A 115,343-nucleotide genomic window follows, 5' to 3' on the forward strand; every position below is an offset into this window, starting at 1 on the left:
TCCCGCAGGAGGACATGCCGTTCCTGCCCGACGGCACGCCGGTCGACATCATCCTGAACACCCACGGTGTGCCGCGTCGTATGAACATCGGCCAGGTGCTGGAGACCCATCTGGGTTACATCGCCAAGACCGGTTGGCAGGTCGACGGTTCCCCGGACTGGGCGAAGAACCTGCCCGAGGAAATGATCGGCCAGCCCGCCGACACGAACATCGCCACCCCGGTGTTCGACGGTGCGCGTGAGGAAGAGCTGACCGGCCTGCTCGGTTCGACGCTGCCGAACCGCGACGGCGAGAAGATGATCAACGACGACGGTAAGGCCATCCTGCTGGACGGCCGCTCCGGCGAGCCGTTCCCGTACCCGGTCTCGGTCGGCTACATGTACATCCTGAAGCTGCACCACCTGGTCGACGACAAGATCCACGCGCGTTCGACCGGTCCGTACTCGATGATCACGCAGCAGCCGCTGGGTGGTAAGGCGCAGTTCGGTGGTCAGCGCTTCGGTGAAATGGAATGTTGGGCCATGCAGGCGTACGGCGCGGCCTACACCCTGCAGGAACTCCTCACCATCAAGTCGGACGACGTTGTCGGCCGCGTGAAGGTGTACGAGGCGATCGTCAAGGGCGAGAACATTCCGGAGCCGGGTATCCCGGAGTCGTTCAAGGTTCTGCTCAAGGAGCTCCAGTCGCTGTGCCTGAACGTGGAGGTGCTGTCCTCGGACGGCGCCGCCATCGAGATGCGCGACGGCGACGACGAGGACCTGGAGCGCGCCGCGGCGAACCTGGGTATCAACCTGTCCCGCAACGAGGCTGCGACGGTCGACGACCTGGCGCAGTGAGCGAACGGTCCTGGAGCGTCGAGAGGCGCTCCAGGGCAACGGATTTGAACTTTTGCTCATTCTCAACCCGAACAGGGGAAAGGAAGTTACGTGCTAGACGTCAACTTCTTCGATGAACTCCGGATCGGCCTGGCGACCGCCGAAGACATTCGCAACTGGTCTTTCGGTGAGGTCAAGAAGCCGGAGACCATCAACTACCGCACGCTGAAGCCGGAGAAGGACGGCCTCTTCTGCGAGAAGATCTTCGGTCCCACCCGGGACTGGGAGTGCTACTGCGGTAAGTACAAGCGTGTCCGCTTCAAGGGCATCATCTGTGAGCGCTGTGGTGTCGAGGTGACTCGTGCCAAGGTGCGTCGTGAGCGCATGGGCCACATCGAGCTGGCCGCCCCGGTCACCCACATCTGGTACTTCAAGGGTGTGCCGTCGCGCCTGGGCTACCTGCTCGACCTCGCGCCGAAGGATCTGGAAAAGATCATCTACTTCGCCGCGTACGTGATCACCTCGGTCGACGACGAGCTGCGCCACAACGAGCTGTCCACGCTCGAGGCGGAGATGGAGGTCGAGAAGAAGTCGGTCGCCGATCAGCGCGACGCCGACCTCGAGGCCCGCGCCCAGAAGCTGGAGGCCGACCTGGCCGAGCTGGAGGCCGAGGGCGCCAAGTCCGACGTCCGCCGCAAGGTCAAGGACGGCGGCGAGCGCGAGATGCGTCAGCTGCGCGACCGCTCCCAGCGTGAGCTGGACCGGCTCGACGAGATCTGGACCACCTTCACCAAGCTGGCCAAGAAGCAGCTGATCATCGACGAGGTGATCTACCGCGAGCTGCAGGACCGCTACGGCGAGTACTTCACCGGTGCCATGGGTGCCGAGGCGATCCAGAAGCTCATGGAGACCTTCGACATCGCCGCCGAGGCCGAGAACCTGCGCGAGACCATTCGCACGGGCAAGGGCCAGAAGAAGCTGCGCGCGCTGAAGCGTCTGAAGGTCGTGGCCGCGTTCCAGACCAACGGCAACTCGCCGATGGGCATGGTCCTCGACGCCGTGCCGGTGATCCCGCCGGAGCTGCGCCCGATGGTGCAGCTGGACGGTGGCCGCTTCGCGACCTCCGACCTGAACGACCTGTACCGCCGCGTCATCAACCGCAACAACCGGCTGAAGCGACTGATCGATCTGGGCGCGCCCGAGATCATCGTCAACAACGAGAAGCGCATGCTTCAGGAGTCGGTGGACGCGCTGTTCGACAACGGCCGTCGTGGCCGTCCGGTCACCGGTCCGGGTAACCGCCCGCTGAAGTCGCTGAGCGATCTGCTCAAGGGCAAGCAGGGTCGTTTCCGTCAGAACCTGCTGGGTAAGCGTGTCGACTACTCCGGCCGTTCGGTCATCGTCGTCGGTCCGCAGCTGAAGCTGCACCAGTGTGGTCTGCCCAAGCTGATGGCGCTCGAGCTGTTCAAGCCGTTCGTCATGAAGCGTCTGGTCGACCTGAACCACGCGCAGAACATCAAGTCCGCCAAGCGGATGGTCGAGCGTCAGCGTCCCCAGGTGTGGGATGTCCTCGAAGAGGTCATCTCCGAGCACCCGGTGCTGCTGAACCGTGCGCCCACCCTGCACCGCCTGGGTATCCAGGCCTTCGAGCCGCTGCTGGTCGAAGGTAAGGCCATCCAGCTGCACCCGCTGGTGTGTGAGGCGTTCAACGCCGACTTCGACGGTGACCAGATGGCCGTGCACCTGCCGCTGTCGGCGGAGGCGCAGGCCGAGGCCCGCATCCTGATGCTGTCCTCGAACAACATCCTGTCGCCGGCGTCGGGTCGTCCGCTCGCCATGCCGCGTCTGGACATGGTGACCGGTCTCTACTACCTGACTCGCCTGGAAGAGGGCGCGAAGGGTGAGTACCGCGCGGCCACCAAGGACGAGGCCGAGTTCGGCGTCTACTCCTCGCCCGCCGAGGCGCAGATGGCCGTCGACCGCGGTGAGCTGACCGTGCGTTCGCTGATCAAGATTCGCCTGACCGAGCAGCGTCCGCCGAAGGACGTCGAGGCCGAGCTGTTCCCGGACGGCTGGCGGCGGGGCGACGCGTGGATCACCAAGACCACGCTGGGCCGCGTCATCTTCAACGACCTGCTCCCGGCGGACTACGCGTTCATCGATGAGCCGATGCCGAAGAAGCGTCAGGCGGCGATCATCAACGATCTCGCCGAGCGCTACCCGATGATCGTCGTGGCGCAGACCGTCGACAAGCTGAAGGACTCCGGCTTCTACTGGGCCACCCGCTCCGGTGTCACCGTCTCCATGTCGGACGTGCTCGTTCCGCCGGAGAAGGCGGAGATCATGGAGCGCTACGAGGCGCAGTCGGATCAGATCGAGAAGAAGTACCAGCGTGGTGCGCTCGATCACCAGGAGCGCAACAACGCCCTGGTCAAGATCTGGCAGGAAGCGACCGAAGAGGTCGGTAAGGCGCTGCGCGCGCACTACCCGGCCGACAACCCGATCATCACGATCGTCGACTCGGGCGCAACCGGTAACTTCACCCAGACTCGTACCCTCGCCGGTATGAAGGGTCTGGTTACCAACCCGAAGGGTGAGTTCATCCCGCGGCCGATCAAGTCCTCCTTCCGTGAGGGCCTGACGGTTCTGGAGTACTTCATCAACACCCACGGTGCGCGAAAGGGTCTGGCCGACACCGCGCTTCGTACCGCCGACTCGGGTTACCTGACCCGTCGTCTGGTGGACGTGTCGCAGGACGTCATCGTGCGCGAGACCGACTGTGGCACCGAGCGCGGCATCGTGGTGCCGATCGCGGAGAGGCAGGCCGACGGCTCGCTCATCCGGGACGCCCACGTGGAGACCAGCACCTACGCTCGTACGCTGGCCACCGACGCGGTGGACGCGAACGGCAATGTCGTCGTCGAGAAGGGCCACGACCTGGGCGACCCCGCCCTGGAGGCGCTGCTCGAGGCCGGCATCACCGAGGTGAAGGTCCGCTCCGTGCTGACCTGCACCACCGGCACCGGCGTGTGTGCCACCTGCTACGGCCGCTCGATGGCGACCGGCAAGCTGGTGGACATCGGTGAGGCCGTCGGTATCGTCGCCGCCCAGTCCATCGGTGAGCCCGGTACCCAGCTGACCATGCGTACCTTCCACCAGGGTGGTGTCGCGGGTGACGACATCACGGGTGGTCTGCCCCGAGTGCAGGAGCTCTTCGAGGCTCGTGTGCCCAAGGGCAAGGCCCCCATTGCCGAGGTGTCGGGTCGCGTGCGGCTCGAGGACGACGACCGCTTCTACAAGATCACGATCATCCCGGACGACGGGTCGGACGAGGTCCTGTACGACAAGCTGTCGAAGCGTCAGCGTCTGCGGGTGTTCAAGCACGAGGACGGCTCCGAGCGTCTCCTGGCCGACGGTGACCACGTCGAGGTCGGTCAGCAGCTGCTCGAGGGCTCGGCCGATCCGCACGAGGTGCTGCGCGTGATGGGTCCGCGTCAGGTGCAGGTCCACCTGGTCCACGAGGTCCAGGAGGTGTACCGCTCGCAGGGTGTGTCCATCCACGACAAGCACATCGAGGTGATCGTCCGCCAGATGCTGCGCCGCGTCACCATCATCGATTCGGGTGCGACCGAGTTCCTCCCGGGTTCGCTGGTGGAGCGCGCCGAGTTCGAGTCCGCCAACCGCCGCGTGGTCGCGGAGGGTGGCGAGCCCGCCTCGGGTCGCCCGGTGCTGATGGGTATCACCAAGGCGTCGCTCGCGACCGATTCGTGGCTGTCGGCGGCCTCCTTCCAGGAGACCACCCGCGTGCTCACGGACGCCGCGATCAACTGCCGCTCCGACAAGCTGATCGGCCTGAAGGAGAACGTGATCATCGGTAAGCTGATCCCGGCCGGTACCGGCATCAACCGGTACCGCAACATCCAGGTTCAGCCCACCGAGGAGGCCCGCCAGGCCGCGTACGCTGTCCCGTCCTACGACGACAGCTACTACAGCCCGGACGGCTTCGGCACCTCCACCGGTGCCGCGGTCCCGCTGGACGACTACGGCTTCAGCGACTACCGCTGAGCCTGGTAGGCAGTCAATGGAATTCGGCCCCCGCTCCCATCGGAGCGGGGGCCGAACTCTTTTCACGTCCGGGTGCGTATCGCGGGTTTATGCTGGTTGCGGCGATTTGGCCCGTCCCCGGTGGAGGACCGGCAGCGCCGGCCAGAGCGTGCGGCGGGAGGCGGATCTGTGGGGTGCTCCGGTCCGCTGCTGCCCGGCATCGTGGCGGGGCATTTCAGCGCCGAATTGCCGTTCAACAGTCTCGACGCACCGTCCATGGGTCAATTCGCCTGGGCCGACGGCAGTTTCAGCACGGTGATCGCTCAGCCCAATGCGTTGTGGACGATCACCGACGGTCCCGGCAGCGGGCACATCTTCCGGTTCAACCTCGCCGGTGAGATGAACGTGTGGTCGTACCACTGGGACAACAGCATGCCCGTGGACTCGATGATCTTCCTCGAGTGAATCGGGAATGCTCGAGTGAATCGGGAATGCGAACGGCCCGCGCTCTGACGAGGAGCGCGGGCCGAATTGTGCTGCGCGGCGGGTCAGTTCGCCGGTTGGGGAGCGGCGGGGAGGGCGGCGAAGACCGGGCGGAAGAGGTTGCCGGTGCCGGGGGCGAGGGTGTCGACGTAGCTGAGGGCCGCGTCGGTGGCCTGCTGGCCGCCGGACATCTGGAGGCCGATGGCGCCGCCGACCACGCCGCCGACCACGGCGAGCAGGGGAGCGGTGATGAAGTCGAGGACGAACAGGCCGACGGGGAAGCCCGCGATGAAGCCGATGGTGGCACCGATGGCCGCGCCGGTGGCTACGGCGGGGAGGTTGGCCTGGACGACGTCGAAGAAGTGCTGCTGGGCGTCGACCTCACGGACCGGGGTGTCCGATTCCGCGATGGGGGTGAGGGTGAGCCGGCGGTTGTCCTGATCGATCGTCGGGGTGAATTCGGCTGTCCTGCCGTCGATGTCGTACTTCAGGGGGACCGTGGAGACCAGGACGCCGTCGTCGTTGGTCACGATGACGGCGTCGCCGTCCCAGGTGGCGAGGAAGTGCCCGGCCTGCAGGGTGCTGACGGCGGCGCGATGGTCGGCGGTGAGGGCCACGTCATAGCCGATGTTGTGATCGGTGCCCTTGATCTGCAGGGCGGGTTGCTCCGGAGCCTGCGCCGGTTCGGCGGTTGCGGTGCCCGCGACCGTGGTCGCGGTCAGGCAAAGCAGGGCGGGCGCAATGTATTTGGTTATACCCATCGTGGCTTTCCTCGAGTTGCGGACTGGTTCCCCGACATTTGCGACAAACTACCGTTATCAACTCGAGATGTGAAGGGTTGTGGCGCACAAGGGCAATCGATAAATCGAATCGGCAGGTCAGCGCCGGTGTCAGGAGTGCGGCGTGATGCTCGCGAGTGGGTCGTCCGCGGGCTCGCCCAGCCGGACCACCACCACGCCGATGAGAATCAATGCGCCACCGAGCAATTGGATCGGCGCGGGCGCCTGACCGAGCAGCGCCCAGGAGAACAGAATGGCGGCCAGTACCTCGCCGAGCGCCGCGAAGGACGCCAGCCGGGAGCCGAGCAGCCGGGTGGCGGCAATGCCGGTCACGTACGAGACGGCGGCGGTGATCACGCCGAGCGCGAGCAGCGGCGCCCACCAGTCCACCGTGAAGCCCTGGAACGCTACGGACGCCGTGGTGGCGTGCAGCGGCACGATGCCGATCAGCCCGGCCGCCAGAATGCCGAGCCCGCCGACCAGCAGTCCGCCGGTGGCCAGCACGGTGCCGGGGACCTGATCCCCGGCGTGCGCGGACAGGATGAAATACGCTGCCGCGCCGACCATCGCGCCCAGCGCCCAGGTGATGCCGACCCAGCTGGTGGCCGTCCCGGAGTTCAGGTCGAGCACCAGGATCAAGCCGGTCACACCGATGATCGCGCCGAGAACGGTTGCGCGCCCGGGTTTCTGGCTGTGCCGCAGCCACAGCCACACCACCACCGCGATGGGTGCGGTGTATTCGATGAGCAGTGCCACCGCGACATCCATGTGTGCGACGGCATTGAAATAGGCCAGCTGCGCGGTGGCCACGGCCAGCAGGCCGTAGCCCACGAGCAGGGCGGCATTGCGGCGCAGCAGGTTCCAGTCGCCGCGCAGCTGCCGCGCGGCCACGGGCAGCAGCACCAGCGCGCCGAGCAGTACGCGCACGATGACCACGGCGGCCGGACTCCAGCCGGCGTCGATGAGCCCGCGGGCCAGCGGGCCGGAGAGCCCGAACGCGGACGCCGACAGCGCGGCGCAGAGCAGTCCGGAACGCAGCCGGTGCGACACCGCCGCCCTGTCATGAGTCAAAGTCGCCATGACAAATGACGCTAGGTGGCCCGGGTGTAATCTGTCAAAGTGATTTTCGCTGATGACACGGTGGCGGCCATGGCGGCGGCGGTGGAACTGGTGAACTCGGCCGAGGACCCGGACACCCTGACCGAGATCGCCCAGCTGGACGAGTTTTTCGTCAAGCACGGCTACACCGGCGTCCATGCCCGCACCCGGGCGGAGCTGACGGCCGTCCGCGCCCAGCGCGCCCCGCTGCGCCGTCTGCTCACCGCCGACCGCGACACCGCGGTCGACCTGGTGAACGCCATCCTGGCCGAGCATCGCGCGGTGCCGCGGCTGGTCCGCCACGACGGCCTCGACTACCACATCCACGCGGTGGCGCCCGAGGCTCCGCTGGATGTCCGCATGGCCGTCGAGACCGCCATGGCCATGATCGACCTGATCCGCGCCGACGAGCTGTCCCGGCTCGCCATCTGCGCCGACGAGACCTGCGCGGGCATCGTGCTGGACCTGTCCCGCAACCGTTCCCGCCGCTACTGCTCCACGGCTTGCACCAACCGCAATGCGGTCGCGGCCTACCGGGCTCGCAAGATGGTCGGCTGAGCCCGCGGGACCGTCAGCTGATCACGTCGGCGAGCCGATCCACCTGATCGGCGTCGCGGCCGTAGCAGTACAGCATCACCTCGTCCGCTCCGAGATCGCCGAATTGCCGGATGGCGTCGCGGATTTCGCCGGGCGTGGTCAGCATGCCGTCGACCATGAAGTCGGCGCGGCCGGAGAATTCGTAGTACGCGCCCATGGACGCGCGGGCGTCGTCGAGCACGGCGTCCGGGCCGAGCGCGACATTGACCTGGGCCACGATGCGGGGCGCGCCGGCGCGGCCGTGGTCGTGCCAGGAACGGCGGACGGTGTCGAAGAGCCCGCCCGCCCAGGAGGGCGCGGCGGCCGCGAGGAAGCCGCCGCCCCAGCGGCCGACGCGTTCCAGCGCGGCGGGCTGGAAGCCGCCGAAGAGCAGTTCCGGGCCGGGGAGCGAGCTCGGTGCCGGACCGATGGGCCCGCAGGTGGAACTGAAGGGTTTGCCCGCCCAGAGGTCGCGCATGAGGCCGATCTGCTGATCGAGGCGGCGGCCGCGAGTGTGCAGGTCGGTGCCGGAGGCCTCGTGGTCGTCGGCGCGCCCGCCCACACCGAGGCCGAGCACGAAGCGCCCGCCGGACAGCACATCCAGGGTGGCGGCCTGTTTGGCGAGCAGTGCGGGATCGCGCAGGGGCGCGATGAGAACCTCGGTCTGCAGCTTGACGCGGCTGGTCGCGCCGGCGAGCACGCCGAGGGTGACCAGCGGTTCGGGATTGTCGTAGACCAGCCGATCGAGCAGGCCGAGGGTGGAGAAGGGGCCGGCGTCGACGCGGCGCGCCCAGTCGAGCAGGGCGAGGGGATCGGAAATGGGGAGTCCGAGACCGATATGCATGGGATGACCTCCATGGAGAGATGAGTGGGCACAACTGCACTGCCGCCCACTCCGCGCCTCTCCGGAGGCGGATGCTCTCATTCTGCGGCACAACTTCTGGAGAGCATCTCTTGGATTGTGGCCAATATAGGGCGTTTTCCCGTGACCGCGCAACAACCGCCCTCAGCCGAGGGCGCCGGTGAGCCGATCGCGCAGACCGTCCAGCAGCGCGGTGAGGCCGAAGGCGAAGCTGCTCTCGGGGGCCGCGTTGTAATCATTCGCGGTGGTGGGGTTTTCGAGGCGGCGGCGCAGTCGCGGGTAGTGGCCGGCGATCTCGGTTGCTTCGGACATGGCCTGTGCCAGTTGGGTTTCGGCGTCCTCGCCCTTGCGGCTGAGACGCCGGTTCAGGGACACGTCGGCGGCGTGCCCGACGGCATTGCCGAGGACGAACATGAACAGGGTGGCCGCGGCCCGGTCGGCCCCGGCGTCGTCGAAACCCGCTTTCTCGAAGGCGGCCAGTATGCGGTCGTCGTAGCGGGACTTGTTGGGGCCGTAGTGCAGATAGCCGGCCTGGGCCTGCGCGATCCAGGGATGCCGGGTGATCATCGCGTACATCCCGTCCGCGAGCGCTTCGGCGGCGGTGCGCCAGTCGAGGTCCTCGAGGTCGGGTAGTTCGATTTCACCCCAGATCTCGTCGGTGGCCAGCCGGACCAGGTTGTCCTTGTTCTTCACGTGCCAGTACATGGCCGTCGCGGCGGAGTCGAGGCGTTTGCCGAGGCTGCGCATGTTCAGCCCGTCCAGCCCCTCCTCGTCGAGGAGTTCGATATCTGGCCGGATTCGATTGGCTGCGCCCCGTGAACTGGGTGGTGATGGCACTGTTGTTCCTCGGCAATTCGGTGATCGTCTACAGCAATCTGACCGCGGTGCAATCGGTTCGGGCCGCCTTCGGCCGCACGAACGATCCGGAATTGGCTCGCATCGACGTCCCGGTCCTCCTCGCGGTGGCCGAGTCCGGCTTTCCGGCGTGGACCTGGACGCTCCAGACGGTGCGCAATACGGTCGTTTTTGCCGGTGCGCTGCTCGGGCTGGCCGTTCTCGCCCTCGCGTGAATCGGGATTGCTCCGGGTGCGCGGGGCGGGGTTCGGCGATAGTGTTGCTGCGCCGCCCTGGCGGGCCGGTGGATGGTGCTAGCGTGCCCGTACGCTGTACGAGTTCAATCGGGGTTTTCCAGGTAATGACGATGAGAACACAACTGCCGCTGCGGCCCTACGATGTCGTGCTGATCGGCGGCGGCATCATGAGCGCGACGCTCGCGATGCTGATCAAGCATCTGGAACCCAGCTGGACCATCGGCGTGTACGAGCGATTGCCCGAGGTGGGCTCCGAAGCGTCGGCGGCCTGGAACAATTCGGGCACCGGCCATGCCGGACTGTGCGAACTCGATTACACCACCGAGAATCCCGACGGCAGTATCGATATCGAGCCGGCGCTCGAGCTCAATGAGCAGTTCCAGCTCACCCGGCAGCTGTGGGCGTCGCTGGTGGAATCCGGGGTGCTGCGCAAGCCGGAGACCTTCATCAATCCGGTTCCGCACCTGACGCTGGCGCGCGGGCAGCGGGAAGTGGATTTCCTGCGCCGTCGCCACGAAACCATGTCCGCGCACCACCTTTTCGCGAATATGCGATTCAGCGAAGACCCGGAGGTCATTGCCGACTGGGCTCCGCTGATCACCCGGGGCCGTGACGCCTCCGAGCCGATCGCCGCGACCCGCGATATCACCGGCAGCGATGTGGATTTCGGCGAGCTGACCGGCCAGCTGTTCCATTGGCTGCGCTGGCAGGATGTCGAGATTCACCGCAATTGCGAGGTGCGCGGGCTGCGCCGCAACAATGACGGCACCTGGCAGTTGCGGGTGGACTGGCGCACCGACAACGACCGCCTCACGCGAAAGGTGGACGCTCGCTTCGTCTTCGCGGGCGCGGGCGGGTGGGCGCTGAAAATCCTGCAGCGGGCCGGTGTTCCGGAAGTGCACGGTTACAGCCTGCTGCCGGTCAGTGGTCGATTCCTGCGCTGCGACAATCCCGCCGTGGTGGCCGAGCACGACGGGAAGGTCTACGGCAGCGCGCCCTCGGGTGCGCCGTCGATTGCCATGCCGCACCTGGATACCCGGGTGGTGAACGGCGATCGCGCGCTGCTGTTCGGTCCGTACGCGGGGGCGAATCCTCGTTTCCTGAAACGGGGTTCGCTCTTCGACGCCGCGGGGTCGGTGCGGCCGGGCAATGCGGGTCCGATCGCGGCCATGCTGAAGTCGAATCCCGAGCTGATGCGGCTGCTGGTGGCGCAGCTGGCCTCGACCCGGAAGAAGAGGCTCGCCGCGCTGCGGGAGTTCGTCCCCGAGGCGCGCGCCGAGGACTGGACCCTGGTCACCGCGGGTCAGCGCGCCCAGCTGGTGAAGCCGGATCCGGAGCAGGGCGGGGTGCTGGAGTTCGGGACGGAAGTCGTTGCCGCGCAGGATGGTTCGATCGCCGCGGTGCTGGGCGCGACGCCGGGTGCGTCGACCGCCCCGGTGATCCTGCTCGAGGTGCTGGAGCGCTGCTTCCCGCGCTACTCCCGGCTCTGGGAGCCGCGGTTGCGCGAGCTGATGCCGACACTGGGGCAGAGCCTGGCCAAGGATCCGCGGCTGGCGCGTCAGACCATGGCCCGGACCGCGGAGGCGCTGGGTCTGGCCGGCCGGGTGGTGGGCTGATCCGGCGGGAAGCTGCCGTGGATCCGTGGCAGGAAGCTGCCGTGGACAAAGCCGCGCCCGGCCCGGTATGAAATTGGAACAGGTTTCAATTTCTGGCCGGGCAGGAGAGGCGATGGACAGCGCTACCAAGGACGAGGCGAACGCCGCCATGGGTGAGATGGTGATGGCGGGCTTCCAGAAGCTCGGCTTCATCCAGTTCACCGGTATCGAGGGCGTGCACTACGCCCCGGGCCGCAATGTGGTCCGCATGGCCGCGCGCCCCGAGCACTTCAACCACAATGGCGATATCCACGCCGCCCTGCTGTTCGGCCTGGCCGAGACGGCCGCCATGGGCGCGTCCATCTCCGGCATCGTGGACCTGCTCGGCGACACCTTCATCGTCGCCCGCGACGGCCGCATCGAATACCTGGCCCGCGCCAAGGGTGAGGCGGGCCCGTTCAGCGCCACCGCCGAGCTGACGCCGGAGATCATCGCGGAGACCCGCGCGAACATCGAATCCCGCACCGAGATCGAGCTCGAGGTGCCGGTGACGATCGCCGACGTCACCGGCAAACCCGTGGCCCGCGCCGCCTTCACCGCGGTGATCCGGCCGCGCCGGAAGTGATTCCGGCCGCGCCGGAAGTGATTCCGGCTCCAGCGAGGTGACTCAGCGCTCGCTGTCGAGCATGGCCATCTGCGCGGGCGCGTAGCGGCCGCCCGCCACCTGGTCGGCGGGCACGGCCGCCTCGATGGTGGCCAGCTCGGCCTCGGACAGCCGAATATCCACCGCCGCAACGGCTTCCGCCCAGCGCTCAGGACGCCGCGCGCCGATCAGCGGCACGATGTCCGTGCCCCGCGACAGCACCCAGGCGATGGCCAGCTGGGCCACGCTCGCCTGGTGTTCGGCCGCGATCTTCGCCAGCGCGTCGACCAGACGCAGGTTGGCGTCGAGGTTCTCGCCCTGGAAACGCGGGCTGTGCGCCCGGAAATCGGAGGGTGCGAACTGCTGCCCGGGCCGCAGCGAATTGCTGAGCAGGCCGCGGGAGAGCACCCCGTACGCGGTGATGCCGATGCCGAGTTCCCGTGCGACGGGCAGGATTTCGGCCTCGATGCCGCGCGAGACCAGGGAGTATTCGATCTGCAGGTCCACGATCGGGTGCACGGCCGCCGCGCGGCGCAGCGTCTCCGCGCCCACCTCGGACAGGCCGATGTGGCGGATGTAGCCGGCCTGCACCAGCTCCGCCAGGCCGCCGATGGTCTCCTCGATCGGAATGTTCGGGTCCAGCCGGGCGGGCCGGTAGATGTCGACGTAGTCGGTGCCCAGCCGCTGCAGGGAGTAGGCGAGGAAGTTCTTGGTGGCCGCGGGCCGGGTGTCGACGCCGCCGAAGCTGTTGTCGGGTCCGCGCAGCGCGCCGTACTTCACGCTGAGCAGGATGTCCTCGCGCTTGCGGTCGGCCAGCGCCTGCCGGATGAGCAGTTCGTTGTGGCCCATGCCGTAGAAGTCGCCGGTGTCGATGAGGTTCGCGCCCGAGTCGAGGGCGGCGTGCACGGTGGCGATCGAGACGGCGTCGTCGGCCGTGCCGTACATGCCGGACATACCCATGGCCCCGAGGGCCAGGCGGGAGACGGCGGGCCCGGTCTTGCCGAGCTGAACGGTGCTGAGGTTCGTGGTCATGCCGATAACACTGCGCCTCCGCGGCGGGGTCCGGGAGAGGAGCGTTCATCCAGGGATCGCCGATCCCTGGTTACCGCCGGTGGGCGGCTGGGGCGGAATTCCCGCGGCGCAGACTGGGATCGCCGGTACCTGGCTAGCGAGCCGGGGACGGGGGACAGTGGTGAGGTGGATCGAACCGAGCTGGCCGACTTCCTGCGCCGCCGCCGTGAGCAGCTGCAACCCGCCACCGTCGGGTTGCCGCCGGGCGCGCGCCGCCGCACCCCCGGCCTGCGCCGCGACGAGGTCGCCATGCTCGCGGGCATGTCGACCGACTACTACACCCGGCTGGAGCAGGCGCGCGGCCCGCGCCCGTCCGTGCAGGTGCTGGCGTCGCTGGCGCGGGCACTGCGGCTGACCGACAGCGAGCGCGACCACGTCTACCACCTGTCCGGCCACCAGGCCCCCGCGCGCGGCGGCGACAGCCACGTGGGACCGGGCCTGCTGCACCTGCTCTCGAAGCTGGACGACACCCCGGCCGTGGTCATCTCGGACCTGGGTGAGGTGCTGGTGCAGAACCGCATGCACACCCTGCTGTCCGGGGACTACTCGCAGCGGCGTGGGCTGGAACGATGCATCCCGTGGCGCTGGTTCACCGAACCGGGCTCCCGCGCCATCTTCCCGCCGGAGGACTGGGAAGCCATGAGCCACAAGCATGTCGCCGATCTGCGCGCGGTTTCCGCCCGTCGCGCGGGCGACGCCGACGTGACCGAGCTGGTGGCCCGGTTGCGGGCCGCCAGCCCGGAGTTCGAGCGGCTGTGGAACGAGCACGAGGTGGGTACCGGAACCGGCCACATCAAGCGCATGGTGCACCCGGAAGTCGGTGTGCTGGAGCTGATCTGCGAACCGCTGCTCACCCCCAGCGCCACCCGGCACGTGCTGATCTACTACCCCGCGCCCGGCACCGACACCCAGCAGAAGCTGGATCTGTTGCGGGTCATCGGAACTCAGTCGATGACCAGCCGCTGACTGCCGGCCGCAACGAAATCGGCCCCGAACCAGTGCGGTTCGGGGCCGACCTTGTTACTCGTGCCTTGTTACTCGTGCGGCACGCCGCAGCGGCGCTTGCGCGGCTTCAGATGCAGCCCCGGCAGCGGCGGCGCCGGGATCCGCTGGTCCGGCGTGTGCCCGGCGATATCGGCGAAGCGGCCGACATCGTGCTTCTCCCAGTCGTTGCGGGCCTGTTCGATCTCCTCGTGGCTGCGGGCCACGAAGTTCCACCACATGACCAGATCCTCGCCGAACGGTTCACCGCCGAGCAGCAGCAGATGCGCGCCGCCCGCGGAGTCGTGCAGCCGGAGGGACTCGCGGTCGCTGCCCAGGTAGAACAGGCTGCCGGGCGCGACGTCGGTGTCGTCGACGCGGAGCCCGCCCGCGATCACCAGCACCGCGTGCTCGAAGTCAGGATTCAGCGGCAGTGTCACCGCCGCTCCCGCCTCGAGGCGCAGATCGGCGCCGACGATCGGGGTGTAGGCCCGCGCCGGGGAGGTGACCCCGCCGAGCGACCCCATCAGGACGACGCCGTGCAGCCCCGGCAGCGTGAACTCGGGCAGGTCCCGATGCTGCTCGAAATGCGGTGCGATATCCCGGGATTCGTCGGGCAGTGCCACCCACAGCTGGAGCCCGTGACCCGAGATATGGCCCGGCACTCGATATTCCGAGTGCGCGATGCCGCGTCCGGAGGTCATGAGGTTCAGCTGCCCGGGCGCGATCTCCACATCCGACCCCACACTGTCGCGGTGGCGGATCCGCCCGTCCAGCGGCCACGTGACCGTTTGCAATCCGATATGCGGATGCGGGTCGATGTCGTGCCCCTCCGGGTTGGCGGGCGAGCCGCCGTCGAAATGGTCCAGGAAGCACCATGCGCCGACCGTCGGCAGGTCACGCTGCGGCAGCGACCGGAAGACGGTCACCCCGCGCACGCCACCCAGCGGCACCTCGCGGGCCGGGAAGAACTCGGCGCGCGGCCCGGGCCGCCCGGACGATTCGCACAGCGCCTCTTCCGGCCGTGGCTCCAGATCACTCATGCCCGCTCCTCCCTGCTCACCTCTTGATGCCCTTGCCCGCCACGTATTCGTCGTATTCCGGGTGCTTGTCCAACCAGCCCTTGATGAACGGGCAGCGTGCCACGATGACGCGGCCGCGGGCGATCACATCCTTGATCGCCTCCTGCGCGAGCAGATTCGCCAGGCCCTTGCCGCTGAATTCCTGATCCACCTCGGTATGAATGAAGGTGGTGTCGTTGTCGTCGCGCTCGCGGTACTCGCTGAACCCGGCGAGCGAATTCCCGTACCACACCTCGTACCGGTGTTGCGCGTCGTTACGAACGACTGCGGCCGTCACGGCCTGTTCGCTCATTGTTCAGTTCTCCTTCCGCACCCGCACCGGATGTCTGCTCATAATCGACACGCGATTGAACGCGCCGATAGTGGTCGCAGCCCAGATGAGAACGGACATCTGGTCATCCGACAAATGTTGCCGCGCAGCAGCATACTCACGCTGCATGGTCTCCTCATCCGGCAATGAAGTGACCGTCTCGGCCACCGAGAGCGCGGCTTGCTGCAGTTCCGTGAACAGGTACGGACTGCGGTGCCAGGCGGTCAGGACATCCAATTGCTGCTGGGTGACACCGGCTTCGCGGGCGTACCGGGAATGCAGGTCCAGGCAGAACGGGCAACCGGTGAGCTGGGAGACGCGGACATTCACCAATTCCATGACCGCGCGGTCCAGATCGGCGGCCGCGGCGGCGTTCCGCACGGCGAACGCGACGCTGTTGAGTTCGCGGAAGACCTCGGGCGTCTGCTTGTCGATCCACACCCGGTCGTGAGTTACAGGCGACTGCATAGTGGCTGCATCGTAAGCCGAGAATGTGAACCGTGCCTTCTGGTCTGAAAATTGGTGTTTCAGACCGAGGTCCTCCGGGTGAACTCACCGGGGTCTTCCGCGTGAACTCAGCGTGCCGCGGCCGCCCGCTGCCGGGCGAAGAAGTCGAGCACGGCCGCGTGCCAGGCATCGGGCTGCTCCACCATGACGACATGCCCGCCCGGAAGCTCGGTGTACTCGGCCTCCGGAATCCCGGCGGCCTGTTCGCGGGCGTTGGCCGGATCGCAGAGCAGGTCGCCGGCGAGCCCGATGACCAGCGTCGGCACCGCCACCTGCGGCAGGTCGGCGCGCACGTCCGTGTGCTCGATCAGCGCCGCCTGCGCGGCCGTGCCGCCCGGGATGTTCGCGGCGGTCTGCGCCAGGATCTCCGAAAGCTGCTCTTCGGGAAGGGCATTCACGAAGTCCGCGCTGAACCCGGCGAGCAGGGCGAACCGCGCGAAGGATTCGCGGTCCCCGGCGGCCAGGGCGCGCTGCCACAGTTGGATGTTCAGCCGCGACCGATTGTCGGGCCGGGCGAAGCCGCCGGTGAGCACCAGCCCGCGCACCCGCTCCGGATGCCGCACAGCCGCCCGGATCGCCACCGCGGTGCCAAGAGAAAAGGCGACGATCGAAAAGGTCTCGGCCCCGCGAGCCACTGCCTCGGCGACCAGGGCATCGGCGAGGGAGTCCAGGGTGAGCGGAGTGTCGTCGGCCGGGTAATCGGACCCGATGACCAGGTGATCGGTGGCGAGCAGGGGAATCAGGCCGCCGAAGTTGGCGTCGATGCCGCCGCCTCCGCCGTGGGCCAGCACGATGGCGGGGCCGGAACCGGAGACCTGGGTGGTGAGGACCGGGCTTTCGGGAGAAATGTTCGTCATGGCGGCGACGTTAGGGATTCACATGGGTGTGAAGGTCAACGCGATGTGCGGGAGGTCACAGTGCTGATCGGCGAACTGTCCCGGGCCACCGGGGTGCCCGCCCGGCTGCTGCGCTACTACGAGGAGCAGGGACTGCTTGTCCCGCACCGGGATTCGAACGGCTACCGCAGCTACCCCGCCACCGCCCCGGATCGGGTCGCCCGCATCCGCGAACTCCTCGACGCCGGACTGCCCACCCGCGATATCCGGGAACTGCTGCCCTGCGCCACCGAATCCGGCTTTCAGCACTGCGATCACTCCCGGCAGGTGGTGAGCGACGGCCTGGATCGCCTCGACGACCAGATCGCCGAGCTGACCCAGCGCCGCATGCTGCTGGCCCGGCAACGGGACGCGGTCCTGGCCGCGCCCTACGACCCGAATCCCGGTGTGGCCGAGGCGTTCTGAGCGGACTCGGAACGGTTACGCGGTTTCTTCCCGGAGGCGGCGGTTGACCTCGGTGAAACCCGCTGCCACAGCGGCCAATTGCTCCGGAGTGAAGGCGTCGACGAAGAATTCGCGCACCGTCTCGACGTGGCCCGGGGCGGCCTGTTCGAGGCGCTCGCGTCCGGCGTCGGTGAGGCGGGCGTAGACCGCGCGCAGATCGGTGCGGCAGTTGCGGCGCGTCACCAGGCCCGCCTTCTCCAGTTGGTCGACCTGGTAGGTGAGCTTGCTCTTGGAGTTGAGCAGGGTCGAGGCCAGTTCGGTCATGCGCAGTTCGCCGTCGGGGGCGGCGGCGAGGCGGACCAGGATCTCGTATTGCAGGTGGGAGAGTCCGGAGTCCCGCTCGAGCTGTCTGCCGAGCCGGCGTTCCAGCAGGCTGGAGGCGCTCAGGAAGGCCAGCCAGGCCGCCCGTTCCTCCTCGTTCAGCCAGTGTGGACTCATCTGCCCAGGTTACAGCCGGTTGTTCGGGTTGGAATAACCTCTCGCCGCCTGCGGTTCAAATTTGAACGAACCGGTCCCTGGCCTCAGGAGAACTCTCATGAGCAGCACCTTCGTCGGCGCAAGCGTCCGCACTCGCGTGCGGATTCCGCTGACCTTCGCCGACGGCTACTCGACGACCGCACAGGCGGTCACCTTCGACGGCCTCGCCGACGGCCGCGAGCACGTCGCCCTCGTCCTCGGTGAACCCGACCTCGGTCCGGACGGGCCGGCCACGCCGCTGGTGCGGCTGCACTCCGAATGCCTCACCGGCGATGTCTTCGGCTCGGCCCGCTGCGACTGCGGACCGCAGCTGCGCGAGGCCGTCGAGCTCATCACCGGCACCGGCGGCATCCTGCTCTACCTGCGTCAGGAGGGCCGCGACATCGGCCTCTACAACAAGCTCGACGCCTACGCCCTGCAGGACTCGGGCCTGGACACCTACCAGGCCAATACCGAACTCGGCTTCGACGAGGACGCCCGCGACTACACCGCGGCCGCCCAGATGCTGGCCGCCCTCGGCGTCGGCGAACTCGACCTGCTCACCAACAACCCCGACAAGGTCCGCCAGCTGACCGCGCTCGGCGTGACGGTGCGCGACACCGTCCCCACCGGCGTCCACGCCACCCCCGACAACCTGCGCTACCTGCGCGCCAAGGCCGAGCACACCGGGCACACCATCCGGCTCGTCGGCTGAGCCGACAGTCGAGTTCCGTGGCTGAGCCGACCATCGAGTTCCGTGGCTGAGCCGACCATCGAGTTCCGTGGCCGAGCCGATTTCGAAATCCGCGAGAGGAAATCCCATGTCCCAGGCCGTGACTCACGAGCGGACGGACCGCATGCCGGTGCTCTACCTGAGCCACGGCGCACCGCCCCTGGCCGACGACCCGATCTGGCCCGGCCAGCTCGCCGCCTGGTCGGCCGAACTGCCCAGGCCCACCGCCATTCTGGTGGTCTCCGCACACTGGGAGGACGCGCCCGTCACCCTCGGCGCGACCACCACCGTGCCGCTGCTCTACGACTTCTGGGGCTTCCCCGAGCGCTACTACCGGGTCCGCTACGCCGCCCCCGGCGCTCCCGACCTGGCCGCGAAAGTCCGTGCGCTGCTGGGCCGTCCGGGGCAGCCGGTGCACGAGGCGCCGACCCGCGGCCTCGACCACGGCGCGTACGTGCCGCTCGTCGAGATGTACCCCGATGCCGACATCCCGGTCCTGCAGCTGTCCCTGCCGACCCTCGACCCGGTCGGCCTCTACGACCTGGGCCGCCATCTCGCCCCACTGCGCGACGAGGGCGTCCTCATCCTCGGCAGCGGCTTCTTCACGCACAACCTGCGCGAGGCGAACTTCTCCATGCCGGCCGACTTCGCGCCCGGCTGGTCCCGGGAATTCGACCACTGGGGTGACGAGGCACTGGCCGCCGGTGACATCGACGCCCTGCTGGACTTCGAGCACACCGCCCCCGACGCCCGCCGCGCCCACCCGCGCACCGAGCATTTCGCGCCGCTGTTCGTCACCCTCGGCGCGGGCGCGGACGAACTGGCCACGCAGCACACCGCCATCGACGGCTTCTGGTACGGAATGGCCAAGCGCTCCATCCGGATCGGCTGATCCGGCGGAGCCGGCGCTCAGTTCCGCCGGCGGGCAACGCCGTTCGACTCGACCCGGGCAGCGTCGTTCGACTCGACCCGGGCAGCGTCGTTCGGCCCGGCCGGCGGATCACACGCCTGTCCGCCGCCGTAGAGCTCGATCTTGTAGTCGAGGACCACCAGGGTGGACTGGAGTTCCTCGATCTGGGCGAGCACTTCGGCGCGGGTCCGCCGGAACATCTCGAGCCGCTCCGGATAGGTGTGCTCCCCGGCCCGCACCAGCTCCGCGTACTTGACCATGTCGGCCACCGACATGCCCGTGCGCCGCAGCTTCCCGATGAACGCCAGCCAGTCCATATCCCGGTCGCTGAACCGGCGCTGGCCGGAGTGGTCGCGGCCTACGTAGTCCATCAGGCCGATGCGCTCGTACCAGCGCAGCGTGTCCCGGGTCAGGCCGCACCGATCGGAGACCTCGCCGATCGAATACCGCGGCCGTTCGTGCTCCACGATGTCCTGCGGTGCCGGATTGCGCTGTTGTACCGGTGCTGCGCTCATCGGTCTCGCCCCTTCCTGCCGAACCATCCACGACGCTAGTGGCTTGGAGTGCACTCCAAGCAAGCCTACGGACGTGCGACGTCGAGGGCGTGGGTGCGCGAAGTTTCGATGTGCGGCTCGACCGGCCCGTTTCGCGCCTACCCTGGGGTCATGGCTGGAAAAGACGTGGATCGGATCAGGGCCCGCTCGGCCCTGGAGACGGCCAAGGAACAACCGGTGATCACGGCCATTGCCGCGCTGCCCGTGGTGGCGGTGCTGGGCGTGGTGTGGTGGCTGCTCGGCTTCTGGCCGGCGTTGCTGCTCCTGCTGATCTTCGGTGGTGTCGTGGTGTGGAAGGGCAAGCTACTCGGCTGAGCCCGGCCCTGCCGAGGCAACCGGGCCTATCGCGGCACGTGGAATCGCACCAGTTCACCCGTGCCGGGGTCGGCGGCTGCCCACGGGCGGTCGAACTCGATGACCGCCAGCGCCGAGGTGGGGAATTTCGCGCTCATCTCCTCGGCCGGGCCGGAATGCCGGTTGGCCGCCAATTCCCACGCCGTCCAGGGCATTCCGGGGGAGTGGCCGATGACCAGCAGGGTTTCCACGGCATCGTCGGTGAGTTGCAGCATCTCGATGATGATGTGCGGGGACGCCTCGTAGATCGAGCTCTCGAACGTCACCGGCGCGGTGATGCCGGTCGCCGCCAGGGTCTCCCGCGTTCGCGTCGAAGTGGAACAGAGGACGGCGTCGATCTCCGGCTGGGTGGCGCGCAGCCAGTCACCCGCCAGCGACGCCTCGCGCCGCCCGCGTGGGGCCAGGGGCCGCTCGTGGTCCTGCACGCCCTCGGGGTATCCGGATTTGCCGTGCCGCATCAGGATGAGAGTCCGCACCATACGCATTACGGTAGGGGGCCTCGAGTGCGCCCGGGAGACCGGTCTCACAGCGGTGCACGCCGGTGCCGACGAGAGACAGTGCTCACACTCGAGGCACACTGAAGGTGGCGACACATCGCAGTGCCGACACCCGATGGAACGCCGCCTATATTAGAACGTGTTCTACCGACCCTGCTCGACCCCGAGCGGAGTATTACACGCGACAGTTTCGAGGATCTGCGAGATATGGCCTATGTGATCACGCAGCGTTGTTGCAACGACGCCAGCTGCGTACCCGAGTGTCCGGTCGATTGCATTCGTCCCACGCCCGAGCAACGCGAGTTCGCCACCACCGAGCAGCTCTACATCGACCCGGACACCTGCATCGACTGCGGCGCCTGCGTCGACGCCTGCCCGGTCGACGCGATCTTCTCCGAGGACGATCTACTCGCCTCGCTGGCGCGCTTCAGCGATATCAATGCCGCCTACTTCCAACGGCATCCGCTCGAGTCGAACTTCGAGCCGCTGGTCGCCCCGTCCCGGGCGCCCAAGGAACTGGGCACGCTGCGGGTCGCCATCGTCGGCGCGGGCCCGGCCGCCTGCTACGCCGCCGAGGAGCTGCTGCGCCGCGCCGATGTCGAGGTGGAGCTGTTCGACCGGCTGCCCACGCCGTACGGCCTGGTGCGCGCGGGCGTCGCCCCCGACCACCCGGGCACCAAGTCGGTGGCCGGCCTGTTCGAGTCGGCCTTCCGGCGCGAGGCGCTGCAGTACCGGTTGAATGTCGAAGTCGGCAAGCACATCTCGCACGAGGAGCTGCTCGCCCACCACCACGCCGTCATCTACGCTGTCGGCGCGGCTACCGACCGCCACCTCGGCATCCCCGGCGAGGACCTGCCCGGCAGCCACTCCGCCACCGAGTTCGTGGCCTGGTACAACGGCCACCCGGACTTCGCCGACCGCGAATTCGACCTCTCCGGCGAGCGCGCCGTCATCGTCGGCAACGGCAATGTGGCGCTCGACGTGGCCCGCGTGCTCACCGTCGACCCGGACGAGCTGGCCAAAACCGATATCGCCGACCACGCCCTGGATGCGCTGCGCCGCAGCAACATCACCGAGGTCGTGGTGCTGGGCCGCCGCGGTCCGCTGCAGGCCGCCTACACCTCGCCGGAGTTCCTGGCGCTGACGCACCTGAAGGGCGTCGACATCATCGTCGACCCCGAGGACCTGGTCCTGGACCCGGCCTCGCAGGCCGAGCTGGACGACCCGGAGGTCGAGCCCTCGCTGCAGCTCAAGTACACCCTCGCCCAGGAATACGCCGCCGGTTCCCGCAAGCCGGACAACAAGCGAATCGTATTCCGCTACCTGGTCTCTCCCACCGCCATCACCGGCGACGGCAAGGCCGAGGCGGTCGAGTACGTGCACAACGAGCTGGTCGAGGAGAACGGCCGCACCGTGGCCCGCGCCTCGGACCGCACCGGCTCCGTCGAGGCGTCGCTGGTGCTGCGCTCCATCGGCTACAAGGGCGAGCCCGTCGCGGACGTGCCGTTCGACGAGTCCGCCGGCGTCATCCCCAATGACAAGGGCCGAGTCCTGGCCGCCGGCAACCCCGTTGCGGGCGTGTACGTCTCCGGCTGGATCAAGCGCGGCCCGCGCGGCGTCATCGGCTCCAACCGCATGGACTCGCAGGAGACCGTCGACCAGCTCATCGAGGACTTCACCCAGGGCAAGCTCGCTGCCCCGCAAGCCGGTCGCGCCGCGCTGGAGGCCCTCCTCTCCGAGCGCCAGCCCGACCAGATCGGCCGGGACGGCTGGAAGGCCATCGACGCCGCCGAGAAGACCGCGGGCAAGTTCGCGGGCCGCCCGCGCGTGAAGTTCACCAGCGTCGAGAACCTCCTCAAGGCCGCTAAGGGCTAGACCCAACTCTCGGGACTCTCAGGGGCTTCGCCCCCGAACCCCCAGGGACATCGGGGCTCCGCCCCGCAACCCCCAGGGGCATCGGGGCTCCGCCCCGCACCCCCGAGGGGCATCGGGGCTCCGCCCCGCACCCCAGGGGCATCGGCGCGCCCCGGGGCTGAGTTTGATCACGCATCAATGGCTGTGGTCCCACCTGTAATGGGTGGGGCCACAGCCGTTTTCGCGGTTGGTCGGGGAGTTGGTCGGCGCCGAGGTTGTCGCGGGCAAACGGCCAGCGAATGCTGTGGTCCACAGGGAATGTCGCGTAAGGTCAGCCGATTTCGCAGTTGCGCCACCGGCTCAGCTGAGCAGTATCGAATTCAGTTGGCAGCATCGAATTCAGCTGGGCGGTACCGGAACCAGCTGGGCAGTATCGGATTCAGCTGGGCAGCGGCCCGATGCGCACCGCCGTGGTCGTCACCCCGCCCACCACGAACCACAGCCGCAGCGCCGCCGGATGCCCGGTCCGATCGCCCGGCTCGTACCGGCTGCGCACGCTGATGTGCTGGCGCGCCAGCACCGGCGCCACGTACTCGATGACCGCGCGATGCGGCCCGGCCACCAGCTTCGGGTAGTCGACCAGGTACTGCTCCACCGCCTGCCAGTAGGCCGCGTTGTTCACGTGGTTGTACTGGTCGATATCGGTGGCGCGCACCGGGAACGGCAGATCCACATCCGATTCCGGCGGCGTGGGGTCCGTGAGCCAGGGCCGCCAGCGCAGCCGGTGCTGATCGGTGGTGCGGGCGAGCTCGGCCAGGCCCTCGTCGCTGATCCGGGTCGGCATATTGGTGAACTCGTTGATATTGATCCAGAACCCTTCGGTCTCGATCAGGCCGCCGTTCTCGCTGGTGATCCGCACCCGCATATTGGTCCACCGCGTCGACATGGCCGAACACCAGCGCCGCAGTTCCACCCGGTCCGGCCAGTGGATGGGCCGCACCACGTCCACCACGGTGCGCCGCACGATCCAGGCCGGATCCGTCCGATGGAAGAATCCGGATTGCATTTCCTCCCAGGCGATGTCCTGGAGGTAGCGGGCCACGGCATCGAATCGCAGCCGTTGATAGGGATCCACGTCGCCGGCTCGGACGGGCCACGCGGAAGCGAAGCCCATGCCCTCCTGGGGAAGCGGGGCGAGTGGCTCATCGAGTGACACTGGTGCTCCTCGCGCTGCACGGTGTGCCGCATGTCTTTCCAAAAGCACCGGTGAGGTGCCTACTGACCGAAGTCCGTGACATGACTCTACGGGGCGTGCGGGACACACTCACGTCGAGTCACCTGTACTTCTGTTCGGGGAACGACAGTGTTTCTCGGCTGCGGAGATCAGTCCAGCCGAATGGGAAACGGCACTGTTCGGGGCTTGACGGGGTCGTCGCGCACTGTCGCGGTCATCGGCGGAACGACGGTGCCGCTGTCGAGGGAATGACAGTGCGTCGCACGGCCCGTAGCCTTTCCTGTTGTATATCCAGCGGCAGGGAGGACGACGCAGGGTGGCCGCAGGGGCGAGGGCCGGTTCGCGGTTCGGGCAGTACGAGTTGCGGCGGCTGCTCGGGGTCGGCGGCATGGGCGAGGTCTACGAGGCCTACGACACGGTGCGCGACCGGGTGGTCGCGGTGAAACTGCTGGAAGTCGACCTGGCGCGGCAGCCCACCTACGTCGAGCGCTTCCGCCGCGAATCCCGCACCGCCGCCAAACTCCAGGAACCGCACGTCATTCCGGTGCACGACTGGGGTGAGGTGGACGGCGTCCTGTTCATCGACATGCGGCTGGTGCGCGGCCGCGACCTCAAGGCCTATCTGCACGACGAGGGCCCGATGGCGCCCGAGCAGGCCGTCACCGTGGTGGAGCAGGTGGCCGCCGCACTCGACGCCGCCCACGAGAGCGGGCTCGTGCACCGCGACGTCAAACCCGCCAATATCCTGCTCACCGGCGAAACCTTTGCCTACCTGGTGGATTTCGGTATCGCGCACACCGAGTCCGACGTCCAGCTCACTCAGACCGGCAATGCCATCGGCTCCTTCGCCTACATGGCCCCGGAACGCTTCGAGCACAATGCCTCGGTCTCGCCCGGCGCCGACATCTACGCGCTGGCCTGCGTGCTCTACGAATGCCTCACCGGCGGGCCGCCGTTCCGGGTGGAGGGCAATCTCGCCACCATCCGGGCCCACATGCTCACGCCCCCGCCGCGGCCCAGCGTCCGCGCCGGGGTCCCGGTCGGCCTGGACCAGGTGGTCGCCATCGGCATGGCCAAGGATCCGACCCGGCGCTACGCCACCGCCGGGCAGCTCGCCCGCGCCGCCCGGGCCGCGCTGATGCGGGCCGGCCACGGCGAGCCCACCCGCACCACCGTGCCGCCCGCCCCGCCGACCATCGGCTCCCCGGCCGTCCCGCCCGGGCACTCCGGGCCGAATTACCTCGACCAGCCGTCGGGCTCCGTCGAATACCCGCGTCCGGGGCACCCGTCCGGGTCCGGCAATGTCCCCGGGGGCGCTCATCCCTCGGGCCCGGTGGAGTACCCCCGCGGCGGCCAGATTTCCGGTCCGCACACCGGGCCGGGCAACAACGAACCGACCATGCTGCGCCCGATTCCTGCCGGGCAGGCCGGGTACCTGCCCGGTCACGCGCCGTACGAGAACCCGGCAGCGTCCTACCCCGCAAACCCCGCAGCGCCCTACGAACACCCGGCCCTGCCCCGCGAGCACCCCTCCGCGCCGCTGCCGTTGCCGCCCCGGCAGCGCAACAACCTGCCGCTGCTGGTGGGCGCGCTCATCGGGGTGGTCCTGGTGCTGGGCGCGGTGCTCGCGTGGGCACTGCTGTCCGACAAGACCGGTGGCGGCGGCGTCACGACGGTCACCGGTCCAGCGCAGACCAGCGCCGCGTACACCTCCATGACCACCGCCCGCACGACCGCCCCGACCACCACCCTGGTCCCGCTCTCCGGCACCGTATCCGGCACGGACACACAGGGTTTCACCGCGCAGCCGCCGCGCTGCAATGCCGACGACCCGGCCATGGCCATCGGCCGCACCGACAAGTCGCGCCTGGTGGTGTGCCGCACCGCGACCGGCCGCTTCTACTACAAGGGCGTGCGCATCAGCGACAATGCGGGCATCCAGCTCGACGACCCGGTGCCCGACGGTACCGGCGGTTTCACGGTCACCAATCCCACCGACGGCACGCAGTACCGGATCACCGCCTACAGCCTGGTCATCACCACCGGCGGTCAGATCGCCGCCAGTGAGTCCATGATCGAATACGCCCATCGCTGAGCCTCGGCGGCCGAATTCCTTCATGCCCGCCGAATGATGTTGTTGCTCTCCGACTCCCAAGGCGACAACTGATTTCGGATCGTTCGGGGTGACTCGTCGGGTACGCCCTGAATTGTTTCGGCACCACCCGCAGGTACGGGTACGAAACCGGCAACGGCTCTCAGCCGTCTACTGAAGGCACGGGCAGGCGGGGGGTGCTACGTTCGGCTGGTATCCGCCGGTGAATTGATCGGAGTTGATCGAGAATGCGCGCAGCCGTGGTGAGCAAGCTGGAAGGCCCGGAGGCCATCGAGGTTCGCGAAATTCCCGAGCCGGCGGGGTATCCGGGCGGCGTCGTCATCGACGTGCACGCGGCCGGGATCGCCTTCCCGGATGTACTCATGACTCGCGGCCTGTACCAGATGAAGCCGCCGCTGCCCTACGTCGTCGGCTGCGAGGTCGGCGGCATCGTGCGCGAGGCGCCGGAGGGCTCGCACGTGCGGCCCGGCGACCGGGTGGTCGCGCTGACCCTGCTCGGCAACGCGGCCGCGGAAGTCGCGGTGGCGCCGGCGGAAATGGTCTTCAAACTGCCCGACAATGTCTCGCTGGAGTCCGGGGCGGGCGTGCTGTTCAACGACCTGACCGTGCACTTCTGCCTCCGCAACCGCGGCCGCCTGGCCCCGGGGGAGACCGTGCTGGTGCACGGCGCCGCCGGCGGCATCGGCACCTCCACGCTGCGCATGGCGCAGGCGCTGGGCGCTGGGCGCGTCATCGCCGTGGTCAGCACGGAGGAGAAGGCCGAGGTCGCGCGGGCCAACGGGGCCACCGACGTGGTGCTCACCGACGGCTGGCTGGCCGCGGTCAAGGAACTCACCGGCGGCCGCGGCGTCGACATCGTGCTCGACCCGGTGGGCGGCGACCGCTTCACCGACAGCATTCGCTCGCTGGCTTCGGCCGGGCGGCTGCTGGTGGTCGGCTTCACCGCGGGCGACATCCCCACCGTCAAGGTGAACCGTCTGCTGCTCAAGAACGTCGAGGTGGTCGGCGCGGCCTGGGGCGAGTGGGTCATGTCCCACCCGGGCTACCTGCAGGAACAGTGGGCCGAGGTGGAACCGCTGCTCGCGAACGGCAAGATCACCCCGCCGGAGCCCGTGCTCTACGCCCTCGCGCACACCGCCGAGGCGGTCTCCGCCCTCGACAAGCGCACCGCCACCGGCAAGGTCGTCGTCACCCTCCGCTGACCCGGTTCGCCCGGCGCGATCGCGCGCGCACCGTGTCCGGCTCCCGTAGCGTCACCGATCGTGAAGCTGTCCAACCGGGTGCTGAACCGGACCCTGCTCGCGCGTCAGCATCTGCTCGAACGGTCCGGGCTCGGCGTGCACGAGCTGTGCGACCACCTCGTCGGCCTGCAGGCGCAGGACATGCTGCCGCCGTTCGTCGCATTGTGGAGCCGCACAGCCGATTTCGATCCCGAGATGGTGTCGAAGGCCCTCGACAACCGGTCGCTGGTGCGAATCACCCTGATGCGCGGCACCATTCACCTGGTCACCCCGCCCGACGCGCTGCGCATCGCCCCGCACATCCAGCCGGAACTCGAAAAGATCCCCTTCCGTAAGGGTTTCAACTTCGGCGCGCTGGTCGGCCTGGATCCCGAGGAGGTGCGCGCGCAGGGGGAAGAGGTACTCGGCGACGAGCCGACCCCCGCCGCGACGCTGCGCGAACACGCCGCCGCCCGGTACCCGGACCGCGATCCCGGCGCGATCGTGCAGGCATGGCTCTACCAGCTCCCCGTCCTGCAGACCCCGCCCCGTGGCCGGTGGGGCGACAGCAGCCGCCCGGTCTGGTCCCGCGTGCAACCCTGGCTCGGCACATCCCTCGACCCCGGTTATCCGCTGGAGGAACTGCTGCTGCGCTATCTGCGCGCCTTCGGTCCCGCCACCACCATGGACATGCAGACCTGGTCCAAGCTCAACGGCATGAAGAAGGCCGTCGAGAAGCTCGGCGACCGGGTCCGCACGTACACCGACGACCGCGGCCGCACCCTCTACGACGCCGCCGATGCCACCCTCGCCGACCCGGATCTGCCCGCCCCCGTCCGCCTGCTCGGCTGGTACGACAACGCCATCCTGTCCCACCAGGACCGCACCCGCATCGTCCCCGACGGCAATGCCCCGCCCCTGCGCGCCTTCGCCAACCAGGTCTCCCCGATCCTGATCGACGGCTTCCTGTCGGGCGTCTACAAGGTGTTCGCCAAGGGGGACACCGCGTCGCTGCGGATCAGCCCGCACGCCATTTGGTCCCGCGCCGAGCGCGCCGCGGTGGAGGCGGAAGCCGCTGCCCTGCTGTCCTTCTCGGAACCGGATCGCAAGCCCCTCGTCGAAATCCTCGATCCGGGAGCGGACCTGCGCCCCTGACCGTGGTCGCGCTCCGGATTCTCAGTGCGCGGCGCGGTACGCCGGCGCCTTGCTCGACCCGGACGGGGTGAGCGTTCGCAGCAGCGGCAGGGTGCGCTGCGGGACGACGGTGGACAACACCACCACGCTGTGCGACCGCACCACCGAGCTGGTCCGGTCGATACTCAGCAGGACCGCCTGTAATCCGGCGTGCGAATCCGCGCCGATCCGGCACAGCACATCCCCGGTACCGGTGGTGGCGTAGGCCTCCAGCACCCCGGGGATGGCGTCGAGGCCGGTGGCGACCGCTTCCAGCGCGCCCTGCGCGATCTCCAGCGTCACGAACGCCTGCACATCGAAACCGGCCGCGGTGACATCGATCTGCGGATCGTAGGAGGAGATCACCCCCGCCTCCTCCATGCGCGCGATGCGCGACTGCACGGTGGCGCGGGCGACCCGGGTGCGGCGGGAGAGTTCCAGAATGCCCGCCTTCTGGTACTCGTGCATGGCGGTGAGGATGGCCAGATCCAGCTCATCCAGCCGGGCGGGCGTGCGGGACATGGCGGAACCTCCGCTCGTGAGTTCGCTGCTATTCAAATTGTCCAGCACCCGGCGGCAGATGGTGGTGCAATTCACCAGAGTGTCCAGTGGAATTCGGCGATATTGCCTAGTCGCGCCGCTCGGCCTTTCCTGGGCACATGAGCATCGACGCAGGACATCACGGCAGCGCTCACGCCCGCCCCGGGTTCGCTCGGGCCCGATCCGGCGATCTGCCCGGCGACGACGAACTCCGCCGTCTCGTCGGCCTGGTGGACCACGATGCCGCCGCCGACCCGTTCCCCGTGCTGGGCTGGGACGCCATCGTCTGGGTGGTCGGCAATGCCACCCAGACCGCGCACTATCTCCAGTCCGCCTTCGGCATGCGGCTGGAGGCCTACTCGGGTCCCGAAACCGGCAATCGTGACCACAAGGCGTTCGTGCTGCGCAGCGCCGGCGCCCGATTCGTCGTGAAGGGTGCGGTGGATCCGGCCAGTCCGCTTGTCGCACACCACGATCTGCACGGGGACGGGGTGGTGGACATCGCGCTCGAGGTCCCGGACGTGGACCGCTGTATCCGCCGCGCCCGCGCCCAGGGCGCCACCGTGCTGGTCGAACCGCACGACGAGACCGACGACTACGGCACCGTCCGCACCGCCGCCATCGCCACCTACGGCGACACCCGGCACACCCTCGTCGACCGCTCCCGCTACTACGGCCCCTACCTGCCCGGCTACAGCCAGCGCCGCTCCGCCTACGCCCCGCGGGCCGGGCAACCCCGGCGCATCTTCCAGGCCATCGACCACGTGGTCGGCAATGTGGAACTCGGGTGCATGGACGAATGGGTCGAGTTCTACCGGCGCGTCATGGGTTTCGAGAACATGGCCGAATTCGTCGGCGACGACATCGCCACCGAGTACTCCGCCCTGATGAGCAAGGTGGTGGCCAACGGCAACCACCGGGTCAAGTTCCCGCTCAACGAACCCGCCCCCAGCCGCAAGCGCTCCCAGATCGACGAGTACCTCGAGTTCTACCGCGGACCCGGTGTCCAGCACATCGCGCTGGCGACCGGCGACATCCTGGCCGCCGTCGACGTGCTGCGCCGGGAGGGCATCGAATTCCTCGACACCCCCGACAGCTACTACGAGGACCCGGAACTGCGGGCCCGCATCGGCCACGTCCGCGTCCCGGTCGCCGAACTGCAGCGCCGCGGCATCCTGGTCGACCGTGACGAGGACGGCTACCTGCTCCAGATCTTCTGCAAGCCCATCACCGACCGGCCCACCGTCTTCTTCGAGCTGATCGAACGCCACGGCTCCCTCGGTTTCGGCAAGGGCAACTTCAAGGCGCTCTTCCAGGCCATCGAGCGGGAACAGGAGGCGCGCGGAAACCTCTGAGCTGTGCCCAATTTGCCCTCCGCTTCGCTCCGGGCGGGTTCGCGGCGCTGGAGGTCTCGTTCTTCCCTCCCTCCGCTCAGTCCAGAACGAGACGCGCCGCGAACCATGGGGTTTCGCTATCCGTGCAACGGCTGCTCCTGGCTGCGCACAGTAGAGTCGGGTCCATGCGAATGGCGTCCGCGGTTGTCACGGGGTTGAGCCTCGCGCTGCTGCTGTCGGCGTGTGGGGGGAAGAGCGATTCCGGCGACGAACCGGGGTTCCGCCCACCGCAGAAGGTGGCGGCGCTGGGCCCGTTCGTCGGGGAATGCGGCCACCTCACCGACGACGAGGTACGCGACCTGGGTGGGCTCGGCACCCTCACCACCGTCTTCAAGAACTCGACCGGCTGCAACTGGCAGGCCGGCGGAATCAGTTCCTCCAGCGTCACTTTCGCCTCCTATCGCGGCAGCCCCATCGATCGTGAGAAGGCGTGGGTCGCCAGCGTGGGCCGCACCCCGGACACCATCGAGGTGGGCGGGAAGAAGGGCTTCCAGGCCCTCGACCCCAGCAACGCCGTCTGCGATCTCGCGGTGCAGCTGGACGACGACTTCTTCGAATGGTCCATCTCCTACGGCGTATTCAGCAGCGGCAACCTCGGCAACCCGTGCGACCGCACCCGCAAGATGGCCGAACTGACCGTGCAGCGGCTCGGATGAGGGGGACCGGAATGTCAGGTCGATCCAGGCGGGTACGCGGCGCGATCGCCCTCTCGGTGCTGGCCCTGACCGCCGCGCTGGGCGGCTGCGGCAAGACCGTCCCCGGCAGCGCGCTGCCCGCGGGCGGCACCACCGGCACCGGCACCGGCGGAACCTCGCGCATCAACACCAATTTCGACAAGCTGCTGCGCGAATGCCAGGTGGTCGCCCAGGACGACATCGCGAAATCGGTGGGCGACAACATGTATGTGGAGCCGTCCTTCAATGGCGCGGTCTGCATGTGGAACCTCACCGGCGGCACGGCCGGCAGTGGCATGGTCACGCTCAGCTGGTACGAGCTGGGCTCGCTCAACAACGAGAAGCAGAACAACGACCGCCTGAAGTATGTGACCAACGACATAACCGTGCAGGGCCGCCGCTCGGTGGAAACTCGCCGCCCGAACGATCCGGACTCCTGCGGCGTGAGCGCGCCGGCCGCGGATACCGGCATCGTCGGCTGGTGGGTCAACTACCGCGGCGGATCTCAGCATGCGGACCCCTGCGATGCGGCGCGCAAGCTGGTCGAGTTGACGTTGAACCTGGCTCGATAACGGCTCTACCAGCCCCGGTGGGGGGACCCTGTTTTGCCCCTGAAAGAGCCGACGAGTATCGTGGACCGCTGTGCCCGGAGCATGCGGGCAAGTTGATGTGCAGTACGTAGGCCAGCGAGAGCGGCTGACCGTTTCAGCATGCCTTGAAAAAGACCTCTGAACTGTGCACGACACGCCCGACCTCGTGGAGACAAAATGCCATGAGAACAGGGCGGAAAGCTCGAATGACAAAGACATGAAGTTCCAGACACCTGGTTACTAAAAGGAAAGCCGGTCTATGCCAACCATCAACCAGCTGGTCCGCAAGGGTCGCCGCGACAAGGTCGCCAAGACCAAGACTGCGGCCCTCAAGGGGAGCCCGCAGCGTCGTGGCGTGTGCACCCGCGTGTACACCACGACCCCGAAGAAGCCGAACTCCGCGCTGCGTAAGGTCGCGCGTGTTCGCCTGACCAGCGCGGTCGAGGTCACGGCTTACATCCCCGGTGAGGGCCACAACCTGCAGGAGCACTCGATGGTGCTCGTCCGCGGCGGTCGTGTGAAGGACCTCCCGGGTGTGCGCTACAAGATCATCCGCGGCTCGCTCGACACCCAGGGTGTCAAGAACCGCAAGCAGGCCCGCAGCCGCTACGGCGCCAAGAAGGAGAAGAGCTAATGCCGCGTAAGGGTCCCGCTCCCAAGCGTCCCCTGATCAACGACCCGGTCTACGGCTCGCCCCTGGTGACGCAGCTGGTCAACAAGATCCTGCTGGACGGCAAGAAGTCCACCGCCGAGCGCATCGTCTACGGCGCCCTCGAGCAGGCTCGTGAGAAGACCGGCACCGACCCGGTCGTCACCCTCAAGCGCGCGCTCGACAACGTCAAGCCCGCCCTCGAGGTGAAGCCCCGCCGCGTCGGTGGCGCCACCTACCAGGTGCCGGTCGAGGTTCGTCCCGGCCGCGCCAACACCCTGGCGCTGCGCTGGCTGGTCAACTACTCCCGCGCTCGTCGCGAGAAGACCATGATCGAGCGTCTGGCCAACGAGCTGCTGGACGCCAGCAACGGCCTGGGCGCTTCGGTGAAGCGTCGCGAGGACACCCACAAGATGGCCGAGTCCAACCGGGCCTTCGCGCACTACCGCTGGTGACCTGTGGCCCGGCCCTCCGTTCGGAAGTGCCGGGAGACGAGTCACATGTCGGGCGCGACAGCTGAGCTGTTCCAAGCGAGGCACCCACGCGTCGCGCCCGACGTTGACACCGAGGGCTTCGGAGAACTCGAGGCCTATCCCGTTGAATCCCAACTAGCTACGAGCGGGGAAGATTTCCGTGGCACAGGACGTGCTCACCGACCTGCACAAGGTCCGCAACATCGGCATCATGGCCCACATCGATGCCGGTAAGACGACGACTACCGAACGCATCCTCTTCTACACCGGTATCACCTACAAGATCGGTGAGGTGCACGACGGCGCCGCCACCATGGACTGGATGGCGCAGGAGCAGGAACGCGGCATCACCATCACGTCGGCCGCGACGACCTGTTTCTGGAAAGACAACCAGATCAACATCATCGACACCCCCGGCCACGTGGACTTCACGGTCGAGGTCGAGCGCTCGCTGCGCGTCCTCGACGGTGCCGTCGCGGTGTTCGATGGCAAGGAAGGCGTCGAGCCGCAGTCCGAGCAGGTGTGGCGCCAGGCCGACAAGTACGACGTCCCGCGCATCTGCTTCGTCAACAAGATGGACAAGCTGGGCGCCGACTTCTACTTCACCGTCCAGACCATCAAGGACCGCCTGGGCGCGAAGCCGCTGGTCATCCAGCTGCCGATCGGCGCCGAGGACACCTTCGAGGGCATCGTCGACCTGGTCGAGAACAATGCCAAGGTCTGGCGGGGCGAGACCAAGCTCGGTGAGCAGTACGAGGTCGTCGAGATCCCGGCCGATCTGAAGGACCGCGCCGAGCAGTACCGCCAGGAGCTGCTCGAGACCGTCGCCGAGTCCGATGAGGCCCTGCTGGAGAAGTTCTTCGGCGGCGAGGAGCTCTCGGTCGAGGAGATCAAGGGCGCCATCCGCAAGATGACCGTGAACTCGGAGCTCTACCCGGTGCTCTGCGGTTCGGCGTTCAAGAACAAGGGCGTGCAGCCCATGCTCGACGCCGTCATCGACTACCTGCCGTCCCCGCTGGACGTCGAGTCCGTGCACGGTCACGTGCCGGGCAAGGAGGACGAGGTCCTCACCCGCAAGCCGAGCTCGGACGAGCCGTTCGCGGCGCTGGCGTTCAAGATCGCCACCCACCCGTTCTTCGGCAAGCTGACCTACGTCCGCGTGTACTCGGGCAAGGTCGACTCCGGCGCCCAGGTCATCAACGCGACCAAGGGCAAGAAGGAGCGTCTGGGCAAGCTGTTCCAGATGCACTCCAACAAGGAGAACCCGGTTTCCGAGGGTGTGGCCGGCCACATCTACGCGGTCATCGGCCTGAAGGACACCACCACGGGTGACACCCTGTGCGATCCGCAGAACCAGATCGTGCTCGAGTCCATGACCTTCCCGGACCCGGTCATCGAGGTGGCCATCGAGCCGAAGACCAAGGCCGACCAGGAGAAGCTGGGCGTCGCGATCCAGAAGTTCGCGGAAGAGGACCCCACCTTCAACGTGAAGCTGGACCAGGAGACCGGCCAGACCGTCATCGGCGGTATGGGCGAGCTGCAGCTCGACATCTACGTGGACCGCATGAAGCGCGAGTTCAAGGTCGAGGCCAACATCGGCAAGCCGCAGGTGGCGTACCGCGAGACCATCACCAAGAAGGTCGAGAAGCTCGAGTACACCCACAAGAAGCAGACCGGTGGCTCGGGTCAGTTCGCCCGCGTGATCATCGGCCTGGAGCCCTTCGTGGGCGAGGACGGCGCGACGTACGAGTTCGAGAACAAGGTCACCGGTGGCCGCGTTCCGCGTGAGTACATCCCGTCGGTCGACGCCGGTGCGCAGGATGCCATGCAGTACGGTGTCCTCGCCGGATTCCCGCTGGTCAACATGAAGGTCTCGCTGCTCGACGGCGCCTACCACGAGGTCGACTCCTCGGAAATGGCGTTCAAGATCGCCGGCGCGATGGCCCTCAAGGAAGCGGCCCGCAAGGCCGGTCCGGTGATCCTCGAGCCGCTCATGGCTGTCGAGGTCACCACGCCCGAGGATTACATGGGCGAAGTGATCGGCGACCTGAACTCCCGCCGTGGCCAGATCCAGGCCATGGAGGAACGCAGTGGTGCCCGTGTCGTCAAGGCGCTGGTTCCGCTCTCGGAGATGTTCGGTTACATCGGTGACCTGCGGTCGAAGACCCAGGGCCGAGCGAACTTCTCCATGGTGTTCGATTCGTACGCGGAGGTTCCGGCCAACGTGTCGAAGGAGATCATCGCCAAGGCGACCGGCGAGTAGTTCGCTGCCGGGACGGGTTTGCGAGAATCCGTCCCGAGTCGGTCGGCTGAACGACCCCCTGTAAGAAAAAACCGCACTGCTGCAAAAGCAACGCACTAACTAGTCCAGGAGGACAACAGTGGCGAAGGCGAAGTTCGAGCGGACGAAGCCCCACGTCAACATCGGCACCATTGGTCACGTCGACCACGGCAAGACCACGCTGACTGCCGCGATCACCAAGGTGCTGGCTGACAAGTACCCGAACCTGAACGCGGCCTTCGCGTTCGACCAGATCGACAAGGCGCCGGAGGAGAAGGCTCGTGGTATCACGATCAACATCTCCCACGTCGAGTACCAGACCGAGAAGCGCCACTACGCGCACGTCGACGCCCCGGGTCACGCGGACTACATCAAGAACATGATCACCGGTGCCGCCCAGATGGACGGCGCGATCCTGGTCGTAGCCGCCACCGACGGCCCGATGCCGCAGACCCGCGAGCACGTGCTGCTCGCCCGCCAGGTCGGCGTGCCCTACATCCTGGTCGCGCTGAACAAGTCCGACATGGTCGACGACGAGGAAATCCTCGAGCTCGTCGAGATGGAGGTCCGCGAGCTGCTGGCTTCGCAGGAGTTCGACGAGGACGCCCCGGTCGTGCGCGTCTCCGGTCTGAAGGCGCTCGAGGGCGACCCGAAGTGGACCGAGTCGATCATCGAGCTGATGAACGCCGTCGACGAGTCGATCCCGGACCCGGTTCGTGAGACCGACAAGCCGTTCCTGATGCCGATCGAGGACGTCTTCACGATCACCGGTCGTGGCACCGTCGTCACCGGTCGTATCGAGCGTGGCATCGTGAACGTGAACGAGGAAGTCGAGATCGTCGGCATCCGCGAGAAGGTCACCAAGACCACCATCACGGGCATCGAGATGTTCCGCAAGCTGCTCGACAACGGCCAGGCGGGCGACAACGTCGGTCTGCTGGTCCGTGGTATCAAGCGCGAGGACGTGGAGCGCGGCCAGGTCGTCATCAAGCCGGGCACCACCACCCCGCACACCGAGTTCGAGGGCCAGGCGTACATCCTGTCGAAGGACGAGGGTGGCCGCCACACCCCGTTCTTCAACAACTACCGCCCGCAGTTCTACTTCCGTACCACCGACGTGACCGGCGTCGTGACCCTCCCCGAGGGCACCGAGATGGTCATGCCGGGCGACAACACCGAGATGAGCGTCAAGCTCATCCAGCCGGTCGCCATGGACGAGGGCCTGCGTTTCGCGATCCGTGAGGGTGGCCGCACCGTCGGTGCCGGTCGCGTCACCAAGATCATCAAGTGATTTTCCGGAATCACTGGTGATTCTCTGAATCGCTGACGAACGGCGTCGCTCCGAAAGGAGCGGCGCCGTTCGTGTTTTCCGCGCTCCGGTTCACCCGGTGCACCGGGCGATCCAGTAGTAGCCTCGAACGACGGGCCTAGCGGATCCGGGGGTGATCATGGCCGGTCGAGCTCGAATGTTCTGTGCGGCAGTGTGTTTCGTGATGGTCGCACTGCTGGCCGGTTGCGCGGGTGTGCGGGGCACGCCGACCCCGGCCCGAATCGACGTCAGGGCATTGGATGTCGGCACGTACCCGCTGAATCGGGTGACCTACGACCGGCCCGCGGGTACCTATGGCGGCCTGGTCGAGGGCATGCGGATGTCGGGTGCCATGGCCACGGGGCTGCAGCTCGATCCCATGCTCACCGCGGGCCGGGGTGGCCATGTGCTGGCCGATGTCCATGATGCGGTTCGTCTGGGCGGCTTGGCCGATGCCACGCGCCCCGTGCTGGAACGAGATCGCATGCTGGCGGGCTACACGGCGACCGCCGCCGACCAGCCTCGGCCGAAATCCGATGCCACCACCAGCTCGACCGCGACGGTGATCACCACGGCCCTGTTGCGCTTCCCGGATGCCGATACCGCTACCCGGGCCGCGACCGAGCTGGAGGCCGCCGATTTCGATGTGGCCCCGGCGCTGAACCGCCGGCTGCTGCTCGCGGATTACGGTGCGGCGCATATTCATTGGCAACCCGGCGTGCCGACGGCGGGGGCTTTTCTGGCGCACGGTGATTTCGTGCTGTGGGTCTTCGCGCACCGCCCGAGTGCCGATGAAAGCGACCTGCTGGCCTGGTTGCACAAGGTGTTCGATGTGCAGATCCCGGCCCTGGACAGGTTCCGGCTCACGCCGGAACGGGACCTGCCGAATCTCCGGGTCGATACCGAAAGCATGCTGGCGCGGATGATGACTCGCGATCGCGACCAGCGTGCGCCCAATGTGGAGAGCTTTGCCGTGCTGAGCCCGAACGCGATCGTGATGGGTAGCGCGGACGCCGAATTCTGGTCCCGGGCCTATGGGGACGCCGGCGCCGATCTGCTCGCATACCTGGACCGGGACACCCTGATTCGTGCGCGCGACGCGAAATCGGCTCGTGCACTGATGGATACGCTCGTGGCCAAACGTCACGACGAATACGTCGACGCCGACCCGCCCGCGCACGTCCCCGATGTGCACTGCCTGGTCCCCAAACCCGATGTCCCGTCCGCGGATGTGCAGGACGGCAAGTGTTATCTCGCCTACGGGCGCTATCTCGCGGTCGTCAACGACAAGGATCAGGCCGAAGCCAGGCGACGCGCCGCCGCGCAATATGCACTGCTGGCCAACAGTTTCTGACTTCCGTCAGCAGACCTGCGCCTGCGAGGCTGCCGCGCCGAGGAGGCGGCCGGACTCGAAAGCGGCTGCGGCGGTGGGGAGTTGGGCGGTGCGACCGGACGCGAGAACGCGGACTGTACCGGCGCCCGCGGTGCGGCGGTCGAGGGCGTCCATCCGGCGGAGGGTTTGGCCGGCGACGGCTTCGGCGCTGTCGAAGACGCGGACGCCCGGGGGGAGGGCGGTGAGGATGTCGTCCAGGACGAGGGGGTAGTGGGTGCAGCCGAGGACGATGCCCTCGGTGTCGGCGGGGGTGCGGGCGGCGGCGTCGGCGATGGCGTCCGCGATGACGGGGAGGTCGCCGCGGTCGATGGCGTCGGCCAGGCCGTGGCAGGCCACGCCGGTGATGTCGGCGTCGCCGCCGAAGCGGGCGATGAGGTCGGCCTGGTAGGCGCTGGCGGTGGTGGCCGCGGTCGCCCAGACCGCCACCTTCCGGCAGGCCGCGGCGGCGGGTTTGATGGCGGGCACGGTGCCGATGACCGGCACGCCGAGGCCGACCATGGTGCGGACGTGTTCGAGGGCCTGCACGCTGGCGGTATTGCAGGGCAGCACAATGACTTCCGCGCCTTCGCCCAGGGCGAGGCGCGCGGTGTCCAGTACCCGGTCGATGACCCACTGCTCGGGCTTGGGTCCCCACGGCGCGCCGTCGGGGTCGTTGAGCAGCAGCAGGTCGAGATCGGGCCGCAGCTTCCGCAACCAGGCGGCCGTGGGGAGCAGCCCCAGTCCGGAGTCGATGAGCGCGACGATCACACCCTGCACGGTAGTGAAGGAACCGCCTCCGCCGCGAACCGCGGGTCGAAAAACCGGGTGGGCGTGGCGCAGCCGAGCGCGGTGGAGAGCCTCAGCCGACCGCGGTGGAGAGCCTCAGCCGACCGCGGTGGAGAGCCTCAGCCGACCGCGGTGGAGAGGCTCAGCCGACCGTCGCCGAGGGGCGCAGCGTCGCGGCGAGCTGGGCGCGGGCCTTCATGACCTTGCCGGCCATGCTGGCGCCGACGACCGCGACGAGTTCGCCGCCGCGCAGGTAGTGGGCGAGGAACTTGCGCCCCTTGTCCTCGACGATCTGCACCTCGTCGGCGAGCGCCGGGATGCCGAGCACCTGGATCTTCATGTCGTACTGGTCGCTCCACACGTAGGGCACCTGCACCTCGGTGGACCGGTCGGCGCCCAGCAGCGCGGCGGCCAGCAGCTGGGCCTGCTCACCGGCATTGGTCCAGTGTTCGACGCGCTTGTTGCGGCCGCTCGCGTGCGGCCAGGCGGCCACGTCGCCGACCGCCCAGACGCCCGGGACGCTGGTGCGCCCGGTGTCGTCGGTGAGGACGCCGCCGCCCTCGGCGGGCGCGGCCAGCGGGATGCCGGAGTCGTCGAGCCAGCCGGTGACGGGCACCGATCCGATGCCGACGACCACCAGGTCGGCGTCGATCACGCTGTCGTCGGTCAGCCGCACGCCGCGGACCCGGTCGTCCTCGGTGGCAAGCGCCGTGTCGTCTTCGGTGACAAGCGATTCCACGCCGATCCCGCACCGCAGTTCGACGCCTTCGGTTTCGTGGAGCCGTGCCACCAGCGCGCCGACCTGTTCGCCGAGTGCGGCGAACAGGGGAGTGGGCTGGGGTTCGACGATGGTCACCGCGATGCCGCGGGACCGGAAGCTGGCGGCCAGTTCGCAGCCGATGAAGCCCGCGCCGACGATGACGGCCTTGCGTGCGCTGCCGAGGTGTTCGCGCAGGGCGTGGGCGTCGGAGTGCGAGCGGAGCACGTGGACGCCGGAGACCTCGGGCAGACCCGGGATTCGACGCGGCCGCAAACCCGTGGCGATCACGAGGGCGTCGTAGCCGGCTTCGCTGCCGTCGGAGAGCCGGACCCGCCGGGCGGCGGTGTCGACGCCGGTCGCGGCGACTCCCAGCCGCAGCCGGATGTGCTGCTCGGTGAAGAATTCCGCGGGCCGCAGGGCGGTGTCGTCGGTTTCGCCGCGCACGTACTGCTTGGACAGCGGCGGCCGGTCGTAGGGCGCGCGGTTCTCGTCGCCCAGCAGGGTGAGTTCGCCGGTGTAACCCCCACGTCGCAGCTCTTCGGCCGTGCGCAGCCCCGCGAGGCCCGCGCCGACAATTAGAACGTGTTCTACCGAGTGCGACATGCGCCAACCATAGCGGTTCCCGAGGTCACGCGCCGACGTGTCGACCGTCACACCCGAGATGCGGCCCAATCGTATCCGGCCATTTATTGATCGGGCGGTCAATCAGGAATACAACGGGATCAGAACATATTCCCTGGCCTTTCAAAGGAGGCATTCCATGTTCACCGTGAGTCGTGCGGAGCAGGCCATGACGGTCGTGCTCGGCGCAATCGCCGCGCTGTCCCCGATCTGGGTGGCGCACAGCAACCGCGCACTGTGGACCCTCGTGGTGCTCGGCGTGCTGGTCGCACTCGCGGGCCTGGCGCAGATCGCGGAAATGGCGACCGGCATGGTCGGCTACGCGCTCGGCGTGCTGGGCGTCCTGATGTTCATCTCCCCCTGGGTGATGAACTTTCACTCCTACAGCGGCGCATCCTGGGTCGCGTGGATCGTGGGTGCGTTGACGGTCGTGGTCGCGCTGGCGGAGATGCCCGAGGTGTCGGGCCGCTTCGGCGCAGCGGCGCATCACTGACCGATTCGCGGCGTGCCGGCCTCGGTTCTCCGTGCTCACGGGTGCTCAGCCCTCGTGAGCATGGGAGACGCAGCGAGGCCGGCGCGCCCGCGCGTTATGCTTGTCGTCTACGTCCGCCGACCGGTGGCGGCCGCCTCCGCGTCGAAGCGTGAGGAGGAAGTCGAGCAGTGCCCACATCACGCAGGGCGGAATCGGATTCGCCGCGCACAGCAGAGTCTGAACTGCTGCGCAATGTGGGACCCGCGCCCCGCCGGGTGGGGCGTCGTCGCAGCAAGAAGGTCGACGGTGACGCTCGCCAGCTCATCCTGGATGCCGCCGAAAGGCTTTTCGCGGCCCATGGATTCGACGCGACTCCCACGGCGTCCATCGCCGAGGAGGCCGGGGTGCCCAAGGGCCTGATCTTCTACTACTTCCCGACCAAGGGCGCCATTCTGTCGGCGCTCATGGCCGAGCGGGTCCCCTCGCAGCCGCTGGACGATATCGAGTCGGTGGTGGTGCCGGGTGATCCGGCCAAGAGCCTGGTCAATATGGATGCCGCGCTGAATCTGCGCGAGAACAATTCCTCGGTGCTGCGGGTGATCATGTGGCGCGAGGCCGATACCCACCCGGATGTGCGGAAACAATTGCGCCGCATGCGGGATCAGCTGCTGGACGCGACGGCGCGGGTGCTGGCGGCGAGCGCGCCGGCCCCGGTGCAGCCGGGGACATTGCGGGCGTGTGCGGCGGCGTGGGTGTCGGCGATGCTGGCCATCGCGAGTACGGATCGGTTGCACGCCCTGGACGGGGTGCCGCTGCCGACGGCCGACGAGATTCTGAATGTGGCGCAGGTGGTGGCGGCGGGCATGACCCACCTGGGTTGAGCCGGTGGGAACCCGGAGCGACCGCAGAATGTTTGCTGGCGTGTCGCTGTTTCTTATGAAGAACTCCCGATTCACACTCGTTGTGGGGTAATCGTCCGATTCCCACTGCGAAGTTCGTGGAGGACCTGATGAATGCCAAGTTGTTGCTGCGCGGTTTCGGAATCCTGGCGGCAGGTCTGGCGCTCACGGGCATGACGCCCGCGGCGCACGCGGATCCGATCTACCCCGCGCCCGACCCGGACCCGTTCTATGCGCAACCGGCCGATACCGCGGACCACGATCCGGGCGACGTGCTGGCGGTGCGGCCGATGCCGCCGCTGCTGATATTTCCCGAGACCACGGTCACGATGGTGAAATTCCGGTCCACGAGTTCCGAGGGCGCTCCGATCGCGGCGGTCACCACGGTGCTCACCCCGCGCGAGCATCAGCCGGACGGGCCGCTGCTGTCGTATCAGCACATCATCAACGGCCTGGGCTCGGAATGCGCGGTGTCGCGGGTGCTGTACGCCAACGACCCGAATCTGCAGGTGCGCGAGGCAGTCGCGCTGAATGTGGCGCTGCGGCGTGGCTGGTCGGTGGCGCTGCCGGATCATCTGGGCCCGAATTCCGCCTACGGTGCGGCCAGATTGGGCGGGATGATCACCCTGGACGGTATTCGCGCGGCGAAGCGGCTGCCGGAATTGGCGGTGGCGAACAGCCGGGTGGCGATGGCCGGATATTCCGGCGGCGGCATGGCGACCGCGTGGGCGGCGGCGCTCGCGCCCCGCTACGCGCCGGAGTTGGAGATCGCGGGCGCGGCCACGGGCGGCGTGCCGATGAATCTGGTGAAGATGGTGAACGCCCTTGGCCTGCAACCGCATCCGGCGTTCGGGCTGGCGATGGCAGCGGCCATCGGATTGGAGCGGGAGTATCCGGACCGGTTGCCGATCAGCACCCAGATGAATGCGGCCGGCCTGGCGGCGCGCAATGCCATGGCCAATGGCTGCACCAATCAGATCATGGCGATCGGCGCCGGGCACAGTGTGCGCGAATTCGCGGCCAGCACCTCGCTGATCGACGATCCGGCGGTGATGTCGGTGCTGCAGGAGAACAGCCTGGAACTGTACGACGGGGTGCCGAATACACCCATCTTCGAATGGCATTCGCCGAGTGATCCGCTGATTCCGGTGGACGCCATCGTGAATACCGATCATCGCTATTGCGCGGCCGGGGTGCGGCTGGATATGGATATGAATCCGTCCCCGGAACATCTGTCGGCGGCGGTGCTGGGACTGCCCGCCGCACTGTGGTGGATCGACGCGCGGCTGCGCGGCGAGCCCGCTCCGAGCAATTGCTGAGCGGCGTCAACGCCCCAATACTGTTGATCGTGAGCCGGTTTCGCGGTGACCATACGCACGCCCCGGCCCGAGCCCGAGTCGCACCCCTTCCCGCGGGCCGGTAAGAATGTCGGCCATGGATGCCGATTTCACCACCGGCCCGGGGGATTCGCGCCCCGCGCGCCAGCCGGGCTACCGACTCACCCATCCCGATACCCCGTCACCGGGCACGTCGCCGAACCCGGTGCTGACCGGCATCGACACCGGCGGCTACGCCGGCCCGGTCCGAAATGGCCAGGAGCAGGCCGTGCAGTGGTCGACCGCACCCGTAACCCTGCGCGCCACACCGGAACCCGATGCGCTGCCGCGCCGGATCGCTCCCGATCTGCCGCAGCGCACCGCGGACCCGGAGGCGGTGGCCGCCCGGCTCGCCGCCGACGGCGAGCCGTTCTCGGCTCGGATCACCACCGACAGCGAACCGCTCGCGATGCCCGCCACCAATGGCGAGCCCTTCGCCGTACGACCCGCCACCAACGGGTCGCCCTACGCCCGATCCATGTCCGACAGCGGATCGTTCACCAGTGCCGCCCTCGACAGCGAGCTCTACGCGGCGGCGCCCGCGGCGGACAACGAGACGATTGCCGTGCGCCCCGCGGCCAATGGCTCGCCTTTCGCGGCCCATTCCGGTGTGCACGAGGATGTATTCGCGGCGAGCCGCCCCGCCGACCCCGAGGCTCCCACCGGTCGCCGGCACGCGCCGGACCCCGAGCCGCCGGCCCGGCTGGAGAGCCCCGCCCGCTTGGAGAGCCCGGCCCGCATGGAGACCCCCGCCCGCATGGAAGACCTGGAGGCCGTCGCGGCCTCGCTGCGGGAGAGCGCACCCGCTTCGCCGGCCGAGCCCGAGCGTCCGGCGAGCGTCAAGTCCCGGCGGCGCGCCGCCCCGGAACCCGCTGTGGCGCAGCCGGATTCGACCACCGCCCAGACCAAGGCCGGCGCCGAGTTCCGGACCGGCGATGCCACCATCGATCTGCACCACATCATGCGGCTGCTGGTGGCCAGCCACGATCTGGACGTGGCCGCGGCGGCGGTCGAATCCGGCGAGATCACCGTCGCCGAACTGGCCGACGTCGCGCGGCGCACCCGCACGGCGGCCGTGGAATTGGTGGCGGCCTGGTACGGCGGAGCGGATCACATGCGGAAATTCGGCGAGGTGCTGTTACAGGCCGCGGCTGAAACCGCTTGATAGAGATCTAGGATTCGATCGACAGACTTCTCCGGCCCACGGACGCAGGAGGCGCGATGAGCGGAACCGGCGTGCCGTCGAAAACCCTGACGGCGGCCGCGGTACAGGCGGAATTGGCGGCCTGCGCCGATCCGGCCGACGCGGCGCATCTGCAGCGGTTCTTCAAAACCGGTCCGGGTGAGTACGGGGAAGGGGATGTATTCATCGGCGTCCGGGTTCCGCAGACCCGGAAGGCGGTGAAACAATTTGCCGGCCTGCCGCTTTCGGAGATCGATCTGTTGCTCGACAGTCCGGTGCACGAGCACCGGCTGGCCGGATTGGTGATTCTGAACGGCGAAATGGCCAGGGCGACACGCAAACGCGGGGGCGGGACACTCAATCGCGGCGGTGATGCGGCGCAACAACGGGAGATCGTCGATCTGTATGTGGCGGCCGTGCGCCGCGGCCGGGTGAACAACTGGGATCTGGTGGATTCCTCGGCCGAGTTCATTCTCGGCCCGTGGCTGTTGGAACGTCCCCGGGACCTGCTCGACGAATTCGCATCGGGGGATTCGCTCTGGGAGCGGCGGGTGGCCTTGCTGACCACATTCGCGTTCATCAAGCAGAGCGATTCCGCGACCACGCTCGAGCTCTGCGAGCGCCTGCTCTCCGATCGCCGCGATCTGATCCAGAAGGCGGTGGGCTGGATGCTGCGGGAGATCGGCAAGCGGGTGGATTCCGCGATTCTCACCGGATTTCTGGACGCACACGCGGCGGATATGGGTCGTACCGCACTGAGTTACGCGACCGAGCATCTCGCTCCCGAACAGCGAGCGAAGTACCGCGCGCAGCGGTGATCCGCGGGTGAAACGGGCCCGGCAGGTGACGCTGCCGGATTGCTGTGACGAACCACTCGGCTATTTCGCACCGAGTGTTCATCCTGTGTTCAGTTTACGTTTACCTGGCGAGATCAGTCTGTGATCAGTCGGTGAAGGCCGATACCAGCTCGAAATGAGCCGGTGACTACCACGCAGAGACCGCCGCCTACGGCGGGAGCGTGACTGAACGGTGATAGCTGGGAAATATCCCAGATCTCGTTCCGCCACTTGCACATCACAACCCATGCAGCGCATCGGCGAGTCCCTCCGGGTGCCCGCCGTGGTGAGCTCTGCGCCTGTAATCACCATGATCAAACGAAACCTGTTCGCCCAGCCCGTCAAGACCATCACCGGCGCAGCCGCCGCGGCCCTGGCCGTCTCGGCCGTGATCGCCGCCGGTCCGGCCGCCGCCGACATCAACGGCGTCCCGCCCGAGTTCCAGGCCACCGCTCAGCAGGTCCAGCAGCAGGCCATCCAGCTCGACAACGGCCTCCCCGCTGCGCAGCAGGGCCAGGTCCGTCAGGTCGTCCAGGGCCTCCCGGCCCCGTTCAACCAGGTCCTCCCCCCGGCTTTCGGCAACGACCTGAACGGCTGGATCCAGAATGCCCTCTTCGTCATGGGCCAGCACGGCATCCCCGGCAGCTACGACGGCATCTTCCGCAACATCCAGCGTGAGTCGGGTGGCAACCCGCAGGCCATCAACCTGTACGACTCCAACGCCGCCGCGGGCATCCCGTCCAAGGGCCTGATGCAGGTGATCGATCCCACCTTCCAGGCGTACCACGTCGACGGAACGTCCTGGGACATCTACGACCCGGTCGCCAACATCACCGCCGCCTGCAACTACGCGGCGCACCGCTACGGCTCCATCGACAACGTCTTCTCGGCGTACTAGGCAGCACCGACTTTTCGGTTGCTCTCCGGGGTTCAACGCCGCACCCCTCGAATAAGAATGTGGCCGCCGCGTTTTCGACGCGGCGGCCACATTTCGCTTTTGGCGGGCTCGTCAGAACTGGATCTTCAGGTGATCCGTCACCGGGCGGGCCTGGCAGCCGAGGATGTAGCCGTTGGCGATGTCCTCGGGGTCGAGGATTTCGGCGTTCTCCATTTCCACTTCGCCTTCGAGGACGGTGCAGGCGCAGGAGCCGCATTCGCCTTCGAGGCAGGAGTAGGGGACGTCGAGGCCCTTGGAGAGCATGATGTCGACCAGGGTCTGGCTGCGGGGCCAGGTCATCTCGTGGGTTTCGCCGTCGAGTTCGACCTCGACGCTGGCGGCGTCGGCGGCCTCCTCGGCGGTGATCTCGCTCGGGGCGACCTCCGCGAAGGGATCGCCGGAGAGTGAGTTGAAGACCTCGGCGTGGCTGCGGTTGCGGGGCATGCCGAGCTGGCCGAGGGCGTCGTGGACGCGGTCCATGAACGGCTTGGGGCCGCACATGAACGCCTCGTGCGCGACGTAGGGCGCGACCAGGGTGGCGAGGGCGTCGGCGGTGGGCAGGCCCTGCAGGTGCTCGAGCCAGTGGATCACGACCAGCCGCTGCGGGTGCTTGTCGGCCAGCTCGCGCAGTTCCCGGGCGAAGATGACCGAGTCGTGGTCGCGGTTGGCGTAGACGACCACGATGCGGCCGTTGCCGCGGGCCAGCGCCGACTTGAGGATGGACATCACCGGGGTGATGCCGCTGCCGGCCGCGAACAGCAGCAGGTCCTCGTCGAGGTTCTTGGGGGTGAAGACGCCCGAGGGCGGCAGTACCTCGAGCGAGTCGCCGGCTTTCACGTTGTCGCACACCCAGTTCGACGCGTACCCGTCGACGGTGCGCTTGATGGTCACCTTGGGCTTGTCGTCGGTGTGCGGTGAGCTGGCCAGCGAGTAGCAGCGGGCGACGGACCCGGTGAGGTCGCTGGGGATGCGCAGGGTCAGGAACTGGCCCGGCTGGTAGGTGAAGCGCTCACGCAGGTCCTCGGGCACGTCGAATACCAGCGAGCAGGAGTCGGCCGTCTCGTTGATGACCGCGGAGACCCGCAGCACGGCCGATCGCGAGCTGTGCGGTACGTCGACGGTGGTCATAGTGTCCTCTCGAACCCGGCGGTGCTGGGCAGCCGGTGCAGTCTACCTAAACTAGAACGTGTTCTAGTTTGACTATACGTGGCCGTCCCGCTGCCGGACAAGCTGAGCTTCCAGGCCCGCGATCAGCACGTCCATCGAGAAGTCGTAGGAGTACTTGCCGCGGAGATCCGCCAGGTGTTTGGTGGCGCGTTCCACTGCCTCCGGAAGCACCCGGTCCAGCAGACCCGCCCGATCGCGCGGGTTCACCTTCGAGCGCCCGAACAGATAGGTGTGGATGGTGGCATAGGCGGAGAGCACATTGCGCTCGTCGAAACCGGCGTCGAAGAGGATTTCCATGACGGCGGCGATCAGATCCAGCTGTTTGCCGAGCATCTGCTCGATCAACACGTCACCGAGACCCGGATGCTTGCGCAATTTCTCGTCGATCTGGTCGATCAGATCCCGCAATCGCATTTGCCACGTGCCGAATTCGGGTGGCGGCTTGCGCACGCCGGTGAGGGCGGCGGTGGCGACCAGATCGAGTAGCTCGCGCTTGTCGGCGACGTAGTAATAGGGGGCCATCGGCGAAACTCCGAGTTCGCGGGAGAGCCGTCGCATGGACAGCTTCTCCACACCGTCCTGCCGGACCACCCGCAGGGCGGCCTCGACGATCTCGGATTCCGAGAGGGTGTTACCGCCCCCGCCTGTCTGCATGCGCCCGACTCCCATACCGCCTCGACCACCACGGGCACGGATTTCCGTCCCCTACCTGTTCAACTGCCGATTTTCCTCCCGCAGTGTAGAGCGCGCCGGACTCGCGCTGTCGAGCTACGGTCCCGATGCGCCGGCGAGATCGAATTCCGATGCTCGACGCCAATGGTTCGCGGCGCGTCTCGTTCTGGACCGAGCGGAGCGGGGGAGCGAACGGCTCCATAGACCTGCGCCTTGGAGGAGCGGAGGGAGGGAAGAACGAGACCTCCAGCGCCGCGAACCCGCCCGGAGCGAAGCGGAGGGCAAATTAGATACAGCCAGCGCGCCAATCATCATTGCCAGTGGTTGGCTGACTTAGCATTCGGGAATGCGCCATGATCGCCTTCCCGATGGTTTCGGGGTGCGAATCGATCCCAGGGTGCGCACTTATTCCGGTGGACGGCTCCTGGTCGGCGGCACGCCGACGAGGTTGCTACGGCTCGCCCCGGAAGCTGCGGCCTTGATCGGTGACGGGTACCTCGAGGTGACCGACCCCGCGTCGGCTCGGGTTGCCAGACGTCTGCTCGATTCCGGCGTTGCGAATCCGCGCCCGCGGCTGCTGCCGTCGCTGGAGGACGTCACCGTGATCGTCCCGGTGCACAACAATGCTCCCGAGCTGTCCCGGCTGCTGTCGGCGCTGCGCGGCCACACGGTGATCGTGGTGGACGACGGCTCGGATCAGCCGGTGCAGATCCCGGACGCCAGAAGCCGCTGCCGGATCACCGTGCTGCGCCGGGATCGCCGGTACGGGGCGGCCGCCGCCCGCAATTTCGGATTACGGGCCGCGGCAACCGAATTCGTGGCCTTCCTGGACCCGGAGGTGGTGCCCCGCACCGGCTGGCTGGAGGTCATGCTCGGGCACTTCAGCGATCCCAAGGTGGCGCTGGTGGCCCCGCGCATCCTGGCCATGGATCCGGATTCCACCCTGCTGGCCCGCTACGAGCACACCCGCGGCTCGGTGCATCGCGGCCGCCGCGAGTCGGCGGTGCACGCGCACGGCCCGGTGCCGTACGTGCCGAGTTCGGCGGTGCTGGTGCGCCGGCTGGCGCTACTCGGCGAGGGCGGGTTCGACGAGACCATGGCGGCGGGCGGCGATGTCGACCTGTGCTGGCGGCTGGACCGCGCGGGCTGGCGGCTGCGCTACGAACCGGCCGCGCGGGTGGCGCACAGCAATCCGGTGTCACTGCGAAAGTGGTTCGCCCACAAGGTCACCCACGGGACCGGTGTCGCGCCGCTGGCCCAGCGGCATCCGGGCCTGGCCGCGCCGCTGTCGCTGCCGATCTGGACCGCGGTGTCCGCGGTGCTATTGGGCACGATGTCGCGCTGGGGCGTGTTCGGCGGTCTGCTGACGCTGAGCGCCACCCTGGTCCGGCTACGCCGGGTCTTCGCCGGACTGGACAATCCGACCCGGGTGGCGGCCATCTATATGACGCGCGGTTTCACCGGCGGCGTCTGGCGGCTGGCGACGGCCATGTGCCGGCACTACTGGCCGATCACGCTGCTGGGCATGCTGTGCTCGCGGCGGGTCCGTCATATCGCGTTCACCCTGGCCATGGCCGAGGGCCTGGCGGACTGGTTCACCCACCGGGAGCCGGGCAGCCTGGACCCGGTCCGGTACGTGCTGTGCCGGCGGCTGGACGATGTCGCCTACGGGACGGGTCTGTGGTGGGGTGCGGCCCGCATTCGCAGCGCGGCGGCGCTGAAGCCGACCTTGCCGACGAGCTGAATTCGACACTGCTCCCGGTGGAGATGATCGAAGACCGCGTGTGGGAAGCTGTGCGCGAGGCGGTCGAGGTCGGTCGGGTCGATATCCTCCACGGACCCACCCTGGCACAGTGCACGGGAGCGGGGCGGTACATTCGATGAACCGCACAGCTGTGAAATCTTGCTCACCGCAAGGGATTCGAGCCTTGGCGGCGGCCGTGACCCGGTCCGCAGCGCCACCGCAACCCTCCCGGACGGGGAGCGACACGCGGGCGCCGCACCAGCATTGAACACGCCGTGTTTAACAAAATGCTGTGTAGCTCACATTTTGTGAGGCGCCCGTTGGCATGTGACCTGCCGGACAAACGTCCGGCTTCCGCCTTGAGGTCTTCGGTGCGCGGGTACTCTTCGGGGGCGGAAAGAAAGGCAAATGGTCAGCAATCTCGCAGGTGGTGGGCAACCCAACCACGGCGTCGAACCGGGCAGTCAACTCGGGGCGCTCGAAACATATGCCGCCCAGGCGCACGGATATCTCAGTGTGGGCGGGGATCAACTGGGGCAGTTGCCCGGCCTGCTGCGGCCGATGGTGCTCGAGTCATGGCTGCGCAGTCTGCGCGGCGGCGTCGATCCGATGGACGACGGAGACGGTCGTGGCCTGCGCGGCGCCGACCTCGAGCGTTACCGTGACGCGCATCCGATCGCCTCGGTCATGCCGTTGGTGGACAAGCTATTACTGCGCGACGCGACCAGCACCGGGTTGATCGTGGTGGTGGCCGACCAGTTCGGCCGCGTGCTCTCGGTGCACGGCAATGCCGATCGGGTGCAGGCGGCCGCGGAGGCGGGCCTGCGCGAGGGCAATGACCTGAGCGAGCGCCGGGTGGGCACCAATGCGGTGGGCCTGGTGGTGCGCACCGGCCGCGCGGCCTGGATCCACGGGCCCGAGCATTTCCTGCATCGCATGCACCAGATCACCGGAGCCGCGGCGCCGGTGCACGATCCGGACGGCCGCCTGGTGGGCGTGCTGATGATCGCCGGCGGGGTGCGGGTGGCGCGCCCGGAGATCCTGGCGCTGGTGAAGGCGGCCGCGACGGCCGCGGAGATGGATCTGCTGCTGGCCGCGGTCCGTTCGGGTCAGGATCGCCGTTCGAACGCCGATGCGCCGGCGCCGGAGCGGCTGGGCCTGGAGGTGCTCGGGCTGGGGCAGCCGCAGCTGACGGTGGCGGGGGAGCGAGTCCCCCTGTCGCAGCGGCATGCCGAGATCCTGCTGCTGCTGGCCGAGCACACCGAGGGCCTGTCGGCCGATCACCTGGCGCTGCTGCTGGACGATGCCGATCTGGACAACGCCACCATTCGCGCGGCCATGTCGCGTTTGCGTTCGGTGGTCGGGTCGAATGTGTTCGGCTCGCGTCCCTATCGGCTGCGCGTGCCGATCGCCACGGATGTGGAGGCGCTGCGCGCCGCGCTGGATTCCGGGGATGTGGATTCGGCGGTGCGGCTGTACGCGGGTCCGGCGCTGCCGCGTTCCACGGCGCCTGGAGTTATAGACATTCGCGATGAATTGCGAGTGCGCCTGCGCACCGCTGTATTACGTTCCGGCGACGCTTCGGTCTTGAGTCGGTGGACATCCGGTGCCGAGGGCCGTGACGATGCGGCCGCGTGGGCGGCCTATCGCGCCACCGTCGATCGTGAGTCTCCGCTGTATGCGCAGATCGAGGCCAAGATTCGCGTGCTGGATCGGCGTATGGGCGCCGATGCAACGCAGTTGCAACGTTTCGACTCATAGTCTCCACATCCGAAAGTGCGGTCGGTCACACCGCCGCCTTGTCATGTGGTCGTACCCACATTCATCGCGTTCTCAGCGCGCTGCTGCCGGCCAACTAGACGCTCGTCCAACTTTTTTTCGGGAAAAAGTTCCTTTTTATTGTGTAAACGCCTAGTGTCCACATGCATGAACGGCATCCCTGTGATGCAGGTGACAGTTGGAGGAGATCGGCAGTAGGACACCCCGGATGCGATGACCCGGAGGCACTCGCATCCAGGCCGGAGAGCCAGCAGGCCCGGCCGCTTCGAGCACTAGTTGGATCACGCGCGGACTTCGCCGCGCATTCGTCGAATCACCCAGGGCGGTGCGATTTTTCGCGACCTGGTGCGCCCTCGTCAGCCGAGCGCACCCAGGTCTATTTCGTGATGCCCGAAACCGTTGGTCGACATAGCAATTCGCCATGACAAGGGAGGCTCTGGTGCAGGGTACGGACTCGAGTGGTCTCGGACCGAGTGAAGTTCCGACGTCGGATGTCTCAGCGCCTTTTCCCCTCGGACCCGCACAGATCGGCGTCTGGTACGCCCAGCTGCTGAACCCCGACGTGCCGTGCAGCATGGCCCAGTACGTCGATATCCAAGGCGATTTCGATGTCGACCTGCTCCTGCGGGTGTCCCAGGACGGCGTGCCGATCTGGCGCTCCTCCCAGCTGCGCTTCACCGAGATCGACGGACAGCCCTTCCAGTACATCGACGAGTCCGCCGGTCACAACACCCGCGTCATGGACCTGCGGTCGGAGGCCGATCCCATTGCGGCGGCGCATGAATGGATGCGCGCCCAGATCCTCCAGCCGGTGAACGTCCTCACCGATGCCGAGCGGCTCTTCGCGCCCGCGCTGATCCGGGTCGCCGATCAGCGCTGGTTCTGGTTCGTGGTCGGCCATCACATCGTCGGCGACGGCTATGCCGCCATGAACACCATGCAGTGGACGGCTCGGCGCTACACCGCCCTGACGCGCGGCCTGGAACCGGAGACGGTGCAGGTCGGCACGCAGCAGGAGCTGGTCGAGTCGGAGCTGGCCTACCGCGAGAGCACCCGGTTCCGCACCGACCGCGCGCACTGGGCCGCGCGCACCGCCGGCCTGGAGGGCGGCACCACCCTCAAGGGCCGTTCCGCGCCGCCGCGCGCGGGCAATATGCGCTACGGCCAGATCCTGCCCGAGGAGCTGCAGCGGCGCATCGAAAAGTGCGGCGAGCAGCACGATTCCGGTCTGCCCGGGGTGATCATCGCGGCTTTCGCTGCCTATATGGCCCGGCTCACCGGCAAGGACGAGGCGGTGCTGAGCCTGCCGGTGACGGCCCGCACCACCGCGGTCATGCGGCGCTCGACGGGCATGCTGTCCAATATCGTGCCGCTGCGCATTCCGGTCCGGGACGAGACCACCTGGGGTGAGCTGCTCACCTCGGCGCGGGTGGAGATCTCGGGCGCGCTGCGCCACCAGCGCTACCGTCACGAGGACATCCACCGCGACGCCGAACAGCAGGGCAGTCCGGCCTCGCGCGCGCTGTTCGGCCCGATGGTCAATGTCATGCTGTTCCATCCCCAGCTGGAGTTCGGGGATATCCAGGCGCGCCTGCACCTGTTGTCCTCCAGCCCGATCGAGGACATGAGCCTCAATCTCTTCTACGGGGAGAACGACCGGATCCACCTCGATCTCGAGGTGAACCCGAACCTGTACACCAGCGCGGAGAACGTCCGCCACCACCGCCGCTTCCTGACCTTCCTGGAGCGGCTGGTCGGCCTGGAGTCGGATGAGCGGCTCGCGGGCGTGGACGTCTGCACCGAGCTGGAACGCGATGTGGTGCTGCGGCTGTGGAACGACACCGCGTATCCGGTGGACGGCGCGGCGACGCTGGTGTCGATGTTCGACGCGCAGGCGGCCCGCACGCCGTCGGCCCCGGCGGTGCGTTTCGCCGGTGAGCCCGCCCGCGATCTCGGCTACGGCGCGCTCGCGGAGCGCGTGAATCGCCTTGCCCGCCACCTGATCTCGCTGGGCGTCGGCCCGGAGTCGCTGGTTGCGCTGCATCTGCGCCGGTCGCCGGAGCTGGTGGTGGCCATGTATGCCGTGCAGGCCGCCGGTGCGGCCTATGTGCCGCTGGACCCGGACCACCCGGCCGAGCGCACCGCGCACATCCTGAAGACGGCCGCGCCCGCGCTGGTGCTGACCACCTCGCCCGATCGCCCCGAAACCGATGTCGCCGCACTGGATCTGGACCAGCTGGGCGGCGACGCCCTGGCCGGATACTCGGCCGCGCCGGTGACCGATGCCGAGCGTCGTGCGCCGCTGCGGCCCGCGAACACCGCCTACGTCATCTTCACCTCGGGTTCCACCGGCCGCCCCAAGGGCGTGGCGGTGACCCACGCGGCGATCGTGAACCGCCTGGTGTGGATGCAGCAGACCTACCGGCTCTCCGATGCCGATGTGGTGCTGCAGAAGACGCCCGCCACCTTCGACGTGTCGGTGTGGGAGTTCTTCTGGCCGTTGCAGATCGGCGCGACCCTGGTGCTGGCGCAGCCCGACGGCCACCGCGACCCCGCCTACCTGCGTGCAGTGATCGCCGAATACGGCGTCACCACCGCACATTTCGTGCCGTCCATGCTGGACGCGTATGTGTCCGAGTTGGAGCAGTCCGCTCTGGTTCGCGGCGCAAGCGCGGGGAGGCGGAGCGCTCGATTCTGGACTGACGGAGCGGGGGAGCGAAGCGGAGGAGCGGAGGAGGGAAGAATCGAGACCTCCAGCGCCGCGAACCCGCCGGAGCGCAGCGGAGGCAAATTGAGCACAGTGTTTGCCTCCGGTGAGGCGCTGCCGGGCCGGACCGCCCAGCGGCTGCGCGCGCTGACCGGCGCCGAGCTGCACAATCTCTACGGTCCCACCGAAGCTGCGGTCGATGTCACCTTCCACGAGGTGACTGCCGCGGACACCGTTTCCGTGCCGATCGGCGCACCGGTGTTCAATACCCGGCTGTACGTGCTCGACGCACGTCTGCGGCCGGTCCCCGTAGGGACCCCGGGTGAGCTGTATCTGTCGGGGGTTCAGCTCGCCCGGGGCTACGTGGCGCGTCCGGGCCTGACGGCCGAGCGCTTCGTCGCCGATCCGTTCGCCGGGGACTCCGGCGAGCTCATGTACCGGACCGGCGACCTGGTCAGCTGGACCGACAATGGTGAGCTGGAGTACCTGGGCCGCACCGATTTCCAGGTGAAGGTGCGCGGCCTGCGCATCGAGCTCGGTGAGATCGAGTCGGTGCTGGTGGCCGTGGACGGCGTGTCGCGCGCGGTGGTGATCGTGCGTGACGATCAGCTGGTGGCCTATGTGGTCGCGCCGGCCGAGGTGGACGCCACCCGTTTGAAGGCGGCGGCGGCGCGGGCGCTGCCGGGCTACATGGTGCCGAACGCCTACGTGGTGCTGGATGCCCTGCCGGTCAACGCTTCCGGCAAGCTGGATCGGGCCGCGCTGCCTGAGCCGGTCCGGGTGGCGGTGCGGCACGAGGCGCCGGTCACCGTGACCGAGCAGGCCGTGGCGCGGGTCTTCGGCGAGGTGCTGGGTGCGACCGAGGTCGGCCGGACCGACGATTTCTTCGCCCTGGGCGGCAACAGCCTGATCGCCACCCAGGTGGCGGCGCGGCTGAACGCCGAGCTGGGTTGCCGGCTCACCGTGCGCGAGATGTTTTCCGCCACCGGCGTATCCGAGCTGGCGGCGGTGATCGACGACCAGTTCCTGGACGCCGACGCGGAGGCGGGCAACGCGGTCGCCCTGGTGCGGCGCGAGCGCCCCGAGGCGCTGCCGCTGTCCCCGGCGCAGCAGCGCATCTGGTTCCTGAACCGTTTCGACACCGGCAGCGCCGGCTACAACATGCCGTTCGTGGTGCGCCTGCGCGGCGAGGCCGACGAGGCGGCCATGCGGGACGCGCTGATGGACGTGCTGGACCGGCACGAGGTGCTGCGCACCGTATTCCCCTCGACCGCATCGGGTTTCGCGGTTCAGCAGGTACTGACGGTCGCCGCGGCGGCGGAGCCGGTGGCGCACGAGACCTGTGACGCTGACGAACTGGACGCGCGGTTGCGCGAGTTCGCGGCGCAGGGCTTCGACCTGGAGCGCGAGATCCCGTTCCGTGCACGACTGTTCACCGTCACCGGTGCGGTCGCCTCGGACTGCGGACTGGGCGGTCCGGTCCTGGTGGACGCCGCCGATCTGGACGTGCCCGAGTACGCCATCGCCATCGTGCTGCACCACATCGCCGCCGACGGCCTGTCGCTCCCCATCCTGGCCCGCGACCTGATCACCGCCTACCTGGCGCGGTCCCAGGGACAGGCCCCGGCCTGGCAGCCGCTGGCCGTGCAGTACGCGGATTACACGTTGTGGCAGCGCGATCGCCTCGGCGCGGCCGACGATCCGGACTCGCTGCTGTCGCGGCAGCTGGACTTCTGGCGGCAGACCCTGGCGGGCGCCCCGGACCTGCTGGAACTCCCGGCCGATCGCCCGCGTCCGGTGGCCGCCACCGGCCGCGGCGCCAAGCTGGCCGTCGAACTGCCCGCCGAGTTGCACGCGCGAATTTCGGAAACCGCTCGGGCCGAGGGTGTTTCGACCTTCATGCTCATGCACGCCGCGCTGGCGGTGCTGCTGTCCCGCCTGTCCGGCGAGTCGGACATCGTCATCGGCACCCCGGTGGGCGGTCGCGGCGCGCGCGAACTCGACGACCTGATCGGCATGTTCGTCAATACGCTGCCGCTGCGCACCGACGTCGACGGCGCGCTGAGCTTCCGGGAACTCGCGCACCGGGTCCGCGACACCGATCTCGCGGCCTTCGCGCACGCGGACGTGCCCTTCGAACAGCTTGTCGAGGTACTGAATCCGGCCCGCTCGCAGTCGCGCCATCCGCTGTTCCAGGTGGCGCTGTCCTTCACCGCGACCGGAGACATCAGCCTCGAACTGCCCGGATTGCTTGCCACGACGGGTACCCTGGACACCGAGGTGACCAAGTTCGACCTCTCGGTAGCGGTCACCGAAAGCTTCGCCGGTGCCGGTCCCGGGGAAGGTCCGGCACCGGCGGGGATCCACGCGGAGTTCGAGTTCGCGGTGGATCTGTTCGACCCCTCCACCATCGAGGTCTTCGCGCACCGTTTCGTGCGCCTGCTCGAGGCCGTCACCACCGATCCCACCGTGATCGTGGACGCGCTGCCGCTGCTGGCCCCCGCCGAATACACCGATCTGACAACCCGTTCGGGCGGCCCGGTGCGGGCCACCCGGCTGCTGCCGGACATGATGGCGCGCGCCGTGGCCGTCGGCCCGGACCGCCCGGCGCTGACCTCCGGCGAAACCACGCTCAGCTACGGCGAACTCGACGCGACCACCAGCCGCCTGGCCCGCCTGCTGATCGATCGCGGCATCGGCCCGGACGATCTGGTGGCCGTCGGCCTGCCGCGGTCGCTGGAAGCCGTTGTCGCGGTGTGGGCGATCGTGAAGACCGGCGCCGCCTGGCTGCCGGTGGATCCCGCGTTCCCGGCCGAGCGCATCGCGCACATGGTCCGCGACTCGGGCGCGGTCCTCGGCGTGACCGGTTCCGCCATGGTCGACGGGCTGCCGGAGGTGCTGCCCTGGCTGGTGCTCGACGAGCCCGGATTCCGTGCCGACTGGGCGGGATTCGCCGCCGATCCGGTCGGCGACGCGGACCGGGTGCGCCCGCTGCGCGCCGGGAATGTCGTCTACGCCATCTACACCTCCGGCTCGACCGGTGTGCCCAAGGGCGTGCTGGTCACGCACGCGGGCGTGCCCGGCCTGGCCGCCTCGCAGTACGAGCGCTACGTCGGTTCGCCGTCGGCGCGGGTGCTGCAGGGCTCCACCCCGAACTTCGACATCTCGGTCGCCGAACTGCTGATGGCCGTCGAGTCGGCCGGCACGCTGGTGATCGCGCCGCCCGGGGCCACCGTGGGCCCGGAGCTGGCGGAAGTGATTCGCACGCAACGGGTGACGCACGTGCTGATGACGCCCTCGGCGATCGGCACCATCGATCCCGCCGACGTGCCCGGCCTGCGCCAGATCGCGGTCGGCGGCGAGGCCGTCCCGGCGGAGCTGGTGCGGCGCTGGGCCGAGGCCGGGCGCACCCTGGTCGACGCCTACGGGCCCACCGAGACCACCGTCGTCGTGAATGCCAGTGTGCCACTGCCGGCCAACGGTCCGGTGACCATCGGCCGTCCGCTGGCCGGGGTGCGGGAATGGGTGCTCGACGCCCGGCTGCGGCCGGTGCCGGTGGGCATGATCGGCGAACTGTACGTGGCCGGTCCGCAGCTGGCCCGCGGCTATCGCGGCCGCGCCGCCCTCACCGCCGACCGTTTCGTGGCCTGCCCGTGGGCGCCCGGTGAACGCATGTACCGCACCGGCGACCTGGTGCGCTGGACCGCCGACGGCACCGTGGACTACCTGGGCCGCAACGACTCCCAGGTCAAGGTGCGCGGCTTCCGGATCGAGCTGGGCGAGATCGAGTCCGCGGTGGCGGCGCATCCGCTGGTGCGTAGCGCCGCGGTGATCGTGCACCGCGACGCCGTGCGCGGGGATCAGATCGTCGCCTACCTGGTGCCCGAGTCGGCGGGCCTCGACCTGGTCGAGCTGAAGGCCGGACTGGCGAATCGCCTGTCCGCGTACATGATTCCGGCCGCTTTCATGGTGCTCGACGCCCTGCCGATGACCATCAACGGCAAGCTGGACTACCGCGCGCTGCCCGCGCCGGTCTTCCCCAAGCGCGAATTCCGCGCGCCCGCCACCCCGGTCGAGCAGCTGGTCGCCGATGTCTTCGCCGAGGTGCTGGGCCTGGTCCCGGCCGTCGCCGAGACCGCCGTCGAGACCGTGCCGCCGCGTCCCCGGCCGGCCGCTGCCGATGCCGCCGACGCCGGCGAGGCCGCACACGCGGTCGGCGCGGACGACGACTTCTTCGAGCTGGGCGGCAATTCGCTGATCGCCACCCAGGTGACCGCCCGCCTGGGCGCCGCCCTCGACACCCAGATCCCGGTGCGGCTGGTCTTCGAGGCCTCCAGCGTGGCCGAGCTGGCCGCGCGGGTGGCCGAGCTGGCCGGATCCGGTTCCCGCGCACCGCTGGTGGCGGGGGAGCGGCCCGAGGTGGTGCCGCTGTCCTACGCCCAGCAGCGCATGTGGTTCCTCAACCGCTTCGACAACAGCTCGATCGCGGACAACCTGGTCGCGGCCATCCGGCTGGACGGCCCGCTGGACGCGGATGCGCTGGCCGCGGCGGTCACCGATGTGGTGTCCCGGCACGAGACGCTGCGCACGGTGTACCCGGCCGTGGACGGCGTCGGCCGCCAGCTGGTGCTATCCGCCGAGGCGGCCGGCATCGCCCTGGCGCCCGAGCAGGTGAGCCCGGACGCGCTGGAATCGCGCATCATCGAGCTGGCCGTGCTGCCCTTCGCGGTGGACGAGCAGCCGCCGGCGCGGCTGACCCTGCTGCGCCTGGCGCCGCAGACCCACGTGCTGGTGGTCGCCGTGCACCACATCAGCGCCGACGGCTGGTCCATCGCCCCGCTGACCCGGGATCTCATGGTGGCCTACATCGCCCGCCGCGGCGGCGCCGCGCCGCAGTGGACGCCGCTGCCGGTGCAGTACGCCGACTACACGCTGTGGCAGCGCGCGGTACTGGGCGACGAGGACGATCCGGAATCGTTGCTGGCGGAGCAGATTCGCTTCTGGCGTGCCGAATTGTCCGGTCAGCCCGACACCCTGGAGCTGCCCAGCGACCGGCCCCGCCCGGCGGTCGCCACCCGCCGCGGCGCGCAGTACCGCTTCGTCATCTCCGCCGAGCGGCACCGCCGCCTGCGCGAGCTGGCCGAGCGCGATCACGCCACGGTGTTCATGGTGCTGCACGCGGCGTTCGCCACGCTGCTCGCGAAACTCTCCGGCACCGCGGACATTTCGATCGGCTCGCCGGTCGCGGGCCGCGGCGAGCAGGCACTCGACGACCTGGTCGGCATGTTCGTCAACACCCTGGTGCTGCGCACCGAGGTCACCCCGCACCGCTCGTTCCGGGAGCTGCTGGCCCGGGTGCGCGAGGCCGATCTGCGCGCCTTCGCCCACGCGGACGTGCCCTTCGAGCGGCTGGTCGAGGTGATCGCCCCGATGCGTTCGCAGGCCCGCCACCCGCTGTTCCAGGTGGCCTTGGACCTGGCCAATGTCACCCAGCCCACGCTGGAGCTGGACGGGCTGACGGTGTCGCGCATCGATCTGGATCCCGGCGCCGCCAAGTTCGACCTGCAGCTGTCGGTGGGCGAGGACGCCGCGAACGGCGAGCTGAGCGCCCAGTTCACCTATGCCACCGACATTTTCGACGAGGCCACCGTGGCGGCCTTCGCGCGGCGGCTGGACGTGGTGCTCGAGGCCGTGACCGACGAGCCGGACCGGCTGGTGGGCGAGATCGACCTGCTCATCGGCGACGAGCGCTCCCGGGTGCTCATGTCCTGGAACGACACCACCCGCGATACGCGAGACCTGCTGCCCGCCACCGATTCCGGCACCGCCAGCCTGATCGACCTGTTCGAGTCCAGGGCGCTGACCTGCCCCGACGCCCCCGCTGTGGAATTCGAGGGGACAACTCTGTCCTACGGCGAGTTCGCCGCCCGGGTGCACCGCCTGGCCCGCAAGCTCGCCGACTCCGGGGTGACCGCGGAATCCCGGGTGGCCCTGGCCATGCGGCGGTCGGACGACATGGTCGTGGCCATGTACGCCGTGCTCGCCGCGGGCGGCGCATACGTGCCGGTGGACCCGGACCAGCCGCGCCTGCGCATCGACTACGTGCTCGACGCCGCCGCTCCGGTGGCCGTGCTCACCACCCGGCGCGACGGTTTCACCACCGACCGCGACCTGCCGGTGCTGGCCGTGGACGCCCTCGACCTCGCCGGCTACTCGAGCGCCCCGCTCACGGATGCGGATCGCACTGCGCCGCTCCGTGATTCGAACACCGCCTACGTGATCTTCACCTCGGGGTCGACCGGCCGCCCGAAGGGCGTGGCCGTCCCGCACTCGGCCATCGTCAACCGCCTGGTGTGGATGCAGGCCGAGTACGGCCTGACCGCCGTGGATGTCGTCCTGCAGAAGACGCCCTACACCTTCGACGTGTCGGTGTGGGAGTTCTTCTGGCCCTTGCAGATCGGCGCCAAGCTGGTGGTGGCCGCGCCCGACGGCCACCGCGATCCGGCCTACCTGGCCGGCACCATCGCCCGCACCGGCGTTACCGTCGCCCACTTCGTGCCGTCCATGCTGGCCGTCTTCGTGGCCGAACCGGCCGCTGCGCTGTGCCTCGGCCTCCGGCAGGTGTTCGCCTCCGGTGAGGCGCTGCCCGCGCCGACCGCGCAGAAGCTGCGCGAGCTGACCGGTGCGCGGCTGCACAACCTGTACGGCCCGACCGAGGCCGCGATCGATGTCACCTATCACGAGGTGGCCGACGCGGATACGGCCTTCGTGCCGATCGGCCGCCCGGTGTGGAACACCCGGACCTACGTGCTGGACGCGCGCATGAACCCGGTCGCGCCGGGTGTCGCGGGTGAGCTCTATCTGGCGGGCGACCAGCTGGCCCGGGGCTACCTGGGCCGGGCGGATCTGTCGGCGGATCGCTTCGTGGCCAACCCCTTCGGCACCGGCGAGCGCATGTACCGCACCGGTGACCTGGTCACCTGGACCCCCGAGGGGGAGCTGAACTACCTGGGCCGCACCGACTTCCAGGTGAAGCTGCGCGGTCTGCGCATCGAGCTGGGTGAGATCGAGGCCGCGCTGCTGGCGCAGCCGGGCGTTGCCCAGTCGGTCGTGGTGGTGCACGCCGACGCGCACGCCGGTGACCAGCTGGCCGGATACGTGGTCCGCGAACCCGAGGCCGTGGTCGACCTGGACGCGATCAAGACCGCCCTGGCCGCCACACTCCCGGGCTACATGGTCCCGGCCGCGCTGGTGGTGCTGGATGCCTTCCCGCTCAATGCCTCCGGCAAGCTGGACCGCACCGCCCTGCCGGCCCCGGTCTTCGAGACCGCGGTCTACCGGGCGCCGGAGACGGTGGCCGAGGAGGTCGTGGCCGGTGTCTTCGCGGACCTGCTCGGGGTCGAGCGGGTCGGCGCGTACGACGACTTCTTCGCCCGCGGCGGCAGCTCGCTGCTCGCGGCCCGCGCCGTGGCCCGGGTGGGCGCGGCCCTGGACGCTGAGCTGTCGGTGCGCGACCTGTTCGACGCCCCGACCGTCGCCGGCCTGGCGGCCATCGCGGAGGCCAAGGCGGGCACCGGAACCCAGCTGCCGCTGACCGCGCGGCCCCGCCCGGAGCGGGTGCCGCTGTCGGATGCCCAGCGCCGCATGTGGTTCCTCAACCGCTACCACGCCGATGTGATCGGCACGGGCCCCGGCGCGGCCTCGGACAATATCCCGCTCGTGCTGCGGGTGTCCGGCGTGCTGGACGCCGAGGTGCTCGATGCCGCACTGCGGGACGTGGTTTCGCGCCACGAGACCCTGCGCACCGTCTACCCCGACGGCCCGGACGGCCCCGAGCAGCAGGTGCTGGCGACGACCGACGCCGAGCTGCTCACCGCCCGCATCACCGCGGACGAGATCCCCGGCCGGGTGGCCGGGATCATCGGCCACGCCTTCGACCTGACCCGCGAAACCCCGTTGCGCGCAGCGCTGTTCAGCGTCTCGGAGACCGATCACGTGCTGGTGCTGGTGGTCCACCACATCAGCGCGGACGGATTCTCGCTGGGCCCGCTGGCCACCGACTTCATGACGGCCTACCAGGCCCGCCGCTCCGGCGCGGCCCCCGCGTGGGCCCCGCTGCCCGTGCAGTACGTCGACTACACGCTGTGGCAGGCCGAGCGTCGCGGCGACGAATCCGACGCGCGGTCCCTGGCGCACCGGCAGCTGGTGTTCTGGCGGCAGCGCCTGGCCGGGCTGCCCGAGCAGCTGGAACTGCCCGCGGACCGGCCGCGTCCGGCGGTCGCCTCGCTGCGCGGCGGCACCCACCGCCTGAGCATCGACTCCGATCTGCACGGCCAGCTGGCCGAATTGGCGCGCAAGCACGACACCACCCTGTTCAGCACCGTGCACGCGGCGCTGGCGGTGCTGCTGGCGCGGGTGTCGAACAGCACCGACATCGCGATCGGCACCCCGGTCGCGGGCCGCGGCGAGCAGGAGCTCGACGGCCTGGTCGGCATGTTCGTCAACACCCTGGTGCTGCGCAGCGAGATCGACCCGCGGGCCCGCTTCGACACCGTGCTGGACGCGGTGCGCGAGGACGACATCGCCGCGCTCTCGCACGCGGAGGTGCCCTTCGAGCGCCTGGTCGAGGTGCTGTCCCCGGCCCGGTCGCAGGCCCGGCATCCGCTGTTCCAGGTGGCCCTGACCTTCCACAACTACGCGCTGCCCACGGTGGAGCTGCCCGAACTGCGGGTGCACCCGGAGACCCTGGACGCCGGAGTCTCCAAGTTCGATCTCCAGTTCACCGTGCTCGAGACGCACGCCGAGGACGGCCGCGCCGGTGGCATGGACATCGAGATCACTTACGCCAGTGAGCTTTTCGACGCCGACACCATCGCGGCGCTGGCGGGCCGTTTCGGCCGGGTGCTGGCGGCGGTGGCCGCCGACCACACCGTGGTGGTCGGCGATATCCAGCTGCTGAGCAGCGAGGAGAGCGCCCGCGTACTGCACGAGTGGTCCGCCACTGGTCCCGATGTCGCCGAATTCACCACTCTCGCCGATCGATTCGCGACCGCCGCCGCCCTCGACCCGGCGGCCCCGGCCGTCCGCGCCGGGGACGTGACCCTCACCTACGCCGAGCTCGACGCCCGCTCCAACCGCCTGGCCCGCTGCCTCATCGCGGCCGGTGTCGGACCGGAATCGCTGGTGGCCGTGGCGCTGCCGCGCACCGCGGAGCTGGCCGTGGCGCTGCTGGCCGTGGTGAAGGCGGGCGGCGGCTACCTGCCGATCGACCCGAACTATCCGGCCGACCGCATCGAGTACGTGATCGACGACGCCCGCCCGGTGTGCGCGATCAGCAGCGGCGACGCGCAGCTGCCGACCGGCTGGTTCGGCGGACCGGTCGTCTGCCTGGACACCATCGACCTCGACGGCTATGCCGCCGACCCGGTCACCGACCGCGACCGGCGCGCGCCGCTGCGCCCGGCCGACACCGCCTACGTCATCTACACCTCGGGTTCCACCGGCCGGCCCAAGGGCGTGGTGATCCCGCACCGCAATGTGATCCGCCTGTTCGACAATGCGCAGGGACACTACGGTTTCGGGCCCGCTGACGTGTGGACCATGTTCCACTCCTACGCCTTCGACTTCTCGGTCTGGGAGCTGTGGGGCGCGCTGCTGTACGGCGGCAGCATGGTGGTGGTCGACTACTTCACCTCGCGGTCGCCGCAGCAGTTCCGCGAACTGCTCGCCACCGCGGGCGTGACCGTGCTCAACCAGACCCCGTCGGCGTTCTACCAGCTGATCACCGCCGACACCGAGTCCGATAACGAGCTCGCGCTGCGGTATGTGATCTTCGGCGGCGAGGCGCTGGAACCGCAGCGGCTCGCGGGCTGGTTCGCGCGGCACCCGCAGGGCCCGGCGCTGATCAACATGTACGGCATCACCGAGACCACGGTGCACGTGTCCTACCGCCCGATCACCCCGGACACCGGCTCCGCCAGCGTTATCGGCGGCGCGCTGCCGGGTCTGACCATGCGCGTGCTGGATTCGCGACTGCGTCCGGTGCCGGTCGGCGTCCCCGGCGAAATCTATGTTTCCGGCGGGCAATTGGCGCGCGGTTACCTGAACCGCCCGGCGCTCACCGCCGGTCGCTTCGTGGCCGACCCCTACGGCGGTCCCGGCGAATCCGCCTACCGCACCGGCGATCTGGCGCGCTGGACCGCCACCGGTGACCTCGAGTACCTGGGCCGTATCGACCAGCAGGTGAACCTGCACGGCTTCCGGGTCGAGCTCGGCGAGATCGAGGCCGCGCTGCTGCGGGATCCGCAGGTGCGCGAGGCCGCGGTCATCGTGCGCCACGATGCCGCCGTGGATGCCTCCCGCATCGTCGGCTACGTGGTCCCGGCCGTGGACACCGCGCCGTCCACCACCGACCTGCGTGCCTTCGTCGCCCGGGAGCTGCCCGAGCACATGGTGCCCGCGGCGGTGGTGATCGTGGACCGGATCCCGTTGACCGTCAACGGGAAACTCGATCGCGCGGCGCTGCCCGCCCCGGTCTTCGAGGGCACCGAGTACCGGCAGCCGGCCACCGTCGCCGAGGAGCTCATCGCCAACGTCTACGCCGACCTGCTGGGCATCGAGCGGGTGGGCGCGGATGACGACTTCTTCGCCCTGGGCGGCTCCTCGCTGCTCGCGGCCAAGGCGGTCGCCCGCATCGGCGCCCTGTTCGACACCACTGTCGGCGTGCGCGCCCTGTTCGAGGCGCCCACCGTGACCGCCCTGGCCGCCCGTGTGCAGGCCGAGGCCGACGGGCCGAAGCGTCCGGTGCTGGTCGCCGGCGCCCGGCCCGAGCACCTGCCGCTCTCGCCCGCCCAGCAGCGCATGTGGTTCCTCAACCGCTTCGATCGCGCGTCCACGGCCTACAACATCCCGCTCGCTCTGCGCCTCGCCGGTGAGCTGGACGCCCCCGCGCTCGAGGCCGCCTTCGCCGCCGTGGTGGAACGCCACGAGACCCTGCGCACCGTCTACCCGGAGACCGCGGACGGGCCCGCGCAGGTGATCCTGCCTGCCGCGCAGGTGGTTTCGGAGCTGAAGCCGGTCGACGTGACCGAGGCCGAGCTGGTGGCCCGGGTCACCGAATTCGCGACCACCACCTTCGACGTGACCGTCGACGTGCCGGTGCGGGTGCTGCTGCTGCGGGTGGTCGACGCCGACGGCGCGCCCACCGGCGATCACGTGCTCGCCGGTGTGCTGCACCACATCTCGGCCGACGGCTCCTCGGTGGTCCCGTTCGTGCGCGACCTGATGGTCGCCTACGACGCCCACCTGGCCGGCTCCCGGCCGTCGTGGACCCCGCTGGCCGTGCAGTACGCCGACTACGCGCTGTGGCAGCGCGCCCTGCTCGGCGCCGAGGACGATCCCGCCTCGGTGGCTGCGGGCCAGCTCGTCTTCTGGCGGGAGACCCTGGCGGGTCTGCCCGATCAGCTGGACCTGCCCGCCGACCACCCGCGCCCTGCACGGCAGAGCCTGCGCGGCAGCTACATTCGGCTTCCGCTCGACGCCGACCTGCACGCGGGTCTGACGGAGCTGGGCCGCCGTCGCGGCGCGACCCTGTTCATGGTGGTGCACGCCGCTTTCGCGGCCCTGCTGTCGCGGCTCTCGGGCACCACCGACATCGCGGTCGGCACCCCGATCGCGGGCCGCGGCGATGCCGCCCTCGACGATGTGATCGGCATGTTCGTCAACACGCTGGTGCTGCGCACCCGCACCGACGGCGGCGAACCGTTCACCGACCTGCTGGCCCGCGTGCGCTCCGGCGACATCGCCGCCTTCGGCAATGCCGACGTGCCCTTCGAACGCCTGGTGGAGGTGCTCAACCCGGCCCGCTCCACCGCCCGGCACCCGCTGGTCCAGGTGGGCCTGTCCTTCCAGAACCACGAGCGCGCCGAGCTGCAGCTGCCCGGCCTGACCGTGTCGGAGGTCGAATTCGACACCCATGTGGCGCAATTCGATCTGCACCTGTTCGCGGTGGACCACTACACCGAGACCGGCGCGCCCGCCGGGCTGGAGCTGACCCTCGGCTATGCCCACGACCTGTTCACCGAGGGCACCGCGCAGCGGTTCACCGCCGCGCTGGCCCGGCTGCTGGAAACCGTTGCGGCGCAGCCGGACACCGTCATCGGCGAGATCGACCTGCTGGGTGCGGGTATGCGCCAGCGCATCCTGCACGACTGGAACGCCACGGCGTACCAGCTCGCGCCGGCCACCCTGGCCGATCTGGTCGACGCCCAGGTGGCGACGAACCCCGCCGCCGTCGCCCTGCTGGACGCCGGAACCTCGCTCACCTATGCGGAATTCGACGCCCGGGTCAACCGCCTGGCCCGGCGGCTCATCGCCGCGGGCGTCGGCCCCGAGACCGGCGTGGTGCTCGCCATGCGCCGTGGCATCGACCTGGTGGTCGCCATGTACGCGGTGGTCAAGGCCGGCGGCGCCTATGTGCCGATCGACCCGGACCACCCGACCGACCGCATCGCCTACATTGTCGAAACCGCCGCTCCGGCAGTGGTTCTCACCACGTCGTCCGATGGCGTGCCCTTCGAGGCCGCGGTCCCGGTGCTCGAGGTGGACCGGCTGGAGCTGTCCGGCCTGTCCGCGGCGCCGGTCACCGACGGTGAGCGGGTGCGCCCGCTGCGCCCGCAGCACCCGGCCTACGTCATCTTCACCTCGGGTTCGACCGGCCTGCCCAAGGGCGTGACGGTGCCGCACGCGGCCATCGTCAACCAGTTGCGCTGGCTGCGCGCCACCTTCGAGCTGGACGCGGGCGACCGCGCGCTGCTGAAGACCCCCGCCACCTTCGACCTGTCGGTGTGGGAGTTCTGGTCCGCGCTGACCACCGGCGGCAGCCTGGTGGTGTCCGCCGCGGGCGACGAACGCGATCCCGACCGCCTGCGCGCCCTGATCGAGACGCACGCCGTCACGATCCTGCACCCGGTGCCCTCGCTGCTCGGCATGCTGCTGGCGGGCGGCCCGCTGCCCGCCTCGGTGCGCGCGGTGCTGGCCATCGGCGAGGCGCTGCCGGCCGCGACGGCCACGGAGTTCCTCGACCAGCACCCCGACAGCGAGAATGCCGAGGGCGCACGGCTGTTCAACCTCTACGGCCCCACCGAGGCGGCGGTCTCGATCACCTCCTACGAGGTGCGCGAGCGGCACCGGCAGGCGGTGCCGATCGGCTCACCCGCCTGGAACAGCCGGGTCTACGTGCTCGACGCCCGCCTGTCCCCGGTCCCGATCGGTGTGCCCGGCGAGCTGTACCTGTCCGGCGCGCAGCTGGCGCGTGGCTACCACGGCCGCCCGGCCCTGACCGCCGACCGCTTCGTGGCGGACCCCTTCGCCGGCGGCCGCATGTACCGCACCGGCGATATCGTCCGCTGGCGCGCGGACGGCGCGCTCGAGTACATCGATCGCGCCGACTTCCAGGTCAAGATCGGTGGTTTCCGCATCGAGCTCGGTGAGGTGGAGACCGCGCTGTACCGGCAGCCCGGCGTGAGCGCCGCGGTCGCCGTCGCTCGCACCACCGCCGGCGCGGGCGCCCGGCTGGTCGCCTACGCCGCGGTCCCCGGCACCTCCGAGGAACGCCGCGACGACGTGTCGGCCGCCCTGCGCGCCGCGCTCGCCGCGGAGCTGCCGACCTACATGGTCCCGGCCGCGCTGGTCGTGCTGGACGCCCTGCCGCTGAACGCCAACGGCAAGGTGGACCGGGCGCGGCTGCCCGAACCGGTCTTCGCCGTGGCGGCCTACCGCGAGCCGGTGACCGCGCTCGAGCAGGCCGTCGCCGCGGGCTTCGCGGAGGTCATCGGCGCGGCCGAGGCCACCCCGATCGGCCTGGACGCGGACTTCTTCGCATTGGGCGGCAATTCGCTCATGGCGACCCGCCTGGCCGCCCGGCTCGGCTCGGATCTCGGTGTGCGGGTGCCGGTCTCGGCCCTGTTCGAGGCCCCGACCGTGGGCGGGCTGGCGGGCTGGATCGCCACCGCCGATCCGGCCGAGCTGCTGCCCGCCCTGACCCGCCGTACCGACGCGGGCCCGGCCCCGCTGTCGCTGGCCCAGCAGCGCATGTGGGTGCTCAACCGCCTGCACCCGGAGTCGGGCGCCTACAACGTGCCCGCCGCCGTCCGGCTCACCGGCGCGCTCGACAGGGCCGCGCTCACCGCGGCCCTGCGGGATCTGCTGGAGCGCCACGAGATTCTGCGCACCCGCTATCCCGAGGTGGACGGCGAGCCCGTGCAGGTGGTGCTGGAGCTGGGCGACCTCCAGGGCGAGCTCACCCCGGTCCCCGTGTCCGAGAGCGAGATTCGGGCCCGCCTGGTCGAGACGGCCACGGCCGGCTTCGATGTCACCGTCGCGCCGCCGGTGCGGGTGACGCTGTTCGAACTCGGCCCGGCCGACCACGTCCTGCTGGTGGTGCTGCACCACATCAGCGCCGACGGCTACTCGGTGCTGCCCATGACCCGGGATCTGGTGCTGGCCTACACCTCCCGCCTGGCCGGGGACGCGCCCGCCTGGGCGCCGCTGGAGATCCAGTACGGCGACTTCGCCGCCTGGCAGCGCCGCGTGCTCGGTTCGGACGCCGATCCGGACAGCCTGCTGTCGCGGCAGCTGCGCTTCTGGGTGGACGAGCTGTCCTCCGCGCCCGAGCAGCTGGCGCTGCCCACCGACCGCCCCCGGCCGGCGCGGCGCGAGATGCTCGGCGAGACGGTCGATTTCGCGGTCGACGCGGAGACCGTCGAGCGGCTCTCGGCCCTGGCCCGCGCGCACGGCGCCACCCTGTTCGGGGTCGTGCACGCCGCCTTCGCGGTGCTGCTGGCCAAACTGTCCGGCCAGCGCGACATCTCGATCGGCGTCCCGCTCGCCGGTCGCGGCGAGCGGGCGCTGGACGACCTGATCGGCATGTTCGTCAATACCGTGGTGCTACGCGCCGAGGTGGACGGCAAGCTCGCCTTCACCGATCTGCTGCGGCAGGTGCGCGACCGCGACCTGGCGGCGTTCGCCCAGGCCGACGTGCCGTTCGAGCGCGTGGTGGAGGCCGTGCTGGCCGCCACCGGCCGGGCCCGCTCGGCGTCGGTGAGCCCGCTGTTCCAGGTGGCCTTCGCCTTCCAGAACATGTCGCCGGTGTCGGCGGCGCTGCCCGGACTCACCGTCGAGGCGCTCGACCCCGAGCTCACCGAGGCCAAGTTCGACCTCCAGCTCACCGGCATCGAGCGGCACGACGAGGCCGGCCGGGTGGTGGGCCTGGACATGCGATTCGGGTACGCCACCGACATTTTCGGTGCGGACAGCGTGCGCCTGCTGGCGCAGCGGCTGTTGCTGGTGCTGCACACCGTGGTGGCCGATCCGGAAGCGCCGGTGCGCGACATCGACATTCGCACCGAGGCGGAACGCACCCGCCGCCCCGGCGGCGCGACGGTCAAGGTCACTGCGGCGGTGCCGCACACGAACGCGGCGGCGGCAGCGCCGCAGCAGCCGGCCGACCTGCCCGCCCTGCTCGCCGCCGCGGCGGCGGCCGCCCCCGAGGCGGTCGCCCTCACCCACGGCGAGCACACCGTCACCTATCGGGATCTTGCCGAGAAGATCGCCGTCACCGCCCGCGCCATGGGCGCCGCCGCGAAGCCGGAGGCGCTGGTGAACGTGGCACTCGCCGGATTGGTACCCGGCATTCTGGCCGCTCTCGGCGCGGCCGGACTCCATCAGGCCCTGAGCACGCTCACCGCGGACGCGCAGGCCCTGGTTCTTCGCTCGGAGAGCACGTCGGAAGGAAGCCTCTGATGCACTACGCAGAGTCGATCGCCACCAGCCGGAACGGACGGGTCACGGCCTTGCGCCGAGCCTACGGCGTGGGCGACCTACCATGTCTGATCGCTGTCGTGGCCGAGTTGGACGCCGACCGCATAGCCCTGCGGGACGCCGGTGACACCGTCGCCTACGGCGCCCTGGCCACCGAGATCGCCATGCTCAGCGAGGCCATGGGCGGCGCGCTGGAGCCCGAGGCGCTCATGCAGGTGGTGGTGTCCGGGCAGCTCCCCGGACTGATGAGCGGCGAGGCCGGTGGCCTCACCGCGGCGTTGGAGGCGCTGGTCGACGACGCCGTGCTGGCCGCCTCCGACGTCCTCGATCCCAAGCTGGCCCCGGTCGAGACCCTGAGCACGCAGTTCCGCGCCCAGGTGCAGCGCACCCCCGACGCGGTGGCGATGGAATTCGAGGGCGTGACGCTCACCTACGCCGAATTCGCCACCCGCGTCACGGTTCTCGCGCGGCATCTGCGCGGTCTGGGTGTCGGCCCCGATGTCCTGGTGGGCCTGTCGGTGCGCCGCTCCTTCGAGCTGATGGTCGGCATGTTCGCCATCCTCGAAGCCGGTGGCGCGTACGTGCCCCTCGATCCGGATCACCCGGCCGAGCGCATCTCCTACGTGCTCGAGGTGGCGCAGCCCGCGGTGGTGCTCACCACCACCGCCGACCAGCCCGCCTTCGCCGTCGAGGCCCCGGTGCTGCGCATCGACGAATTCGAGCGCAACGCACGGGAATACGGCATCGACGGCGATCGGCTGCTGTCCCCGGCCGACGATCCCGAGCTGCCGCAGCCGGGCCCGGACAATCTGGCCTACGTCATCTTCACCTCGGGCTCCACCGGCCGCCCCAAGGGCGTGGCCATCCCGCACCGTGCGGTCGTCGCCTTCCTGCGGTGGCAGCAGCGGCAGTTCCGGATCACCGAGGACGACGCGGTGCTGTTCAAGACCAGCACCACCTTCGACGCGTCGGTGTGGGAGATCTTCTGGCCCCTGCAGACCGGGGCGCGACTGGTCATCACCACCCCGGACGGTCACCTGGACCCCGCCTACCTGGTGCGCGTCATTCGCGAATCACGGGTCACCACGGCCTTTTTCGTGCCGTCGATGCTGGCCGCGCTGGTGGGTGAGGTCATGCGCAGCGGCGAGGACATGCCCGATTCCCTGCGCTATCTGCTCACCGGTGGCGAGACCGTCCCCGTCGGAACCGCCGCTGACTTCCGCAGCGTCAGCGGCGCGACCCTGTTCGACGTGTACGGTCCCACCGAGTCCACCGTGCTGGCCACCGCCCACGAGGTCACCGCGGCCGATGTCGACACCATTCCGATCGGCAGCCCCGGCGACGATGTCGAACTGCTGGTCCTCGACGCGGATCTGCGCCCGGTGCCGGTCGGCGTGGTCGGCGAGCTGTACATCGCCGGCACGCAGCTGGCCCGCGGCTATGTGGGCCGCTCGGGTCTGACCGCCGAACGGTTCGTGCCCAACCCCGAGGGCCCGTCCGGCGATCGCATGTACCGCACCGGTGATCTGGTGCGCTGGGTCTCCGGTGTGGACGGCGGCCCGGACGAGCTGGAATACATGGGCCGCAGCGACTTCCAGGTGAAGATGCGCGGCCTGCGCATCGAGCTCGGCGAGGTGGAGTCCGCGCTGCGCCGCGCCGCCGCGGTCGCGCAGGCGGCCGTGCTGATGCACACCCGCCCGAACGGCGAGCAGGCACTGGTCGGCTATGTCGTCGCGGCCGACGGCGTCGAAATCGACAGTGCCGCAGTACTTTCCACCGCGCGGGCGCACGTGCCCGAGTACATGGTGCCGTCGCTGCTGGTGGTCCTGCCCGAGATGCCGATGAACGTGAACGGCAAGCTGGACCGGCGCGCCCTGCCCGACCCGGTCTTCGCCGACACCACCACCGCCTACCGCGCCCCGGCCACCCCCGCCGAGGAGGCGGTCGCGGCCATCTTCGCCGATCTGCTCGACCTCACGGTGGTCGGCGCGGACGACGACTTCTTCACCCTGGGCGGCAACTCCCTCATCGCCACCCGCGCCATTGCCCGGATCCGGGAGTCGCTCGGCGTCACCGTGGACGTGCGCGACTTCTTCGAGCGCCCGACCGTGTCCGCGCTGGCGGCGCTGGGCGACGGCGCGGGCCCGGGGGCCCGGCCGCCGCTGACCGCCGGGCCGCGCCCGGACCACATTCCGCTCTCGCCCGCCCAGCAGCGCATGTGGTTCCTGAACCACTTCGCGCGCAGCGAATACGACCCGGCCGCCGATGATTTCGATCCGTCGGCGGTGGACAACATGCCGTTCGCGCTGCGCCTGCGCGGCGAGCTCGACACCGCGGCGCTGGCCGCCGCCTTCGCCGACGTCATCGAGCGCCACGAGTCGCTGCGCACCTACTATCCGACCGCCGACCAGGGCCCCGCCCAGGTGGTGCTGCCCGCCGCCGCGGTGGACCTGACCCCGCGCGAGGTGCCCGAGGACCAGCTGGCCGCGACCGTATTGGCGCTGGCCGCACAGGGATTCGATGTCACCGCCGAGGTGCCGCTGCGCGCCCGGCTGCTGCGCTCGGGTCCCGGCGACCACACGCTGGTGGTGGTGGCCCACCACATCGCCGCCGACGGCGCCTCCATCGGACCGCTGGTGCGCGACCTGGTGCTGGCGTACGTGGCGCGGCAGGCGGGTCAGCGGCCGTCCTACGAGCCGCTGGCCGTGCAGTACGCCGACTACGCGCTGTGGCAGCGGGCCTGGATGGGCGACGAATCCGATCCGGACTCGGTGGCGTCCCGCCAGATCGCCTTCTGGGCAAGCGAACTCGCGGATCTGCCCGCGCAGCTCGATCTGCCCGCGGACCGCCCGCGTCCGGCCGTGTCCACCTTTCGCGGCACCTCGTTCGAGACCGTGCTGGACGCCGACCTGCGCGCCGCGGTCGACCGGGTGGCCGCCGCCCACCGCGCCACGCCGTTCATGGTGCTGCACGCCGCGCTGGCCGCGGTGCTGGCCCGGCTCTCGGGCACCGGCGACATCGCCATCGGCACCCCGGTCGCCGGGCGCGGCGACCAGGCCCTCGACGACCTGGTCGGCATGTTCGTCAACACCCTGGTACTGCGCGCCGAGGTGCGCGGCGCGGACTCCTTCGCCGATCTGATCGCCCATGTGCGCGACCGGGATCTGCGCGCCTTCGCCCATCGCGACGTGCCCTTCGAGCGCCTGGTGGAGGTGCTCAATCCGGCGCGCGCCCGCAACCGCCACCCGCTGTTCCAGGTCGCGCTGTTCATGCAGAACCTCGGCGACCTCACCGCCGCGCTGCCGGGACTGACCGCCGAGGAACTGGACTTCGATCCGGGCATCGCCAAGTTCGACCTGCAGCTGACCGTCGTCTCCGACGGCGACCGCTACCGGGTCCAGTACACCTACGCCGCCGACCTTTTCGACGATCACACGGTGCGCGAGTTCGCCGCCAAGTTCACCCGCCTGCTGAGCGCCGCCACCGCGGACGCCGCGGTGCCGGTGGGCGATATCGAACTGCTCGACGCCGGCGAGCGCGACTACGTCACCTCCAGCTGGAACGCCACCGGCTCCCGCGTCCCGGATCAGTTCCTGCACCAGGGTTTCGACACGCAGGCGGCCCGCACCCCGCACGCCCGCGCCCTGGTCTTCGGCGACACCGAACTCACCTACGCGGAGTTCTCCGAGCGCGCGAACCGGCTGGCGCGCTACCTCATCGCCGCCGGGGTCGGCCCGGAATCGCTGGTGGTGCTGGCCATGGCCCGCTCGGTGGAGCTGGTGGTCGCCATGTACGCCGTGCTGCGCGCCGGCGGCGCGTACGTGCCGGTGGACCCGTCCCACCCGGCCGAACGCATCGGCCACATCCTCACCACCGCCGGCCCGCACGCCGTGCTCACCACCCGCCGCGACGGCTTCACCCTGCCCGAAACCGTCGACGTGCCACTGCATCACCTCGACGAGCTGGAGCTGACGGAGTACTCCGCGGCCAAGATCGGCGACCGTGAGCGGCGCGCCGTCCTGCACCCGGACCACCCGGCCTACGTCCTGTTCACCTCCGGCTCCACCGGCAAGCCCAAGGGCGTCGCGGTCACCCACCGCGCCATCGCCAACCAGCTGGCCTGGATGCAGGCCGAGTACGGCGTCCGCGGCCAGGACGTGTACCTGCAGAAGACCGCCACCACCTTCGACGTCTCGCTGTGGGGCTACTTCCTGCCGCTGCGCTCGGGCGCGACCCTGGTGGTCGCCACCCCCGACGGCCACCGCGATCCCCGCTACATCGCCGAAACCATTGCCCGCCACGGGGTCACGCTCACCGACTTCGTGCCGTCCATGCTCGCGGTGTTCGCCGCGCACGCCGAAGCGGGCGAACTCGATTCGCTGCGTGAGGTCTTCGTCATCGGCGAGGCGCTGCCGCCGGAGACCGTCACCGCCTTCTGGGCGGTCAGCGACGCCGGGGTGCACAACCTCTACGGTCCCACCGAGGCCGCGGTGTCCATCACCTTCCGCGAGGCGCACAGCTCCGACACCCTCACCGTGCCGATCGGTGAGCCGGAGTGGAATTCCCAGGTGTTCGTGCTGGATTCGCGGCTGCACCCGGTGGCCATCGGGGTGCCGGGCGAACTCTATCTGGCCGGTGTGCAGCTGGCCCGCGGCTACCACGGCCGGGTCGACCTGACCTCGGATCGCTTCGTGGCCAACCCCTTCGGCCGGCCGGGCGAGCGCATGTACCGCACCGGCGATCTCGTGAAGTGGACCGAGGACGGCGAGCTGGTCTACCTCGAGCGTCTCGACTTCCAGATCAAGTTCCGTGGTCAGCGCATCGAACTGGCCGAGATCGAGAGCGCCCTGCTGCTGGCGCCCGCCGTGGCGCAGGCCGCGGTGCGGCTCATCACCGCCGACTCCGGCGACTACCTGGCGGGCTACGTGGTCGCGGCCCCCGGCATCGACCTGGATCCCGAGACCCTGCGCGACGGGCTGACCCGGGTGCTGCCGCCGTACATGGTGCCGACCGCCCTGATGGCGCTGCCCGAACTGCCGCTCAACTCCAGCGGCAAGCTGGACCGCAAGGCGCTGCCCGTTCCGGAGCTGCGCGCCAAGAGCTTCCGCGCCCCCGTCGACGCCGCCCAGCGTCTGGTGGCGGCCGTGTTCGCCGAGGTGCTGACCGCCGAGCGGGTCGGCCTGGACGACGACTTCTTCGCCCTCGGCGGCAGCTCGCTCGACGCCGCCCGGGTGACCTCCCGCATCGGCGCCGACCTCGGCGCCCGGGTGCCGGTGCGCCTGCTCTTCGAGGCCTCCACCGTCGAGGGCCTGGCGGCCGCGCTGGTCGCCGCCAACCCCGACGCCGCCCGGCCGGTGCTGGCCGCGCGCCCGCGCCCCGACCGCATTCCGCTCTCGCCCGCCCAGCAGCGCCTGTGGTTCCTCAACCGGATCGAGACCGAGGACGGCGAGCACAGCGTCTACAACCTGCCGATCGTCCTGCGCCTGCGCGGTGCGCTGAACATCGCGGCGCTGGAACAGGCCACGCTGGACGTGCTGGCCCGCCACGAGTCCCTCCGCACCACCTACCCGAACTCGGAATCCGGCCCCTACCAGCACATCCTGGATGTGGCGGACATCGGGCTGAGCCTGAGTCCGGTGCCGGTCGCCGCCGCGGAGATCACCGGCGCGCTCGCCGCATTCGCCTCGGCCGGATTCGACGTGACCAGCGAACTGCCCTCGCGCATCGGGCTTTTCGTACTCGACGAGGAGACCGGGGACCGGTCCCCGGAATACGTGCTGGCCGTCGTCGTGCACCACATCGCCGCCGACGCCCTCTCGCTGGCGCCGCTGATCACCGATCTCATGCGCGCCTACACCGCCCGCCTCGCCGGCGCCGAGCCCGGCTGGGAGCCGCTGGCGGTGCAGTACGCGGACTACAGCCTCTGGCAGCACGAATTGCTCGGCGACGACCGGGAACCGGGCTCGGTGGCACACCAGCAGCTCGAGTTCTGGCGCGCGACCCTGGCGGGCCTGCCCCCGCAGCTGGCGCTGCCGACCGACCGCCCCCGGCCCGCGACGCCCGCCAATACCGGTGCGTCCGTGCCGTTCTCGGTGGACGAGACCGTCGCCACCGGCCTGCGGGAGCTGGCCCGGGCCCACGGCGTGACCATGTTCATGGTCGTGCACGCCGCCTTCGCGGCCCTGCTGGCGCGCAGCAGCGGCACCGCCGACGTGGCCGTGGCCTCGCCGATCGGCGGCCGCGGCGAACGCGAACTCGACGCCCTCATCGGCATGTTCGTCAACACCCTGGTGCTGCGCACCGAGGTCGAGCCCGACCTGTCCTTCACCGACCTGCTGGGGCGGGTGCGCACCGCGGACCTGGCCGCCTTCGCCCACGCCGAACTGCCCTTCGAGCGCATCGTCGACGCCCTGGCCGTGGACCGCACCACCGGGGCGCCGCCGCTGGCCCAGGTGATGCTGACCTTCACCGACGCGGCCCGCATGGACGGCGCGCAGGCCTTCGCCCTGCCCGAAGCGCGGGGAGGCGGAGCGCTGACGGTGGCTCCGGTCGAGATCGACGACCCCACCGTCAAATTCGACCTGCACCTGGTGGTCGGTGAGCTGGGGGAGTCGGCCGGGCTGACCGGCAATCTGCGCTACGCGACCGAGCTCTTCGACGCGGACACCGCCGCCGCGCTCGCCGAGCGTCTGGGCCGGGTGCTGGCGGCCGTGGCCGCCGACGCGACCGTGCGGGTCGGGGACATCGACCTGCTCGACGCCGCCGAACGGACCCGGATCCTGCACGAGTGGAACGACACCGCCGCCGCGCTCGACCTGCCCGCGGGCGACACCGCGACGCTGGTGTCGCTGTTCGAGACCCAGGTGGCGCGGACTCCCGACGCCACCGCTCTCACCTTCGAGCACGCCGATACCTCCCAACCGGCTTCGAGCCTGACGTACAGCGAGTTCGCCGTGCGCGTACGGCAGCTGGCGCGCTGGCTGATCGGCGAGGGCGTCGGCCCGGATTCCTTCGTGGCCCTGGGCATGCGGCGCTCCCTCGACCTGCTGGTCGGCATGTACGCGGTGGCCGCCGCCGGCGCCGCATATGTGCCGCTGGACCCGGACCATCCGGCCGAGCGCATCGAATACATCCTCGACACCGCCGATCCGGTCACCGTGCTGACCTCGGGCGAGGACCTGGCGATGGATGTCGCCCAGGTGCGGATCGATCTGCTGGACCTGACCGGCTTCTCCGACGAGCCGATCACCGACGCGGATCGCGTTGCGCCGCTGCGGGCTTCGAACAATGCCTACGTCATCTTCACCTCCGGTTCGACCGGCCGCCCGAAGGGCGTGGCGGTGCCGCATTCGGCCATCGTCAACCGCCTGGTCTGGATGCAGGCCGAGTACGGCCTGACCGCCGGCGACGTGGTGCTGCAGAAGACCCCGGCCACCTTCGACGTGTCGGTGTGGGAGTTCTTCTGGCCGTTGCTGATCGGCGCCACGCTGGTGGTGGCCCGGCCGGAGGCGCACCGTGACCCGGCTCAGCTGGCGGAACTCATTGCCCGCGAACGCGTCACGGTCACCCACTTCGTGCCGTCCATGCTCGCGGTTTTCGTCGCGGAGGAGGCGGCCGCACGCTGCACCGGCCTGCGCCAGGTGTTCGCGTCGGGCGAGGCTCTCCCGCCGAAGTCCGCGCATCGACTGCGCGAGCTGACCGGCGCCGAGCTGCACAACCTCTACGGTCCGACCGAGGCCGCCGTCGACGTCACCTATCACCAGGTCACCGCTGCCGACGTGGACTCGGTGCCGATCGGCCGCCCGGTGTTCAACACCCAGGTGTACGTGCTGGATTCGCGACTGCGGCCGGTGCCGGCGGGTATCGCCGGTGAGCTCTACCTCGCGGGCGATCAGCTCGCCACCGGCTACGTGGCACGCCCGGACCTCACCTCGGATCGATTCGTGGCCAACCCCTTCGGTGTCTCCGAGCGCATGTACCGCACCGGTGACCTGGTGAAGTGGCTCGGCAACGGCGAATTGGAATACCTGGGCCGCACCGACTTCCAGGTGAAGCTGCGCGGCCTGCGCATCGAGCTCGGCGAGATCGAGTCCGCCCTGGCCGAATCGTCGTCGATCGCTCAGGCGGCGGTCGTGGTACGCGGTTCCGGCCGCGCCGGCGTGGAGCCGCAGCTGGTCGCCTACCTGGTGCCGGCCCCGGGCGCGGAGTTCTCGCCCTTCGAGTTGAAATCAGCGCTCGCGCAGCGCCTTCCGGCCTACATGGTGCCCGCCGTCTATGTGCCGCTGGACGCCCTCCCGCTCAATGCCTCCGGCAAGCTCGACCGCGCCGCCCTGCCCGCGCCGGCGGCCGCCGCCTCCGCCTTCCGCGCCCCCACCGGCCCCGAGGAGCGGATCGTCGCGGAGGTCTTCGCCGCCCTGCTCGGGGTCGAGCGGGCCGGCGCCGACGACGACTTCTTCGCCCTGGGCGGCAACTCGCTCATCGCCACCCAGCTGGTGGCGCGCCTGGGCAAGGCCGCGGGCGTGCGGATTCCGCTCCGCGCGGTCTTCGAGGACGCCACGGTCGCCGGGCTGGCGGCCCGGATCTCCGCGGCCGACGCCGAAACCGTGGTCGAGCTGCCGCCGGTCTCGGTGCAGCAGCGCGGCGACCGCATCCCGCTGTCCATCGCACAGCAGCGCATGTGGTTCCTCAACCGCTTCGACATCCGCGACGGCTACACCATTCCGTTCGCGCTGCGGCTCACCGGCTCCCTGAACCTCGAGGCCCTGCAGGCCGCGGTGGCCGATGTGGTGGACCGGCACGAGACCCTGCGCACCATCTACCCCGAGCACGACGGCGAGGCCAGTCAGCTCGTCCTGCCCGCCGGCACCCGCCTGATCGATCTGATGCCCGAGCCGGTCTCGGCCGCCGAGCTGCCCGGGCTGGTGGAAGCGGTGGCGCGCACCGCCTTCGACGTGACCGCCGAGGTGCCCTTCCGCATCCGCCTGCTCGAACTCACCGACGAACCCGGCGCCTACCTGCTGGTCATGGTGGTACACCACATCGCCGCCGACGGCTGGTCCTTCGGCCCGCTCACCCGCGACATCGCCAGCGCCTACGTGGCCCGCTGCGCGGGGGAGACCCCCAACCTCGCCCCGCTGCCGGTGCAGTACGCCGATTTCGCGCTGTGGCAGCGCGCCGCCCTGGGCAGCCCCGACGACGCCGACTCGGTGCTGGCGCGCCAGCTGGCGCACTGGACCCGGCGCCTGCACGGGGTGCCCGACGTGCTGGCCCTGCCCACCGACCGCCCCCGCCCGGCCGTTGCCAGCGGCCGCGGCGCGGGCTTCGGCGGCCGCTTCGACGCCGAATTGCACAAGGCCGTCCTGGATTTCGCGGCCACCCGCCGGGTTACGCCGTTCATGGTGCTGCACACCGCGCTGGCGGTCACGCTGGCCCGGCTCTCCGGCACCGGGGACATCGTCATCGGCACCCCGGTGGCCGGACGCGGCGACGAGGCCCTCGACGACCTGGTCGGCATGTTCGTCAACACCCTGGTGCTGCGCACCGAGGTGCGCCCGGACGCGTCGCTGTCCGAGCTGCTCACCCAGGTCCGCGACACCGACCTGACCGCCTTCGAACACGCCGTGGTGCCCTTCGAAATGCTGGTCGACGCGGTGAATCCGGTGCGCTCCCAGGCGCATTCGCCGCTGTGCCAGGTCACGCTGACCCTGCAGAACCACACCCGGCCCAGCATCCGGCTCAACCGCCTGGCCATCGAGGCGCTCACCGTCGACGCCACCGCCGCCCAGTTCGACCTGGACTGGACCATGGCCGAGACCACCGACGCCGAGGGCGCGGCCGCCGGCATCGAGGTCTACATCACCTACGCCACCGACCTGTTCGACGCCGCGACCATCGGCGCGTTCCAGGACACCTACGAGCGCGTGCTGCGCGCCCTGCTCGCCGACCCGCGCACCACCGCTGGGGACGTGGAGATCATGGCGCGCGCCGAACGCGGGGTGCTGCTGGTGGATCGCAATGCCACCACCCGGGTGCTGCCCGCCGAGACCCTGGCCGAGCTGCTCGACGCCCGCGCCGCGCAGGACCCCGACGCGGACGCGCTCGTCTTCGAGGGCGACCGGGTCGCCTACGCCGACCTGGCGCGGCGCGTGAATCGCCTGGGCCGCCTGCTGATCTCGGCGGGAGTCGGCCCGGACGCCATCGTCGGCGTCACCGCGCAGCGCTCGATCGACATGGTGGTGGCGCTGTACGCCGTCGTGGCCGCCGGCGCCGCCTACGTGCCGGTCGATCCGTCGCATCCGGCCGACCGCATCGCGCACGTCCTGGGCACCTCCGCCGCCACCCTGGTGCTCACCGTCGGCGGCGCGGAACTGCCCGCACTCGACGGCGTGCGTGTGCTCGACGTCGCCGGGCTGACGGAATCCGGTGCCCTGGACGGTCTTTCGGACCAGCCGATCACCGATGCCGACCGGCGGGGCGCACTGCGCCCGGACAATCTCGCCTACGTTCTCTACACCTCCGGCTCCACCGGCCTGCCCAAGGGCGTGGCGACCAGCCACCGCGCCATCATGAACCAGCTGCGCTGGCTCGAGGAGCGCTACGGCGTCACCCGTGCCGACCGCATCATGCAGCGCGCCCCGCTGGCCTTCGACGTCTCGGTGTGGGAGTGCTTCCTGCCCGCCATGGTCGGTGCGCCCCTGGTGATTCCGCGTCCCGGCGGCCACCAGGACCTCGACTACCTGGCCGGGCTCATGCGCGAATTCGGCGTCACCATCGCCGAACACGTGCCGTCGGTGCTGGCGGCCCTGGTCGCCGAGGGCCACGGCGACGCGCTGCGTTCGTTCCGGCACCTGCACACCGGCGGCGAGGCGCTGCCCGTCGAACTGCTCGGCCGGCTGCGCGAGCTGGTGAGCGGCTCGGTACACAATGCCTACGGCCCGACCGAGGCCGCGATCTCGACCATCTACCACGAATTCTCCGACGCCGACCCGGATTTCGAGGTCGCCATCGGCCGCCCGAACTGGAACACCCGCGCCTACGTGCTCGACGCCCGGCTGCGCCCGGTGCCCACCGGCGTCATCGGTGAGCTCTACCTGGCCGGTGCCCAGCTGGCCCGCGGCTACCAGGGCCGGGGCGGGCTCACCGCCGACCGGTTCGTGGCCGACCCGTTCGGGGTGCCCGGCGCGCGCATGTACCGAACCGGCGATCTGGTGCGCTGGAACCGCACCGGCGACCTGGTGTACGTGGGCCGCAACGACTTCCAGGTGAAGCTGCGCGGCCAGCGCATCGAACTGGGCGAGATCGAGGCGGCCCTGCTGTCCGCGCCCGGCGTCGCGCACGCGGTGGTGCTGCTGGCCCGCGACACCGCCGGGACCGACTGCCTGGTCGGCTACGTGTCCGGCGCCGGGCTCGACGCCGAGACCGTGCTCGAGCACGCCCGCACCCAGCTGCCCGCCTACATGCTGCCCGCCCACCTGGCGGTGCTGGCGGAGATGCCGCTCACCAGCGTCGGCAAGCTGGACCGGAATGCCCTGCCTCCGGTCGAATTCACCGCCGCCACCGTCGCCTACCGCGCGCCCGCGCCGGGCACCGAGGCCACGCTGGCCGCCCTGATCGGGGATCTGCTCGGCGGCGTCACCATCGGCGCCGACGACGACTTCTTCGCGCGCGGCGGCAACTCCCTGCTGGCCATGCGCCTGGTGGCGCGCGCCAATGCCGCCCTGGGCGCGGAGCTGAGCGTGCGTCAGCTGTTCGAGGCGCCGACCGTCGCCGAGCTGGCCGCCCGCATTCGCGGCGGCGGGCAGCGCCTGCCGTTGCGGCGCCTGCCGCGACCGGAGCGAATCCCGCTGTCGCTGGCCCAGACCCGGATGTGGCTGCTCAACCGCCTGGACCCGGAATCCGCGGCCTACAACGTGCCCGCGGCCGTCCGCGTCACCGGCGAGATCGACACCGGCGTGCTGAGCGCGGCCTTCGCCGACGTGATCGGCCGCCACGAGACGCTGCGCACCATCTACCCGGCCGACGCGGACGGGGTCGGCTACCAGCTGGTCCTGCCCGCCGACAGCGCGCTCCCGACCCTGGAGATGCGGACCGGCGCCGACGCGGCCGACCTCACCTGGATCGAGAGCTTCGTGGCGCGCGGCTTCGACGTCACCACCACGGTGCCGGTGCGCGCCGCGCTCATTCGAGAATCCGAGCACAGCCACGTGCTGGTGGTGGTGCTGCACCACATCGCCGGCGACGGCCAGTCGGAGGATCCGCTGCTGCGCGACACCATCACCGCCTACCTGTCCCGCGCCGCGGGCCAGGCCCCGGTGTGGACGGAACTGCCGGTGCAGTACGCCGATTACGCGCTCTGGCAGCGGGCCGCCCTGGAGCAGTCCGGCCCGCGCGAGCTGGCGTACTGGACCGAAGCGCTGGCCGATCTGCCCGAGGAGCTGCCGCTGCCGACCGACCGGCCCCGGCCGGCCGTGGCCTCCGGGCGCGGCGCCCGGGTGCAGGCGCGGCTGGACGGTGGCCTGGCCGCCGCGATCAAGCGAATCGCGGAGGCGCACAACGTCACCCCGTTCATGGTGTGGCACGCCGCGCTCGCGGTGCTGCTGGCCCGGATGTCGGGATCGGCCGACATCACCATCGGCACCCCGCTCGAGGGTCGCGGCAATGCCGCCCTCGACGACCTGGTCGGCATGTTCGTCAACACCCTGGCGCTGCGCACCCGCCCGGAACCCGGCCTCGGGTTCGATGCACTGCTGGACCAGACCCGCGAGGTCGATCTGGCCGCCTTCGACCACGCGACGGTGCCGTTCGACCAGGTGGTCGAGGCCCTCGGCGTGCCCCGCACGCAGGCCCGCAACCCGCTGTTCACCGTGGTCCTGAGCTACATGAACCTGGGCGCGCAGACCTACGCGGTGCCCGGCCTGGTGCTGGAGCCGGTCGACTTCGAACACCGGGTGGCCCGGTTCGATCTGCAGTTCACCGTCTCCGACGAACCCGATGTCGACGGCCACCTGGCCATCGAATTGAACTACGCCACCGACCTTTTCGACGAGGCCACCGCAGCCGGTCTGCTGCGCCGCCTGGGCCGGGTGCTCGGCGCGATCGCGGTCGACGCCACCGTCCCGGTCGGCGAGATCGACCTGATGTCCCCGTCGGAACGCGCGGGACTGCTGGATCGGTCCGTCACCCGGCCGGTCGCGCCGCGCTCGCTCGGTGACTACTTCGCCGAGGCCGCCACGACCTACCCGGACAACATCGCCGCGCGGTACCTGGACCGGGAGCTCACCTACCGCGAGCTGGACGCCGAGTCCTCGCGCCTGGCCCGGGTACTCATCGACCGCGGCATCGGCGCGGAAGACTATGTCGCCCTCGCCATTCCGCGCTCGGACACCACCCTGCTGGCGGTGTGGGCGGTCGCCAAGACCGGTGCCGCCTTCGTCCCGGTCGACCCGAACTACCCGGCCGACCGCATCGAGCACATGCTGACCGACTCGGGCGCGACCTTCGGGTTGACCGTCGCCGCGAGCCGAGACCGGCTGCCCGGTGCGGCCGAGTGGCTGGTCATCGACGACGCCGAATTCGTCACGGCCACACTGGAACTCGACACGACCCCGATCGCGCCGGGCGAACTGCGCCGGCCGGCACGAGTTTCCAACCCGGCCTGGATGGTCTACACCTCCGGTTCCACGGGCCTGCCCAAGGGCGTCGTCGCGACCCACGGCGGTGTGGCGGGCGTCGCGAGCTCGCAGCGGGAGCGGTACCGGCTCGCCGCCGACGCCCGAGTCCTGCAGGTGTCCTCGCCGAGTTTCGACGCCTACCAGCTGGAGATCCTCATGGCCACGCCGGTCGGCGCGCGCCTGGTGATCGCCCCCGCCGAGGTGTACGGCGGCACGGAGCTCACCGACCTGATGGCCGCCGAGGGCGTCACCCACGCCTTCATCACGCCGTCCGTACTGCAGACGCTGGATCCGGTGCGGCTGCCGGACTTCCGCGAATTGGCCATCGGCGGTGAGGCTTTCGGCCCGGAGATGGTGACCCGCTGGTCCACCGGCACCCGTGCCGTGCACAACGCCTACGGTCCGACCGAGACCACCATCACCTCCAATATCGGCGCGCCGATGCTGCCGGGCGAGCCGGTGGAACTGGGCGCCCTCACCGCAGGCATGGCGGCGGTCGTGCTCGACTCCCGGCTGCGGCCGGTCCCGGTCGGCGTGACCGGTGAGCTGTACCTGAACGGCCCGGGCGTGGCGCGCGGATACCATGCGCGGCCGGGACTCTCGGCCGAACGCTTCGTGGCCGACCCGTACGGCGCGCCGGGCGAGCGGCTCTACCGCACCGGTGATCTGGTGCGCTGGACGGCCCGGGCGGACGGCCGGCGCGGGCTCGAATACGTCGGCCGCGCCGACCATCAGGTGAAGGTGCGCGGCCTGCGCATCGAGCTCGGCGAGATCGACGCGGCCCTGACCGCCCACGAGACGGTCGAATTCGCCGTCACCCTCGGCCACACCGACGCCGCGGGCGCGGTCGCGCTGGTGTCGTACGTGGTGGCCGCGCCCGGTCACGTCATCGACGTCGACGAGCTGGTCGCCCACGCGGGCCGCTCGCTGGCCGCGTACATGGTGCCCGCATCGATCATGGTGCTCGACGCAGTCCCGCTCACCCCGGTCGGCAAGCTGGATCGTAAGGCCTTGCCGGAGCCCGTCTTCCGCACCGTCGAATTCCGGGCCCCGCGCACCGACGCCGAGCGCACGGTCGCCGGGGTGGTCGCCGCCGTGCTCGGCACCGTCGACGCGGAGCGGGTCGGCCTCGCCGACGACTTCTTCGCGCTCGGCGGAAACTCGCTCACCGCGACGCAGCTGGCCGCGCGCCTGAGCGCCGCGTTCGGCGTGCCGGTGCCGGTACGGGCGGTGTTCGAGCATTCGACCGTGGAGGCGCTGGCCGCCGCGGTGCTCGCGATCGACTCGGACGCCCCGGCCCGCCCGCCGCTCCTGCCCCGGACGGTGACCGGCGCGGTCCCGGTTTCCCTTGCACAGCAGCGCATGTGGTTCCTGAACCGCCTGGATCCGGACTCCACCGCCTACAACATCCCGCTTCCCATCCGCCTGACCGGACCGCTGGACGTGGCGGCGCTGACCACCGCGATCACCGACGTGGTGGTCCGGCACGAGGTGCTGCGCACCGTCTACCCGGAAACCGAGTCGGGTCCGGTGCAGGTGGTGCTGCCCGCCACCGCGGCCACGGATCTGCCTGCGCTGGAGGCGATTCCGGTGACCGAGGAAACGGTCATGGCGGCCGTCCTCGAGGTGATCGGCCAGGGATTCGACGTCACCGCGACCGTGCCGCTGCGGGCGGCGCTGTTCCAGCTGGCCCCGGAGGACCACGTCTTCGTGGTCGTCATGCACCACATCGCGGGTGACGGCAGCTCGCTGGTGCCGCTGGCCCGCGATGTCATGACGGCCTACGCGGCGCGCAAGTCGGGCGTTGCTCCGGCCTGGACGCCGCTGCCGATCCAGTACGCGGATTACGCGGTCTGGCAACGCGAACTGCTCGGCTCCGAGGACGATCCCGCCTCGCTGGTCTCCCGGCAGCTGGGCTTCTGGACCGAGACGCTGGCCGGACTGCCCCCGCTGCTCACCCTGCCCGCCGACCGCCCCCGGCCGGTGGTGCTGGACACCGACGGCCGCCGCGTCGATTTCACCATCGACGCCGAAACCCACACGGCCCTCGCCGAATTGGGCCGATCCAGCGGTGCGACCCTGTTCATGACCGTGCACGCGGCCTTCGCGGCCCTGCTGTCCCGGCTGACCGGTTCGACCGATATCGCGGTCGGCACCCCGGTCGCCGGGCGCGGTGACGCGGCGCTGGACGATCTGGTCGGCATGTTCGTCAATACCCTGGTGCTGCGCACCGAGGTCACCCCGGCCGCAGGCTTCACCGACCTGGTGCGGCGGGTCCGGGCCCGCGACGTCGCGGCCTTCGACCACGTGGACGTGCCCTTCGAGCGGCTGGTCGAGGTGCTCAACCCGGAGCGTTCGACCGCGCGTCACCCGCTGGTGCAGGTCGGTTTCTCCTTCCACAACCAGGACCGGGCGGCCTTCGATCTGGACGGGCTGCGGGTCGGCGCCATCGAATTCGATACCGACGTCTCGCAGTTCGACCTGCACCTGGTGGTCGTGGACCGCTACGACGCCGACGGCGCCCCGGCCGGGATGACCGCGACCATGACCTACGCGACTGCACTGTTCGACGAGGTCACCGTCGCCGGATTCGCCGAACGCCTGGAGCGGCTGCTGGCGGGCGTGATCGCCGACCCGCACGGTCCGATCGGCGACGTGGACATCCTCGGCGAGAGGGAAAGCGCACGCCTGCTGCGGTCCTGGAACGCGGCCGACAGCGGCTTCCCCGCGCGCGGGCTGCTCGACGAGTTCGATGCTCAGGTGCGACGCACTCCATTCGCCCTCGCGGTCGTCGAGGACGGGCGGGCACTGAGCTACCGCGACTTCGCCGAGCGGGTCGACCGGCTGGCCCGGGTGCTCATCGGCGCGGGCGTCGGCCCGGAAACGCTGGTGGCGCTGGCGCTTCCGCGCAGCATCGAACTGCTGATCGCCATGTACGCCGTGGTGCGGGCGGGCGGGGCCTATGTCCCGCTGGATCCCGCGCACCCGATCGAGCGCACCGCGATGGTCCTCGGGACGGCCGCGCCGGCCGTGGTGCTCACCAGCTCCACCCGGACCATGACGCTGCCGGACGACCTGCCGGACGCCACGACCGTGCTGGACGTCGCGGTCGCCGACGATCGGACCCTGCCGGGCACCGCGATTCGCGACGAGGAGCGCCGCGCGCCGTCCTCGCCCGCCGATCCCGCCTACGTGATCTTCACGTCGGGTTCGACCGGCAAGCCCAAGGGCGTGGCCGTCCCGCACGCGGCGGTCGCGCACCAGCTGGACTGGATGCAGTCGGAATACGGTCTCGCCGAGGGCGATTCGGTGCTGTGGATGACCTCCGCGGCCTTCGACCTGTCGGTGTGGGAACTCTGGTGGGCGCTGCGCACCGGATCACGGATCGTCCTGGCTCCCGAAGGCGCACAGCACGACCCGGAGGGACTGCTCGATCAGATCCGCCGGGAGTCCGTCACCACCCTGACCCTGGTGCCTTCGCTGCTGGCGATGCTGGCCGATGTCGCCGGCGCGGACGGTCTGCCGGCGTCACTGCGCCGCCTGCTGGTCATCGGCGAGGCGCTGCCCGCCGAGACGCTCCGGCGCGGCCGGTCCGCGACCGCCGCGCGCATCGACAACCTGTACGGCCCGACCGAGGCGGCGGTGTCGGTCACCCGATTCCGCACCGACGCCGACCTGCGCCAGGCCGTGGTGCCGATCGGCACCCCGGAGGCGGGCAACCGGGTGTACGTGCTCGACGACCGGCTGCGACCGGTGCCGGTCGGCGTCCCCGGCGAGCTGTACCTGGGCGGCGCGCAGCTGGCCCGCGGCTACCACGACCGCCCGGAGCTGACGGCGGAGCGGTTCGTGGCCGATCCGTTCGGCCCGGCCGGTTCGCGCCTCTACCGCACCGGCGACCTGGTGCGCTGGGTGCGGTCCGCCGATGCCGGCGTGCTGGAATTCGTGGAGCGCCGCGACTTCCAGGTGAAGGTGCGCGGCTACCGCATCGAGCTGGCCGAGATCGAGCACGCCCTGCGTGCGCAGCCCGGCGTGACCGACGCGGTCGTCGTGGTCGACGGCACGGGCGACGCGGCGCGGCTGGTCGGATACTTCAGCCTCGACGCCGGCGCCGACCCCGCGCAGCTGCGTTCGCGGCTGGCCGGACTGCTGCCCAGCTACATGGTGCCCGAGGCGCTCCTGTGCCTGGACGCCGTGCCGCGCAACGCCAATGGCAAGGTCGATCGTGCCGCGCTGCCGGCGCCGGAGTTCGCTCCGCGCGAATACCGCGCACCCGCAACCGAAGTCGAGGCCGCCGTGTGTGCGGTGTTCGCGGAGGTCGTGGGCGTGGACCGGGTCGGCCTGGACGACAACTTCTTCGAGCTGGGCGGCAATTCCCTGCTCGCGGTCCGGCTGGCCACGCGGCTCGGTGAAGCGCTGGGCCAGCAGGTTCCTGTCGTCCTGGTCTTCGCCGCGCCGACGCCCGCCGAGATCGCGGGGCCGCTGAGCGCTCCGGGCGGTGTCGACACCGAGGCCGCGTTCGCGGTCCTGCTGCCGCTGCGGCCGTCCGGTAGGGGCGCACCGCTGTTCTGCGTCCACCCGGTCGGCGGCATCTCCTGGTCGTTCGCCGGTCTGGCGCCCTACCTGGCGGAGGACCGCCCGATCTACGGTCTGCAGTCGCCGACCCTGGCCGCCGATGTGCCGCTGCCGGATTCGATCGAGGAGTGGGCGGCGCGCTACGTGCGCGAGATCCGCGCCGTGCAGCCCGAAGGGCCGTACCACCTGCTCGGCTGGTCGCTCGGCGGTGTGCTCGCCCACGCCATGGCGGTGCAGCTCCAGGACGAGGGGCAGGAGGTCGCGGTCCTGGCCATGCTGGACAGCTCGCTCGAGAGCGACGTCGATCCCGAGTCCGCCGTCCCGGTGGCGGAACTGCTCGGCGAGGTGCCGGGACTGGTCGACGCCGAATCGGAGGTCGGCGCGGACCGGATCGCACGGATCGTGGACGGCGCGCTCGCGGCCTTCCCGCTCATCGGCGCCTACCGGCCCCGCCGCTTCAAGGGCGACCTGGTGTATTTCCATGCGGCCCTGGACGATCCGAGCGGCAGCTGGGGCATCTCCAGCTGGACTGACGCTGTTGACGGCGTGCTGGAGAACCACGCCGTCCCGGCTACTCACTGGCGGATGACCTCGCCCGACGCGCTCACCCACATCGCCCGCGTGCTGAACGCCCGCACTCCCCGGACTTAGGAAGGCAACCCGAATGAGCAATCCCTTCGATGACGAAAACGCGCAGTTCTACGTACTTGTCAACGAGGAGGCCCAGCATTCGCTGTGGCCGGTGTTCGCCGCCGTCCCCGGTGGCTGGACCGTCGCGCACGGTCCGGCCCGCCGGCAGAGCTGCCTGGACTATGTCGAAGCGCACTGGACCGATATGCGGCCGGCGTCGCTGGTTCAGGCGATGGCGGCCGATCCCGAATAGCCCTGCGGTACACCAGTTCCGCAGCCAAGACCCGGGGTCATATCGGCCCCGTGCGGCGGTCCCGAGAAGAAACCACACATCGAGGGGGTCTGTCCGCGTCGTGAAAGAAAGGGAAACACCATGACCACCACTCCTCCCCCCACCGGTGGCGGAACCACCGTCGACATCGGCGCCCTGATGACCCAGGTGCTGCAGTTCCTCGGCGCTGGTTCCACCGCGAGCTACAACCCCAAGGGCCCGAAGGCCAAGCGCCGCAACGCGAAGTAATTCGCACTGCCGCTACGCGAAGAGATTCGCACTGAAGAAAACAATCTCGAAAGGATTCACCCCATGCCTATCTACACGGGCAGTGGCTTCACCGACCTCCTGCTGGCCTTCGCTCACCTCGTGACTTCTGGATCGTCGACGTCGATCACCCAGCCGGGCGCGGGCACCACCACGCCGCCGGTCGTCTAGGAGGCGCGATGTTCAGCGGCAGTGCAATCAACGACCTCTTCGCGATGATGGCGAAGGCGTTGGGCACCGGCTCCTCGTACACCTTCCCGCCGCAGACCACTGCGTAGCGGTCGGCCAGGTGTGAAGGCCGCCAGGACATTCCGGTCCTGGCGGCCCCGGGGTCATGACTCCCGGCCGTCGGCGCTCAGTCGACGGCCGGCCAGTCCCAGCCCAGCTGAAGAAACATGCCCAGCCGGTCGCTGACCGCGCGGATCTCGCTGATGCGCGAGTCGGTCAGGGTGAAGATCCAGATCTGCTCGACGTCGCAGGTGCGTCCGGTCGGCTCCGGCATCCGGGCATGCGCGCCGGTGTGGCGGCCGATCACCCGTAGCCGCGCCACGATCCGATCGTCCTCACCGATCAACTCCTGCACCAGGATTCCGCTCTCCTGCTCGTCGATGGCACTGCCTTGTGGCTTGTCGATGGCACTGAAGGCCGCGAGCTGCTGACGGAAGCCCTCGATGGCGGCGCCCGGTGCGTCCTCCTCCCCGAAGATCACCCTGTTGTGGTCGATCACCTGCGGGGACAGGTAACGGACCCACTCGGTCCCACCCTCGAGGCCGTGGTTGAGCGCGTCGATGAACGCGGTGATGACGGTCTTGTTGTCGGCGACGGTGGTGGTGGTCATGCGTTTCCTCCCTTTCCGATGACTCTTACGTCGTAAGAGTTCGTTGCTGTGGACTATGATTCACTTACGACGTAAGAGTTGTCAACGCTGAAAGGAAGACCGATGGCCGCCAAGCGCACCCGGGCCGAACGAGCAGGCATTTCCCGCGAGCAGGTGCTCGACGCGGCACTCGCCTTCGCCGATCGGGACGGCCTGGCCGCGCTGTCCATGCGTAAGCTCGGCGCCGAACTCGGCGTGGAGGCCATGACCCTGTACCACTACGTCCCGAACAAGGACGCCCTGCTCGACGGCATGGTCGAGCGCGTCATGTCCGAGGCCGACGCCGGATTCACCGACGGCCCTTGGCAATCGGTCCTCGTCGACTACGCCCGCGCCCTGCGGACCGCACTGCTCGCGCATCCCGGCGCGCTGCCGCTGATCGCGACCCGGCCCGCGGTGACCCCGAAGACCCTGCAGACCGCCGAACGCGGCCTGAAACTATTGGTGGAGGCAGGTTTCGACCTCGGCCCCGCCCTCGACGCCCTGAACGCGCTCACCCTGTTCGTGGTGGCCCACGCCAATTCCGAAGCCCGTACGGCCCTCGTCAACGAGGCGGGCGATCCCGGATCGGTCGACTACCTGAAAAGCCTCGAGCCCGAGGAATTCCCGCTGATCCTGCAGGCGGCACGCACCGGCGCGGGCACCGATGATCACACCCGTTTCGAGTTCGCCATAGCGGCCCTCGTCCACGGCTTCGCCGCCGCGGGACTACCGGTGAATCACCAGGTGTGAGAGCGATACCCGGAATCGCAGCCGGTCAGCGTTGCAGTTGCTACAGGACCCGGCCCGCGGTTTCGGTGCTGGATCGGATCAGCGAGTGATCCACCGGCTCCGGCGCCGCGTAGCGCCCCGACCATGGTGTCCCATTGCGCGGCGGTCTGTTCCGGACTGCCGTCCCCGCCGGGCAGCACCACCACCGGATCCGGGTGCGCAGCGGTCGGCGCGCAATCGATGGCCGGCTCGATGGTGTCCCCGGCCGGCAGTGTCCGGGTTCCGGGCCCGGTATCCGGCGCAGCCTGCGCCGTTCCCATCGACGGCACTGCCGCCCCCGCGACGACAGCAGCGATCTTCGCCATAATTCTCATGGGCACAACGCCTTCCGGCCCGATTTGTGTAACCCGCCCGAAACCTCGTTAACCGGCAGTTTCTGACCTGCGGGCCCTTGGGGGCCGACGCTGCCTTGGGTACTATTCTGCCGCAACCGATTCCAAGGAGACTACGTGTATCCGCAGCACACGCAACAGGGTGCTACCGCCAGCTCGAAGTCGCCGGTCGAGGACATGGGTCCGCGAATCCCGATCTACAGCCCGGAATTCGCCGCCGATCCCCACGGGTACTACCGTCGGATGCGCAGCGACTATGGCGCGCTGGTGCCGGTCGAGATCTGGCCGGGAGTACCCGCGACCCTGGTCGTCAAATACGCGACCGCGGTGCGTATTCTCAACGACTCCACTCATTTTCCGGCCGATCCGAGTGCCTGGCAGCGGTCCGTTCCCGCCGATATCCCGATCATGCCGATGATCGAGTACCGGCCCAACGCGATCCGCACCAGCGGCCCGGTGCACACTCGCTACCGCAAGGCGCTGAGCGACGCCCTGGCCGGGATCGACCTGAACTCGGTGCGATCCATGGTGGAGCGCACCGCGGTCCCCGTGGTCAACACCTTCTGCGAGGACGGACGGGCCGACGTGCTGAGCCAGTACGCCCTCCCGCTGGTCTTCTCCGTCTTCTGTCAGTCACTCGGCTGTCCGCCGGACATCGGTGAGCGCGTCGCGGCCGCCAGTGCCGCGATGTTCGACGGCGTGGACACGGAGACCGTGAACGCGAGCATGGGCGAGGCATTGCTCGACCTCACGGCGCTGAAGCGGGTTCAGCCCGGCGACGACGTCACCACCAGACTGGTCCAGCATCCCGCCGGGCTGTCCGACGAGGAGATGGTGCATCAGCTGGTCCTGCTGTTCGCGGCAGGTGTCGAACCGCCCCTGAATCTCATCGCCAACACCCTGCTGCTGATGATGACCGACAGCCGCTTCACCAGTGCCGTACAAGGGATTCCGCTGCCGACGAGCACCGCGATCGGCGAGCGGCTCGCCACCGACCCGCCGATGGCGAACTACTGCATCACCTACCCGCGGCAGCCCACCCTGATCGAGAACGTGTGGCTGCCGGCCGATCAGCCGGTCATCATCAGCATGGCCGCCTGCAATACCGATCCGGAGTTGAACCCGGGCGAATCCCTCGGCAACGCATGGAACCTGGCGTTCAGCTCCGGCGATCACGCCTGCCCCGTGCACGCCCAGTCGTACGGGCGTCTGCTCGCGCAGGAGGTCATCGATCAACTCCTGGACTTCCTCCCGGAAGTCCAATTGGCGGTCGCCGCAGACGATCTCGTGTGGCGGCCCGGCCCGTTCCACCGGGCGCTGACCGAGTTGCCCGTGGTGTTCCCGCCTACTAGGCCGTTTCCCGCTGTGTAGGTGTAGCTTCCGGCGCCTCGGACCCATGGTGGCCCCGGTCTGTGATTGTTCACCGTGAGCCGCGACACGATTTGTGTAACAATACAATCCATGACACGGTCGGTCGAAGGTAGTTCTGCGGCAACGGTGTTGCCGCAGTCCGACGCGGCCGCAATGTGGGCTCATCAGCGGGTATGCGCTGCTACCCAACCGGTACGAACACACCTACCACCCCGGCGACAGGACCAGATCGGGCGACCGTCGCCGCGGGGACGTCACGTGAAGGTGTGTGGTGCGTCGAACTTTTGACAGGTGATCGCCCGGCTCCCTTCTTCCGGTCCCCGCGGTGCCCGTGTGAGCGTGCGCCAACGGTGGCCCCCGGTGCATCGAAGTTCGGCAGCGATCGTCTCGCATGCCCAGTGGTGGACGAATCGCCGCTGGGATCGTGAATGAGTAGGAGGCGGTTATGGATACGCACGGGCGCAAGGAAGGGACATCGCTGGCCGAGCTGCTTCGGCACGGTGACCTGGCATTCGACCAGCGGTTGCAGAAGGTGCTCAGCAACCCGGACTACTTCGTCACGGAGCGGCAGAGCCAGGCGGAGCGCCGGCAGAACGCCTACGACCAGCTGCGATATCTGGTCCAGGAGATCGGTAGTACCAGCGATGTCGCTACCCGCCTCCCGCAGCTGTTCGCGGTGTTCGACTGGGCGGCAGTGCTGGCGACGGACCTGATTCCGCTGATCTCGGGCCACTACAACCTGGCCTCGGGCAGCCTCGCCACCCTGACCGATTCCGATTCGGCCGCACCGTATCTGGAGGATCTGGACGACGCCTCCGCGATCGGCGTCATGCTGCTGACCGAGTACGGGTGCGGCTCCAATATCCAGTTCATGCAGACCCGCGCGACCTGGGACGGCGACGGGTTCGTGATCAACACCCCGAACCCGCGGGCACGCAAGTTCATGCCGAGCGTCGGTATCCCGGTGTCCCGGGTTTGCGTCGTCGGCGCCCGCTACATCGACTCGGCGGGCGTCGACCAGGGCGTGCATCTGTTCACGGCGCGCCTGCGCGGCGCCGATGGCGAACCGGCGCCCGGCGTGACGATCACCCAGCTGGACCACCAGCCGCTGGTCATCATGGACAACTCGGTGATCAGCTTCGACAATCTCCGGGTCGAGCGCAGCGCCTGGCTGAGCAACGACCTGGCCACCATCGACGACGACGGCGTGCTGACCTGGCGCGACGAGACCAGCCAGAAGCGGGCATTCGCCTCGGCGATCAGCCAGCTCACCGTGGGACGCTTGGCGCTCTCGTCCTGCCTGAACGCCTCCGCCCGTGCCGCGCTCTACATCGCGCTGCGCTACGCCTCCAAGCGGGTAGTGCCGCTGACACCGTTCGACAGCCCGCTCATGGCCGATATCCCGCACGTGCGCGATACCCTGCTCACCGATCTGGCCGGTACCGTCGCCCGCACGATCTACGGGAACGCGATCAAGACATCGCTCGCGGGCAGCGATCTCACCAGTCGTGACACCGTCGTCTCGGTGATGCTGGCCAAGCACTACATCCAGCCGCACGCCTTGCAGTCCGTGACCAACAGCCGCCTCAAGATGGCCGCCCAGGGCATGTTCAGCGCCAACCGGGTCGCCGACTATCTCGGTGTCTGTCATGCGGCCATCACCGGCGAGGGCGACTGCCATGTGCTCGGCTCCGTGGCCGGTCGCGTCCTGGCCAAGCACCTGGCCGGGAAGCCGGTCCCCGAAGTCCGCGTGCACGATGGCGCGGATCCCGGCGACCGCATGAGCCTGTTCAGCGCACGCACTCTGACGATCGTGGAGGAGGCGCAGCACTATCTGACGACGCCGGGGCTCGAAGCCCGGCTGGCGATCATTCCGGAGGCGTTGGAGCTGGCCGAGGCATACAGCGCCGAAGAGGCGCTGCAGCTGCTCCACCAGTATTCCGATCATCCCGAGATCATCGCCGTGCGTGACGTTTTCGCACTGAGCTACCTCGATCAGCACGCCACCTGGTATCTCACCCGCGGCCTGCTCGACATCGACGCGGTGAAGACGATCAAGCAGCAGCTCCGCCTGGCCCTCGACAACCTCGCCGACAAGCTACCGACGCTGCTGGACGCGTTCGGCCTCGACGATGAAATTCTCGGCGCACCGGTCCTTTCCGACGATCTGCCGGCCGCGTGGGTCTCCCGCATCGACGATCGACGACGTCCCTGATCCTGTCCGGTAGGACCCGGCGGCGTGGTGGGCTGCGGCCCGCGAGGTCTCGCCCACCGCGCTGGACTGGGGTCGATGCTGTATTCGGCGACGCCCGGATACAAGTACGCAAGCGCGGCCGGCGCAAGGGCCTGCTGCCCGGCCCGGTATAGCGCGGTCGCGAGCACCCGGGCGATTTCCTCGCGTTCGGGATGCGCGTCGAAGATGGTGCGCAGTTCGATGGCGACCTCGGTCGAGCCGATTGCGTTCCAGTTCCACCGCCGTGTGCATTTCCGCCGCAGTGAGCCGGAGATCTGTAAGTCCCTCGTATAGCGAATGTGCACTTGCAGCATCCACAGGCCGTTACGCGGCGGATTGTCTTCCCGCAGATCGTCGATGAGCCGATCGGCGCTGGTGGCGCGGTCGCCCGCAGCGGCGAGGCGGGCCGGCGAAGTCCGTAACATGATGGCCCCCAAACCAACCGACTGGTCTTCTATGCTGAGTTGGATCGGGCCGAGTACATGAATCGGTTCGACCATAGGACAGCAATTATTCCGCCGCGACGCGGCCGCAAACGGCGGAAACCGGTGAGTGAATTCGACTCGCGCGTGCAGCTTCAACCATCGGCGAATGTTTGGCAAATATATTTGCTCAGAAGAGAAGCCCTAATCACCACGAAAGAGTCCCGGAAGCGTGGCGGCGAATACTTTTCGGCATGACGGCTACACCGGGATTGCCAATGGTGACCGCAATGAGCAGGAGCGAGGACTACGAGGCCGTGCCTGGCGGCGATCATGCGCGCCGCAGCCTGGCCGCCCGGAGTCCCGCAATCGCTGACGGGTAGCTATGAGAGGAAGACCATGAGCCGGAGTGACACGGTCGAACCGAACACCATCGGCCTCTACTGGGACCGCGACGGCGACATCTGGCAGCGGGAGGACGCCGGCTGGCGGCTCATCCTGCAGAGCGGCGTCGCCGTCGATCCGATCTCGCTGTGGGACTGGGACAAAGGGCACGTGTGCGATTACGCGCCGTTCACCCCGCTGAAAACCCTGGCCGGTTAGCCCTCAGGACTCCGGCGTCCCGGCTCCGAAGAGGGTGACCTCCATGAGCCGGATCACCCTGGGCTGCGGGCAGATCGCCGGATACCCGCCGAACTCCCGGCTCAGGTCCACCACCAGACCGAAAGCGGCCTGCACCAGGATGCGCGCCTCGCCCTCGGACAGTTCCGGGCGCACCGCCACCAGCAGCCGCACCCACTCGGTCACGATGAGCCGCTGCACATTGCGCAGCATGGTGCGCTCCTCGGCCGCGACGTGCCCGAACTCGGCGTAGTACACGAAGGTCAGCTCGCGCTCGGCGAACGACCCCGCGACATACAGGTCCACCAGCTTGCTCATCGCCTCGGCCGGACTCGACGAGGACGCCACCGCCGGCCCGATCGCTCCCGACACCCGATCCGCCGCCCGCCGGAACGCGGCGGCCAGCAGATCGCCCTTGCTGCGGTAGTAGCGGTACACCGCCGAGGCCGCCGACAGATCCGCCGCCGCCGCGATGTCCTCCACGCTCACGTTCGGATAGCCGCGCGCGTGGAACAGCTCGACGGCCTTCTTGAGCAGCAGCTCATGCTTGAAGCTCTGCGGAATCTCCACCGCCCGCGGCGGCTCGGCGACAGTGCCCTCGGGCGGCAGCTCGGTCGCGATGATGGCGTCGCAGGCCGAATGTAGCAGGGCCGTCAGCGATTTCGCGGGCAGCGTGGCGTGATGGTCGCCAATGCTGGAGATGACGCTGAGTATCGACACCGCCCGCACCGCGCGACTGTGCCCGTCCAGTTCGGGCCGCACATCCGCGATGAGCCCGCGCAGGGTGGTCAGCGCCGCGGTGAACTGCTCCTCGAGGGTCTGCCGGTCGGTGTCGTCGAGGTAGCGGCGCTCCCAGCGCACCAGGGTGACCGTGGCGCGATTGGCGATGGTCTCGGCGATCAACCGGTCCAGCACCCGGTCCAGCCGCTCGCGCGGGGACAGGCCCTCGGACTCGTCCGGCGGGGTGGCGGCCTCCGCGGTCAGCCGCGCCAGCCGCAGCAACTCCTCGCGGAAGAGCGCGTATTTGCTCGGATAGTGGCGATACAGTGCGGCTGAGGAAATGCCGAGCCGCGCGGCGATGTCCTCCATGCTGACGCCGTGATAGCCCAGCGAACCGAAGGCGGCGGCCGAGGTGGCGGCGATCTGGGCGCGCCGGTTCTTCGGGCGGCGGCGGATCACGCGCTGCGGCTGCTCCTCGACGGTCATATTCGCAATGGTAGTCACCAGGCATTTCCGTCCACGCCGCGCCGCCGATCTCGTAGGCTGCCCACAGGATCCGCGTCCATCAGAACGGAGCCGGCATGCGCACGGTCGATGTCGAACGCACCATCGCGGCAGCACCGCCCGACGTCTTCGACTGGCTCACCGATGTCACCAATTACCAACGGGTCCCGATGGTTCGCCGCGTCACCCTGGTGCGTCCCGGCGATACCGCGGGCAACGGCGCGGGCGCGGTGCGCCTGGTGGTGACCCCGCTGCTGCGCCTCACCGAGGAGATCGTGGAATACGATCCGCCCCGCCTCATGCGCTACCGATTGCTGAATTCCGTTCCGCCGCTGCGGCATCAGGAGGGTTCCATCACCTGCGCGCCGGTCGCGTCCGGCACCCGGGTGCGCTGGTCGTCCACCTTCGAGATCGCCGCGCCCGTGCTCGCGCCGCTGTGGACGCGGATCTTCCTGCCGGTGGTGCGCGGTGGCTTCGTCATGGTGTTGCGAACCGCGGAGCGCGAGTTGGGCGGGCGGTGACGCGGGTTACCATCTGGGCCATGGCGGAGATCAAGGTGGAGCGCCTGAACTCAGTGGCGCTCGTAACGGTGCACGACCCGGACAAGCGGAATGCGTTGACGCTGGACCTGTCCGCCGATCTCGCGGACGCGGTGGCGGACGCGGAGGCCGACGACTCGGTACACGCGCTGGTGGTCACCGGCACGCCCCCGGCCTTCTGCGCGGGCGCGAACCTGACCGCCCTGGGTGAGGCGAAAGAGGAGGGCCTGCGGGCCATCTACGAGGGCTTCCTGGCGGTGGCGCGCTGCAAGCTGCCCACCGTCGCGGCGGTCGGCGGCGCGGCGGTCGGCGCGGGCCTGAACCTGGCCCTGGCCGCGGACGTGCGATTCGCGAATCCCAAGGCGCGCTTCGATGCTCGCTTCCTGCGTCTGGGCATCCACCCGGGCGGCGGCATGACCTGGATGCTGCAGCGTGCGGTCGGTCCGCAGCAGGCCACGGCCATGACGCTGTTCGGTGAGGTGCTCGACGCGCAGGCCGCCGCGCAGGCCGGTCTGGTGCACCGCGTCGTCGACGGCGATCATGCCGCCCTGGTGGCCGCCGCCGTCGAATTCGCCTCCGCCACCGCGGAAGTCCCGCGCGAGCTGCTCATCACCACCAAGCGCACCATGCGCGCCACCCGCGCCCTGGCCGCCCACGCCGAGGCGGTGAACACCGAGGTGGTGCCGCAGCTGGCCTCCCTCGAATCCCCGGAATTCGCCGCCCGCCTGGCCGCGGCCCAGACCCGGATCACGGGTTCGAAAAACTGAAAAACACAGTGGCGGGGGGGGGGGGGGGGGGGGGCGCCCCCCCCGCCCCCCCCCCCCCCCCCGCCCCCCCCCCCCGGCCCCCGCCCCCCCCGCCCCCGGCCCGCGGGGCGGCCCCAGAAAAAACAACCACCGGGGGCGGGGCGCCCACAACCCCCCCCCCCCGCCACCGTCCCCGCCCGCGCTCGGGGAGATTCGGCCCGCCACCGCGAGTGCCCGCGCCGGGACGTGGTCGCCTGCGCCACATCTGTACCGCGCCAGCGGAATTCAGCTCAGCGCTGGTTTCGACCTGGTGCCGACCTCACCCCAGAGCCGCGAGCGCCATGCGCCGCAGCACCGGCCGCGCGCGGGTCGCGCTGGCCGGCGCGCTGTGCGGCGTGGAGTTGATCAGGCCGAAAGTCGCGTGCGCCTGCACACGCGCCGCCTGCTCGGGTAGCTCCGGCCGCAGTTCACGCAGCACCGCCACCCAGACCTCCACGTACTGCCGCTGGGTGCGCCGCACCTGACGGCGCGCGGACTCCGGCAGGTTCTCCAGGTCGCGATCCTGGATCCGGATGAGCTCGGGCTCGCCGAGGGCGAAGTCGAGGTGGAAATCCACCAGCCCGCTCAGCGCCTCCCGCGGCGACGCCGCCTGCTCGGCCACGGCCTGGCCGCCGTCGAGCAGCCGCTGACTGATGCCGACCAGCAGCTCGACCAGCAGCGCCTCCTTGTTGGGGAAGTGCCGATACACCGCGGGCCCGCTGATCCCGGCCGCCGCGCCCAGGTCGTCGAGCCGCATGCCCAGGAATCCGCGATCGGCGATGAGCCGCGCCCCCGCGTCCAGCAGCTGCTGCCTACGCTGGGCTTTGAGCTGCTCACGACGGGTGAGCGTGACGGTTTCCGCAGTGTTCACCGTGGCTCCCTCTCGCCGGTGCTGGACAACTCAGTTAGTGAAGATTATCTTATTTTCCAGTTATTGGTGACTAACCGAGCGGCCGGATCGGCCGCACGGGGAGGCGGAGCGGATGACGCTGACCGAAGGCACACGGACCGGGAACCGGGCCACGCATCTGGCGCTGGTCGACGAGCTGCGGGAGCGGCTGGCCGGCAGCGCGCTGGGCGGGCCGGAGCGGGCCCGGGAACGGCACCTGGCGCGCGGCAAGCTGCTGCCGCGCCAGCGGGTGGACCAGCTGCTGGACACCGGCAGCCCGTTCCTGGAGCTGTCGCCACTGGCGGCCAACGGCATGTACGACGACGAGTCACCCGGCGCGGGCGTGATCGGCGGCATCGGCCGCGTCTCCGGGCGCGAGTGCGTGATCATCGCCAATGACGCGACGGTCAAGGGCGGCACCTACTACCCGATGACGGTCAAGAAGCACCTGCGCGCCCAGGAGGTGGCGCTGCAGAACAACCTGCCGTGCATCTACCTGGTCGACTCCGGCGGCGCCTACCTGCCCCGTCAGGACGAGGTGTTCCCCGATCGCGAGCACTTCGGCCGCATCTTCTACAACCAGGCGAACATGAGCGCCAAGGGCATCGCGCAGATCTCCGCGGTGCTCGGCTCCTGCACCGCCGGTGGCGCGTACGTGCCCGCCATGAGCGACGAGACCGTCATCGTGCGCAATCAGGGCACCATCTTCCTGGGCGGCCCGCCGCTGGTGAAGGCGGCCACCGGTGAGGTGGTCACCGCCGAGGAGCTGGGCGGCGGCGATCTGCACTCGCGCACCTCGGGTGTCACCGACCACCTGGCCGAGAGCGATCAGGACGCGCTGCGCATCGTGCGCAATATCGTGGCCACCCTCGGCCCGAAGACCCCGACCCCGTGGGATGTCGCGCCGACCGTGGATCCCATTGCGCCGCAGGACGAGCTGTACGACGTGGTCCCGGTGGACCTGCGCACCCCGTACGACGTCCGCGAGGTCATCACCCGCATGGTGGACGGCGGCGAATTCCAGGAATTCAAGGCCGAATACGGCAAGACGCTGGTCACCGGCTTCGCCCGCATCCACGGCCACCCGGTCGGCATCGTCGCCAACAATGGCGTGCTGTTCAGCGAATCCGCCATGAAGGGCGCGCATTTCATCGAACTGTGCGACAAGCGCCAGATCCCGCTGCTGTTCCTGCAGAACATCACCGGGTTCATGGTCGGGCGCGACTACGAGGCGGGCGGCATCGCCAAGCACGGCGCCAAGATGGTGACCGCGGTGGCGTGCGCCCGCGTGCCCAAGCTGACCGTGGTCATCGGCGGCTCCTACGGCGCGGGCAACTACTCCATGTGCGGGCGCGCGTATTCGCCGCGCTTCCTGTGGATGTGGCCCAATGCCCGCATCTCGGTCATGGGCGGCGAGCAGGCGGCCTCCGTGCTGGCCACCGTGCGCGGTGACCAGTCCGAGGCGGACCTCGAGGCGTTCAAGGCCCCGATCCGGGAGCAGTACGAATACCAGGGCAACCCGTACTACTCCACGGCCCGCCTCTGGGACGATGGCGTCATCGACCCCGCCGACACCAGAACCGTTGTCGGCCTGGCCCTCTCGGTCTGCGCGCAGGCCCCGCTCGAGCCCGTCTCCTACGGCGTCTTCCGGATGTGATGACCTTGATGAACACGATGTCCTCCTTTGTCTCCGACAAAGCGCAACCCGTCGCCTTCGACACCGTGCTGGTCGCCAATCGCGGCGAGATCGCGGTGCGGGTCATTCGCACCCTGCGCGCCATGGGGATTCGATCGGTCGCGGTCTACAGCGACGCCGACGCCGACGCCCGCCATGTGCGTGAGGCCGATACCGCGGTTCGCCTCGGCCCGGCCCCCGCGCGCGAGTCCTACCTCAGCATCGACAAGGTGGTCGCGGCCGCCGTGCGCTCCGGCGCGCAGGCCGTACACCCGGGATACGGCTTCCTGTCGGAGAATTCGGCCTTCGCGGCCGCACTCGAGGCCGCGGGCATCGCCTTCCTGGGCCCGTCCGCCCGCGCCATCGAGGTGATGGGCGACAAGATCACCGCCAAGAACGCGGTGGCCGAATACGGCGTGCCGGTGGTGCCCGGCATCGCCAAGCCCGGCCTCACCGACGCCGAATTGATCGACGCCGCAACGGAGATCGGCTACCCGGTGCTGGTGAAGCCGTCCGCCGGTGGCGGCGGCAAGGGCATGCGCCGGGTCGACGATCCGGCCGACCTGCCCGCCGCCCTGGTCAGCGCCCGCCGCGAGGCCGGCGCGGCCTTCGGCGACGACACCCTGTTCCTGGAGCGCTTCGTCACCCGCCCCCGGCACATCGAGGTGCAGATCCTGGCCGACCAGTTCGGCCACGTGCTGCACCTGGGCGAGCGCGAGTGCAGCCTGCAGCGCCGCCACCAGAAGGTGATCGAGGAGGCGCCCTCGCCGCTGCTGGATCCGCAGACCCGCGCCCGGATCGGCGCGGCCGCCTGCAATACCGCGCGCAGTGTCGACTATGTCGGCGCGGGCACGGTCGAGTTCATCGTCTCCGCCGACCAGCCGGACGAGTTCTTCTTCATGGAGATGAACACCCGCCTGCAGGTCGAGCACCCCGTGACCGAGCTGGTCACCGGTGTCGATCTGGTGGAATGCCAGGTGCGCATCGCGGCCGGGCAGAAGCTGGCGGCCGCGCAGGACGACATCCGGCTCACCGGCCACGCCATCGAGGCGCGCGTCTACGCCGAGGACCCGGGCCGCGACTTCCTGCCCACCGGCGGCACCGTGCTCGCACTGTCGGAGCCGGAAGGCCCCGGCGTGCGGGTGGATTCGGGCCTGCGTGCCGGCACCGTGGTCGGCAGCGACTACGACCCGATGCTGTCCAAGGTCATCGCCCACGCCGCCGACCGCACCGCCGCCATCGCCAAACTCGATGCGGCCCTGCGGGACACGCAGATCCTGGGCGTGCGCACCAATACCGATTTCACGCGCTTCCTGCTCGCCGACCCGGATGTCCGTGCGGGACAGCTGGATACCGGTCTGCTGGACCGCCGCGCCGTGGACTTCGCGCCCGAACCGGTCAGCGACGAGCAGTTCATCGCCGCCGCGGCCGAACTCTGGCTGCGCCGCTGGCCGGCCGCCCCGGTCGATCCGTGGCAGCAGCCCACCGGCTGGCGGGTCGGCGCGCACGCACCCGTCGGCATCCGCCTCATCGGCGGCGACCGCACCGCCCACGTGTACCTGTCCGGGACCCCGGAGCAGGCGACGGCCTGGGTCGAGGGCGGCGAAAAGCACGTCTTGACAGTGGAATCCGACGGTGACTCGCTGATGCTGGCCCTCGACGGCCTGCGCACCCGCTTCCGCGTCGCCACCGGGTCCGGTCAGATCTGGGTCGCCGACCGCACCGGCACCGCGCTGCTGCGCGAGGTCGCCGAGGCCGATGTCCGCGGCGGTGACGCCCATGTCGGCGATGCCGAGATCCAGAGCCCCATGCCGGGTTCGGTCATCGCCACCCCGGCCGCCGACGGCGAGATCGTCGCCGTGGGCACGCCCATCGTGGTCGTGGAGGCCATGAAGATGGAACACACCCTCACCGCACCCATTGCCGGCCGCGTCGAACTGCTGGTCGAGCCGGGCACGCAGGTGAAACTCGAACAGCCGCTGGCTCGCATCATCGCCGAGGAGAACACCCAGTCATGACCGATTTCCTGTCCACCGGAACCCTGCCGGACGAGTACCGCGAACTCGCCCTCACCGTCCGCGATTTCGCCAACCAGGTGGTGGCCCCGGTCGCCGCCAAGCACGACGCCGAGCACAGCTTCCCCTACGAGGTGGTCTCGGGCATGGCCGACATGGGCCTGTTCGGCCTGCCGTTCCCGGAGGAGTTCGGCGGCATGGGCGGCGACTACTTCGCGCTGTGCCTGGCCCTCGAGGAGCTCGGCAAGGTCGACCAGAGCGTGGCCATCACCCTGGAGGCCGGTGTCTCCCTGGGCGCCATGCCGATCTACCGCTTCGGCAACGACAAGCAGAGGGCGGAGTGGCTGCCGCTGCTGGCCAGCGGGCGCGCGCTGGGCGCGTTCGGCCTCACCGAGCCCGGCGCGGGCAGTGACGCGGGCGGCACCCGCACCACCGCGCGGCTGGACGGCGACAGCTGGATCATCAACGGCTCCAAGCAGTTCATCACCAACTCGGGCACCGACATCACCCGGCTGGTGACGGTCACCGCGGTCACCGGGGGAGTGGACGGCAAGAAGGAGATCTCGACGATCATCGTGCCGACCGACACTCCCGGCTTCACCGCCGAACCCGCCTACAACAAGGTCGGCTGGAACGCCTCCGACACCCACCCGCTCAGCTTCGACGACGTCCGGGTGCCCGCCGAGAACCTGCTCGGCGAGCGCGGCCGCGGCTACGCCAACTTCCTGCGCATCCTCGACGAGGGCCGGATCGCCATCGCGGCGCTGTCGGTCGGCGCGGCGCAGGGCTGCGTGGACGAGAGCGTGCGCTACGCCAAGGAGCGCGAGGCCTTCGGCCGCGCCATCGGCAGCAACCAGGCCATCGCCTTCAAGATCGCCCGCATGGAGGCGCGCGCCCACATGGCCCGCACCGCCTACTACGACGCGGCCGCGCTCATGCTGTCCGGCAAGCCTTTCAAGAAGCAGGCCGCCATCGCCAAGCTGGTCGCCAGCGAGGCCGCCATGGACAATGCCCGCGACGCCACGCAGATCTTCGGCGGCTACGGCTTCATGAACGAATATGCTGTGGCGCGGCACTATCGCGACAGCAAGATCCTGGAAATCGGTGAGGGCACCACGGAGGTGCAGTTGATGCTGATCGGTCGGGAGCTCGGCCTGTGAGCGAGCGACAAATGGGCACCGCCGAGGTGAAGCGGGTCGTCCAGCGCGGCTTGTGGTTCGACGAGTTCGAGATCGGCGTGGTGTACGAGCACCGGCCCGGCCGTACCATCACCGAGGCCGACAATGTGCTGTTCACGACGCTGACCATGAACACCCAGGCCCTGCACCTGGACGCGGCGTTCTCCGACGCGCTGCCACCGTTCCACCAGCGGCTGGTGAACTCCATGTTCACGCTGTCCACGCTGGTGGGCCTGTCGGTGGCGCAGCTGACCCAGGGCACCATCGTGGCCAACCTCGGCTTCTCCGAGATCGCCTTCCCCAAGCCGCTCTTCCACGGCGACACCCTGTACGCCGAGACCGTGGTGACCGACCTGCGGGAATCCAAGAGCCGCCCGGGCGAGGGCATCGTGACCTTCGCGCACACCGGGCGCAATCAGCACGGCGACATCGTGGCCACCGCCGCCCGCAAAACCCTTGTCCGACGGAGTCCGACATCCAGCCCGCTGGAGGCGCCCGCATGAGTTGGGAAATGCCCGGCCCCGCTTGGCTTTTCTGCCCCGCGGACCGGCCCGAGCGCTACGGCAAGGCCCTCGCCGCGGCCGACGTGGTCATCCTCGACCTCGAGGACGGCGTCGCCGAGGCCGACAAGGCGGCGGCCCGCGAGGCGCTCATCGCCACCCCGCTGGACCCCGAACGCACCGTCGTCCGCGTCAATGCCGCGGGCACCTTCGAGCACATGCTCGACCTGGACGCCCTGGCGCGCACCGAGTACCGGCGCATCATGCTGCCCAAATGCGAATCCGCCGAACAGATCACGCGGCTGACCGACTACGAGGTGATCGCGCTCATCGAATCCCCGCTGGGCGCGCTCGCGGTCGGGCGGGCGGTCATGGTGCGCAATGCCATCGGCGTCATGTGGGGCGCGGAGGATCTGGTCGCCGCGCTCGGCGGCAACTCCAGCCGGCACGCCGACGGCGGCTACCGGGATGTGGCGCGGCACGTGCGTTCCCAATCCCTGCTGGCCGCCAAGGCGTACGGCAAGTTCGCGCTGGACTCGGTGTACCTGGATATTCCGGATCTGACCGGGCTGGCGGCCGAATCGGAGGACGCGGTCGCCATCGGCTTCGACGCCAAGGTGGCCATCCACCCCAGCCAGGTGCCGGTCATCCGGACCGCCTACGCGCCGACGCCCGGCGAAGTCGACTGGGCGCGCAGACTATTGGCGGAAGCGCCGAACCATCGGGGTGTCTTCACCTTCGAGGGGCGCATGGTGGACATGCCGGTCATCCGGCATGCCGAGCGAATCGTGCAGCGGGCCGCCACGGCCGGCAGCGCGGGATTCGCGTCGTAGGAGGTATTGCGGTGGAACCACAGTGGGTGCCGAGCGATCAGGACATCGCCGAGGCACAGGTGACCAGCTTCGCGCTGTTCGTCGAGAAGCGCACCGGGCTGTCCCTGCCGGACTATCGAGCCCTGTGGCAGTGGTCGGTGGACGACCTGCCCGGCTTCTGGGGCGCGATCTGGGACTACTTCGATCTCGGCGAGCGCTCCGACGAGGTGCTCGGGAGCACGGAAATGCCCGGCGCACAGTGGTTCCCGGGCACCACGCTGAACTACGTCGAGCAGGTGATGCGGCAGGTCCGCGACGACCGGCCCGCCATCCTGTCCGTCGACGAGACCGGCGAGATCACCGAGATCTCCTGGGCCGCACTGATCGCCACCGCCGCCGCCTTCGCCCACACCCTGCGCGCGCAGGGCGTCGGACCCGGCGACCGGGTCGCCGGGTACCTGCCGAACATCCCCGAGGCCGTCATCGCCTTCCTGGCCACCGCCAGCATCGGGGCCGTCTGGAGCGGCTGCGGCCAGGACTACTCCGCCCAGGCCGCGCTCGACCGGCTCGGGCAGCTGGAACCGAAGGTGCTGGTCACCGCCGACGGCTATCGGTTCGGCGGCAAGGCGCACGACAAGACCGCCGATATCGCCGCCCTGCGCGCCGGACTGCCCTCGCTGGCCGCGACCGTGCTGGTGCCGCGCCTCGGCCTCGAGGTGCCCGGCACCCTGGCCTGGGAGAGCGTCGATCCCGGTGACGAGTTCGTCGTGCTCCCGATCGAGGAGGTGGATTTCGCGCACCCGCTGTGGGTGCTGTACTCCTCCGGCACCACCGGCAAGCCCAAGGGCATCGTGCACGGGCACGGCGGAGTCCTGCTCGAGCACCTCAAAGCCGTTGCCGTGCAATCGGATATCGGTCCCGATGACACGTTCTTCTGGTACACCAGCCCGAGCTGGATGATGTGGAACTTCCAGGTCGCCGGACTGCTGGTGGGCGCGACCATCGTCTGCTACGACGGCAGCCCCGCCGCGCCGACGCCGGATGCGCTGTGGCAGTTGGCCTCCCGTACCGGCGCGACAGTCCTCGGCACCAGCCCCGGCTATGTGCTGGCCTGCGCCAAGGCCGGATCCGTGCCGCGCACCGACCACGATCTGTCCGCCCTCCGGCTGGTCGGCATCACCGGCTCCTCGCTGCCCCCGTCGTCCTCGCTGTGGCTGCGCGACAATGTCGGCGAGCAGGTGCCGGTGGCCTCGATCAGCGGTGGCACCGATGTGGTGTCCGCCTTCATCGGCGGCGTCCGCACCGTGCCCGTCTGGCCCGGCGAGCTGTCCGCCCCGTACCTCGGTGTGGCCCTGGACGCCTGGGACGAGCAGGGCAATCCGGTGCGCGACGAGGTCGGCGAACTGGTCATCACCAAGCCGATGCCGTCCATGCCGGTGTCCTTCTGGAACGATCCCGACGGCTCCCGCTATCGCGACGCCTATTTCGAGATGTTCCCCGGTGTATGGCGGCACGGCGACTGGATCACCATTACCGAACACGGCAGCATCGTGGTGCACGGCCGCTCCGATTCCACCCTGAACCGGCAGGGCATCCGGATGGGCAGCGCCGATATCTATCAGGCGGTGGAACGCATACCGGAAATCGCCGAGGCACTGGTCATCGGCGCCGAACAACCGGACGGCGGCTACTGGATGCCGTTGTTCGTGGTGCTGACCCCCGGGACCGAATTGACCGACGAGCTGCGATCCCGCATCAATGCGACCATTCGCGCCGAAGTGTCCCCGCGACACGTGCCGGACGAAATCATCGCGGCACCCGGCATTCCGCATACTCGCACCGGCAAGAAACTGGAAGTGCCGATCAAGAAACTGTTCCAGGGCGCCGAGGTGTCCACGGTGGTGGCCCCCACGGCCGTCGACGTCCCCGAACTCCTGGACTGGTACGCCGCGCGCAAGCCGAAGTGAAGCGGGTCAGTGTGCACCGGGTAGACGACGACGCCCGGTGCACACTTCCGATGCCAAGTCCTCATATCCGACCGCCAATTCGGCCAGATGCTCCCAGGCAATGGTGAGTTCCCGGCCGGATTCGCGCGCCAGCGCCGCATAGGCGGTGGCGGTGAACCGGGCCAGCCGATCGATGACCGCGCCCAGGGTTTCGGTGTGTACCCGGGCCGCGCCGTGTGACGGCGGCAATTGCGCGGTCACCCAGCAGTCGATCTGATGCACCAGATCCGTTCGGATGGTGTCGAGTTCGATCAGCTGGGCCGGTTCGGCACTGAGCAGGCGCTCGTGCAGCGCGGTCAGATCTTGCGCCGCGCGTAGTAGTGGATGACCGGGCTGACGTGAACCTCGACAAGCCTCAAGGACCTGGTTCTTGGATGGCAGTGTGTCCCTCATCGCGACTCCTATAACGCGACCTGCGAATTCCCAGCACGTTAGTCAGCGCAGATGACAGGGACGTGTCTGCCGGTTCAACACCCCACTTCGATTCCGCTATTGGAAGCTCGCCGTACCCGTTGGATAAACGGTGAGATCACGCCGTCGCGCCGCCGTCGATCACCAGATCGTGGCCGATGACGAAAGCGGATTCCGGGGAGGACAGCCACACCACGGCCGCCGCGATCTCCGCCGGATCCCCGACCCGGCCCAGCGGAATTGCCGACGCCATACGCGCATCGCGATCCGCGCGAGTTTCCCCCGGGCGGAAGGACATTCGCGTATCGGTCGCACCCGGGCTGACCGCATTGATGCGAATACCGTCACCTATATGGTCACGCGCGGCGGTCTGGGTCAGCACGCTGACCGCCGCTTTGGATGCCGCGTAGGCCGCCAGACCCGGACGGCGGCCGTGCGCGCCGATATTCGAGGCCATATTCACGATGACGCCGCCGCCATTGCCGCGCATATGGGCGATCTCGTGTTTCATCGACAGGAAGACACCGGTCAGGTTGACATCCAGCACCCGGTGCCAGTCGGCATCCTCCAGATCGCCGACCGGGGCGGGCGTGCCCAGAATTCCGGCATTGTTGAAGGCCACATGTAGGGCGCCGTGCCGGCGCACAACCTCCTCGATCATGGCCGCGACCTGGTAGCCGTCGGTGACGTCGGCGACCAGGTGGTCCACCGCGCCGCCGACCGGCCGAACTCGTCCGGCCGCGTCGGCCAGCTGCTGCGCATCACGGCCCGCCAGCACCACCGTGGCGCCGAGATCGGCGAAGGCCTGGGCGGTCGCGCCCGCGATCGTGCCCGCGCCGCCGGTGATCAGCACAGTTTTGTCATCGAATCGGGTGCTCATGACGGTTCGTAACTCCTTTTTAGAATGATCGTTCTCGAATTTGGGCAGTGGGGAAGGCTGTGGATGAATGGGAAACCTGTTCAGCCGAGCACGGATACGGCCACGCGGGCCGCATCCTGCAGGCGTGCAGCCGAATCCGGCGTGCGCTCGATGACGCGGACTCCCTGGAAGAAGACGAGAAGGAATCGGGCGAGTGCGCGCGGGTCCGCGTCCGCGGCCAGTTCGCCCTGTGCGCGGGCGCGCAGCAGCGCGGAAGTCAATGTCGTCTCGAGGTGCGCCCAGCTGGACTCCACGAGCCGCGCCACCGCCTCGTCGCAGTGCGCCAACTCGACGGCGCTGTTCACGACCAGGCAGCCCAGAGATGAATCAGGACTGGATGCTTCGCGCACGAACCGCTGCACGAGTCCGCGCACCGCGGGCAGGACCGGACCCGGCTGCGACAGCTCGTCCATGATCACCGGATCGGTGGTCTCGAGGTAGCGCTGGAGGGCCTTCAGGTAGAGGTCGCGCTTGCCGCCGAAGGTCGAATAGATGCTCGCCCTGGCAATTCCAAGATGCTCAACCAGATCCGACATGGACGTCGCCTCATAGCCACGCTCCCAGAACAATTCGAGAGCGCGGCGGAGCATGGTGTCCGGATCGAACTCCTTGGTCCTCGCCATGGCGAGGACACTACGGCTTTCAAGACCAATCGGTCAAATATGGCGGGCTCGGTGGACCTTGCCGAAGCAGGCCTGAATATCGGCCACATGCGCCCGGGGAACGTCCATGGCCAGGAAGTGGTTGCCGGTGTTGCCCTCGGGCCAGTGCACGATGGTGTTGTCGAGGTCGGCGAGCCGGCGCATGAGCGGCGAGCCCCCGGCGTACACGCCGACCGGGACCAGCTTCTGGCCGGTCGGCCATGCGAAACCATGGTCGCCCAGTCCGTTGTACATGGGCCAGGACGAGGTGGCGGCGGTATCGGAGAACCAGTAGACGCTGACATTGGTCAGCAGCTGGTCGCGGTCCACGGCGTCCTCCAGTTGGTCGGCCAGCGGGGAGAACTCGTCGAACTTGTGGACCAGCCACGCGAGCAGGCCGACGGGGGAGTCGGTCCAGGCGTGCGCGAAGGTCTGCGGCGCCTGGCGGAGCAGGACATGGTGATTCACGCCGGACTGCCACTTCTGCATGAGATCCCACTCGGCGCGTTCCTCGGCCGTCATGGTCGGGACGTCCGCCTCGGTGGGCAGGCCGATGCCGCCGTCGATGTGCACGCCGACCAGGTGGCCGGGGGCGGCGATCGCCATCTCCTGCACCACGTACGCACCCAGATCCCCGCCCTGCGCGCCGTAGTGGTCGTAACCCAGGCGGGCCATGAGCTCCACCCACATGCGGGCCACGTGCCGCGGCCGCATGCCCGGTTCGCGCGGCGCCGCCGAGAACCCGAAACCCGGCACCGAAGGGATCACCACATGGAACGCCTGCGCCGACTCCATGCCGTGCGCTCGCGGATTCGTCAGCAGGGGAATGGTTTTCGCGAATTCTACGAAGCTGTTCGGCCAGCCGTGGGTGAGGATGAGCGGCAGCGCGTCCGGGTCGTCCGAGCGCACGTGCAGGAAGTGCACGTCCAGCCCGTCGATCTCGGTCAGGAACTGCGGGAATTCATTGAGCGCCGCTTCCTGTGCGCGCCAGTCGAATTCGGTGCGCCAGTATTCGGACAGCTCGCGGAGATAGGCCACCGGGACGCCGCGCTCCCAGCCCTGCCCCGGGAGTTGCCGGGTCCAGCGGGTCCGCGCCAGTCGGTCGAGGAGGCCATCGAGATCGGACTGCGGGATGGCGATGCGGAACGGTCGGATATCGGTGCTGGTCATCGTGTCTCCTGACGTCGGGCGGACGATCCGCTGACCACGGTAGGAGTCATATAGGACTATTCTCGTCCTACTTCGAGCGGAGGATGGCGGGTATGAGCGACACGTCGGCACGACTGCTGCGGCTGCTGTCCCTGCTGCAGACCCCGCGCGAATGGCCCGGCAGCGAACTCGCCGAACGTCTCGGCGTCACCGATCGCACCGTCCGCCGCGACATCGACCGCCTCCGCGATCTCGGCTACCCCGTCGCGGCCACCATGGGCGCCACCGGCGGCTACCGCCTGGTCGCCGGGGCGGCCATGCCGCCACTGCTGGTCGACGACGAGGAGGCCGTCGCCATCGCGGTCGGTCTCCGGGCGGCCGCGGGCTCCGCCATCGCCGGCATCGAGGAAGCGTCCGTCCGCGCGCTCGCCAAGATCGAACAGGTACTGCCCGCCAAACTGCGCCGCCGGGTGCGAGTCCTGGGAGCCGCCACCGTCCCGCCCCGCTCCGGCGCGACCCCCGTCGACCCGGAGCTCCTCACCGCTCTGGCCGGGGCCGTGACCAACAGGGAGCGCATCCGCTTCGCCTACGAGGCAGCCAACGGCACCGAAACCCGCCGCAACACCGAGCCCGTCGGCCTGGTCCCCCACCGGCACCGCTGGTACCTCGTCGCCTTCGACCTCGACCGCAACGACTGGCGCGTCTTCCGCGCCGACCGAATCCACCGCCTCCACCCCACCGGCGCCCGCTTCACCCCACGTGACCTCCCCGCCGCCAACCCCGCCGCCTACGTAACCGGCGAGCGAACCGACTGGGGCACCCCAACCCTGCACTTCCAGGTCGACATCGCCGCCCCCGCCGAAGCCGTAATCGGCCGCCTGGGCGAAGGCCCCGGCGACATCGTCCCGCACGGACCAAACACCTGCGCCCTGAACATGTCCCGAGACGACCTCCCCGAATGGGTAGCACACCGCCTCCTGGAGCTGGGCGTCGAATTCGAAGTGCACAGCCCCCAGCAACTAACAGACGAGCTGCGAAAGATCCGCGATCGCGCCGCCCGCGCAATAGAAGCCAAAAGATAAAAGCCAAAACCCAAAAGATCAAAAGATTAAAAGACAAAGACGCCTGGAGAAGGGAGGGGGCCGGGCTCACGTCCGCGCCTACACCTTCCAGCCCCCCTCACCTTTGAAGCCGCATGTGGGGTTGCTGCAGGAGGTATTGCTTCAGATCACGGAGTTGGGGTAGCCCCATGATGGTTGTCGGCGTCGTGGTGGCGGCGGCAGTGGCGGTTGGGATCGGAGAAGCAGTGGCAGCAATGCCGGTGCGGGCGTTCGGCGTTCGGTGAGGACCGGTGAGCAGGCGGGGCGCGGGGGCGTGGCTGGCGGTCCCGTGCGCGGATGCGGTGGTGGTTGCGGTCGGAATCGCGGTCGCTGGGTTTGGCCGCGGTGGCGATGGCCGTGCCGATCCTGGCGGCGGGTATATGACTGTGGGCGTTGGCGGTTCGGGGATCAGCGGTGAGGTAGCGGTGGGGGTGTCTGCAGGACACGAGCAGCCGGGATTCATGCGGCCCGTGAACCCCACCTCTGGCAACTGGATTCGATGGCAGCGGCGACCCACTCCCCAACGTGATGTCTGTCGTTCACGCGCGGAGTGCCTGTGGGGTCGAGACGTTTCGGAGCAATCCATCCGGTGCGTCCCCGATAGGGGGAATCTTTGCCCATGACAACAGTTTTCCAACCCCCAGCACTGTCATTGACCAGCGCATGGCAGTGATCGCACACCAAGGTCAGGTTGTTGAGATCCGTGGGGCCGCCCCTGGCCCAGTCGGTGACGTGGTGCACCGCGCACATCGACGCGGGCGCGTCGCATCCCGGGCGGGTGCAACCCTTGTCGCGGGCGATAAGGGCCAGGCGCTGAGCCGGGGTGGCCAGTCGCTGGCAGCGCCCCAGGTACAGCGGCAGCCCGTCCGCGTCGAGGATCACCAGCACCGGCTTGGTTCCCTCGGCCAGCTTCAAAGCCTCATTGATGGAGACGTGGCCACCGGAGGCGGTGGTCGCGACTCCGGCCCCGCGCTCGAGGTCGGCGAGGTTCATGGTGAGGATGGCCTGCACCGGCAGGCCGCGGTGGTTACCGAGCTTGGCGGGGTCGACGCCTGGCTGCAGCAGCGCGAACAGCGCGTCGTGGGTGCGCTGACCGGCGTCGCGGCGGTCGCGGCGGGCGGCGGCCTCGAGGACCTTCGAATCGACGACAGCGGCAGTCGTGGTGGGGCTTTCGGGGTCTTCGAGGTTGCACATGCCTGGACGGGCGAACTTCGCGAACACCGCATCGAGCAGGGTACGCAGTTCGGGGGTGATCCAGCCTTCGATCCAGGACATGCCATCGATGCCGGGGCGGCACAGCATGATTCCGCGCTTGCGGCGGCGGTCGGTGTCGGAGATGACCTTGCCGTCGGGGTCGATGCGGGCGAGGATGTCGCGGCCGATCTTGGGCAGGTCGTCGGGCCAGCCGATGCGGGAGTGGTCGACGAGGATCGGTTCGGCTTCCGCGCGAGCCTCGGTGGGGGTGTCGGCGGGCAGGTGGTTCATGACGTCGATGATGTTGCGGACATGGTCACGTGAGATGTCGCCTGCCTCATAGGCTTCGGCGGTTTCGGCGAGGGTGGGCGGGCGCAGGTGTCCGGTGGGTTCGAAGAATTCTCCGCACTGGCGGGTGATCTTTACTCGCATCGACGCGTCGTACTTCGACAATCCCAACGTCCGGCGCAGGAACGGCACCAGGTCCCCTGCCCCGCTGGTTTCGTGCAGGGATCGATCCGCAGCTTCGATGATCAGGCGTGAATCCAGCGCGGACAGTTGACGTTTGCAGGTTTCCAGGCGCTGCATCAACTCCACGACATCGGCATCGGAGAATTGCTTCAGGTTGGTGTTCGAAAGGGTCTGGACTGCGGTCGCCAATTCGGCGATACCGCAGCTCTCCAGCGCTTCCCCCTTCGAATTCATGCCTCTATTCTATCGCTGCCGTAATAACCTAGGAACCCGAATTGTCCGGTATCCCCGAATGTTTCAAGCGGCCAATGCCGTATTTTGTTGTGTAAGAATGCCATCCACCATTCGATACACGCTGTCCATCTGATCCAAATGCGACAGATCGTGCGTCACCAGCAACGTCGACGCTCCATGCTCCCGAACGATCCCGACGATCAGATCGATGATGGCCGCCCCACGCTCCTGATCCAACGCACTGGTCGGCTCGTCGATGACCAGCAGCGACGGGTCGTTCATCAGGGCGCGCGCGATGTTCACCCGCTGCCGCTGTCCGCCCGAGAGCTGAGCCGGCCGCTTGTTCTCGTGCCCCGAGAGCCCCACGGCCGCCAGCAGATCCCGTGCGCGCGACCGGGCTGCGCGCCGCTTGGCAGGCGAGACGAACCAGCTCTGCCCCAGGTGCACCATGGCCTCGAGCTGCTCGACGGCGGTCAGCGCCGGGACCAGATTGGACTGCTGGAACACGATGCCGATCGAGTTGCGACGCAGGGTCGCGGCGTCGCGTCGGCTCAGCAAGGCGAGATCGATGGTGCCCGTGGCGGTTTCGAGGTCCACTCGCCCCGAATCCGGGCGCAGCAGGGTGGAGACGGTGGCCAGCAGGGTCGACTTGCCGGAGCCGGACGGCCCGGTGATGGCCGCGATCTCGCCGCCGCCCACGCGCAGGTTCACGTGGTCGAGGGCGGTGATGCGGTCCGTGCCGTCCGGGAAGGTGAGGGTCAGATCGGAGACGGTCAGTGCGTTGGTCATCGCAATGCTCCTGGGAGGCAAGGGGAGTGTGGTCATCAGCGGGCCTGGTTGAGGGCGGTGAGGGGATCGGTGGTGACGAGGAAGCGCAGCGCGAAGGCCGCGCCGAGCAGACCGAGCGCGATCAGCGCCGCGGCCGGGAACAGCGTGGTGCTCGCACTGAGCACGAAAGGCACTGCGCCGCCCATGAATACGCCCGCCACGGCGGTCAGGCCGACACCGACGCCGACACCGAGCAGCAACACGATCAGCGCCTGGCTCAGGGCATCCCGGATCAGGGAGCCGGTGGTCGCGCCCAGCGCCTTCAGGGTCGCGATGTCCGGCTGCCGCTGCACGGTCCACACCGTGAAGAACGCGCCGATCACCAGCGCCGAGATGGCGAACAGCATGACGGTCATGAGGGTCAGCGACCCGTTCTCGGCCTGGTACGACGCCATCGCGGACAGCGAGTCCTTGCTGCTGGTCGTGGTGGTGTGCGCCGTCGCGTTCACCGCGGACTGATCGCTCACGCCGGACACCGCGAGGATGGTGGCCGCGCCCGCGTGGGGGTTGAGGGACTGCCAGTCCGCCAACGTCATCCACACCACGGGGGTGTGCGCGTACCAGTCGTCATCGGTCACGCCCTGCACTGTGTAGGAGGCCGCGCCCAGCTCGACGGTGTCGCCGCTCTTGGCGTCGAGGTCCTTGGCGGCGGCCTTGGACAGGATCACCGAGCCCGGATCGGTTGCCACGCGCTTGCCGAAAGGCGTGCCCTGCACGCCGAACAGTGCCACCTGGGTGGGCGACGCGCCGTCGAGGGTGGCGCGGGTGCGGCTGATGCCGATCGGATCGACGGTGCCGCCCGCCGCCTGCCACGTCTGCACCTGCTCGGTGCTCAAGGTGGAGGCGTCGAAGGAAGGGGAGGACCCGGTATCGGAGAAGACGACCGTGTCGGTGTCGAGGGACTGGATGGCGGAGATGTTCTGGTGCGCCAATCCGGCCGTCAGGCCGCTGAGAAAGCTCACCAGCAGCGCGACCAGCGTGACCACCAGGGAAATGAGGAGGAAGCGGCCGCGGGCGGCCCGCAGATCTCTGAGTGCGACGAACATGATTCCACTGTGTCGTCGCGGGCCTCGAAAACCATCGTCGAGCAGGACGGTTCCCGGACCAGCCAAGGGTGGGGCGGCGTTTCCTACTTTCGATGGATGCCGCGGCAATAGCCGGGCATAAGCTGGTCGCGTGCACCGCTCGCCACTCACCCCGGTCTTCTCCGCCCTGCAGGCGGGACTGCATGTCATGGTGGTGGCGCTCACCATCGTGGTGGCGGTCCAGGAGTTCCTGACGGGTTCGCATCGGGTGCCGGTCGTGGTGCTCGCGAGCGTCT

Annotated in this window: 79 protein-coding genes and 2 pseudogenes (1 of these 81 running past the window's edge); 51 read left to right on the forward strand and 30 right to left on the reverse strand. The window is 69.3% G+C overall.

The genetic code is table 11. From position 1 onward, the window contains the following. The 3 genes and pseudogenes from ACFXHE_RS36815 to ACFXHE_RS36825 form a co-directional block, all read left to right on the forward strand. Positions 1 to 836, forward strand: a pseudogene (locus ACFXHE_RS36815) (DNA-directed RNA polymerase subunit beta); the annotation flags it as partial. Between the two features lie 90 nt (positions 837 to 926). After that, a complete protein-coding gene (locus ACFXHE_RS36820; protein WP_379389275.1) occupies positions 927 to 4,880 on the forward strand; it encodes a DNA-directed RNA polymerase subunit beta' in 3,954 nt (1,317 codons plus the stop codon). 168 nt (positions 4,881 to 5,048) lie between these two features. Further along, entirely contained in the window at positions 5,049 to 5,324 is a 276-nt protein-coding gene (locus tag ACFXHE_RS36825) for a hypothetical protein (RefSeq protein ID WP_379389276.1), read from the forward strand. A gap of 83 nt (positions 5,325 to 5,407) precedes the next feature. Here the strand turns inward: ACFXHE_RS36825 and ACFXHE_RS36830 are convergent, their stop codons facing one another. Continuing rightward, complete coding sequence (locus tag ACFXHE_RS36830) at positions 5,408 to 6,103, reverse strand: hypothetical protein (protein ID WP_379389277.1); 696 nt, start codon at positions 6,101 to 6,103, stop codon at positions 5,408 to 5,410. A 129-nt stretch (positions 6,104 to 6,232) separates the two neighbouring features. Then, on the reverse strand, positions 6,233 to 7,201 hold the full coding sequence (locus tag ACFXHE_RS36835) for a DMT family transporter (protein ID WP_379389278.1): 969 nt from the start codon (positions 7,199 to 7,201) through the stop codon (positions 6,233 to 6,235). Positions 7,202 to 7,240: 39 nt separating this feature from the next. On the opposite strand from ACFXHE_RS36835, the gene ACFXHE_RS36840 reads away from it, so the two are divergent. Next, the gene (locus ACFXHE_RS36840; RefSeq protein WP_379389279.1) at positions 7,241 to 7,777 is read left to right on the forward strand and encodes a CGNR zinc finger domain-containing protein; all 537 of its coding nucleotides are present in this window, start codon (positions 7,241 to 7,243) and stop codon (positions 7,775 to 7,777) included. A gap of 13 nt (positions 7,778 to 7,790) precedes the next feature. On the opposite strand, the gene ACFXHE_RS36845 is transcribed toward ACFXHE_RS36840, so the two are convergent. Both ACFXHE_RS36845 and ACFXHE_RS36850 read right to left on the reverse strand, forming a co-directional pair. Then, positions 7,791 to 8,639: an LLM class flavin-dependent oxidoreductase gene (locus ACFXHE_RS36845; RefSeq protein WP_379389280.1), complete on the reverse strand. Its 849-nt coding sequence runs from the start codon at positions 8,637 to 8,639 to the stop codon at positions 7,791 to 7,793. A gap of 162 nt (positions 8,640 to 8,801) precedes the next feature. Then, positions 8,802 to 9,494, reverse strand: a complete 693-nt coding sequence (locus ACFXHE_RS36850; RefSeq protein ID WP_379389281.1) for a TetR/AcrR family transcriptional regulator — start codon at positions 9,492 to 9,494, stop codon at positions 8,802 to 8,804. Here ACFXHE_RS36850 and ACFXHE_RS36855 point away from each other — a divergent pair. From ACFXHE_RS36855 to ACFXHE_RS36865, 3 genes are all read left to right on the forward strand, one after another. Further along, entirely contained in the window at positions 9,488 to 9,727 is a 240-nt protein-coding gene (locus ACFXHE_RS36855) for a hypothetical protein (protein WP_379389282.1), read from the forward strand. The two genes, ACFXHE_RS36850 and ACFXHE_RS36855, sit on opposite strands and share 7 nt — an antisense overlap. Before the next feature lie 131 nt (positions 9,728 to 9,858). Beyond that, positions 9,859 to 11,364 (forward strand): malate dehydrogenase (quinone), encoded by a 1,506-nt coding sequence (gene mqo / locus ACFXHE_RS36860; RefSeq protein WP_379389283.1) that lies wholly within the window; start codon positions 9,859 to 9,861, stop codon positions 11,362 to 11,364. Between the two features lie 112 nt (positions 11,365 to 11,476). Next, the gene (locus ACFXHE_RS36865; protein ID WP_379389284.1) at positions 11,477 to 11,968 is read left to right on the forward strand and encodes a PaaI family thioesterase; all 492 of its coding nucleotides are present in this window, start codon (positions 11,477 to 11,479) and stop codon (positions 11,966 to 11,968) included. A 42-nt stretch (positions 11,969 to 12,010) separates the two neighbouring features. Here ACFXHE_RS36865 and ACFXHE_RS36870 read toward each other — a convergent pair whose 3' ends face one another. Continuing rightward, the gene (locus ACFXHE_RS36870) at positions 12,011 to 13,018 is read right to left on the reverse strand and encodes an aldo/keto reductase (protein ID WP_379389285.1); all 1,008 of its coding nucleotides are present in this window, start codon (positions 13,016 to 13,018) and stop codon (positions 12,011 to 12,013) included. Between the two features lie 165 nt (positions 13,019 to 13,183). Between ACFXHE_RS36870 and ACFXHE_RS36875 the strand changes: the two genes are divergently transcribed. Next, positions 13,184 to 14,023: a helix-turn-helix transcriptional regulator gene (locus ACFXHE_RS36875; protein ID WP_379389286.1), complete on the forward strand. Its 840-nt coding sequence runs from the start codon at positions 13,184 to 13,186 to the stop codon at positions 14,021 to 14,023. A gap of 68 nt (positions 14,024 to 14,091) precedes the next feature. Here ACFXHE_RS36875 and ACFXHE_RS36880 read toward each other — a convergent pair whose 3' ends face one another. The 4 genes from ACFXHE_RS36880 to ACFXHE_RS36895 form a co-directional block, all read right to left on the reverse strand. Then, entirely contained in the window at positions 14,092 to 15,081 is a 990-nt protein-coding gene (locus ACFXHE_RS36880) for a pirin family protein (RefSeq protein WP_379389287.1), read from the reverse strand. A gap of 16 nt (positions 15,082 to 15,097) precedes the next feature. After that, complete coding sequence (locus ACFXHE_RS36885) at positions 15,098 to 15,412, reverse strand: GNAT family N-acetyltransferase (RefSeq protein WP_379389288.1); 315 nt, start codon at positions 15,410 to 15,412, stop codon at positions 15,098 to 15,100. A 3-nt stretch (positions 15,413 to 15,415) separates the two neighbouring features. Then, the gene (locus tag ACFXHE_RS36890) at positions 15,416 to 15,898 is read right to left on the reverse strand and encodes a carboxymuconolactone decarboxylase family protein (protein WP_379389289.1); all 483 of its coding nucleotides are present in this window, start codon (positions 15,896 to 15,898) and stop codon (positions 15,416 to 15,418) included. Positions 15,899 to 16,005: 107 nt separating this feature from the next. Continuing rightward, positions 16,006 to 16,794 (reverse strand): alpha/beta fold hydrolase, encoded by a 789-nt coding sequence (locus ACFXHE_RS36895; RefSeq protein WP_379389290.1) that lies wholly within the window; start codon positions 16,792 to 16,794, stop codon positions 16,006 to 16,008. Between the two features lie 45 nt (positions 16,795 to 16,839). Here ACFXHE_RS36895 and ACFXHE_RS36900 point away from each other — a divergent pair, with 45 nt between their 5' ends. Further along, positions 16,840 to 17,238 carry a MerR family transcriptional regulator gene (locus ACFXHE_RS36900; protein WP_379389291.1) on the forward strand — a complete coding sequence of 133 codons (399 nt, stop codon included), beginning with the start codon at positions 16,840 to 16,842 and terminating at the stop codon, positions 17,236 to 17,238. Between the two features lie 15 nt (positions 17,239 to 17,253). On the opposite strand, the gene ACFXHE_RS36905 is transcribed toward ACFXHE_RS36900, so the two are convergent. Next, positions 17,254 to 17,715 carry a MarR family winged helix-turn-helix transcriptional regulator gene (locus ACFXHE_RS36905; RefSeq protein WP_379389292.1) on the reverse strand — a complete coding sequence of 154 codons (462 nt, stop codon included), beginning with the start codon at positions 17,713 to 17,715 and terminating at the stop codon, positions 17,254 to 17,256. Between the two features lie 97 nt (positions 17,716 to 17,812). Between ACFXHE_RS36905 and ribA the strand changes: the two genes are divergently transcribed. Beyond that, entirely contained in the window at positions 17,813 to 18,448 is a 636-nt protein-coding gene (gene ribA, locus ACFXHE_RS36910; protein ID WP_379389293.1) for a GTP cyclohydrolase II, read from the forward strand. 106 nt (positions 18,449 to 18,554) lie between these two features. Continuing rightward, complete coding sequence (locus tag ACFXHE_RS36915; protein WP_379389294.1) at positions 18,555 to 19,358, forward strand: dioxygenase; 804 nt, start codon at positions 18,555 to 18,557, stop codon at positions 19,356 to 19,358. A gap of 17 nt (positions 19,359 to 19,375) precedes the next feature. On the opposite strand, the gene ACFXHE_RS36920 is transcribed toward ACFXHE_RS36915, so the two are convergent. Continuing rightward, positions 19,376 to 19,891, reverse strand: coding sequence for a MerR family transcriptional regulator (locus ACFXHE_RS36920; protein WP_379389295.1), 516 nt, complete (start codon positions 19,889 to 19,891; stop codon positions 19,376 to 19,378). A 150-nt stretch (positions 19,892 to 20,041) separates the two neighbouring features. Here ACFXHE_RS36920 and ACFXHE_RS36925 point away from each other — a divergent pair, with 150 nt between their 5' ends. Next, positions 20,042 to 20,245, forward strand: coding sequence for a hypothetical protein (locus ACFXHE_RS36925; protein ID WP_354836509.1), 204 nt, complete (start codon positions 20,042 to 20,044; stop codon positions 20,243 to 20,245). Between the two features lie 26 nt (positions 20,246 to 20,271). On the opposite strand, the gene ACFXHE_RS36930 is transcribed toward ACFXHE_RS36925, so the two are convergent. Next, on the reverse strand, positions 20,272 to 20,763 hold the full coding sequence (locus ACFXHE_RS36930; RefSeq protein WP_379389296.1) for a SixA phosphatase family protein: 492 nt from the start codon (positions 20,761 to 20,763) through the stop codon (positions 20,272 to 20,274). 225 nt (positions 20,764 to 20,988) lie between these two features. Between ACFXHE_RS36930 and ACFXHE_RS36935 the strand changes: the two genes are divergently transcribed. Beyond that, positions 20,989 to 22,656 (forward strand): FAD-dependent oxidoreductase, encoded by a 1,668-nt coding sequence (locus ACFXHE_RS36935; protein WP_379389297.1) that lies wholly within the window; start codon positions 20,989 to 20,991, stop codon positions 22,654 to 22,656. A gap of 418 nt (positions 22,657 to 23,074) precedes the next feature. Here the strand turns inward: ACFXHE_RS36935 and ACFXHE_RS36940 are convergent, their stop codons facing one another. Then, complete coding sequence (locus ACFXHE_RS36940) at positions 23,075 to 23,851, reverse strand: acyl-ACP thioesterase domain-containing protein (RefSeq protein WP_354836503.1); 777 nt, start codon at positions 23,849 to 23,851, stop codon at positions 23,075 to 23,077. Between the two features lie 334 nt (positions 23,852 to 24,185). Between ACFXHE_RS36940 and ACFXHE_RS36945 the strand changes: the two genes are divergently transcribed. The 3 genes from ACFXHE_RS36945 to ACFXHE_RS36955 all read left to right on the forward strand — a co-directional run bounded on the left by ACFXHE_RS36945 (position 24,186) and on the right by ACFXHE_RS36955 (position 28,357). Further along, positions 24,186 to 25,964 carry a protein kinase gene (locus tag ACFXHE_RS36945; protein ID WP_379389298.1) on the forward strand — a complete coding sequence of 593 codons (1,779 nt, stop codon included), beginning with the start codon at positions 24,186 to 24,188 and terminating at the stop codon, positions 25,962 to 25,964. 245 nt (positions 25,965 to 26,209) lie between these two features. Continuing rightward, positions 26,210 to 27,184, forward strand: a complete 975-nt coding sequence (locus ACFXHE_RS36950; RefSeq protein ID WP_379389299.1) for an NADPH:quinone oxidoreductase family protein — start codon at positions 26,210 to 26,212, stop codon at positions 27,182 to 27,184. Positions 27,185 to 27,244: 60 nt separating this feature from the next. Next, complete coding sequence (locus tag ACFXHE_RS36955) at positions 27,245 to 28,357, forward strand: winged helix DNA-binding domain-containing protein (protein ID WP_379389300.1); 1,113 nt, start codon at positions 27,245 to 27,247, stop codon at positions 28,355 to 28,357. Positions 28,358 to 28,378: 21 nt separating this feature from the next. Here ACFXHE_RS36955 and ACFXHE_RS36960 read toward each other — a convergent pair whose 3' ends face one another. Then, entirely contained in the window at positions 28,379 to 28,897 is a 519-nt protein-coding gene (locus ACFXHE_RS36960) for an Lrp/AsnC family transcriptional regulator (protein WP_379389301.1), read from the reverse strand. Positions 28,898 to 29,034: 137 nt separating this feature from the next. On the opposite strand from ACFXHE_RS36960, the gene hppD reads away from it, so the two are divergent. The 8 genes from hppD (at position 29,035) to ACFXHE_RS37000 (ending at position 37,639) form a co-directional block, all read left to right on the forward strand. Further along, on the forward strand, positions 29,035 to 30,270 hold the full coding sequence (gene hppD, locus ACFXHE_RS36965; protein ID WP_379389302.1) for a 4-hydroxyphenylpyruvate dioxygenase: 1,236 nt from the start codon (positions 29,035 to 29,037) through the stop codon (positions 30,268 to 30,270). Positions 30,271 to 30,434: 164 nt separating this feature from the next. Next, the gene (locus tag ACFXHE_RS36970) at positions 30,435 to 30,965 is read left to right on the forward strand and encodes a DUF3558 domain-containing protein (RefSeq protein ID WP_379389303.1); all 531 of its coding nucleotides are present in this window, start codon (positions 30,435 to 30,437) and stop codon (positions 30,963 to 30,965) included. An 11-nt stretch (positions 30,966 to 30,976) separates the two neighbouring features. Further along, positions 30,977 to 31,555, forward strand: coding sequence for a DUF3558 domain-containing protein (locus ACFXHE_RS36975; RefSeq protein ID WP_379389304.1), 579 nt, complete (start codon positions 30,977 to 30,979; stop codon positions 31,553 to 31,555). 277 nt (positions 31,556 to 31,832) lie between these two features. After that, positions 31,833 to 32,207 (forward strand): 30S ribosomal protein S12, encoded by a 375-nt coding sequence (rpsL, locus tag ACFXHE_RS36980; protein WP_014353064.1) that lies wholly within the window; start codon positions 31,833 to 31,835, stop codon positions 32,205 to 32,207. Continuing rightward, complete coding sequence (rpsG, locus tag ACFXHE_RS36985) at positions 32,207 to 32,677, forward strand: 30S ribosomal protein S7 (RefSeq protein ID WP_030517120.1); 471 nt, start codon at positions 32,207 to 32,209, stop codon at positions 32,675 to 32,677. Before rpsL ends, rpsG begins: the two co-directional genes overlap by 1 nt. Positions 32,678 to 32,855: 178 nt before the next feature. Next, the gene (fusA, locus tag ACFXHE_RS36990; protein WP_364614108.1) at positions 32,856 to 34,958 is read left to right on the forward strand and encodes an elongation factor G; all 2,103 of its coding nucleotides are present in this window, start codon (positions 32,856 to 32,858) and stop codon (positions 34,956 to 34,958) included. 118 nt (positions 34,959 to 35,076) lie between these two features. Beyond that, positions 35,077 to 36,267, forward strand: a complete 1,191-nt coding sequence (tuf, locus tag ACFXHE_RS36995; protein ID WP_379389305.1) for an elongation factor Tu — start codon at positions 35,077 to 35,079, stop codon at positions 36,265 to 36,267. A gap of 202 nt (positions 36,268 to 36,469) precedes the next feature. Beyond that, positions 36,470 to 37,639, forward strand: a complete 1,170-nt coding sequence (locus tag ACFXHE_RS37000) for a hypothetical protein (protein ID WP_379389306.1) — start codon at positions 36,470 to 36,472, stop codon at positions 37,637 to 37,639. Positions 37,640 to 37,645: 6 nt separating this feature from the next. Here the strand turns inward: ACFXHE_RS37000 and ACFXHE_RS37005 are convergent, their stop codons facing one another. Together ACFXHE_RS37005 and ACFXHE_RS37010 are read right to left on the reverse strand one after the other, a co-directional pair. Next, on the reverse strand, positions 37,646 to 38,425 hold the full coding sequence (locus ACFXHE_RS37005) for a glutamate racemase (protein ID WP_379389307.1): 780 nt from the start codon (positions 38,423 to 38,425) through the stop codon (positions 37,646 to 37,648). Positions 38,426 to 38,585: 160 nt separating this feature from the next. Continuing rightward, positions 38,586 to 39,806: an NAD(P)/FAD-dependent oxidoreductase gene (locus tag ACFXHE_RS37010; protein WP_379389308.1), complete on the reverse strand. Its 1,221-nt coding sequence runs from the start codon at positions 39,804 to 39,806 to the stop codon at positions 38,586 to 38,588. Positions 39,807 to 39,963: 157 nt separating this feature from the next. Here ACFXHE_RS37010 and ACFXHE_RS37015 point away from each other — a divergent pair, with 157 nt between their 5' ends. From ACFXHE_RS37015 to ACFXHE_RS37040, 6 genes are all read left to right on the forward strand, one after another. Continuing rightward, the gene (locus tag ACFXHE_RS37015) at positions 39,964 to 40,317 is read left to right on the forward strand and encodes an SPW repeat protein (protein WP_354836478.1); all 354 of its coding nucleotides are present in this window, start codon (positions 39,964 to 39,966) and stop codon (positions 40,315 to 40,317) included. A gap of 233 nt (positions 40,318 to 40,550) precedes the next feature. Beyond that, entirely contained in the window at positions 40,551 to 41,177 is a 627-nt protein-coding gene (locus ACFXHE_RS37020) for a TetR/AcrR family transcriptional regulator (protein WP_379389359.1), read from the forward strand. A 128-nt stretch (positions 41,178 to 41,305) separates the two neighbouring features. Continuing rightward, the gene (locus tag ACFXHE_RS37025; RefSeq protein WP_379389309.1) at positions 41,306 to 42,514 is read left to right on the forward strand and encodes a lipase family protein; all 1,209 of its coding nucleotides are present in this window, start codon (positions 41,306 to 41,308) and stop codon (positions 42,512 to 42,514) included. A 115-nt stretch (positions 42,515 to 42,629) separates the two neighbouring features. Beyond that, positions 42,630 to 43,736 (forward strand): hypothetical protein, encoded by a 1,107-nt coding sequence (locus ACFXHE_RS37030; RefSeq protein WP_379389310.1) that lies wholly within the window; start codon positions 42,630 to 42,632, stop codon positions 43,734 to 43,736. A 56-nt stretch (positions 43,737 to 43,792) separates the two neighbouring features. Next, complete coding sequence (locus ACFXHE_RS37035; protein ID WP_379389311.1) at positions 43,793 to 44,572, forward strand: DNA alkylation repair protein; 780 nt, start codon at positions 43,793 to 43,795, stop codon at positions 44,570 to 44,572. Between the two features lie 328 nt (positions 44,573 to 44,900). Next, complete coding sequence (locus ACFXHE_RS37040) at positions 44,901 to 45,488, forward strand: transglycosylase SLT domain-containing protein (protein ID WP_379389312.1); 588 nt, start codon at positions 44,901 to 44,903, stop codon at positions 45,486 to 45,488. A 111-nt stretch (positions 45,489 to 45,599) separates the two neighbouring features. On the opposite strand, the gene ACFXHE_RS37045 is transcribed toward ACFXHE_RS37040, so the two are convergent. Beyond that, positions 45,600 to 46,655, reverse strand: a complete 1,056-nt coding sequence (locus ACFXHE_RS37045; RefSeq protein ID WP_379389313.1) for a 2Fe-2S iron-sulfur cluster-binding protein — start codon at positions 46,653 to 46,655, stop codon at positions 45,600 to 45,602. A 72-nt stretch (positions 46,656 to 46,727) separates the two neighbouring features. Next, positions 46,728 to 47,348 carry a mycofactocin system transcriptional regulator MftR2 gene (gene mftR2 / locus ACFXHE_RS37050; protein ID WP_354836466.1) on the reverse strand — a complete coding sequence of 207 codons (621 nt, stop codon included), beginning with the start codon at positions 47,346 to 47,348 and terminating at the stop codon, positions 46,728 to 46,730. A 364-nt stretch (positions 47,349 to 47,712) separates the two neighbouring features. On the opposite strand from mftR2, the gene mftF reads away from it, so the two are divergent. The 7 genes from mftF to ACFXHE_RS37085 all read left to right on the forward strand — a co-directional run bounded on the left by mftF (position 47,713) and on the right by ACFXHE_RS37085 (position 88,996). Next, complete coding sequence (gene mftF / locus ACFXHE_RS37055) at positions 47,713 to 49,110, forward strand: mycofactocin biosynthesis glycosyltransferase MftF (RefSeq protein ID WP_379389314.1); 1,398 nt, start codon at positions 47,713 to 47,715, stop codon at positions 49,108 to 49,110. Between the two features lie 408 nt (positions 49,111 to 49,518). Continuing rightward, on the forward strand, positions 49,519 to 50,871 hold the full coding sequence (locus tag ACFXHE_RS37060; protein WP_379389315.1) for a GAF domain-containing protein: 1,353 nt from the start codon (positions 49,519 to 49,521) through the stop codon (positions 50,869 to 50,871). A 439-nt stretch (positions 50,872 to 51,310) separates the two neighbouring features. Further along, a complete protein-coding gene (locus tag ACFXHE_RS37065) occupies positions 51,311 to 69,397 on the forward strand; it encodes a non-ribosomal peptide synthase/polyketide synthase (protein ID WP_379389316.1) in 18,087 nt (6,028 codons plus the stop codon). Continuing rightward, complete coding sequence (locus tag ACFXHE_RS37070; protein WP_379389317.1) at positions 69,397 to 88,308, forward strand: non-ribosomal peptide synthase/polyketide synthase; 18,912 nt, start codon at positions 69,397 to 69,399, stop codon at positions 88,306 to 88,308. Before ACFXHE_RS37065 ends, ACFXHE_RS37070 begins: the two co-directional genes overlap by 1 nt. Before the next feature lie 13 nt (positions 88,309 to 88,321). Continuing rightward, positions 88,322 to 88,540, forward strand: a complete 219-nt coding sequence (locus ACFXHE_RS37075) for an MbtH family protein (protein ID WP_354836456.1) — start codon at positions 88,322 to 88,324, stop codon at positions 88,538 to 88,540. 120 nt (positions 88,541 to 88,660) lie between these two features. Next, on the forward strand, positions 88,661 to 88,807 hold the full coding sequence (locus tag ACFXHE_RS37080; RefSeq protein ID WP_157184737.1) for a hypothetical protein: 147 nt from the start codon (positions 88,661 to 88,663) through the stop codon (positions 88,805 to 88,807). A gap of 63 nt (positions 88,808 to 88,870) precedes the next feature. Continuing rightward, positions 88,871 to 88,996, forward strand: a complete 126-nt coding sequence (locus ACFXHE_RS37085; protein ID WP_354836454.1) for a hypothetical protein — start codon at positions 88,871 to 88,873, stop codon at positions 88,994 to 88,996. Between the two features lie 184 nt (positions 88,997 to 89,180). On the opposite strand, the gene ACFXHE_RS37090 is transcribed toward ACFXHE_RS37085, so the two are convergent. Next, positions 89,181 to 89,663, reverse strand: a complete 483-nt coding sequence (locus ACFXHE_RS37090; RefSeq protein ID WP_379389318.1) for an ester cyclase — start codon at positions 89,661 to 89,663, stop codon at positions 89,181 to 89,183. A gap of 102 nt (positions 89,664 to 89,765) precedes the next feature. Between ACFXHE_RS37090 and ACFXHE_RS37095 the strand changes: the two genes are divergently transcribed. Then, positions 89,766 to 90,434, forward strand: coding sequence for a TetR/AcrR family transcriptional regulator C-terminal domain-containing protein (locus ACFXHE_RS37095; RefSeq protein WP_379389319.1), 669 nt, complete (start codon positions 89,766 to 89,768; stop codon positions 90,432 to 90,434). Here ACFXHE_RS37095 and ACFXHE_RS37100 read toward each other — a convergent pair. Continuing rightward, positions 90,422 to 90,787, reverse strand: a complete 366-nt coding sequence (locus ACFXHE_RS37100; RefSeq protein ID WP_379389320.1) for a hypothetical protein — start codon at positions 90,785 to 90,787, stop codon at positions 90,422 to 90,424. The two genes, ACFXHE_RS37095 and ACFXHE_RS37100, sit on opposite strands and share 13 nt — an antisense overlap. A 135-nt stretch (positions 90,788 to 90,922) precedes the next feature. Here ACFXHE_RS37100 and ACFXHE_RS37105 point away from each other — a divergent pair, with 135 nt between their 5' ends. After that, positions 90,923 to 92,176, forward strand: a complete 1,254-nt coding sequence (locus ACFXHE_RS37105; protein ID WP_379389321.1) for a cytochrome P450 — start codon at positions 90,923 to 90,925, stop codon at positions 92,174 to 92,176. A 445-nt stretch (positions 92,177 to 92,621) separates the two neighbouring features. Continuing rightward, positions 92,622 to 94,391 (forward strand): hypothetical protein, encoded by a 1,770-nt coding sequence (locus ACFXHE_RS37110; RefSeq protein ID WP_379389322.1) that lies wholly within the window; start codon positions 92,622 to 92,624, stop codon positions 94,389 to 94,391. Positions 94,392 to 94,522: 131 nt separating this feature from the next. Here ACFXHE_RS37110 and ACFXHE_RS37115 read toward each other — a convergent pair. Continuing rightward, positions 94,523 to 94,909: pseudogene (locus ACFXHE_RS37115) on the reverse strand (hypothetical protein); the annotation flags it as partial. A gap of 321 nt (positions 94,910 to 95,230) precedes the next feature. Between ACFXHE_RS37115 and ACFXHE_RS37120 the strand changes: the two are divergent. Further along, on the forward strand, positions 95,231 to 95,434 hold the full coding sequence (locus ACFXHE_RS37120; RefSeq protein WP_364614165.1) for a hypothetical protein: 204 nt from the start codon (positions 95,231 to 95,233) through the stop codon (positions 95,432 to 95,434). 3 nt (positions 95,435 to 95,437) lie between these two features. Here the strand turns inward: ACFXHE_RS37120 and ACFXHE_RS37125 are convergent, their stop codons facing one another. Next, positions 95,438 to 96,658: a TetR/AcrR family transcriptional regulator gene (locus tag ACFXHE_RS37125; RefSeq protein WP_379389361.1), complete on the reverse strand. Its 1,221-nt coding sequence runs from the start codon at positions 96,656 to 96,658 to the stop codon at positions 95,438 to 95,440. 95 nt (positions 96,659 to 96,753) lie between these two features. On the opposite strand from ACFXHE_RS37125, the gene ACFXHE_RS37130 reads away from it, so the two are divergent. Next, positions 96,754 to 97,197 carry an SRPBCC family protein gene (locus ACFXHE_RS37130; protein WP_379389323.1) on the forward strand — a complete coding sequence of 148 codons (444 nt, stop codon included), beginning with the start codon at positions 96,754 to 96,756 and terminating at the stop codon, positions 97,195 to 97,197. Positions 97,198 to 97,217: 20 nt separating this feature from the next. Then, the gene (locus tag ACFXHE_RS37135) at positions 97,218 to 97,982 is read left to right on the forward strand and encodes an enoyl-CoA hydratase (protein WP_379389324.1); all 765 of its coding nucleotides are present in this window, start codon (positions 97,218 to 97,220) and stop codon (positions 97,980 to 97,982) included. Positions 97,983 to 98,280: 298 nt separating this feature from the next. Here the strand turns inward: ACFXHE_RS37135 and ACFXHE_RS37140 are convergent, their stop codons facing one another. After that, a complete protein-coding gene (locus ACFXHE_RS37140; RefSeq protein WP_379389326.1) occupies positions 98,281 to 98,871 on the reverse strand; it encodes a TetR/AcrR family transcriptional regulator in 591 nt (196 codons plus the stop codon). A 112-nt stretch (positions 98,872 to 98,983) separates the two neighbouring features. Here ACFXHE_RS37140 and ACFXHE_RS37145 point away from each other — a divergent pair, with 112 nt between their 5' ends. The 6 genes from ACFXHE_RS37145 to ACFXHE_RS37170 are packed head-to-tail and all read left to right on the forward strand — an operon-like array spanning position 98,984 to position 107,036. Then, on the forward strand, positions 98,984 to 100,546 hold the full coding sequence (locus ACFXHE_RS37145; protein ID WP_379389328.1) for a carboxyl transferase domain-containing protein: 1,563 nt from the start codon (positions 98,984 to 98,986) through the stop codon (positions 100,544 to 100,546). Between the two features lie 8 nt (positions 100,547 to 100,554). Then, the gene (locus ACFXHE_RS37150; RefSeq protein ID WP_379389330.1) at positions 100,555 to 102,582 is read left to right on the forward strand and encodes a biotin carboxylase N-terminal domain-containing protein; all 2,028 of its coding nucleotides are present in this window, start codon (positions 100,555 to 100,557) and stop codon (positions 102,580 to 102,582) included. Continuing rightward, the gene (locus ACFXHE_RS37155; protein ID WP_379389332.1) at positions 102,579 to 103,739 is read left to right on the forward strand and encodes an acyl-CoA dehydrogenase family protein; all 1,161 of its coding nucleotides are present in this window, start codon (positions 102,579 to 102,581) and stop codon (positions 103,737 to 103,739) included. The genes ACFXHE_RS37150 and ACFXHE_RS37155 overlap by 4 nt, the downstream gene beginning before the upstream one ends. Positions 103,740 to 103,750: 11 nt before the next feature. After that, positions 103,751 to 104,260, forward strand: coding sequence for a MaoC family dehydratase (locus ACFXHE_RS37160; RefSeq protein WP_379389363.1), 510 nt, complete (start codon positions 103,751 to 103,753; stop codon positions 104,258 to 104,260). Then, on the forward strand, positions 104,257 to 105,090 hold the full coding sequence (locus ACFXHE_RS37165; RefSeq protein ID WP_354836428.1) for a CoA ester lyase: 834 nt from the start codon (positions 104,257 to 104,259) through the stop codon (positions 105,088 to 105,090). Before ACFXHE_RS37160 ends, ACFXHE_RS37165 begins: the two co-directional genes overlap by 4 nt. 11 nt (positions 105,091 to 105,101) lie before the next feature. After that, positions 105,102 to 107,036: an acetoacetate--CoA ligase gene (locus ACFXHE_RS37170; RefSeq protein ID WP_379389334.1), complete on the forward strand. Its 1,935-nt coding sequence runs from the start codon at positions 105,102 to 105,104 to the stop codon at positions 107,034 to 107,036. 6 nt (positions 107,037 to 107,042) lie between these two features. Here ACFXHE_RS37170 and ACFXHE_RS37175 read toward each other — a convergent pair whose 3' ends face one another. The 4 genes from ACFXHE_RS37175 to ACFXHE_RS37190 form a co-directional block, all read right to left on the reverse strand. After that, positions 107,043 to 107,468 (reverse strand): DUF4254 domain-containing protein, encoded by a 426-nt coding sequence (locus ACFXHE_RS37175; RefSeq protein ID WP_379389335.1) that lies wholly within the window; start codon positions 107,466 to 107,468, stop codon positions 107,043 to 107,045. Positions 107,469 to 107,604: 136 nt separating this feature from the next. After that, a complete protein-coding gene (locus ACFXHE_RS37180; RefSeq protein WP_379389337.1) occupies positions 107,605 to 108,366 on the reverse strand; it encodes an SDR family NAD(P)-dependent oxidoreductase in 762 nt (253 codons plus the stop codon). Positions 108,367 to 108,446: 80 nt separating this feature from the next. After that, the gene (locus tag ACFXHE_RS37185) at positions 108,447 to 109,028 is read right to left on the reverse strand and encodes a TetR/AcrR family transcriptional regulator (RefSeq protein WP_379389339.1); all 582 of its coding nucleotides are present in this window, start codon (positions 109,026 to 109,028) and stop codon (positions 108,447 to 108,449) included. Positions 109,029 to 109,061: 33 nt separating this feature from the next. Continuing rightward, positions 109,062 to 110,216, reverse strand: a complete 1,155-nt coding sequence (locus tag ACFXHE_RS37190) for an epoxide hydrolase family protein (protein WP_379389341.1) — start codon at positions 110,214 to 110,216, stop codon at positions 109,062 to 109,064. Positions 110,217 to 110,308: 92 nt separating this feature from the next. On the opposite strand from ACFXHE_RS37190, the gene ACFXHE_RS37195 reads away from it, so the two are divergent. After that, on the forward strand, positions 110,309 to 111,277 hold the full coding sequence (locus tag ACFXHE_RS37195) for a helix-turn-helix transcriptional regulator (protein WP_379389343.1): 969 nt from the start codon (positions 110,309 to 110,311) through the stop codon (positions 111,275 to 111,277). A gap of 477 nt (positions 111,278 to 111,754) precedes the next feature. On the opposite strand, the gene ACFXHE_RS37200 is transcribed toward ACFXHE_RS37195, so the two are convergent. From ACFXHE_RS37200 to ACFXHE_RS37210, 3 genes are all read right to left on the reverse strand, one after another. Continuing rightward, the gene (locus ACFXHE_RS37200) at positions 111,755 to 113,194 is read right to left on the reverse strand and encodes a DUF222 domain-containing protein (RefSeq protein ID WP_379389345.1); all 1,440 of its coding nucleotides are present in this window, start codon (positions 113,192 to 113,194) and stop codon (positions 111,755 to 111,757) included. A gap of 63 nt (positions 113,195 to 113,257) precedes the next feature. Continuing rightward, the gene (locus ACFXHE_RS37205; RefSeq protein ID WP_379389347.1) at positions 113,258 to 113,983 is read right to left on the reverse strand and encodes an ABC transporter ATP-binding protein; all 726 of its coding nucleotides are present in this window, start codon (positions 113,981 to 113,983) and stop codon (positions 113,258 to 113,260) included. A gap of 35 nt (positions 113,984 to 114,018) precedes the next feature. After that, a complete protein-coding gene (locus ACFXHE_RS37210; RefSeq protein WP_379389349.1) occupies positions 114,019 to 115,068 on the reverse strand; it encodes an ABC transporter permease in 1,050 nt (349 codons plus the stop codon). Positions 115,069 to 115,198: 130 nt separating this feature from the next. Here ACFXHE_RS37210 and ACFXHE_RS37215 point away from each other — a divergent pair, with 130 nt between their 5' ends. Further along, on the forward strand, positions 115,199 to 115,343 hold the beginning of the coding sequence (locus ACFXHE_RS37215; RefSeq protein ID WP_379389351.1) for a sensor histidine kinase. 1,034 nt of this gene lie beyond the right edge of the window; only the first 145 of its 1,179 coding nucleotides appear in the window; its start codon is at positions 115,199 to 115,201; the stop codon falls past the right edge of the window.

It is taken from the genome of Nocardia sp. NPDC059229, assembly GCF_042754165.1.
Lineage (GTDB): Bacteria > Actinomycetota > Actinomycetes > Mycobacteriales > Mycobacteriaceae > Nocardia.

Bases quoted from the DNA above. Each gene is read 5' to 3' on its own strand.
- ACFXHE_RS36835 (WP_379389278.1), bottom strand. From the start codon at position 7,201: ATGGCGACTTTGACTCATGACAGGGCGGCGGTGTCGCACCGGCTGCGT.
- ACFXHE_RS37060 (WP_379389315.1), top strand. From the start codon at position 49,519: ATGGTCAGCAATCTCGCAGGTGGTGGGCAACCCAACCACGGCGTCGAA.
- hppD (WP_379389302.1), top strand. From the start codon at position 29,035: ATGAGCATCGACGCAGGACATCACGGCAGCGCTCACGCCCGCCCCGGG.
- ACFXHE_RS36880 (WP_379389287.1), bottom strand. From the start codon at position 15,081: ATGAGTGATCTGGAGCCACGGCCGGAAGAGGCGCTGTGCGAATCGTCC.
- ACFXHE_RS37075 (WP_354836456.1), top strand. From the start codon at position 88,322: ATGAGCAATCCCTTCGATGACGAAAACGCGCAGTTCTACGTACTTGTC.
- ACFXHE_RS37125 (WP_379389361.1), bottom strand. From the start codon at position 96,658: ATGACCGTCGAGGAGCAGCCGCAGCGCGTGATCCGCCGCCGCCCGAAG.
- ACFXHE_RS36870 (WP_379389285.1), bottom strand. From the start codon at position 13,018: ATGACCACGAACCTCAGCACCGTTCAGCTCGGCAAGACCGGGCCCGCC.
- ACFXHE_RS37065 (WP_379389316.1), top strand. From the start codon at position 51,311: ATGACAAGGGAGGCTCTGGTGCAGGGTACGGACTCGAGTGGTCTCGGA.
- ACFXHE_RS37175 (WP_379389335.1), bottom strand. From the start codon at position 107,468: ATGAGGGACACACTGCCATCCAAGAACCAGGTCCTTGAGGCTTGTCGA.
- ACFXHE_RS37190 (WP_379389341.1), bottom strand. From the start codon at position 110,216: ATGACCAGCACCGATATCCGACCGTTCCGCATCGCCATCCCGCAGTCC.
- ACFXHE_RS36855 (WP_379389282.1), top strand. From the start codon at position 9,488: ATGGCACTGTTGTTCCTCGGCAATTCGGTGATCGTCTACAGCAATCTG.
- ACFXHE_RS37100 (WP_379389320.1), bottom strand. From the start codon at position 90,787: ATGAGAATTATGGCGAAGATCGCTGCTGTCGTCGCGGGGGCGGCAGTG.
- ACFXHE_RS36960 (WP_379389301.1), bottom strand. From the start codon at position 28,897: ATGTCCCGCACGCCCGCCCGGCTGGATGAGCTGGATCTGGCCATCCTC.
- ACFXHE_RS37155 (WP_379389332.1), top strand. From the start codon at position 102,579: ATGACCGATTTCCTGTCCACCGGAACCCTGCCGGACGAGTACCGCGAA.
- ACFXHE_RS36925 (WP_354836509.1), top strand. From the start codon at position 20,042: ATGGCTGGAAAAGACGTGGATCGGATCAGGGCCCGCTCGGCCCTGGAG.
- ACFXHE_RS36920 (WP_379389295.1), bottom strand. From the start codon at position 19,891: ATGAGCGCAGCACCGGTACAACAGCGCAATCCGGCACCGCAGGACATC.
- ACFXHE_RS37180 (WP_379389337.1), bottom strand. From the start codon at position 108,366: ATGAGCACCCGATTCGATGACAAAACTGTGCTGATCACCGGCGGCGCG.
- rpsL (WP_014353064.1), top strand. From the start codon at position 31,833: ATGCCAACCATCAACCAGCTGGTCCGCAAGGGTCGCCGCGACAAGGTC.
- ACFXHE_RS37205 (WP_379389347.1), bottom strand. From the start codon at position 113,983: ATGACCAACGCACTGACCGTCTCCGATCTGACCCTCACCTTCCCGGAC.
- ACFXHE_RS36975 (WP_379389304.1), top strand. From the start codon at position 30,977: ATGTCAGGTCGATCCAGGCGGGTACGCGGCGCGATCGCCCTCTCGGTG.
- ACFXHE_RS36950 (WP_379389299.1), top strand. From the start codon at position 26,210: ATGCGCGCAGCCGTGGTGAGCAAGCTGGAAGGCCCGGAGGCCATCGAG.
- ACFXHE_RS36890 (WP_379389289.1), bottom strand. From the start codon at position 15,898: ATGCAGTCGCCTGTAACTCACGACCGGGTGTGGATCGACAAGCAGACG.
- ACFXHE_RS37045 (WP_379389313.1), bottom strand. From the start codon at position 46,655: ATGACCACCGTCGACGTACCGCACAGCTCGCGATCGGCCGTGCTGCGG.
- ACFXHE_RS37135 (WP_379389324.1), top strand. From the start codon at position 97,218: ATGGCGGAGATCAAGGTGGAGCGCCTGAACTCAGTGGCGCTCGTAACG.
- ACFXHE_RS37210 (WP_379389349.1), bottom strand. From the start codon at position 115,068: ATGTTCGTCGCACTCAGAGATCTGCGGGCCGCCCGCGGCCGCTTCCTC.
- ACFXHE_RS37095 (WP_379389319.1), top strand. From the start codon at position 89,766: ATGGCCGCCAAGCGCACCCGGGCCGAACGAGCAGGCATTTCCCGCGAG.
- ACFXHE_RS37025 (WP_379389309.1), top strand. From the start codon at position 41,306: ATGAATGCCAAGTTGTTGCTGCGCGGTTTCGGAATCCTGGCGGCAGGT.
- mftF (WP_379389314.1), top strand. From the start codon at position 47,713: ATGCGCCATGATCGCCTTCCCGATGGTTTCGGGGTGCGAATCGATCCC.
- ACFXHE_RS37185 (WP_379389339.1), bottom strand. From the start codon at position 109,028: ATGGCGAGGACCAAGGAGTTCGATCCGGACACCATGCTCCGCCGCGCT.
- ACFXHE_RS36885 (WP_379389288.1), bottom strand. From the start codon at position 15,412: ATGAGCGAACAGGCCGTGACGGCCGCAGTCGTTCGTAACGACGCGCAA.
- ACFXHE_RS37130 (WP_379389323.1), top strand. From the start codon at position 96,754: ATGCGCACGGTCGATGTCGAACGCACCATCGCGGCAGCACCGCCCGAC.
- ribA (WP_379389293.1), top strand. From the start codon at position 17,813: ATGAGCAGCACCTTCGTCGGCGCAAGCGTCCGCACTCGCGTGCGGATT.
- ACFXHE_RS36830 (WP_379389277.1), bottom strand. From the start codon at position 6,103: ATGGGTATAACCAAATACATTGCGCCCGCCCTGCTTTGCCTGACCGCG.
- ACFXHE_RS36905 (WP_379389292.1), bottom strand. From the start codon at position 17,715: ATGAGTCCACACTGGCTGAACGAGGAGGAACGGGCGGCCTGGCTGGCC.
- ACFXHE_RS36935 (WP_379389297.1), top strand. From the start codon at position 20,989: ATGGCCTATGTGATCACGCAGCGTTGTTGCAACGACGCCAGCTGCGTA.
- ACFXHE_RS37085 (WP_354836454.1), top strand. From the start codon at position 88,871: ATGCCTATCTACACGGGCAGTGGCTTCACCGACCTCCTGCTGGCCTTC.
- ACFXHE_RS37145 (WP_379389328.1), top strand. From the start codon at position 98,984: ATGACGCTGACCGAAGGCACACGGACCGGGAACCGGGCCACGCATCTG.
- ACFXHE_RS37080 (WP_157184737.1), top strand. From the start codon at position 88,661: ATGACCACCACTCCTCCCCCCACCGGTGGCGGAACCACCGTCGACATC.
- ACFXHE_RS37015 (WP_354836478.1), top strand. From the start codon at position 39,964: ATGTTCACCGTGAGTCGTGCGGAGCAGGCCATGACGGTCGTGCTCGGC.
- ACFXHE_RS37040 (WP_379389312.1), top strand. From the start codon at position 44,901: ATGATCAAACGAAACCTGTTCGCCCAGCCCGTCAAGACCATCACCGGC.
- ACFXHE_RS37195 (WP_379389343.1), top strand. From the start codon at position 110,309: ATGAGCGACACGTCGGCACGACTGCTGCGGCTGCTGTCCCTGCTGCAG.
- ACFXHE_RS37200 (WP_379389345.1), bottom strand. From the start codon at position 113,194: ATGAATTCGAAGGGGGAAGCGCTGGAGAGCTGCGGTATCGCCGAATTG.
- mftR2 (WP_354836466.1), bottom strand. From the start codon at position 47,348: ATGCAGACAGGCGGGGGCGGTAACACCCTCTCGGAATCCGAGATCGTC.
- ACFXHE_RS37165 (WP_354836428.1), top strand. From the start codon at position 104,257: ATGAGTTGGGAAATGCCCGGCCCCGCTTGGCTTTTCTGCCCCGCGGAC.
- rpsG (WP_030517120.1), top strand. From the start codon at position 32,207: ATGCCGCGTAAGGGTCCCGCTCCCAAGCGTCCCCTGATCAACGACCCG.
- ACFXHE_RS37150 (WP_379389330.1), top strand. From the start codon at position 100,555: ATGAACACGATGTCCTCCTTTGTCTCCGACAAAGCGCAACCCGTCGCC.
- ACFXHE_RS36970 (WP_379389303.1), top strand. From the start codon at position 30,435: ATGCGAATGGCGTCCGCGGTTGTCACGGGGTTGAGCCTCGCGCTGCTG.
- ACFXHE_RS37090 (WP_379389318.1), bottom strand. From the start codon at position 89,663: ATGACCACCACCACCGTCGCCGACAACAAGACCGTCATCACCGCGTTC.
- ACFXHE_RS37110 (WP_379389322.1), top strand. From the start codon at position 92,622: ATGGATACGCACGGGCGCAAGGAAGGGACATCGCTGGCCGAGCTGCTT.
- ACFXHE_RS36930 (WP_379389296.1), bottom strand. From the start codon at position 20,763: ATGGTGCGGACTCTCATCCTGATGCGGCACGGCAAATCCGGATACCCC.
- ACFXHE_RS36845 (WP_379389280.1), bottom strand. From the start codon at position 8,639: ATGCATATCGGTCTCGGACTCCCCATTTCCGATCCCCTCGCCCTGCTC.
- ACFXHE_RS37035 (WP_379389311.1), top strand. From the start codon at position 43,793: ATGAGCGGAACCGGCGTGCCGTCGAAAACCCTGACGGCGGCCGCGGTA.
- ACFXHE_RS36895 (WP_379389290.1), bottom strand. From the start codon at position 16,794: ATGACGAACATTTCTCCCGAAAGCCCGGTCCTCACCACCCAGGTCTCC.
- ACFXHE_RS36865 (WP_379389284.1), top strand. From the start codon at position 11,477: ATGGACAGCGCTACCAAGGACGAGGCGAACGCCGCCATGGGTGAGATG.
- ACFXHE_RS37160 (WP_379389363.1), top strand. From the start codon at position 103,751: ATGGGCACCGCCGAGGTGAAGCGGGTCGTCCAGCGCGGCTTGTGGTTC.
- ACFXHE_RS37010 (WP_379389308.1), bottom strand. From the start codon at position 39,806: ATGTCGCACTCGGTAGAACACGTTCTAATTGTCGGCGCGGGCCTCGCG.
- ACFXHE_RS37000 (WP_379389306.1), top strand. From the start codon at position 36,470: ATGGTCGCACTGCTGGCCGGTTGCGCGGGTGTGCGGGGCACGCCGACC.
- ACFXHE_RS36915 (WP_379389294.1), top strand. From the start codon at position 18,555: ATGTCCCAGGCCGTGACTCACGAGCGGACGGACCGCATGCCGGTGCTC.
- mqo (WP_379389283.1), top strand. From the start codon at position 9,859: ATGAGAACACAACTGCCGCTGCGGCCCTACGATGTCGTGCTGATCGGC.
- ACFXHE_RS37030 (WP_379389310.1), top strand. From the start codon at position 42,630: ATGGATGCCGATTTCACCACCGGCCCGGGGGATTCGCGCCCCGCGCGC.
- ACFXHE_RS37070 (WP_379389317.1), top strand. From the start codon at position 69,397: ATGCACTACGCAGAGTCGATCGCCACCAGCCGGAACGGACGGGTCACG.
- ACFXHE_RS37120 (WP_364614165.1), top strand. From the start codon at position 95,231: ATGAGCCGGAGTGACACGGTCGAACCGAACACCATCGGCCTCTACTGG.